This window comes from Microbacterium sp. CFBP 8794 (genome assembly GCF_014841235.1).
Lineage (GTDB): Bacteria > Actinomycetota > Actinomycetes > Actinomycetales > Microbacteriaceae > Microbacterium.
Genome location: NZ_JACYTT010000001.1, coordinates 683,384 through 798,726, shown reverse-complemented (window position 1 = coordinate 798,726; position 115,343 = coordinate 683,384). Strand labels below are relative to the sequence as shown.

Genomic DNA, 115,343 nt, shown 5'->3' with positions numbered 1-115,343 from the left:
CGCCGATCGCCCCGCCCTTGAAGAAGCCGCCGGCGGCGGAGTGCTCGAACGCGGCCGTCGCCCCGCCCTGCTCCGGCGCGAAGTGCACATCGAACCGCACGTGCATGTCCTGCCCGGCGAACGCCCCGGCGACGAGAGTGGTGCCGAGGCTCCCCCGCGACACGTCGAGCGAGCCCGACGCGGTGGGCTGCACGCGGAAGCCCTGCTCACCGAGGGCGGCGGCGACCGCGTCGCGCGCCGCGTCGACGGGAACGGAGAGATGGATCAGGGCAGACGACATACAGAGCTCCCGGGTGAGTGGCGTCGCGATCAGGCTTACGGCACGCGTTCACACTAGCGACGACCCGCACCACGCGGATACGCCGCCGCCGAGCAGACCACGGGCCGAAAGCCCCGTGGCCCGCGCCACGTCAGCGGATGCGCCCCACGAGGTCGTCGCGCGTGAGGGTGTCGGCGTCGGCAAGCACCGACCGAGCGGCGTCACGCGCCTCTTCGACGTTCCACAGCAGAACGCCGACGACGCGGTCATCGTCGAGGTAGTACACGACTCCCCGTTCGGTGTCGATCCAGTCCTCGACGGTCTCGAGCTCGGCATCCAGGGTTCCGACCGCTTCGTACCGGATGCCGAAGACGGCCGAGTAATAGTAAGGCGTGTGCGTGTAGGACTCGGCGGCGCCCGCGAGGTTGCGACCCGCGGCCGTGCCCTGCGCGTTGGCATTGTCGACGTGCTCGACTCGGCGGCGCCCGAGAATGCGATCGGGGTAGCTGGCCACGTCGCCCGCGGCCCAGATGTCGTCGACCGACGACCGCAGCTGCGCGTCGACCACGACACCGTCGTCGACCGTGAGTCCGGCTCCTTCGGCGAGGTCGGTCGCGACGTCGATGCCCAGGCCGCTCACCACGGCGTCGGCGCGCACCTCGTCGCCGTTCTCGAGCGAGAGCCGTACGCCCGCGGCATCCGCCTCTCCGCCCTCGACCTTGGAGCCGGCGACGATCTCGACCCCCGCGTCGCGGAAGAGCTTCTCGAAGCGCTCCGCCAGCGCGGCAGGGAAAACCGCGTCGCCCAGCACGGCCCCGGTGTGGACGAGCACGGTGTCGACGCCGTTCTGTACGAGGGCCGCGGCCAACTCGGAGCCGATGTACCCGCCGCCGACGACGGCGATGCGGTCGACGTCCTGCGCCAGAGACCGCAGGCGCCGGTAGTCCTCGGCGGTGCGGAACGACAGCACCCGCTCGCCGTTCGAACGGTCCTCGACGGGGAGGGGTACGGGCTTTCCGCCGGTCGCGACGAGCAGCTTGCCGTACGCGAACGTCTCGCCGTCGGCATCCACTTCGTGCGCGTCGGGACGGATCGCCGTCGCGCGCGTGCGCAGACGGATGTCGGCGCCGGTGTCGTCGGCGGTGCCCAGCGGCACCTTGTCCCACGTGAACTCGTCGTCGGTCCACAGCTTCTTGCTCAGGGCCGGGCGCGTGTACGGCTCGTCGACGTCGTCGCTCAGGATGCCGATCGACCCGTCGCGGTCGATCTCGCGGATGCCGCGGGCGGCGGTGTCGGCGACCATTCCGCCGCCGACGATGAGGTAGTCGAAGTGTGTGGTGGTCATGCGATCAGCCTCGCCGTCGCACCCGGCCGGACCGGACGGCTTGCGGGGCCCCACGGCATCCGGTATCGCCGCCCCCGCGAACCCCTGTTGGGTGTCCAAGACACGCCGCATCCGCTCCCCCACACGCGGCGTGTCCCGGACACTCAACAGGGGGGTAACGCCGCATCCCCCGGAGACGAAGCTGCGCCGAGTGTCCAAGAAACGCCGCACCCGCACACGCACACGCGGCGTGTCTTGGACACTCAGCAGGGGGTAGCGCCGCATCCCCCGGAGACGAAGCTGCGTCGAGTGTCCAAGAAACGCCGCACCGGTCCCCGCACACACGGCGTGTCTTGGACACTCGACGGTTGGGGGCGCCGGACCTGTGTCCGGCGCGGGGCACGGCGGGGCGGGGCACGGCATAGCGCCGGGCACAGCGGGGTCGGAGCACGGCACGTGCGGGAGCCCCACACGGGCGGGCGGGCGCGAACTAGGCTCGATCCATGAGCGTCGACCTCGAAAGCCTGTACACCGACCTGCACGCGCACCCCGAGCTGTCGTTCCAAGAGACGCGCACCGCCGGCGTCATCGTGCGCCACCTCGCCGACCTCGGCCTCGAGGTCGAAGAGGGCGTGGGGCGCACGGGCGTGGTCACGACGATCCGCAACGGCGACGGCCCCGTCGTGTGGCTCCGCGCCGACATGGACGGTCTGCCCGTCGAGGAGCAGACCGGCCTCGCCTACGCCAGCACCGCGCGCGGCACCGACCCGGCCGGCAACGCCGTTCCCGTCATGCACGCGTGCGGGCACGACATGCACGTCACCGCGCTCATCGGCGCCCTCGAACGCCTCGTCGCCACGACCGACGAGTGGTCGGGCACCGTCGTCGCCGTGTTCCAGCCCGCCGAGGAGTACGGCGCGGGATCGCAGGCGATGATCGCCGACGGCGTGCTCGAGCGGTACCCGAAGCCCGACATCGTGCTCGGTCAGCACGTCACCCCCCTGCCCGCCGGCGTCATCGGCGTGCGCCCGGGCACCCAGATGGCGGCCTCGGACGGCCTCACCGTGGTGCTGCACGGTCGCGGCGGTCACGGCTCGCGCCCGCACTCCACGATCGACCCCGTCGTCATGGCCGCGGCCACCGTCATGCGTCTGCAGACCGTCGTCTCGCGCGAGGTCGACCCGCGCGACGTCGCCGTCGTCACCGTCGGCTCGATCCACGCGGGGCTGAAGAACAACATCATCCCCGCCGAGGCGAAGCTCGAACTCAGCCTGCGCTACCCCGACGACGCCGCCCGCGCACGCGTGATGAGCAAGGTCGAGCGCATCATCCGCGCCGAGGCCGAGGCATCCGGAGCCGAGCAGACCCCCACCATCTCGACCGATCACACCCTTCCCCCCACGATCAACGATCCGGATGCCACGGCCCGGCTCACCGGAGCATTCCGCCGCGCGTTCGGCGAGGCCGGCGTCGTCGACCCGGGCATGTTCACCGGCAGCGAGGACGTGTCGTGGTTCGCGCGCGAGTCGGGCGCTCCGCTGGTGTTCTGGTTCTGGGGCGGCGTCGACCCGCAGGCCTTCGCCGATGCCCTGGCCGGCGGCACCATCGAGCGCGACATCCCGACGAACCACTCGCCGTACTTCGCCCCCGTCATGCAGCCGACCATCGACCGGGGCGTCGAGAACCTGGTCGTGGCGGCGCGGGAGTTCCTGGGCTGAGTCCCGGCGCACAGCGAGGCGGCAGCCCCCTCTGTCCGCCGGTGGCGCGCGTCAACGGCGCCCGTCCGGAGCGAGGGCGCCTGTCCTTCGCATAGGCGGCGAAAGGCAATTTTTCGTTCACGCGGTGGGCCGCCACGCCCTCGGAATCGAAGAATGTCTGCACAGCCGCGACGACGGCGGGTGTCGCCGCGCGGCTGATGCGCTTCCCCCGGTGAGCCGCTTGCCCTGGTGTTCTCAATTTGTGAGCGATAACATCGTTCCGACCCAGCCCGCCAATGGAGGCGACATGCGAAAACTGCTGCACGGATCCGCGATCGCAGGATCGCTCCTCGTCCTGGCGGGCCTGCTCGCCTCGCCTCCCGCCGTGGCAGACGCATCGACGCCTCCCGCGGGGTTCGACGTCATCGCTCGTGATGTCCTGCCGCACACGGCACGCGTGACGATCGCGCTGGTCGCTCCCCCGGGTACGCACCCGAACTTCTCCCGCGACGACGCCGTGGCCTCGGCGAACGCTGCCGCCGAGTTCCTCGAACGCGAGACGGACGGCAAGCTCACGGTCGAGATCGAGCAGGTCACCGAGTGGATGCCGGCCCCGAACGACGCCCCGTGCTCGTGGGAGAGCGTCTGGCAGGACTTCGCCGCACAGCAGCTGGGGTGGGAGCGCGGCAACGGCCGTCACCTGACCGTGATGGTGCCCTCGGGCGATCCGTGCCCGGGATGGGCCAACGGGGAGCAGGGCTGGTCGGTGGATGCCGGTGGGCGCACGTTCCAGCCCGGCCCCGACGCATCGACCCTGGCGCACGAGTGGGGCCACAACATGTCTCAAGCCCACGCCTTCTCGACGGCGTGTGGGAGCAGCTGGGACTTCCGCGCCGAGAACGGTCGGACCCCCGAGGAGTGCGACCGCCAGGAGTACGGCAACCGACTCGACAACATGGGCGGCAGCTGGACCCTCACGCCGTTCTCGAGCCCCTCGCTGGATCGCCTCGGCATGCTGCCGACGCAGCTGGTCCCGCGTTGCGATGCCACCGCGGTCGCTACCGTCGCCTCGGCCGCGGCCGGGGCGCGTGAGCGCGGCGCCATCTCCTGGGAGAGCTCCGCAGAGCCCGGCGTGCGTTACTGGGTCGATTACCGCGACGGCGACGCCAGCGCCAAGTACGCCTCCCTCCACGTCAGCGGATGGGCATTCACACCCGGCTCGTCCGGGCTGCAGATCCTGCGCACCGATCCCGAGACCCCGTTCGGGGCCACCGTGCTCGAGCGCCCCGGCGACGCGAGCGACTGGGCGCAGCTCGTCCGGGCGGACGAGGCCGTGACCCTCACCGACGGCACGCGGGTCTCGTGGTCGCCCGTGGCGACGGGAACCGACCGCGCCCGCGTGACCGTCGAGCGCAGGTGCGCGCCGGTCACGACGCCGGCCCTCGAGGCCGACGCGGTCGCCTCGACGCGGAAGATCGCCGGGTCGGCGTACGTAACCGTCACCGTCACGAACAGATCCGCCGTCGCCGTCGACATGGAGATCGGCACGACGTTCGGGAAGAAGACCTTCACCTCGGTCGCCCCGGGCAAGAAGGTGGCGGCCACCATGAACACGCGTCAGCCGACCGCACCGGCGGGCGACGCGACCGTGACGCTGTCGACTCGCGCAGGCGACACGTCGTCAACGCGAACCCTCACCGCCGCGTACGCCTCTTGATAGCCGGATAACGACAGATTCCTTCCCGGGGCACCGGACGGACGATTCATCACCGGGCGGCGGCATGGACCTCCATCGTGTTCACGTGACACGAGACCCGTGATCCACAGTCGACTTCGAAAGCCACAGCAGCAACCACGCTCGAGTCCGCCAAGGTCCCAGTAGCGACAGAACGGCCCGTCGAAGGATGCCGGTGCGCGGGATGACGGTATCCAGCACCCGCGAGGGGACCCACAGCTGCCGCGATCGAGATCGAGATGCCGAGGAAGACGAACGGGAGGGACTCGATCACCACGCTCGCCGCGAGGGTGACACCGTCGGAGAGGACGCTCGGGAGCGAGCCGTCGCCGTCGATCGTCAGCCACCGGACGACGATCGCGGCGGCGATCAGCGCCGCCGCGATCAGGGGCATCCGACGCGCCCCGGGGCCGAGCGTCGGCGGCGAGGGCTCCGGTCGGGCGCGCGCGGGTGCGGCGGGAGAGCTGCGCGGGGTGGGCATGGGGCTCGGTCGTCCTATCCGAGGAGGCGTGCGGCGTTCGCGCCGGGTTCGGTCGTGACCGTCTGTCCCCGGCATCGCCGGGGACGCCACCGCCCGCGACCGCGGTGCGTCAGGAGCACCGGTGCGCCTCGATGGGCACCGTCGTCTCGCGCGACTGCCCGCCGCCGTCGACGCGGAGCGACATCGACCCCGCCGGGATCGTCACCACGCGCGTCGAGAACGCCGCCGTCGCGGTGCCGCCCGCGGCGAGCGCCGGGAAGGTCTTCGTCCCGTACGCGCTGGACGCCACCACCGACACGGGAGCGGATCCCGTGTTCGTCACTTTGAGCATCACGGTCACCTTGCCGGCCACGCAGCGAGACGAGACGGAGCTCTCCACGCGCGGTGCCGCAGCGCCGGCGATGCGCACGTCCACGGGTGCGGACGCGGAAGCCGAGAGCACGTCGAAGCCCTGGTACGCGGCGGTGAGGCGCACATCTCCCGCCGCCTCGGGGATGACGGCCTCGGCGACGAACGCCCCGTCGCGCGAGATCACGCGCGCGTCGACCGTCCGGTCGCCGAAGGCGAACCGCACCGTCCCGGCGACGGCGCCGCCGTCGGTCGCGGCCACGGCGGCCTCCACCTTGGCGCCCGGCTCGAGCACGGCACCGCCCGTGACGCCGACCAGGGATGTCGTGGTCGCCGTCCGCGTGGCGGCCATACCCTTGGCCGACTCCCACTGGTTGAGGGTGACGGGCATGACGCTGCCGTGACGCGACTTCGGCAGTGCGCCACTCACGGTGCGCCACGCCGGCGCCGCCAGCGACTCGGTGAACAGCGGCAGATACCCCTGCCCCGTGAAGTCGTCGACGAAGAGGTAGAAGCCCTCGTCCACGCCGGCCGGGAGCGAGGTGTCGCCCGCGTTCGCGCGGAAGATCGTCGGCCCCTCGGTGGTGCGGCCGGTTGCGCGGGCGGTCTTGGAGACGCACGTCGCGTCGGTCGTCCACGCGTAGTCGCCGGGGACCGACAGGGCGTGGAGCGACGAGGCGGACTCCTGCACGACGTCGTTGCAGCCGGTGATCTCCTTGGTGAACCGGTAGAAGGTGCCGTCGTCCTCGATCATCGTGGAGTCGATCCGGTCGCCGGCGTCCTGCCAGATCTTCGCATCCGAGAACGTGACGAAGTCCCGTGTGGTGGCGTACATGACCTTCGAGTAGGTGTAGTCGGGGGTGCCGACCTTGTCGTAGGGGCGCGTGGCATCCAGGAACACCCGGGACGACCAATACACGACGTACTCGCCGGCGTCCTCGTCGTAGAAGGCCTCGGGCGCCCACGTCATCGAGGCGAACGGCCCCGACACGGGCACGTGCCGCTGCGCCGACCAGTTCTTCAGGTCGGTCGACTCCCAGATCTCCAGGTGCCGACTGCCGTCGTCCAGCGACGACTCCCACGACGTGCCCCCGCCGATCGACAGATCGGTGGCGATGAGGAAGAAGCGGTCGCCCTCGGCGGAGCGGATGACGAACGGGTCGCGGAGCCCGCGCGTGCCCTGCGTCGAAGAGAGGACCGGCGTGCCGTTGTTCACGACGTCCCACGTCATCGCGCTGTTGCCCTGCGATGCGGCGAGCGAGATCTTCTCCCCCTCCAGGGTGTCGGCGGTGAAGTAGGCGAACATGTAGCGACTGTCGACGGCGGCACGCGGGGCCGGCTCGACGGTGACGGCGAAGCTGCGCGTGACGGCGGCGGACCCCGTCCCGACCGTAGCGGTCAGGGTCACGGGCGCGGGCTCCGCGCCCCACGCGGGCCGCGTCACGACGCCGGGGTCGGCGGCGCCGACCGCGCGGTCGGAGATCACGGCGGGGGCCGACGACGTCCACGCCACCGGCGCTCCCCGCTCGCCTCGGGTGGGCAGTGTCACGTTCCCGCGCACGACGGCGGGCACTCCGAGCGCGTCGCGGTCGGCCGCGACGTCGGCCGCTGTCAGCGCCGGCACCACCAGCGTGAACGTCCGCGGCGCCGTCGCCCCGACTCCACGGGCCTCGGCCATCGCACTCAACGTCACCGTGGCCGCGGGCTCCCCCACTGCCGGGCGCGTCACGACGCCGTCGGCGGAGACGACCGCGGGGTTCGACGACGACCAAGAGATCTCCCGGATGCCGAACAACCCGAGGTCGAGGTCGCCGGTCACCGCCGAGGTGTCGCCCAGATCGACGGCGGCCGTCGTGGTGTCGGCGACGGCACGGAGCGCCGCCTGGTGGGTGGTGGCGTCGCTCTCGGACAGCGAGACGACCTCACCGCTCGACAACGCGCGGTCGTAGACGTGGAACGCGCCGACCGTCCCCGCGAACAGCGCGTCGGGCCACGGTGCGCGTCCGATCGTGTTGAGGGTCTGCGAAATGTCGGCGGGGGTGAGCGTCGTCGTGACGACCCCCGACAGCTGACCGTCGGTATAGAAGGTGAGGGTGTCGGCGTCGGCGTCGATGACGGCGGTCAGGCTGTGCCACCGGTTCGCCTTCACCGGGTAGGCGGAGGCGTTCTTCTCGCCGGCGGCGGAACCCGTCGTGATGCCGGACCGCGGCGCGCGCACGTTCGCGAACCAGTATTGCTGGGTCGCGTCGTTGCCGATGTTCCACAGGAAGTGGTTCGAGGTGAGCATCGCGGCATCGGCCTTGACGTCGATCGACACCGTGGCCGAGGTGGCGGTCTTCAGAAGGTCGTCGGGCAGCTCGACCCAGTTGCCCGTGGAGGTCTTGGCGCCCCCGGTGAACTGCAGGGTCCCCGCCTCCGCCCGCTGCGACGCGGTGTAGTTGCGCACCGTCGCATCGAGCGGGTCGCCCGCGGCGTCGGAGCCGTCGGCCGTGTTGCGGGCCACGTCGCCGGAGGTCTCGTCGAACGTGTAGCGCGCGACGAGACCGTCGTCGCTCACGCCGGAGGGCGCCGCGGTCGCCGCCCCCGCACCGAGGACTCCGCTGACGGCGACCGCCGCGCACACCGCGACGGCGAGCGCTCGTCGCGTCGCGGAGGCGACGCCGGCGGTGCGTCTCTCATCGGTCGATCGACGCAGACCGTGGCGAGAAGGGGTGTGAGAGAGCATGGTGTCCTGACCGTCGGTCGACGTCGATGGGCGGTGCGGGGCGGGGCCGCGGGTCAGCGGCAGGTGGTCGCCGCGAACGGCGCCGTCACCGACGATGTGGTGCCGCCCGCGCTGGCGGCGACGGTGACCTCCCCCGCGGCCAGCGGATTCGTCCGTGCGGTGAAGGTCACGATCGTGCTCTTGCCGGCGCCGAGCGAGGCGATCGTCTTCGAGCCGTGCGCCGAGTCCACCTGCAGCGCAACCGGTGCCGCGCCGCCGTTCGCGATGCGCGTGACGACGATCGCCTTGCCCGCGGCGCACCGCGTCTCGGCCGTGGCCGTCACCGTCAGCGCGGGAGCCTTGACGACGACGTCCGCGGTGACCGTCAGCGCGGTCGAGCTGAACAGACGGCGGTCGGCGGCGTTGTACGCGGTCGACCCGTTCGCCCCCACCCACTGGTTCAGGTTGGCCCCGACCGTGCGCACCGTTCCGGTGACCGGGTACGACCCGGATCGCGACGCGTCGACCCCGGAGAGGTTCCACGTCACGGGCTGCGACGCGGTGCCGCGACCGTAGGCGAGCGTCACCTGCGCCTCCCTCGGTAGCGCCGCCGTGATGGCCGCGCCGGTGGCGCCCTGCGTGACGGTGGCGTCGCCGAGATCCGAGGCGACGACGGCCGCGGCATCCGCCTTGCGGATCCCCTCGTACCGGCCGAAGGTCAGCGGGACGATCCCGCCGTGCTTGGTGCTCGGCGCCATCGAGAAGGTGTCGGACACGAGCGGTGTCCATCCGGCATCGAGGTTCGTCGTCTCCAGCGGGCGGTAGCCGGTGGAGGGGATGACGTCGACGTAGAGGTACCACGCGTCTTCGCCGTGGCGCTGGAAGACCGCGGGACCCTCGACGCCGCCCGCGTTTCCGCCGGAGTAGTTCGCGCCGATCCGCTCCTGCACGGTCGTCCACGCCGTCGACTGCTTCCACCAGTCGGCCGCCGTGGTCGACTCCATGTAGATGCCCCGGCCGAAGGCGTTGTCCTTCGTGACGCGGTAGGTCTTGCCATCGTTCTGGATGACGGTCGTGTCGATGGCGTCGCCACCGGTGTCGATCATCGTGCCGCCGTAGCGGTAGGTCTGCTGCGTGAAGTCGGTGGTCGCTCCCCAGAGGACGCGCGAGTACGACGATCCGGTGTGGGCAGCGTTGCCGTACACGGTCGACGACCAGTAGAGGACGAAGGCACCGCTTCCGTCGGCGTTGTACCCGTCGACCCACGTCGCCTCGGGCGCCCAGGCCATGCCGAGCTCGGCGACGTCGGCGCCGGTGGGCGACTGGGCGACGTCGAACTGGCGCAGGTCGCCCCAGGTGACGAGGTCCTTCGACTCCCAGACGTTCAGCTTCGTGGACCCCTGCGAGCTCCAGTAGCACCAGCTCGTGCACGAGCCCGATCCCCCGTCGCCGCCGAACACCCGCAGGTCGGTGGCGATGATGTAGTACGTCTGCGTCTCGGGGTTGTACGTCAGGTAGGGGTCGCGCACGCCCGTGGTGCCCAGCTGCGACGCGAGGATGGGCTTGCCGCCGTTCAGCGGGTCCCAGGCCTCGGGGTCGTCGCCTCGTGAGACGTCGAGGGAGATCTTCTCGGCGTAGCCGTTGGCGTCCTCGATGAAGTGCACCATGGCGTACCCGAACGCGTCGTCCGCGGCACGGGCGGGCTGGATCGTCGTGGCCACGGCGCGCGAGGCGGCCACCCCGCGGACCGTGGCGGTCGCCGTCAGCGTGGTCGTCCGCGCCGCAGAGCCGGCAGCGGGCAGGATCGTCGTCAGGGTCTTCCCGTCGGCGGCGACCGTGGAACCGGCCTCGGTTGCGGCCCAGCTCACGCGGCCGCCGTAGGTCGGGAGGGTGGTCGTGGTCTCGTCGACGGTCACCGGGGCCACCGCATCCACCACGGCCTGCGCGGCCAGACGGTGGGCGTCGGCGTGGATGGTGGCATCCGTCGTCGACACCTGCGCGACCTCGGTGGCCGACAGGGCCCGGTCGTACACGCGGAAGGTGGACACCTCGCCCTTGTACATGGGGTCGGGGTACGGCGCGCGGCCGATCGCGTTGAGGGTCTGATCTGTGATGTCGGCGGGCGAGAGGGTGGTGGGGGTGGATGCCACCTGCACGCCGTCGACGAAGAAGGTGACGCGCCCCGCCGCACCGTCGATGACCGAGGTGAGGCTGTACCAGCGGTCGGCCGCCAGCGCGGCGCCGGAGCGGGCGTTGACCTCGCCGCCGCCGCCGTTGGTGGTGATGACGGTGCGGGGATTGTCGCGGACCGATGCGAAGTACGACCGCGTCGGGGAGTCGCTGCCGATGTTCCAGAGGAAGTGGAAGTTGTTCTTCATCGAGGCGTCGAGCTTGGTCTCGATGGTCACCGTCGCCGAACGCGAGCCGGCGAGGACGTCGTTCGGCAACCGGACCCAGCTGGCGGTCGGGCTGGTCTTGGCGCCGCCGGTGAAGACGAGCGACGATCCGCTCCACAGCGCGTCGGTGCCGTTCACGACGGTCGCAGCGCCCAGAGCGGTCGGCGCGCTGTTGGGCACGCTCGATCCGGAGGTCTCGTCGAAGACGTATTCCGCGCGCAGACCCCCGGAGGGGATCCCGGTCTCCGCCGCGGCCGGTGCTGCCGCCAACGGGACGAGGCCCCCGGCGAGGAGGGCGATCCCGGTGACGAGACCGAGGATCGCGCCCCTCCGGTGTCGGGTCGAGGGTCGCGCGGACGCGGTGGGGGCGGTCGAGTGTGCGGTCATCACTCCAGCTCCTTTGCCAGGATGATCGGGGCCCCTGAGACGCAGGAACACTGTGGATGTTACCGCTCACTTCGCGTCGCGGCAAGGCCGGTCATACGCGACCCCGGCGACCGAGCGGCAATCACCGTCACGCCGCCTCCGAGCCCGAGAGAAGACGCCTCCGGTGGCGGGCGGGCGAGGCGTCCGCGTCGACAGTAAGGGAAATCGTGGTGGCCAGATCCCATTCGTGTGGCTATTGTGAGCGATAACACAGCACCTTGTGGTCAGTCACTTAATGGAGAGTGGTTATGCGCCTGCCTTTCGCGGCCCGTCCGACGACGCCCCCCGCACACCTCGAAACCCCGCCGACCCGCGCGCGACGCCGAATGGCCGCGGTCGCCGTGGGCTCCACAGCCGCCGCGGCTTTGTGCGTCAGCCTGCTCACGCCCGTCGCCGCCAGCGCCGCCGGCGCCGACGACGCGCTGATCGCCGACTTCACGTTCGACAGCGGAACGACCAGCTTCACCGGGGCGGGTGCCACCGCCACCACGCAGGGCACGGCCCGCCTGGTGCCGGGCGTCAGCGGCAACGCCGCGCAGCTGGGCAGCGGCTTCTGGCTGAACGTCGCCAAGACGAACGGCTCCCCCCTGCTCGCGGGTCTCGACGACGTCACGATCTCGTACGACAGCAAGCCCGCCGCGTCGGGGAACACCGGTTGGTCGGTGTTCGCCGCCCGCAGCGCCGCGACGCAGAACTACGCGCAAGAGCACTACCTCGGCTTCCTCGACCGCACCACGGGTTTCACCGTCGAGCGCTACGACAACGCGGGCTCGCGCAACTCGTCGGGCAACCTCGTCTCGACCGCCGCCACCACGGAGTGGAAGCACGTCGACCTCGTGCTCTCGGGCGGTACCGCGCGTCTGTTCGTCGACAAGAAGCTGGTGTTGACGAACACGGCCGGACCCGCTCTGTCGCAGATCCTCGGGACCTCGGGCGGCGTGCTGCAGGTGGGCAAGGCCAACTGGGGTGGCGGCGAGTACTTCTCGGGTCTGCTCGACAACCTGCGCGTCTACAACCGCGCGCTCACGCCGTCGGAGCTCGGACTGGCCACGGCCGTCGGCGACCCGGCCGCGGCGCTCAGCATTCCGGCTCGCATCACGGGCGACCTCCCCTCGTCGGTGCTCGGCAGTGCGGTGACGTGGTCGGCGTCCGGTGCGGGCGCCTCGCTCGTCGGCGCCGATGGCAAGGTCACCCGTCCCGCCTCCGGCCCGGTCGCGGTCGAGCTGACAGCGACGATCGCCGGCGTCTCCTCCCCTGTCACAGCCTCGGTGCAGATCCTCGACGCCGGCGGCGACATCGCCACCTACGTCAAGACGGTCACGACGACCAACGGCGCGAAAGACGACCCCCTCGCCTACAACGACGACCGCCGCGCCGACGCCCTGTTCGTCTCGGCCCGCCCGTCGGGCGCCTCGACCTGGGAGCCTCTGAACCGCTCGCAGGCCATCCTGTACGCCACCTGGAACGGCTCGCAGACCACGAACCCGAACGCCCAGGTCGGCTCGCCCACCCTCATCCGGTTCGCCGACGGCGCCCTCGGCGCGGTGGCGGCGCAGAACAACGCCACCGACTCGGTCTACGTCTGGGACGCCCCCGACGGCGCGACCTTCCGCAACCAGCGCACCGTCAAGATCGCCTCCGACGGATCGGTCGTGAACAACCCGCGCATCGAGTTCGACGCCGCAAGCCAGAAGTACAAGGCGTACTGGACCGACGAGCTCACCGGTGAGGGCCGCGTCGCGCGACTCGACGCCCTCACCGCCACCGGCACCCCGACCGCGGCCACCAAGGCCGACGTGCGCACGCTCGGCGTGGCCGGCACGGGGCTGCCCGGCTTCACCACGCAGGCGCAGGCCAGCTCGTTCGCCCTCTCGAAGGCCGAGTTCGACGTCTTCTACAAGAACTACGTCGACCTGCAGAACACCGGCGTCCGCGCCCCCGCCGACGTGCAGGTCGAGAACGGGAAGAAGGTGGATGCCGCAGCCCTCCCCTCCACCGTCACCCTCGACTACAACGACGGCTCCACCAAGAACCTGCCCGTGACGTGGGACGCCGACGACCTGGCATCCATCGATTCGCGCACCCCCGGCACCTACGAGGTGACCGGCATGGTGCAGCAGACCGCCGAGCAGATGGTCAACGACGCTCGTGCCGATCCGCACCTCTTCTTCAACGAGGACGACGGCTTCTGGTACCTCACGGGCTCGCATTACTCGATCCCCTCGAACGCCCCGGACGACCAACTCATCGACGCCAACGCCTACCGCAAGATCGGCGTGAAGCGCGCGACCACCATCGCGGGCCTCAAGGACGCCCCCGAACAGATCGTCATCGATCCGGATGCCGGCACCCCCGGCAAGCAGGCCCAGTACCCCAACACCTTCTACGGCTGGGGTGGATACATCTGGGCCCAGGAGTTCCACAAGATCAACGGGCAGTGGTGGATCGTCGCCGGCATGAACCGCGGCTACGCCCCCACCAACGGCTGGTGCGACAACACCGTGCTCATCCCGTACACGGGCAGCGAAGAGTCGCTGCGCGCCGGCGGCCTGGTGAACCCGCAGAACTGGGGCGAACCGACGATCCTTGAGGGCGCCGCCTTCGACGTGTCCTACCTGGAGCGTCAGGAGAACGGCGTGACGCAGGGCTACTGGGTCATGCCGAACGCCGCCAAGCTGTTCATCGGCAAAGCGAAGATGGGCCCGAAGGGCACCGTCCCGCTCATCGACGGTGGACTGAACGAGGTCTACTCGATCAGCCAGCCGTGGGAGTACGGCAAGAATGCTCCGACTCCTTCCGACACCACCGAGGGTGGCGACCAGGGCATCGTGGAGGCGCCCTACATGATCGAGCACGGTGACTACATCTACCTCACCTACTCGGGCGGCACGGTCGACAAGTACTACGACATCGGCATGCTGCGCGCCGCCAAGACGGCCGACCTGAAGAACCCCGCGAGCTGGACCCTCGCGCCCTCCCCCGTGCTCACCACCAACGACACCTTCACCGGCCGCGTCGGCGGCGCGGCCCAGGCCGGCACCGGGCACAACTCGTTCGCGACCGACCCGGCCGGCAACCTGGTGCTGGCGTACCACGCTCGCCCGTACCCCGAGCCGCACACCGGCGGTGGCGCGGGCGGTCCGTTCGACCCCGACCGCAACAGCTGGTTCAAGGCGGTCAACGTGCGTGCCAACGGCATGCTCGACCTGTCGATGACGTCACAGCAGGAGGTCGCCCCGGCGAACCGCACCGTCACCGCCCGGGTGGTCGTGGCCGCGGCCCCGGCCGGCGTGCAGGCGAGCGTCGCGACGCGCTGTGTCGCGGGCAAGGTGACGCTCGTCACGACGGTCACCAACACCGGCACGACGCCCGCGTCCGGAACCATCGCCGGCACGTACGGATCGAGCACCTTCACCGCTCTGGGCGCGGGCAAGTCCGTGTCCAAGACGCAGTCCACCCGCAGTGCGTCCGTCGACGCGGGCACCGTCACGGTGACCGTGCAGGGCGTCTCGACCCCGGTGAGCGCGAGCTACCGCGCCACCAGCTGCCGATGAACGATCAGATCGACTCGACGAAGAGGAGAAACACCGTGACCCGAAAGACCACCGCGCCGGCACGAGGCGCATTCCGCAGACGCTGTGCGGGGGTGATCTCCGGCGCCCTGGGCTTCGCGCTCGTCATCAGTGGCGTCGGGGTCTCCGGCGCGGCCAGCGCCGCGGAGCCCGCATCGCTCGTGGCGTCGTACAACTTCTCGGAGACGAGCGGCACCGTGGTGCGCGACGCCTCGGGAGCCGGACGAGACGCTGCCGTCGTCGGCGGGGAGGCCTGGCGGGGCGGCTCGCTGCAGCTCACCGGGTCGAATCACGTGAAGCTGCCCGACAACCTGCTCGCCGGGCAGAGCGCCGCGACGATCATCATCGAGACGAACCCCGTCGCCCTGTCGGGCGCGAAGTTCCTCTGGAACATCGGCGGCTCGGGCGACAACGCCACGGGACAGTTCTTCATCCAGCCGGTCGCCCCGCGACTGGCGATCAGCCCGACGAACTGGCGCAACGAGCAGAGCGTCACCTCGACGACCCGGCTCGCCGAGAACCGCTGGCAGTCGGTGGCGGCGACCATCGCGAAGAACGCCGGTGGCACCACCTCCACGCTCACTCTCTACATCGACGGTGCCCTCGTCGCGCAGAAGACCGACTCGACAGCGGCGCTGAGCGACCTCACCACGCACACGATGAACTACATCGGGCGCAGTGCCTACGGCAACGACTCGCTCTACCAGGGCGGTGTCTCGTCGTTCCGCGTCTACAACGCGGCCCTGTCGGCCGGCGACATCGCCGCGGCGTCGGCGACGGATGCCACGGCCACCGCATCCGAGGTCGTCGCCGGAATCGACCTGGCCGGCGCCAACGCCCAGAGCCTGTCGGCCGTCGAAACCGACCTCGTGCTGCCGACGACCGGCGGCGTGACCTGGACCTCGTCGCCGTCGGGCATCGTCGCCGCCGACGGCAAGGTCACCCGGCCGTCCTCGTCGACCGCGGTCACCCTCACCGCCACGGCCACCGTGCGCGGCAAGGCCGCCACGCGCACCTTCGACGTCACCGTGCTACCCGCCCCGAGCGCCGCCGCCCAGGCGGCCAAAGCCGCCGCGACCCTCGTGCTGCCGTCGGTGCTCGAGAAGGGCTACGTGCTCCCGACGACCGCTCAGGGACTGCCCGTGGCGTGGTCGCACGTCTCGGGAGCGGGCTCTGTCGCGAACGGCAGCATCGCCACTGCCCCCGCCACCGGTCTCGCCGCCGCAACCCTCAAGGCCGTGGTCGGCACGGGCGCCGATGCGGCGACCACCGAGATCCCGGTGCGCATCGCCGAGACCGGCGCCTCGCGGCTGGCGACGTACACGACGTCGAAGAACACCCGCGGCGGCGACGATCCCGAGGTCACGCGCACCGCCCACCTCGCGCTGAGCGGCGACGGCACCGCGTACACGCCGCTCAACAGCGGCGCAGGCGTGGTGTTCCCCCAGGTCACCGGCATGACCGAGCAGACCAACGGAACCACCCGCTACCTCGGCTCGCCGTACATGTTCCGCCTCGAGGGCGACCAGGGCTACGGGCTCATCGCCCGCCGCACCGACGCCTCGGGCGCGGCCGACGCCGCCGGCGCTCTCGTGTTCACCTCTCCCGACCTCGTCACGTGGACGGAGCGCAGCTTCCTGCCCCTGCCCGGGCAGGGTGCGACCGGCGCCGTGTCGGCGGAGTGGGACGCACGCGTGAGCGCCTACCGCGTGGTGTGGACGGGCCCGGCGGGCTCCGCCCTGACCGGCACGACCACCGCGTTCCAGACGGTCACCGCACAGGGCGCCGGGCAGCAGCCCGCCGGCCGCGCAGCGAGTATCGGCGTCCCCCACGCCGAGACCGCGAGCGTCATCCCCGTCACCGCGGCCGAAGCCCGGTCGGCATCCGACATGCTCGGACGCGTGCGGAACACGGGCGTTCAGGCCCCGAAGCCCACGAACCTGACCGCCGGCGACGCGCTGACCCTGCCCGAGAAGGTCACCGCCGACTACTCCGACGGCGGCACGCACGACTTCCGCGTCACGTGGGACACCTCGAAGGTCGACGCGACCACGCCCGGCACGTACACGGCCACCGGGACGCTGCAGCGCACCGACACGAACTTCCCGCTCGTGGCCAACCGCGCCGACCCGCACGTGCTGCGCTACACGCTGCCCGACGGCAAGAAGACCTGGCTCTACATCGCAACGGACGACGCCGGTCAAGACGAGTTCTTCATCCGCCAGGCCGACACGATCGCGGGGCTCTCGAGCGCCACCGACAACCGCATCCTCGGTTTCGGTCTCTCGGGCACCAGCGTCAACGCCCAGCTGTGGGCGCCCGAGTTGCACGTCGTCGACGGCGACCTGTACATCCTGTTCGCCGCCAACGCTCAGAGCAGCGACTGGTGGGCCGGCGTGCAGTCGTACACGATGCGGCTGAAGCCCGGCGGCAGCCCGCTCGTGCGCGCCGATTGGGAGGCGCCGCAGCGCGTCCTCGACCAAGCCGGTCAGCCTCTCACCACGTACGGTCAGGGCATCACCCTCGACATGACCCACGTCGAAGACAACGGCACCGACTACGTCATATGGTCGGAGCGCGTGGTCGCACCCTCGACGGGCCCGGCCGTGCTGAAGATCGCCAAGGTCACGCCGAAGGCATCCGGGTCGTGGCAGCTGGCCAGCGCGCGCTCGACGGTCGCCTTCCCCGACCGAGGCTGGTCGAACAACACCTCGCCGGTGACCGAGGGCCCGTTCGTCATCCAACGAGACGGCAAGATCATGATCACGTTCTCGGGTTCGAACATCGACTGGACGTATGCCGTGGGCCTGCTCACGGCGGAGTCGGGTGCCGACCTGCTCGACCCCGCCGTCTGGAACGTGCGCAACAGCTCCATCTGGAGCTACGAGGGCGCGTTCTCCAACAACTGGGGTCCGGGTCACAACTCGTACACCTATGACGACGATGGCAACCTGCTCAACGTCTTCCACGCGAAGGCGACGCAGAACGGCAGTCGCGACTCCGGCATCCGCATGGTCTACTTCCGCCAGGACGACAGCCCCATCCTCGACATGACGGATGCCGAATGGCTCGCCGACGCGAACCGCACGGTCACCACGACCGTCACGGTCGCGAGCCCCGTGAAGTCGTCGGTGCAGATCGTCGCCGGCAGTCGGTGCGTCGCGGGCAAGGCCACCCTGTTCGCGACGCTGACCAACACGGGAACCGCCACCGCCGATGCCCGCGTGACGTCGCCGTTCGGCACCGCCGAGGCGAACGGCATCGCGGCGGGGAAGTCGAAATCGGTCACCTTCGCCACCCGGTCGACGAGCCCAGCCGCGGGTTCCCTCACGGCGGCGGTGTCGACCGAGGTGAACGGAGCGCGGGTGCAGGACACGGTGACGGCCGACTACGCCGCGCGCAACTGCGGCTGAGACCCGTTCGGCACGAGGGTGCGTCCGCCCGTGGGCGGACGCACCCTCGTCGTCTGTTCCGACGTTCCGGCGCGCGGCGGAGTCCGGGCGTGCCCGATGTCACGGCACCGCCCGGGGCAGGGTGGGTGCCGACGTCGCGGCGCCCGGGGTCACGCGTACCGGTTGAGCCCCCTCACCGCGCTCGCGGCGCATCGAGGCCCTCCCGCCCATCTCGTGCTTGACACCTCACGACGCCCGTCCTAGCGTTTGATTACCGGGTGTTCCCGGTAACAAGACAGCCCTCGACCGCTCCGCGGTCTCCTGAAGACCGCGATGACGCGTGTCACGGCGCCCCCGACGTCGACGTCCCGGGCTCAGATACGCATCGCGTCGCCCGAAGAGCAAGGACGCCCGCAATGCGCACGCGCACACGTTCACCTCAGTGGAGAAAGGGCCTCGCCGTCACCGCCGCACTGGCTCTCTCGATAACCGGATTGGGCGCCACCGCGACGGCCGCCCACGCGGCCACCGGGCCGCAGCCCCTCATCCACTACTCGTTCGATGAGACCGGCGGTGCGAACGGCGCAACGGTCGCCGACTCGAGCGGCAACAACCACACCGCCACCGTCCGCCAGAACGGCGGCGACATCTCCGGCGGCAGCCTGTCGCTGCCGGGCGGCGCCCGCGGCACCGCGGCCTACCTCGACATCCCCGCCGCTGCGCTGGTCGGCAAGAAGGACCTCACCATCTCGACGTGGTTGACGCCACGTTCGGGCAATGGCAATCTCGCCGCGGCCTTCATCGGCACCCCCGTCGCCTCGGGCGCGTCGTTCTCGTCGGGCTACTGGCTGCTCAATCCCGCCAACCCCAACGGCTACGTCAAGTCGGTCGTCACCAACACGGTCGACGCGGGCGCCCCGTGGGGTACCGAGGTCGGCCCCGGCGCCACCAACGCCGCCTCCACGGGCGCGCGCACGCCGGCCGGCCTGAGCCTATACACCACCGTCATCAACGGCACCACCGGTCAGCTGAGCGTCTACGTCAACGGCGCGCGCATCTCGCAGAACGCGATCGGTCGCGACGTGGCGTCGTTCGGCTCGAGCCTCGTCGCCCACCTCGGTCGCTCGACCTACAACGACCCGGCCTGGAGCGGCCTCGTCGACGACTTCGCCGTCTACTCCTCCGCCCTCAGCGACAGCGACGTCCAAGCGCTCTACGGGGCGCAGGCGCTCGATCGCGCCGTGGCCGCGGTGGCCGTCCCCGCCACCGCCGTGTCGAACTTCACCGTTCCGACCACGAGCGCGGGCGCCACCGTCTCGTGGGCGTCGAACAACGCCGCCATCGCCGTCAGCGGCACCACCGCGACCGTGACGCGTCCGGCCGCCGGTTCGGGCGACGCCGCTGTCACCCTCACCGCCACTTTCACCGTCGGCGCTGAGACGCGCACGCAGACCTACAGCGTGACGGTCCCGCAGCAGATCGCCGACTCCGAGAAGGTCTCGCTCGACCTCGCTGCGATCTCGATCCGTAACCTCGACAACGTCCGCGGCAACCTCTCCGTGCCCACCACCGGCGCCGAGGGCTCGACCATCTCGTGGTCGATCGCCGCGGCCGGGGCGACGAACGCCGAACTGCGCGCGGGCGTCCGCGACAACTCCCGCACGGTCGAGGTCAAGCGCCCGGCCGCGGGCTCCCCCGCCATCGACGTGCAGCTCACCGCCGCCGCCACGAACGGCGGCGCGACGTCGAGCCGGAGCTTCACCGCCCGCATCCAGCCCATGCCGGGTGCGACGCAGCAGACCGAGGCGTACTTCTGGACCTTCTTCACCGGCGAGGGAGACGGCGCCGAGCGCGTCAGCATCGCCGCCTCGAAGGGCAACGACGCGCTGACCTGGAACACCCTGAACCAGGGCACGCCCGTCTTCACCTCGACCGTCGGCACCGAGGGTCTTCGCGACCCGTTCATCATCCGGGCACCCCACGGCGACAAGTTCTACATGATCGCCACCGACCTCAAGGTCGCGGGCCTGGCCGGCGGCTTCACCACCGCGCAGATCTCCGGCTCGAAGTACATCGAGGTGTGGGAGTCCGACGATCTGGTGACCTGGTCGGAGCAGCGTCACGTGAAGGTGTCGTCCGACTTCGCCGGCAACACCTGGGCGCCCGAGGCGTACTGGGACGAAGAGCTCGACACGTTCGTGGTCTTCTGGGCGTCGAACCTGTACCCGACCACGAACGTGGCCGACCGCACGGGCGTGACGTACAACCGCATGATGTATGCCACCACCGACGACTTCGTCACCTTCTCGGACGCCAAGGTCTGGAGCGACGTCCGTCGCGGCAACGGTCTCGGCCTGATCGACTCGACCGTGGCGAAGAAGGACGGCATCTACCACCGCTTCACCAAGGACGAGGCGAGCATGACGATCCGCCACGAGAAGTCCACCGACCTGCTCGCGACCATATCCGGAACCCTCCCGGGCACGTCGGGTGCGGCGAACCAGTGGACCCTCGTCGAGGAGCGCGTCGCGAGCGGCCTGCCCAACGGCGAGCCGGGCGGCACCTACTCCAGCGGTGAGGGCGCGAACATCTTCGCGGCCAACGAGGGTGACGTGAACAACCTCGACTGGTTCCTGTTCATCGACCAGCCGAACTACCACGGTGGACCCAACCACTACGTACCGTTCGGCACGAGCGACCTCGACCGCTCCGGCAGCTGGCAGTCGCTCGGCGGCAAGCTCCGTCAGGGCCTGCCGCAGAACGCCGACGGCGGCAAGCCGCGCCACGGCACCGTCATCCCCGTCACGCGCGCCGAATACCAGAAGGTGCTCGAGGCGTACGCGCCGAACATCGCGGTCAAGACCGTGGACGCCATCGACGTCGCCACCGACGCCGGCACCGCGCCCGTGCTGCCGCAGGCACGCTTGACCAAGGCCGACGGTTCAGTGCAGACGGTCGACGTGAAGTGGGACACGGTGGATGCCGGGAAGTACGGCGCCGCGGGCACCTTCACGGTGTCGGGTGTCGCACAGGACGACTCGCGCATGCCGGTCGAGGCCACCGTCACCGTCCGCTCCCTCGTGAAGGTGCAGTTCTCGGCCGAGGCGCGCTGCGTCGCCGGCAAGGTGCAGCTCGTCCTGAAGGCGGTCAACAACGGTGACACGGCGGCCACGCTGGCCATGTCGTCGACCTACGGTTCGAAGAACGCGACGGTCGCCGCGGGCGCCACCACGTCGGCCGTCTTCGCCACCCGCTCGGCGTCGGTTGCGACCGGCGAGGCACAGGTGACCGTGACTCAGGGGTCGGCGACCGGGACGGTCACGGCCGCCCACACCGCGAGGTCCTGCAGCTGACCCCCGCACCGTCCCCCTCGGGTGATGGTGCAGGCCCCGGTGGACTCCCCCTCCACCGGGGCCCCTGTCGTTCACGAGCCCGGGCCGCTCCGGCCCCGCAGACGCACGATGCTGGCGCAGGTGCGTCGTTTCTGTCCCGCGTTTGGGGCGCGATCTGCGCTTTGGGGCGAACAATGTCCGCCCCAAAGCGCGAATCCCGCCCCAAACCGAGACACCAACCGCTCATCCCGCTGCGCCAGAACGCCACCCGCGCATTCCGTCACCACACTGGTGCGGACTCGTGGCGCGGGGATAGACCCCCTCCCGATGACGAATGCGTCGCCGCATCGGCGGTGGCAGGCAACGCGTGACGAACACTGCGCAGCTCGACACAGCAGCGCTGATCAGCCCCGGTCGACATACAGAAGTGCCCCGGACTCTTCGGCAGCCCACCGCCACCTCGAGTCCGGGGCACGATCCGGGCGCCAGGGAACCGGCGCGCGACACACTCCCCGAGCGAACGGGACGCGTGCATCCAGCACCGTCCCCGGATCGCGGAGGATCCGGAGACGGCGGGTCTTACAGGCCCTGGGCCAGGCGGTAGTACGCCTGGTTCCAGCGCAGCTCGCTCTGGAAACCGCGGACCGTGGTGTCCTCGTCGATGACGACGAGCTCGGTCTTGGCGATCTCGGCGAAGTCGCGGAACACCTCGATGCCCACGGCCGTCGTCATGACGGTGTGGTGCGCGGCACCGGCGGCGAGCCAGCACGAGGCCGACGTCGCGAAGTCGGGCGCGGGCTTCCACACGGCGCGGCCCACGGGGAGCTTCGGCAGGTCGGGCGCCTCGACGTTCTCGACGACGTTGGCGGTCAGGCGGAACCGATCGCGCATGTCGCTGAGGGCGACGACGAGCGCGGGGCCGGGGTCGGCGGTGAAGACCAGGCGCACCGGGTCGTCCTTGCCGCCGATGCCCAGCTCATGGATCTCGAGGCGCGGCTTGGCCGTGGTGAGCGAGGGCGAGACTTCGAGCATGTGCGCACCGAGGATGCGCTCGGCCCCGGGAACGAGGTCGTAGGTGTAGTCCTCCATGAGCGACGCGCCGCCGGGGAGACCGGCGCCCATCACGTTCGCGACGCGCACGAGGATCGCCGTCTTCCAGTCGCCCTCGGCGCCGAAGCCGTAGCCCTCGGCCATGAGGCGCTGCACCGCGAGACCGGGGAGCTGCTTCAACGCACCGAGGTCTTCGAACGACGTGGTGAAGGCGCCGAAGCCGCCCTCCTCGAGGAACGAGCGCAGGCCCACCTCGATCGCGGCGCCATCACGCAGCGACTGGTGACGCGCGGCGCCGGGGAGAAGCTCTTCGGCGACGTCGTAGCTGTCGACGTACTCCTGCACGAGCGCGTCGATCTCGGCATCCGACGCGCTCTCGACGGCCTCGACGAGTTCGTTGACGCCCCAGGTGTTGACCTGCACGCCGAAGCGCAGCTCGGCCTCGGTCTTGTCACCCTCGGTGACGGCGACGAAGCGCATGTTGTCACCGAAGCGGGCGAGCTTGAGGGTGCGCGACGCGGTCCAGCCGGCGGCCGCGCGCTCCCAATCTTCGATCTGCTGACGCACGACGGGGTTCGACACGTGGCCGACGACCGTCTTGCGCGCGACTCCCAGACGCGTCTGGATGTACCCGAACTCGCGGTCGCCGTGAGCGGCCTGGTTGAGGTTCATGAAGTCGAAGTCGATGTCGTTCCACGGCAGCTCGATGTTCGCCTGCGTGTGCAGGTGCAGCAGCGGCTTCTGCAGGGCATCGAGCCCCGAGATCCACATCTTGGCGGGGCTGAACGTGTGCATCCACGCGATCACGCCGATGACGTCGTCGCGGCCGTTGATCTCGAGCGCCATGCGGCGGATGCTGTCGGAGTCCTTGAGCACGGGCTTCCAGACGACCTTCACCGGCAGGCCGTTCAGGCCCTCGACGACGGCCTGCGACTGTTCGGCGACCTGCTTCAGCGTCTCTTCGCCGTAGAGGTTCTGGCTACCGGTGACGAACCAGACCTCGTAGCCGTCGAGGTCGTTCTTGAGGGGGGTGCGGGTCATGCGGGTATTCCTTCGGTGGGGATGGAGGCGGAGGCCTCGGTCAGTGCGTCGCCGCGATCGCGGCATGCTCGATAGCGAGCCCCGCGCGGTATCGGCTGAGGTAGGCGGCGAATCCGGGGACGTCCTCCGGGTCGGGGTCGATGGAGTCGAACCCCGTCTGTGCGAAGACGCGGTCGGTGAGGTAGGTGTCGATCGAGTCGCCCGCGGTATCCGCGGCGAAGGCGGCGAGCACCGCGATGCCCCAGGCTCCGCCCTCGGACGCCGTCGCCGCGACCGCCACGGGGGCGTTCAACGCGCCGGCGAGGAAGCGCTGGGCGACGCCCGCGGTGCGGAAGACTCCACCGTGGGCGTACATGCGGTCGAGCTCCACGCCCTCGTCGGCGAGAACGCGCATACCGAGCGCGAGAGTGCCGAACACGCCGTAGAGCTGCGCGCGCATGAAGTTCGCCAGCGTCAGACGACTGTCGGGCGTGCGGACGAACAGCGGTCGCCCCTCCGGCAGTCCCGCGATGGGCTCACCGGCGAGGTGGTTGTAGGCCAGCAGGCCGCCCGCATCGGGCGCTCCGTCCAATGATTCGAGGAACAGCGCCTCGAACACCTCGTCGGGATCGAGCGTGCCGCCGGCGATCGCGGCGAAGCGCTCGAACAAGCCCACCCACGCGGCGAGTTCACTCGCCCCGTTGTTGCAATGCACCATCGCGACGAGGTCACCCGCGGGGGTGGTGACGAGGTCGAGCTCATCGTGCGCCCGATGCAGTGGACGCTCGAGCACGACCATCGCGAAGATGCTCGTGCCGGCGCTGACGTTGCCCGTGCGGGGGGCGACCGAGTTGGTCGCCACCATGCCGGTGCCGGCATCGCCCTCGGGCGGGCAGAACAGCACGCCCGCGCGCAGCGTTCCCGACGGATCGAGAAGTGCCGCGCCCGCGGCGGTCAGCTCGCCCGCCGCTTCGCCTGCCACGAGGACGTCGGGCAGCAGCGCGCGCAGCCGGAGGCCCGGCGCGCGTTCAGCGACGAGGCGGTCGAACTTGGCCGCCATGACCGCGTCGTAGTCGTGGGTCCGGACATCGATGGGGAACATGCCAGAGGCATCGCCCACGCCGAGTACGCGACGGCCGGTCAGCTTCTCGTGGACGTAGCCCGCGAGAGTGGTGAACGAGTCGACGTCGGGGACGTGGTCTTCCTCGTCGAGCACCGCTTGATACAGGTGGGCGATCGACCAGCGCAACGGGATGTTCGTCCCCAGCAGCTCCGAGAGCACGCCGGCCGCCCGCTCGGTCGAGGTGTTCCGCCAGGTGCGGAAGGGCACGAGCAGCTCACCCCCGGCGTTGAAGGCGAGGTAGCCGTGCATCATCGCGGAGATACCGGCTGCAGCGAGCGTCTCGATCGCGACGCCGTGCAGGCGCTGCACCTCAGCGGCCAGCGCCGCGTAGGCGGTCTGCACGCCCGTCCAGACGTCTTCGAGAGCGTACGTCCAGTTGCCGTCGCGGTAGCGGTTCTCCCAGGCGAACGAGCCGGTGGCCAGAACGCGGGTGGGGTCGTCGGCGTCGACGAGGCACGCCTTGATGCGCGTCGAGCCGAGCTCGATGCCCAGGGCGGCGCGTCCCGATGAGATGACCGCGGCGGCCGGGAGGATCGCGGCGCTCACCGGCGCGCGTCCGAGTTCTGGCCGTAGACGTTCTGGTAGCGGTTGTAGAGGGCGTCGATCTTGTCCTGCGGGATCGGGATGAGCGGGCCCGCCTCGCGCGCGATGTGCACGGTGCGGGCGACGTCTTCGAGCATCACGGCCGCCTTCACGGCATCCTTTGCGTTCGACCCGATCGTGAAGGGACCGTGGTTCTGCATGATGACGCCGCGCGAGCGATGCCCACGCAGGGTCTCGACGATGCCGCGCCCGATCGAGTCGTCGCCGATGATCGCGAACGGACCGACCGGAATGGGGCCGCCGAACTCATCCGCCATCGCCGTGATGACGCACGGGATCTCCTCGCCCCGCGCAGCCCAGGCCACGCCGTAGGTGGAATGCGTGTGGACGACGCCGCCGACCTCGGGCATGTTCCGGTAGACGTAGGCGTGGGCCGCGGTGTCGCTGGAGGGGCTGCGCTCGCTGCCGGGAGTGCCGGGGAGGGCGTTTCCGTCGAGGTCGCACAGGATCATGTTCTCGGGCGCCAGGTCGTCGTACGAGACGCCGGAGGGCTTGATCACGAACAGGTCGGTGCCGGGGACGCGGCCCGAGACGTTGCCGCCGGTCCAGACGATCAGGTTGTAGCGCACGAGCTCGGCATGCAGCTTCGCGACGTCCTGACGGACGCGTTCGATGGATGCCGCGATCTCGGGCGTGAAGTCAGCAGGGGAGGCTGCCACGGTGTTCTCCTTGCGGGTGTGCGGGTCGACGACGGTGCTCATTTTCGGCGCCGCGCGGTGAGCACGCGCTGCAGCAGGACGAAGGCCAGCAGGATACCGCCGGTGATGATCGTCAGATATTCGGGGCGGATGCCACCGTCTTTGGTGATGATCATGGCCAAGGCGGCGAGCACGAGCGAGCCTACGACGGAACCGAGGACATATCCGGCCCCGCCGCTTAGCAGCGTTCCGCCGATGACGACCGCGGCGATGGCATCCAGTTCCCAGCCGATGCCCGTCACGTTCTGCGCCTTGCCACCCACTTCCGCCGTGTAGACGACGGCGGCGAGGCCCGCGAGAGCGCCGCTCAGCACGTAGATGATCACGCGGGTGCGGGCGACGGGCAGGCCCATCAGCTTGGCCGAGTTCTCGGCCCCGCCGATGCCGTACACCGTGCGGCCGGTGCGGGTGCGGTGCAGCAGCACGAACGCCGCGATCACGACCAGCACGGCGACGACGAAACCGGGCGTCAGCACGAGGTCGTTGGTCTTCGGGCCGTCGTACAGCTTCCAGTCGGTGGCGAGCACCAGGATGGGGGCTCCCTCGGGCGCCTGCACCGGCACGGTCGAAAGAATGGATGCCAGACCACGGGCGAGGAACATCATCGCCAGCGTGGCGATGAACGGCTGCACGTTGAAGTACTGGATCAGTACCCCGGAGACGAGGCCGAAGAGCGCGCCGAACACGATCATCAGGACGACGGCGAGCCATCCGTTGACGCCGTTGTTCATCAGTATGACACCCGACACCGAGGTGAAGGCGACGACGGCGCCGACCGAGAGGTCGATACCGCCCGACAGGATGACGATGGTCATGCCGACGGCGAGAATGATCGTCGGCGCGAAGCTGACGAGCAGGCTCGACATGGTGCCGGCGTGGAACACGCGGCCGTACGCCAGTTCGGCGTACACGAGCATCGCGACGAGGAGAACCACGGCGGCCAGCGTCGGGATGGCGGACTGACTGCGACCCCAGATGCGGGAGATCGCGAGACCCCGCACCGGAACCTCGGTGCCGTGCGAGGGCGACGGGGGTGAGACGGTCGTGCTCATGCGACGACCTCCTTACGGGTACGGCGGCGTCCGACCTGGAGGACGGAGGTCCTCACACGCTCGGACTGCAGCAAAACGAGCAGCACGATGACGATGGCCTTGAAGGCCGGGGTCGCCGCGGCGGAAACCCCGAGGAACAGCACGGTCTTGTTGAGGGTCGCAATCAGCAACGCCCCGACAGTGGAACCGAGGATCGAGAACTTCCCCCCCGCGAGGGAGGTGCCACCGATGACGACGGCGAGGATCGCGTCGAGCTCCATCTGGTAGCCGGTGCCCGAGACATCGACGGTCATGACCTCCGACACCGTGAACAGACCACCGCCGGCGGCGAGGATGCCCGAGAGCACATAGACCGTGATCAGGATGGGGCGCGGACGGATGCCGGCGAGGCGGCTCGCGTCGGGGTTCACACCGATCGACTCGATCATGAGTCCCAAAGCGGTCCGGCGCATGATCACGGCCACGATGACGACGATGACGATCGCCGCGACGAAGCTGATCGGCAGGCCCAACACTTGGCCGTTGGAGATCTGCTGGAACGGCTGGTTCTGCGAGTTGGTGTTCTGTCCACTGGTGATCACGCGGGCGATACCGCGAGCGGCGAGCATCATCACGAGGGTGCTGATGAACGGCTGCAGACCCACGACCGAGACCAGCAGGCCGTTCACGAGACCGAGCACCGCGCCGAGCAGCAGGGCGAGGCCGATCGCCATGAACATGGCACCGATCGACGTCGACGCGTTGAGCGACCGCAGCAGCTCCATGGCGGCGGGGCCACCGACGGCCATGATCGAGCCGACCGAGAGGTCGATGCCCTTGGTGGCGATGACGAAGGTCATGCCGAGGGCGATCATGATGATCGGCGCCGAGATCCGCAGGATGTCGAGCAGGTTGCCCGAGAGCTGCTGGGTCGTCGGGTTGATGCCGACGGCGAGGTAGGTCGGATCCTTGATGACGTTGAGCGACAGCAGCAGGACGATACCGATGACGCCCCAGAACCACGGGGTGCGCAGCAGCGACTTGAGAACGGACATCAGTGGGTTTCTCCCTCGGTGAGGGCCGCGGTCTGGGCCTCCGCCTCTTCTTCGGTTTCTGCCGCGATGATCGACACGACGCGCTCCGCCGTGACGTCGGGGCCGTTGACGATCTCGCCGACCTTCTCGTGGTCCTTCATGATCACGATGCGCTCGGACAGGCGAACGACCTCTTCGAGCTCGGACGAGATGAAGACGACGCTCATCCCCGCCTCGGCAAGCTCCGCGACGGTCTCTTGGATGTCGGCCTTGGCGCCGACATCGATGCCGCGCGTGGGCTCGTCGAGCAGCAGGAGTTCGGGGTCGGTCGCCAGCCAGCGGCCGAGGAGGACCTTCTGCTGGTTTCCCCCCGAGAGCAGGCGGATCGGACGGTTGGGGTCGTTCGGCCGGACGCTGAACCGCTCCATGTAGGTCGAGACCAGCTGGTCGACCTCTTTGGCGGGGATGCGACGCAACCAGCCACGCTTCGCCTGCAGAGCGAGCATGATGTTCTCGCGGATGCTCAGGTCGCCGATGATGCCGTCGTCGCGACGGTTCTCGGTCGAGTAGGCGATGTGGTTGCCCAGGCCCGAGACGGGCGAGTTGACGGTGACTTTCTTGCCCTTGAGGCGCACGGTGCCGGAGTCGGAACGGTCGGCGCCGGCGATGAGGCGGGCGAGTTCGGTGCGACCGGAGCCGAGCAGGCCGGCGAAGCCGACCACCTCGCCCTTGTGGATCTCGATCTCGGTGGGGGAGAGCGCCCCGGCGCGACCGATGCCCTCGGCGGCGTACACGGGGGTCTCGCTGCGGTCACGGGCGTCGACCTGCCGGTTGGAGCCGAGGGCGCGCAGCGTCTCGATGTCCTTACCGATCATCTTCGAGATGAGCTGGGTGCGGTCGAGGTCGCGGGTCAGGTACTCGCCCACGAAACCGCCGTTACGGAGCACCGTGATGCGGTCGCTGATCGCGTACACCTGATCGAGGAAGTGCGAGACGAAGAGGATGGCGACGCCCTGGTCGCGCAGGCGACGCATGACGGTGAAGAGCACCTCGACCTCGGCGGCATCCAGGCTCGAGGTCGGCTCGTCGAGGATGAGCACCTTCGAATCGGTGACCATCGCGCGGCTGATGGCGACGAGCTGCTGCAGGGCGATCGAGATCGACGACAGCGGAGCACGGGAGTCGAGGTGGCCGAGACCCATACCGGTCAGCGCCTCCTTGGCGCGAGCGTGCGTGGCGCGCCAGTTGATGCCGAACGGCCCGCGGATCTCGTGGCCCAGCATGACGTTCTCACCGATGGTGAGGTTGGTGCAGAGGTTGACCTCTTGGTAGACGGTCGAGATGCCGGCCGCCTGCGCCGAGGCGGTGCCTGTGAGGCGCCGCTCCTCGCCGAAGATCAGGATCGACCCGGAGTCGATCTGGTAGACGCCGGTCAGCGCCTTGATCAGGGTGGACTTTCCCGCCCCGTTCTCACCCATGAGGGTGTGGACCTCTCCCGGCAGCAGTCGGAAGTTGACTTCGTCGAGGGCTTTGACGCCGGGGAATGTGATCGATGCGCCGCGGACTTCGACGATCGGTAGGGATTCTGCCATCGCTGACGAACTTCCTCGCTGGTACGGAGCGGGTGGGGAATGCGGAGCGGGGGCAGCCCGGCGGGCCGCCCCCACTCCTGAAGTGGTGCTGTCGAGCGGGTGGGACGGGGCTTAGAAGCCCAGGCCCTCGGACAGCGCGGTGTCGGCCGCGGCGGGCGAGTCGAAGGTCGCGCTCTTGACGATGATGGTCTTTTCGACCGTCTCGCCGGCGAGGGCCTTCTTGGCAGCGTCGACGGCGGTGTCACCGAAGAACGGGTTGTACTGGGCGACGAAGCTCAGCTGACCGGCGGACAGGGCCTCGAGCGCACCCTTGGTGCCGTCGATGGTGGCAATCTTCACGTCGGTGCCGGGGGTCAGACCCGCGGCGGAGACGGCCTGAGCTGCACCGATACCCATTTCGTCGTTCTGAGCGAAAATGAACTGGATGTCGTTGTTGTTGGCCTTCAGAACGGTCTCGACGACCGACTTGCCTTCGTCGGTCTTCCAGTTGGCGGTCTGAGCGCCGACCTTGGTGAAGCCGGTGGCGCTGGAGACCTCGGAGTCGAAGCCCTCGTTGCGCTCGTTGACGACCGAGAGGCCGGGGACGCCCTCGAGGACGAAGTAGTTCGCGCCGGTCGGGAAGGCGGAGACCGCCCACGAGCCCACCGATGCCGCGACCTGCTTGTTGTCGGGGGCGATACGCGTGACGTACAGGTCGTCGGACGCGTCGACACCACGGTCGAGGAGCACGACGGGGATCTCGGCCTCTTTCGCGAGCTCGAGGGCGGAATCCCAACCCGAGGCCTCGGTGGCCGTCAGCAGGATGACGTCGACCTCGTCGTTGACGAAGGTCGTGAAGGCGTCGAGCTGCGACTTCTGGTCGCTCGGGCTGGCGGCCGGGGCGTACTTGAGGTCGAAGCCGGCGTCCGCCGAGAAGGCGTCCTTCACGGCCTGCTCGTTGGCGTTGCGCCATCCACCCTCGGGACCGACGGCGACGAAACCGACGGTCGTGACGTCGCCTTCGCTGCTCGCGTCGCTGCCTGCATCCGCACCGCCGGCACAGCCCGCCAGGCTGAGCACAACCGCACCCGCACCGAACAGACCGACGACGCCTCGCATGCGCTTCGAAATGGACATAGGTTCTCCTCCTTGAGATCTCTCCAGCATTCGGGTTGGAGAGGAATGTCGTGCAGCTGTGTGGCAGCACTCTCTTGCAAGGTCCAGTGTGTGCGCTAACAATCGCGAATGCAAGTGAGATTTCGGCGAAATCAGCCCCCGAACATCACGAATCGATCACGACGTGACGGGTGCGCGTATCCCCCGCCGCGGTTCGCCGATTCAGCGCGGCGTGACCGCCTGCGTCGATTCGCGGACGATGAGGTTCGGCTGGATCATGTCATGGCTGGGCTCGATGTCGCCTTCGATTGCAGCGATGATCTGCTGCAGCGCAAGCTTGCCGAGCGCCGCGAAGTCCTGCCGCACCGTGGTGAGCGGCGGGAGGAAATGGCGCGCATCCGACAGATCGTCGAAGCCGACGACGCTGACGTCATCCGGCACCCGAAGCCCGCGACTATGCAGCCCGTGCACGACGCCGAGGGCGATCTGGTCGTTGGCGGCGAAGACGGCGGTCGTCTCTCCCAGATCGAATGACCGCCCGAACTCGAACCCGAAATCCGAGGTCCAGTCACCGATGACGTAAGGCCCCTCCGGCAGGCCCGCCTCCGCCAACGACTTCCTCCACCCCTGCACACGCTCACGGGCGTCGAGCCAGTCCAACGGGCCGGCCAGGTGCGCGATGGTGCGATGCCCGAGCCCCACCAGGTGATCGACGGCGAGACGGGCACCCGCGCGCTGGTCGACGCCGACCGTGTGCCACGATTCGTCCGCCTCGGCCTTGATGACGATCGTGGGCAGTCCCGTGGCTTGCTGGCGGAGCAGGTCGAGAGACGACTCGCGCGGAGCGATGACGCAGAGGGCATCGACCCCCTGAGTGACGAGTTCCACGACACCGGAGTCCATCTGCGACGCGTCGTCGTCGCCGATCGAGAAGGCACTCACGGCGTAGCCCACCTCGCGGGCGGCGATCTCGAGCGCGCGCAAGGTGCTGTTCGGACCGTTTTGAACGGGGCCGTCGATGAGCACGCCGATGCGACGTGCACGCCGAGTGGCAAGGGCACGAGCGATCGAACTCGGCGTGTAGTTCATCTCGTCGATCGCCTGCAGCACACGCGTGCGGGTGGTTTCCCGGATGTTCGGGTGGGCGTTCAGGACGCGGGACACCGTCATATGCGACACACCGGCGCGGCGGGCGACGTCATAGATGCTGGGCCGCTGCCACCCGCGACTCGAGGATTGGGGCATGGTGTTCTTCCGATCCCGACGTCGTGATCATGGCGCCCGCCGACCACTCTGAAGAAGGCGGCGCACCGCGGAGCCCATCGAGAGAGATAGCGATCACAAAGATATTACGCGCCGAGTGCGCCGGGATTGTTGTGCGACCCTCAGAATTGCGCCGGCTTTTTCGGGTGCGGCTCGACGCGACGGTGACGAGACGGAACGAGAGAGCGAGGCGAGGGGATCACGGTCGTGCGCGCCGACGGGCCACGAGCAGAACGACTCCGGCGATCAGGAGGAGCGCGGCACCGCCGATGAGCCACCAGACCGGCTCGACGCCCGTGAGGGCCAGCCACCCGACGTCGGGCACCTCCGAGGGGGACGGAGACGGCACGCCGTCGACGGGCGTGGGTGAAACCGGAGGACTCGGCATCGGCGTGGGAAGGGGGGTGATGTCGACATCGATGTTCACACCGCCGTCGCCCGTGGACGCCGCGGCGGGAGCGAGGATCATGACGAACTCCCTGTGGAGGACCCGCCCGAGCCCAGGCGGCGCGCGCGACGGGACACCTCCTCGGGCGTCGGGGACGACGGCACCGGAGAGCCGAACCCGTCGTCCGCGCCGCCTACGGGAGGATCTGACGACGCTGCGCCGTGGCTCGCCGCCGCGCGTCCCTCTTCGCGCGCGCGGTCGAGAGCGGTCGCGAAACGGCGACGTCTCCAGAAGAGCGCCGCGACGATGAACCCGATTCCGAGAAGAACGAGCGCCTGCGGAACGGGGATGGCCCAGAGCGGAGCAGATGCCGACCCGGGCGAGACGGCGACGGGGTTGTGCCCGAGATCGCGTGCCGTGGGAGCGAGATCGACGGATCCCGGGACGAAGACCGTGGGCCAGACGTCGCTGACTGCCACCGCGAACGTGCGCGACTCCCCCGGCAACAGTTCCTGGCGCGGTGCTCCTTCGACGGGGAAGACCGCCGATCCCGTGCCCGCCCCCACGGTCCCGCCCAGCTGCAGACTGGCGTTCCCGGTGTTCGAAACCGTGAACGTGGTGCGGGCCGAGCCTGGACGGAACGGATTCCACGTCATGTCGTACGCCGAGTCAACGCCCGTCACGGAGAAGGACGGCACGATGTCTCCGGTGACACGCGTCATCAGCCGGAAGCCCACGCGACTCTCCACGCCCACCTCGGAGCCACTCGCGTCCGTCCCCGCCGAGGTGACGGACGCGGCGATACCCGCAGCGTGATCGCCCGGGATGGCCCCCTCGGGCACGGTAGTCGTGAAGGGGACGACGACGGTGGCGTTCGGCCCGACCGTGACCGTGTCGGGCAGATCGATCCACAGTCCCGCGCCGACGGACTCACGGTCGGAGGGCAACATCGTGAACCGTCCGTTCGCCGTGTAGTAGCCGTCGGCCGCCGAGAGCGCGAAAACCACTTCGGTTCGGCTCAGGTTTCGCACCGCCAGGTAATCCTCGCGCGAAGCGCCGGGATCCAACTGCTGCTCGATGACACCCCGGTCGTCCGGGCCCGACTGATCGGCAGGGGTGACCGACCATGTGATGTCGGCACCAGCATCCGCCTGCGCGGCGAGGGGGAGAAGCAGAACAGGAGCGACGAGCGCGGCCAGGGCAGCCGTCACACGCACGAGAAGAGGGATTTTCCAGAACATGACGCCGAGTCACCACCCCGGAGTTTCTTTGAAGACGGTCGACATGTGTCGCTGTGCACGAAGTTCGGGGCCGAGTCCAGCGAGGACCCGGCCCCTCTGTTCGTCAAGTTACTGCTGTTCCGGGGGGACCGCGTCCTCGAACAGCGACAGGGTCAGCGTCGACGAGTACGCGCCCGGCGTGACACCGGCATCGGTCTTCAACACCAGGGCGGCGTCGGCGGTCCACGAAGACTCTCCGCCCCCCTTGACGGCGGCCGACTCGAGTGCGGTGTACAGCAGCTCCTTGTCGACGAGGCCGACCGCATCGGCGCCGGTGTCCTCGGAGGTCTTGACTTCTTCACCCTCGGCCACGAGACCGGTGTCACCGCCATCGACGATGTTGGGGATCCAGCCGAGGTGGGAGGGGGAGATGGTGGCGCCGCCCGGGCCGGTGAAGGCCGAGGCCTGACCGACCACGTACCAGAATCGGTCCGCCGGGATGTCGGCGACGTCGCGGGTGTCGGTGACGGTGACGGTTGGCAGGGCGCCGTCGAACTGGCGCACCTGGGCGTCGCCGGACGGGGACTCCGTCAGCGTGGACGACGTGCCGGCGACGGTCAGGCTCAGGCTGCCCGGACCCACGACAGGCGCGATCTGCACGTTGACGTCGACGTCCTGGTCTCCGACCTCGGCGGCGAACGCGGCACCAGCCGTGCCCACGAGCATCAGGCCACCGGCAGCAGCCACGGCGATACGAGCCGCGGCACCCTTGGAAAACTTCATTGTGTACTCCGATTCTTCGTTCGACACCGACGTCGAACGACTAGCAAGCTCACCGGACGCTCCGGTCGTCACGGGAAGGATCCGGGACATCCTCCGCCCCGCGACATCCTGAATGTTAGCGAGAACACTGTCCGAAGACAAGTGTTTTGATGGCGGTCGAGAAATCGAGATCAAGGGTCCCGCGACGGAGGGCGCGCGTTCGAACCGTGACCCCTCTTCTGGCCACAGCGGTGGTCTCCCGACTCGCGGACTGCTCGGGAAGCCTCGGGCGCCCGCGGGCGACCCGATCGAATCGGGCCACCCGCCAGCGGCGCAGAATCAGCCGCAGCTGCCCCGGGGGGTCGGCACAGCGAGCGTCGTCACGCGGGCCTTCGTGCCGCTGGCGACCGCGTCGATCGACATCGTGCCGGCGTCGACCGATGTCGCGCGCGTCGAGAACGTCGCCGACGCGGTCTTGCCCGCCGCGACGGTCATCTTCTTGCTGCCGAAGGCACCGGCGACCGTGACATCGGCGGCGACGGAGTCGGCGTTGATCACCGTGACGACCTGCGTCACCTTGCCGGCGACACAGCGGTTCGCCACGGCGGCGGACAGGTCGAGACCCAGTGACAGCGCCTCGGACGACGAAGCGGTGACACGGCCGTCGGCGTACCCGTCGTAGCGAACCGTCACCGAGCGCACCGTGGCCGGCACCTCGACGGAGGCGGATCGCTGGTTCAGCTTCACCGTCTGCGTCCACCCTTCGCCCGAGAAGGTCACGGTGCCCGCGACGTCGCCCCGGTCGGCGGCGGCGACGACGGCGGTGGCCGTTCGCCCCTCGCTCGTGAGCGTCGTGGTCGAGGCGACCGCCTTGACCGATGTCCAGTCGCGCATGGCGGCGAGGACCGACTGGTTCACGCTCACGAACGAACCGTGGCGTGGGCTGGCGGGCAGGCCGCCGACCGGGCGGACGTTCCAGTCGGCACGACGTGACAAGCGGTCGTTCTGCGAGCTGCTCGCGATCGCGGCGCCGGTGGTGACGAAGGCGCGGTACCCGCCCGCACCGAAGTTGTCGACGAGGAAGGCGTATCCGTCGCCTCCGGCATTGTTCGGGTCACCCTCGTTGAGCTTGACGATCTGCGGCCCCTCACCCACCTCGTTCGTCTCGAGGCGCGTCATGTTGGTGTCCGTCAGTTGCCACGTCGTCTCGGGATCAGCGTTCCAGTCGGACCTCGTCGTCGGCGCGGTCAGCACCTTCGACCGCTCGAGGAAGATGTCCTTGCCCGCCTCGAGGCCGTCGGCCGCACCGCCCTCCTCGTTCTTGGTGAAGCGGTAGTAGTAGTCGCCGATCTTCTGCACGGTCGAGTCGATGCGTGCGAAGCCGGTGTTCTGCCACTCGGCGGGTGGGTAGGTGAAGGTTTTGAAGTCGCGCGTGAGCACCGAGAACACGCGGGCGTGCAGGTTGTCGGTGTTCGTCTTGGCCGCGCTGTTGTACAGACGCGACGAGAAGTGCACGACGTACGACTGCAGCGCGTCGTCCCAGTACGCCTCCGGCGCCCAGGTCATGCCCGCCTCGGGCTGGTTGATGGTAATGCCCTCGTTGGCGCCGTTCGTGCGGGCCCAGGTGACCAGGTCAGTCGATTCCCAGACCTCGATCTTGAGCGACCCGTTCGACTGCGCCGGGCCCCAGCCCGTGCCGCAGCTGATGCACAGGTCGGTGGCGACCATGTAGTACTTGTCGCCGTCCTTGGACCGCAGGATGTACGGGTCGCGAAGACCCTTCGTGTCGGTCGTCGAGGTGATGACGGGCCGGCCCGAGTTCACCGGCGAGAACGAGAAGAAGTCGTTGCCCGACGTCGCCGCCTGGTAAATCTTCTCGTCACCGTCGGATTTGAAGTACGCCGCTGCGTATCCGGCATCCGGAGCCCAGCGTCCCTTCTCGGCGACCGTGATGTCGAAGGTCTTCTGCGCGGACTGCCCGTTCAGGGTGGCCGTCGCCGTCAGCGTGACCTTCGCGTCTCCCGCGCCGTACGCGGGGCGTGCGACGACACCGCCGCGACGGTACGGGTCGGAGGCGCCGACGGCCGGAGTGACGTACGCGGCCGAGGTCGAGGTGACCAGGGCGGGGTTCGACGAGGTCCAGCTGATCGCGGCGCCGTTGACGGAGCCCTTCGTCGCCAGCGGCAGGTTCTCGGTCGTGCGGGATGCCAGGGAGATGGCATCCAGATCGGTGGCGACGTCGGGGGCGATGACGGTGACGTCGAAGGTCAGGGTGCCGAGCGAGCTCGTCGCCATGAGGGTCACTGGGGTGTTGGCGCTGATCGATCGCGAGACGACACCGGTGGTCGACACGACGGCGGGGTCGGACGACGCCCAGGTCAAGGCGACGCCGTTCACGGACGCGGCGAGGTTGAGGTTGCTCGAGACGCTGTCGAGCGAGGTGTTCGAGCGCAGCATGTTCGTCGCGACGTCGCCGCGCAGGAGCGCCGAGGTGGTCGACGACTTCTGCGATGCCGTGGGCATGCTCGACCCGACCTGCTCGGAGGTGAGCGCCGCGTCCCAGAACTTGACGTCGGTGACGTCGGCGCGCAGCAGCGAATCGCCCTGGTAGAGCGACCGGCCGAGGTAGCCGAGCACGGTGCCCGTGGGGATGATCGAGCTGAGCGAATTGGCGTGCGTGAGGGTCGAGATGACGCTGCCGTCGCGGTACAGCGTCAACGTGTTGCCACTGCCGACCATCGTCAGGGTCGTGAACCCCGGGTTGAGCCCGCCGCCGGCGGGCATGCGCGTCTCGCCGTTGCTGCTGCCGCTCTTGACGCGGATGGCGGCGAGCGCCTTGTCGGTGTAACCGCCCTGCGCCGAGCGCGGGCTGAGGAAGATGTGGTTGCCGAGCTGCGTGGTGTTCCACGGTCCGATGCCGTCGCCGATGACCCAGCCGAAGTGGTTCGCCGCCGACTGCGCGGCGACCGTGTACTCGACGGTGAAGTCGTTGTCGCTGCCGGTGACCAGGCCCTTCGGAAGCGCCGCGTAGCCGTCGGCCTTGAAGCGCAGCACGGCATCGCCCTCGGCGTCGGCGAACGACGCGTCGGTGAACCCGGTGAGCGAGGCGTTGCGGTTGTTGCCCGACACGTCGAGAAGCGACGTGCCCGAGTGCGACATGTCGTAGTGCGCGGTGGGCGCCGGCACATCGGCGGCGTGAGCGGCGGGCGCGACCATGCTCATCGTCGAGACGACGAGCACGCCGGTCAGAGACGCAACCAGCGCCTTCGACACGCGACGCGAACGAGCGGCTCGGGGAGGGCGAGTGACCTGTGATCTCATCTTCGAGACCTTTCTCTTGGCGCTGTACGCGCAGCTTCGACGGTGGGGACCGAAGCGAAGCGGTGGGGTGCTGCGTCACCGCGGCGACGCGTGGGTCGCCCCCGGGAAGGACGACCTCGAAAAACGTTCGTGCGCTCCCGTCGGACGAGACGACGGATGCCGATTGTGGTGCTCACGTTAGCGGTACCACTCGCGCGGGGCAATCCTTCATCGGCGTCGCGATCCGCACGCTCCACCTCGGTGGAGATCGGCTCCGCCCGAGGCCCGCACCGCCATCACGAAGGCGACGTGGCAGGCGGAGTCCGACGTCACCGCCAGCATCTCCAGTGGTCAGTGGCACAAGTACGACCTCGTCTACGACGGCAAGACGCTGCGCATATACATCGACGGGGTGAAGGTCGGTGAGAATCTCGCCCCGAACGCGTCGGTGAGCGAGCTCGGCACCAACCTCGCGGGATACCTCGGCAGGTCGCTCTACGGCACGGATGAGTACTTCCGGGGCTGCTACGACAACGTCCGGGTGTACAACCGACCCGAACATCGCGGTGTTCGGCGACACGTACTCCATCTACGCAACGTCCGACGGCTTCCCCGGCTGGGTGGCAAGGAGTTCTGCGTCTGGAAGTCGAAGAACTCGACGGACTGGACGCGGGCAACGGCTCCCCCGTCATGACGGAGCTGTCCGACACCATGCACGCGCAGCTGCGGCTGAGGTCTGATGCGCCTCACCGGTGGGTGAGGAGGGTGGGCCCCGGCTTCGGCCGGGGCCCACTTGTCGTCTCTCAGGAAAACCACTTGTTACCGAGAACAAAGCGGGGCTAGCGTAGATGAGATCTCACCCAGACCCACCGACCAGGGTTCCTCCGAACCCGCGAAGGAGCCGTCGGCGTCGACGGCTTAGAGAAGGATTCCCGATGACTCGTCGTCAGATGCTCTCCGTCCTCGCCAGAGGGCTGCTCGTCACCTCCGCCGTCGCGCCGATGGGACTGGTCGCCTGGGAGCAGGCCGATTTCGAGAGCAGTGCCGTCTTCCAGATGGATGCCTCCGAGCCCGACACCCTGTTCATCAACGGGCGCGCGTTCATTCTGGAGTGACACCGCCGCGGGCGATCCGGCCCGTCGCGCGATCGCCGGCCCCGTGGTGGAGTGGATCGGCATCCCGGGTCCCACCCGCGCACGATCAGCTCCCACGGTCTCGCGGGTGCTCACGGGCGCGGCGAAGGTGAGCACGTCGAAGCGCGAGGCCGTCGAGGCGGCCATCGCGGCCCTCGACTTCCGCCCCAGTGCCGCCGCCCGGGTGCTGGCGTCGCGCAAGGCCCAGGTCATCGCGGTCATCGCCGGAGACACGTCGCAGTACGGCTACGCCGAGACGATCCGCGGTATCGAAGAGGCCGCCCGCGCCGAGGACTACACGGTCATGATCACCGTCGTCGAGAGCACCGACGAGGGCGAGATCGACCGGGCGATCGCCGCCACTCTGGCCCAGCCGCTCGCGGGCGTCTGCGTGCTTAAGTTCGACCCGCCCGGTGTCGCCGCCCTGCACCGCATCCCGGTGTCGTTGCCGCTGGTCGCGCTGTCGGGGGTGCGCGAGTCGGGTCTGCGGCAGGCGGTGCTCGACGAGTCGCGCGCGGCCGAAGAGCTCACCGACCACCTGCTCGATCTGGGGCACGCCACCGTGCACCACGTGCGCGTGCCGCCGTCGCGCCGCGAAGACGGGCGCACGACCGGGTGGCGACGAGCCCTCAAACGTCGCGGTGCGGTCATCCCCGCGCTCAGCGACGCGACCTGGGACCCGCGGTCCGGGATCGAGATCGGTCGGCGGCTCGCCGAGGATCCCTCGGTCACCGCCGTGTTCTGCGGCAACGACGAGATCGCCATGGGCGTGATCCGCGGGATCGTCGCCGCCGGTCGGCGTGTGCCCGACGACATCTCGGTCGCCGGTTTCGACGACCACCCTCTCGCGGCGCTCTGGACGCCGCCGCTGACCACGGTCGATCAGGACTTCGCCGGCCTCGGCCGCCGCGGCCTGCAACTGCTGCTCAACGAGATCGCCGGCGAGACCGGGCGTCGCTTCTCGTCGGAGCGCCCGCAGCTCGTCGTGCGCGAGAGCACCGCACCGCCGCCGGCCGACGCGGCGGTGCGACGCATCGTCTGACGTCTCCCCCCACCGCGGGATCCGGGAGGTTCGCCGATGCGTCCCCGACAACGACGGCGTCCCGGGCGCGTCAATCGGCGTAGGTCGCCAGGCGCATCGTCGCGGTGGCGCTGTGCGCGGCCATGCCCTCGGAGTCGGAGATCACCTGTACCGCCTCGGCCAGCTGCGGGGTCGCCTCGCGGGTGATGCGCTGGTAGGTGAGCGGCTTCACGAAGCGCGAGACCGAGAGCCCCGCGCTGTGCTTGGCGCCACCGGCCGTCGGCAGCACGTGATTGGTGCCGGCCATGCCCTTGTCGGAGTACGCGACCGTGCTCCAGGGCCCGAGGAAGATCGACCCGTAGTTGCGGAGGCGGTCGTGGTACCAGGCGTCGTCGGTCGAGATGACCTCCAGGTGCTCCGGGGCGAGGTCGTCCATCAGCGCGACCGCGGTCTCGCGGTCGGCGGCGACCGTGACCGTGCCGGAGTCGCGCCAGGCGGGACCGGCGATGGGCTCGGTCGCCAGGGTGCTGAGCTGGCGTTCGACGGCGGCGATGACCGCGCGTCCGTGCGCGTCGGAGGTGGTGACGAGCGCGGCCGGGGAGTTCGGGCCGTGCTCGGCCTGCCCGAGCAGGTCGGCGGCGACGATCTCGGGGTCGGCGCTGTCGTCGGAGAGCACCGCCACCTCGGAGGGGCCGGCGAGCAGGTCGATGGCCACGGTGCCGAAGAGCTGCCGCTTGGCCTCGGCAACGTACGCGTTGCCGGCGCCGACGAGCATGTCGACGGGCAGGTCGCCGAGCAGCCCGAAGGCCATCGCGGCGAGCGCCTGCACGCCCCCGAGCACGAAGACGCGGTCGACGCCGGACAGGTGGGCGGCGTAGACGACCGCGTCGTTCGCCCCGCCGTCGGGCTGCGGCGGGGTGCAGGCGATCACGGTGGGAACGCCCGCCGCCTTGGCGACGCCGACGGTCATGAAGGCGCTGGCGGTGAGGGGGAAGCGTCCGGCGGGCAGGTAGGCGCCGACGCGCGAGACGGGAACGTATCGCGCCCCCGTGACGAGACCGGGGAGCAGTTCGGTCTCGAAGTCCTTGAGGTGGCTCCGCTGCTCGGCGGCGAAGGCGCGCGTGCGCTCCGAGCCCAGCTCGATGGCCGCGCGCAGATCGGGCGCGAGGCGGTCGCCGCTGGTCGCGATCTGCTCCCTCGACAGTTCGATGTCGCCGCCGGCGTAGCGGTCGAGCGAGCGCGCGTAGTCGAGCACGGCGTCGAGGCCGCGGCTCTGGATGTCGGACAGCATCGCCGACACCGTCTCGATCACGGCGGGATCCCGCTGGGCCGCGGGGGCATCGATCAGCGGGGTCTTGAGGTGGTGGAAGGAACCGTTGAGGCGCTCCAGAAGCGCGGGCGTGAACTGCATACGGGAACGCTAGGGTCTCGGCATCCTCCCCCACAAGAACGATAGGAACGATGGATGCCATAGGCTTTACCATTGGATTGTGACGATCACCCAGCTGACGGCGTTCCTCGCGGCCCTCGAGACCGGGTCGTTCACCGCCGCCGCCATCGAGCTCGACACCACGCAGGCCTCGGTCTCGGAGCTCGTGGCCCGGCTGGAACGCGAATTGGGCGTGCGGCTGTTCACCCGCGGCGGTCGCCGGCTCGCTCCCACGGAGTCGGCCCTCGCCCTGCGCGAGCACGCCGAGCAGGCCGTGGCGGCGATCCGGAGCGGCATCGACACCATGCGCGCCCGCAACGCGCTCGAGGGCGGCACGTGCACGTTCGGGGTGCTCCGAAACGCCGCGTACTACGACCTCTCCGACCTCGTGCAGCGCTTCCACCAGCGGCATCCGGGGGTCACGGTGCGGCTGGTGGGGATCAACTCGGCGCTGGTGGCGCGCTCGATCGCCGCCGGCGAGATCGAGGCGGGACTCCTGGTGCTGCCGGTCGATGAGACGGGGCTGACGATCACCCCGCTCTTCCGCGACGAGGTGCTCTACGCCTCGGGGCGCACCGATGCGCCGACGAAGCCGGTCACGACGACGCAGCTCGCCGACGCGAAGCTCGTGCTCTACGACGCCTACGCCGGATGGAGCGACCCGACGCGGCGGCAACTGCGCGAACGCGCGCGCCTCGAGGGACGCACGATCGACCCGGCGATCGAGGTCGAGAACGTCGAGACCGCGCTCGGGTTGGTCGCAGCCGGTGCCGCCGACACGATCGTGTCGCGCACCATCGCCGAGTCCGCGGGCTTCCCCACCGGCATCACGCTCACGCCGTTCGCCGAACCGCTGTACGACACGATCGCCCTCGCGCAGCGCGAGGGGGCGTACCTCTCACCCGGGGCGCGGCGCATGGCCGACCTCGCCCAGCAGATGCTGCGGGCGAAGCTGGATGCCCACCCGGGACGCGCGGCCGTGGAGTAGGGCGTCAGAAGTAGAGCTCCGGCCGCCGGTCGCCGAAGAGATCGTTGTGCGGCGGCAGGGATTTGTCGGACGCATGCCGTACCCGCAGCGTCTCGACCACGATGCCCGCGCCGCCCGTCGGGCTGTTCGCAATCCATCCGTCGTCGTCGATGATCGCGGTCCCACCCGTCCACGCGACGCCGCGCTCGGCCCCGTGGCGGTCGGCGACGATCGTCGCGAGGCGTGAAGACCGGGCGGCGGCCATCGCCTGGATGGTCTCGGGGGCGTGTTCGCCCGCGGGCCGCGGCACGAGGGGCCAGCACACCGGCAGCGCCAGGACCTCGGCACCGGCGAGCGCGAGCCGACGCGGCACCTCGGGGAACTCGTTGTCGTAGCAGAGGGCGACGCCGAGACGCCCGACCGGTGTGTCGAAGACGGCGCCCGCCGTGTCACCGCGCGTGAAGAACAGCGACTCCTCGCCCCACAGGTGCGCCTTGCGGTAATCGCCGAGACGGGCGTCGCGGGTCAGCACCGCGGCCGTGTTGTACAGCTCGCCCGCCGCCACCTCTGCGTAGCCGACGACGGCCACGACGCCCTCGGGGAGGACGGCTGCGAGCTCGGCCCACCGCGGATCGTCGCGGTGCAGCGACGACGCCCGTGCCTCGGCGGCGTCGGCGAAGACGTACCCGCTGATCGCGAGCTCGGGCACGACGATGAGCGCCGCCCCGGCCGCCGCGGCGTCGGCCAGCGCCTCGCGCACGGCGACGAGGTTCGCCGCGACCTCCCCGACCCGCACGGGGGGAGAGGTCGCGGCGACCCTGAGTTCGCGCTGCGTGATCAGTCGTCTTCCGTCGCGGTGACCATGACGCCCACGGGGGCGAGGTAGCCGTTGGGGTCGATCATCCAGTCGGCGTCGCGGGCGGCGTCGACGACCTCGGGGGCCCACTCGAGGTACACGCGGTCGTCGCCGGAGTTCACGACGAGCAACTCACCGGCATCCGACTCCCCCGTCTCGATGCACCGGAACGCGCGCCAGGCGCCGGCCGGCACCGAGAACGAGTCGGAGGGCGAGAGTTCGACGGTGGTGGCCGGGTCGCCGTTCAGGGTGACCGCCCAGCGGCCGCTCTTCACCAGCAGCGCCTGGTTCTTGTCGTGGCGGTGACGGAGGAGGCCCTCGTCGGCGGCCGCGCGCACCCACGCCATGTTGAAGGAGTGCGGCTCGTGGATACGGGGAACCTGGCGGCGGTCCTCGGTCATGCCGTAGCCGATCGCGAGACTGAGCTCGGCGGCTCCGCCCGGCAGGCTCGCGCACAGGAGCGCGTTCGAGCTGTAGACCCGGTCACCGGGCTGGATGACCCGCCCGCGCATCTGCTCGACGCTGTAGGTGGTCAGCTCGTCGACGTACTTCTGCTGGATGGGCGTGATGAGGGCGACGTCGTCGGGCAGTTCATCGCCGGCGACGGTGTCGATGAGCTGGTTGTCGGCGGTCAGGTGCAGACCGTACGACTCCGCCTCCTTGAGCACCGAGGGGCCCCAGATGATGCCGCCGGTGACGTCGCGACCGAGGACGGTCCAGAGGATGCCGTCGTCGGGGCCCTCGTTGGTGAAGCCGCGGAAGATCCACGTCGGGATCGAGATGATGTCGCCGTCGGTGCTGACGTACTCGCCCTGGGTGCCGTCGATGCCCCAGCGCAGGCGGAACTCGCCGCCGAGGTTCACGAAGACCTCGGCCGTGAAGTGCAGGTGCAGGTTGTTCGAGATGCCGTTCGGCATGCCGGCGGCGCCGGTGTTGAAGCCGTGCTCCTCGGTGAGGTTGATGACCTGGCCGGCGTTCTGCGAGACCCCGCCACCGATGAACGCGTAGTTCTCCTTGCGGTCGGAGCCGGGCGTCCGGCAGTCGATGAAGGCGGCGCGGTGCGGCGCCCAGTCGCTCTTGCGAATGGTGCGGCGTTCGATCTCGGCCCCGTCGACGACGGTGTCGTGGCTCAGACGATCGGTACTCATGATGTTCTTCCTCCGTTGTTTCAGTAGATGTTTCCGAGGGCGACGGGCTCGTCGCCCCGCATTCCGGCGATCTGCGCCCGCAGGGCGATGTCATCCCACAGCCGCACTTCTTTGACGAGCGCACCCTGGTGGAAGGTGAACTGCGAGATACCGAGCACGTCGACCGGGCGCCCCGTGAGCGGGCCGTAGTTGGCGACGCCGTTGTAGTCGCCGACGAACTTCCACGTGACCGCGACGCGAAGGCCGGCGTACCGCACGTCGTAGTTGGTCTGGATGTCGCGGATCTCGAAGCGTCCCGCGGGGAACGACTCGAGGAAGCGCAGCAGCGCCCGTCGGTAGCCTTCGGGCCGGATGACGAGACGATTGCCCACCGTGAGCAGCACGAGGTCGCGGTGGAAGAACGTGTCGACCTTCTGCAGGTCGCGGTCGTTCCACACGGTCTGGATCATCTCGATGACGCGCTCCACCTCCGAACGGTGGTCGTCGGGGCGAGGGCCCGAGTCGCCGACCGCGATCGGGTCGGCGGGCGCGGGCTCGGTCCAGGTGCCGGTGTAGCCGCGGAACGCCTGCGCACGGGCGAGCTCGTCGAGGTCGCTCTGCAGGATCAGCGCCCCGGCGAGGGTGTCGCGGACGACCCACTCCTCGACCATGCGCCCCCGGCGGTAGAGGCAGTTCGCGATGGTGCGGCTGTAGTTCGAGGACTGCAGGTGACCCGAGAGAACGAGGTGCGAGCTGAGGAACGCGTCGTCGCCGCGCGCCTCCCAGATGACGTCCTCGGCCTGCCCCGTGCGATCGGGCGTGGCCGAGATACGCATGAGCGTTCCCTCGATGACCTCGTCGCGGGTGTTCGAGGTGCCGTACGCCCCGTGCACGATCGAGTCGGGCTCGTAGTTCTCGCGGATGAAGCTGATCGACCGGTCCACCCAGATGAGGTCGGTCACCTCGCGGATGAAGTCATCGGGGTCCGCGTACGGCTGGTAGGCGACGGGGTCGAGGGGCACTCGGTTCTCCTTGGGCTGGGGCGCCGATACGGGCGCGACGGGGACGATGTTGGCAGTGTATGCGTATGCACAACTGGGACGCAAGGGATCGGGACGGTCCGCGAACAGACCGATCGCACGACCGGAGCCGGCGGTGACGGCCGTCAGCGCGAGAGCGCCGCCGCCAGCGTGCGCCGCTCGATGAACGTCGTCTCGAACTCCACGTGCGCGAAGGCGTCGGGGCGATCCTCGATGCGCTCGACCATCAGGCGACCGGCCTCCCGCGCCATCCGCACGAAGTCGTACGCGATCGTGGAGAGCTGGATGATCGGCCACGATGCCGCGGGCAGATCGTCGAAGCCGATGATCGAGACGTCGTCGGGCACGCGGACCCCCGCGCGCCGAGCCGCGTTGAGCGCGCCGTAGGCCACGACGTCGTTGCCGCAGAAGATCAACGTCGGAGGCTCGTCTAGGGCGAGGAGTTCGGCCGTCGCCGCGTCGCCGGATGCCGTGTCGAACGGCCCGAACCGCACCCGCGCGGCGTCGAGCGAGATCCCCCGCGCCCCGAGGGCCGAACGCAGGGCCCGTTCGCGCGACTGGCCGGTGCTGGTGTTCTGCGGGCCCAGAACGGCTCCCATGCGCTCATGGCCGAGCGCGAGCGCGCGGTCGACGGCGACCTGGAATCCCGCTTCGGGCGCCACGACGGTGGCATCCGCATCGACGTAGGCGGCCGTGCGGTTGAAGTAGACGAAGGGGAGCCCGCGGTCGCGCAGGCGTAGCGGAACGACCGACTCCACGGTCGTCGTCGCCAGGATCACCCCGTCGAGACCGTTCGCGATCAGCCGCTCGGCCACCGACTCGTCGGTCGTCTCGGTGTGCAGCACGAGCTGGTACCCGCGGGCGTCGAGCTCACGGTGCAGGGGGGCGATGATGTGCGCGTAGAACTGGTTGTCGAGGTCGGTGACCAGGAGTCCGATGCGACGGGTGCGCCCCGACGACAGCGCCCGTCCCGCCTCGCTGGGGACGTACCCGAGCAGGTCGGCCGCGTCGCGCACGCGCTTCTTCGTCTCGTCGGACACCCGCGGGTCGTCGCGGAGGGCGCGCGAGACGGTGGGCTGCGACACTCCGGCGAGTCGGGCCACATCTCTGCTGGTGACGGCCATGTCTCCCCCTGCCGACGCGATGCTGCGGGTCGCAGTCTATCGAAAGCTTGACCTCCTGTGCATACGCAGTCATGATGGCAACATACGTATGCGGAGCAAAGGATGCGACGATGCCCCTCCACCTCAAGAACGCACCGACGAAGTCGTTCACCGACACCGCGCAGAGTGACGTCGCGGCCCGCGTGAGCGGCATCATCGCCGACATCCGCGGAAACGGCGACGAGGCCGTGCGCCGGTACGCCGCCGAGTTCGACCGGTGGGACGGCCCGTTCCGCCTCGACGACGATCAGGTCGCCGAGATCATGGCAACCCTCGATCCGCAGGTTATCGACGACATCCGCTTCGTCCAGGACCAGGTGCGCCGCTTCGCCCAGGCCCAGCGCGACTCCCTCGTCGACATCGAGGTCGAGACGCTGCCGGGCGTCCACCTCGGGCAGAAGCACGTGCCCGTCCAGGCCGCCGGCGCCTACATCCCCGGCGGGAAGTACCCCCTCACGGCCTCCGCCCACATGACGATCATCACGGCCAAGGTGGCGGGCGTGGAGCGCGTCGTCGCGTGCACCCCGCCCATCCGCGGTGAAATACCCGCCGCGACCGTCGCCGCCATGAAACTGGCCGGTGCCGATGAGATCTACATCCTCGGCGGCGTGCAGGCGGTCACCGCGATGGCCGTGGGCACCGAGACCATCGCCCCCGTCAACCTCATCGCCGGCCCCGGCAACGCCTACGTCGCCGAGGCGAAGCGCCAGCTCTTCGGCGAGGTGGGAATCGACCTCTTCGCCGGCCCCACCGAGATCCTCATCGTCGCCGACGACGACGCCGACCCCTTCCTCACCGCGGTCGACCTGCTCTCGCAGGCCGAGCACGGCCCCGAGTCGCCCGCCGTGCTCATCACGACCTCGGCCGCCCTGGGAGAGCGCGTGATGGAGATCGTCGAACAGCTTCTTCCCGGCATGTCGACCCGCGACTACGCGGAGCCCGCATGGCGCGACTGGGGCCAGGTCATCGTCGTCGACGACCTCGACGAGGCGTACGCCCTGGCCGACTCCTTCGCGTTCGAGCACGTGCAGATCTTCACGAAGGAACCGCGCGCGGCCCTCGAGAAGATGCACGACTACGGCGCGCTCTTCCTCGGCGAGAACACGTGCGTCTCGTACGGCGACAAGGTCATCGGCACCAACCACGTGCTCCCCACCCTCGGGGCGGCGCGCTACACCGGCGGCCTCTGGGTGGGGAAGTACCTGCGCACCATCACGTACCAGGAGGTCACCGACACCGCCTCCTCCGCCCTGCTGGGCGAGGTGTGCGGCCGCGCCGCGCGCGTCGAACTGTTCGAGGGGCATGCCCGCTCGGGCGACGCGCGCGCCGCGCGCCACGCGGGCACCTCGTTCGCGTGGATCGAGGAGAGCCGCGCGGCGGGCACCCGATGAGCGACCTCCGGGGCCGCATCGCCCTCGTCACGGGCGGCGGGAGCGGACTGGGCGCCGCCATCGCCACCGCCCTGCACACGGCCGGCGCCGAGGTCGTGATCGTGGGCCGCGATGCCACCCGGCTCGACGCCGTCGTCGCGCGCCTCGGCGAGAGGGCCCGTGCGCTCACCTGCGACGTCTCCGACGAGGTCTCGGTGCGGCGCCTGGCCGATCACCTCGAGGGCGCAGAGGTGTCGATCCTGGTCAACAACGCCGGGATCGCGGGCCCCGTGGCCGCGCTGACCGACGTCACCCCCGGCGAGTGGGACGAGGTCTTCGCCGTCAACGTCCGCGGGACCTTCCTCATGGCGCGAGCATTCCTGCCGGGCATGGTCGCTCGCGGAGCGGGCGACGTCATCAACGTCGCATCGGTGTCGGGCAAGCGCCCCCTGGCCCACCGCACGCCGTACACCGCCTCGAAGATGGCGATTCTCGGCCTCACCGCCTCGCTCGCGTTCGAGGTGGGCCCCGCGGGCGTGACGGTCAACAGCCTGTCGCCGGGTCCGGTCGCCGGCGACCGGATGTCTCGCAACTTCCGCCTCGAAGCCGAGCGTTCCGGCCGCACCGTCGCGCAGGCCGAGGAGGCCTTCGTCTCGCGCGCGGCCCTCGGCCGCATGGTCACGGAGGACGAGGTCGGTTCGGCCGTCGTCGCCATGCTCGCGATGCCGGGAATGTGCGGCGCCGACGTCGACCTCTCCGCCGGGATGATCGCGTGATGCCCGACGACGAGCGTCCCGTCTCGCTCCGTGCGCGCGCCCTGGCGGGCGAACGCCTCATCGGTGCTCTCCTGCGGATGCCGGCCGAGGAGCTGGTCGAGATGATCGCCGTCTCGGCCTTCGACTTCGTCCTCCTCGACGCCGAACACGGCCCGGCCGACGTCGTCGCTCTCCGCCAGCACATCGCGGTGGCCGCCGTGCACGGCATCCCCGTGCTCGTCCGCGTCGGAGAGGGCGATGCCGGCATGATCCTGCGCGTCCTCGATCAGGGGGCCGAGGGCGTTCTCGTGCCGCATCTCGACGACGCCGCGGCTGCAGCCGCCGTCGTCGCGGCCAGCCACTACCCGCCGGTCGGCACCCGCGGCTTCGCCACGTACAGCAGGGCCGGTCGCTTCGGCCTCACCGATCCCGCCGCGCACCGCGACTGGCACCTGTCCAACACCCTCGTGCTCGGCATGATCGAGTCGCCCGCCGGCGTCGCGGCGGCCGACGAGATCGTTCGCACCCCCGGCCTCGATGGCATCATGATCGGCCCGGCCGACCTCGCCGCCTCGTCGGGGCCCCACGACCTCCCCGTCGCCGAGGCGACGGTGCGGGTGAACGCGACCGTCGCCGCCGCCGGATCGCTGCGGATGGACATCGTGGGCTCCCCCGCCGCCGCGGCCGCCGCCTTCGCCGACGGCGCGGACCTCGTGGTCTACAACCTCGCGGCGTCGCTCATGGGGCACCTGCGCGACCTGCGCTCCGCGCGCGACTGACCTCGGTGCGGAAGCGGCGCACGATCGCACCGAACGCGTCGGGGCGCTCGAGCGGGATCAGGTGTCCGGCGTCGACGGTCTCGAGCCGCGCGCCGGGCACGGCCTCGGCGATCTCCTCGTGAAACGCCGGCGGACAGAGCGCGTCCTCAGCCCCCGACACCACCAGCGTGGGCACGTTCACCGATCGGAGCGCGGGACGCAGGTCGACGCGCGTGGCCTGCAGGCGCAGTTGCGCCCCGAGGGCGTCGGCCGGCGTGTCCGCGCCCATGCGCAGCGTGCGCTCGACGAGGTCGGGCCGTTCGGCGCGCGACCGCGGCGAGAGCAGCGCGGGGAGGATGCCGCGCTGCAGCGCGCGGGGCGACTCGCCGGCGGCGAGCCGCTCCTCCCACCCCCGCCACGCGGAGCGTTGCGCGTCGGTGGGGGCCTTCGCGTTGGCGGCGGCCACGAGCAGGCCGGCCACCCGGTGCGGGGCGCGCACGACGAGCGACATCGCCACGATCGCCCCCAGCGACAGACCCCCGATCACGAAGACCGGGGGCAATTCGTCGAGCAGCCGGTCGATCTGGCGATCGAGGTGGTCGATGGTGAGGTCGGGGGTCAGCGCGTCGTCGAGACCGCCCCGCGTCCAGAGGTCCCGCGTGCAGTTCATCCCCGCCAGCAGGACCAACGGTTGCACGTCAGCCCTTCACCGCACCGTCGCTCAACCCCGCCACGAGGTACTTCTGCGCCACGAACGCGATCACCACGACCGGGATCGTGAGGAGCATGGATGCCGCACCCGCCTGCTGCAGCATGGGCAGCGTCTGACCGAGCTGCGTCGCGATGAACACCGGCACGGTCTTCGACGACGAGTCGGTGAGCACGAGGGCGGTCAGGTACTCCTGGAACGCGAAGAGGAAGACGAAGATGCCGGCGGTGAGGATGCCGGGACCCATGAGGGGGATCATGACGCGCCGCAACATCCCGATGCGGGAGCAGCCGTCGATCATGGCCGCCTCGTCGAGCTCGCGCGGGATCTCGGCGAAGAAGTTGCGCAGCAGCCAGATCGTGAACGGCTGGTTGATCGCGACCAGGGCGATGGCCAGGGCGACGGTGGTGTCGTAGATGCCGAGGGCGCGGCTGATGTCGTACATCGGCAGAACCACCGAGAAGCGCGGGAGCGCGCGGAAGATGAGCGCGAGCACCAGCAGCAACGCCGAGACGTAACTCGGGAACCGTGACAGGGCGTACGCCGCCGGGATGCCGATGATCAGGGCGACGATGGTGGAGACGATCGCCACCGTGAGGGTGTTGACGAGGTAGTCGGCGAAGTAGGTGGTCTCCCAGAGGTCGACGAAGGCCTGCACCGTCGGCTGGTAGTCCCACAGCACCGGCGGGTTCGCGAAGGCGACGTTCGTGGGCTTCGTGACCGACAGCATCATCCAGATGAACGGGCTCAGCATGACCACGCAGAGCACCGCGAGCAGGGCGCCGGTGACGACCGGTGGACGGTTCAGCCGCCGACGGCGGCCCCGGGGGTTCTTGCCGTCGATGTCGCCGGTGGTGATGGCGCGGGTGGAGAGGTCTCCGGTGGTGAGCGTCATCGCTCGGCCCTCGCTTCCTTGAAGATGCCGCGGATGAACGGGATGAGCATGACCAGGATGAGCAGGATGGTCAGCACGTTGATCGCGCTTCCCAGGCCGAGGTTCGTGGCCCCGTCCGCGAAGGCGACGGAATAGACGTAGAGCATGATCGACTCGTTGCCGATCGCCTGGGCTTGGGGAGACAGGGGGATCAGGTTGTCGAACATGCGCAGCACGTCCATGATCGAGATCAGCGTGACGAAGCCCAGCACCCCGCGGAGCGTGGGGATGATCACGCTGAGGTGCGTCTGCACGGCGTTGGCCCCGTCGATCCGCGCGGCTTCGCGCAACTCGACCGGCACGCCCTGGAGTCCCGCGAGGATGATCAGCATCGCGAACGGCAGCATGTGCCACACGGTGTTCGAGATGACGAGGAGGGCGTTGGGCACCTGGTCGGTGAACCAGAGCACCTGGGTGCCGCCCATGAGCCCGATGAGGCGGTTCACCACGCCGCCGAAGTTGTCGTCGAACAGCCACGAGTAGGCGACGGCGCCCACGAGGTTCGGCAGCACGTACGACACCAGCATGATGCCGAGCACCAGCGGCCGCGAGAGCGACAGGCGGTTCACCCCGGTCGCGATGAGGTAGCCGAGAACGATCAGGATCAGGGTCGTGACGACGGTGACGGTGACGGTGAACAGCACCGCCTTGCCGAAGCGCGGATCGGTCAGCGCGTCGGCGAAGTTCTGCAGTCCGACGAACGTTCCCGGGCTGCCGTAACGGACGCTTTCGAAGCTCCACTGCACGGTGCGCACGAGCGGAACCACCAGCAGCCCGGCCATGATGATGAGGCTCGGCGCGAAGAGAAACCAGAATTCGCGTGCCTTCATTAGGAGGTCTCCCCTCGATCGGCCGCGGCCTGGACTCGCATCCAGGCCGCGGTCATCGATCTGTCGCTTCGAGTGGTGGGCGGATCAGCCGACGAAGGCTTCGCCCGCGGCCTGCATCTGCGCCAGACCGTCGTCGACCGAGACGTTGCCCGACAGGATCTGCACCAGGATGGGGCGGATCTCGTTGGTCAGGTCGGCCAGGATGGGCGACACGATCGGCGGCATCGCCGCCGCGATCGAGTCGTTCGCCGCCTCACCGTAGGGCGAGTTCTCGGCGGTCACCATGCCCTCGCGGGCGGGGTAGGCCGCAGGCACCGACGCGGTCGAGGCGTCTTCGCTGACGGCCGAGGCCATCATGACGAACAGCATGTCGTGGTCGAGCGCCGTGTTGAACGGGATGGACCATCCGTCGATCGACAGGCGGTTGTAGGCGTATGGCGCGTCGGCGGTGACCTTCGGCGGGGCAGCGAACGCGAACGAGTCCGCGAGGTTGCTGTTCGTCGAGAGCGTCAGGTCGTTCATCCGGCCCGAGAACATGATCGACATCGCCGCGGTGCCGTTGTACATCTGCTGCTGCACCTTGGGCTGGTCGAACGTCGCGACCTGCGGGTCCATGTACGGAACGAGCGACAGCATGCCCTCGATCGCCTGCTTGGCCTCGGGGCCGTCGAGGGTGACCTCACCCGACTCGTCGACGAAGTCGCCGCCGAGGGAGTTCATCGCGGCCTGGAAGCTCGTCGAGACGTCGGCGGTGGCGAGCCAGGGCAGCGCCACCGGGTACTGCATCTTTCCGGAGGCGCGGATGGCCTCGGCCGCGCTGACGACATCGTCGAACGTGGTCGGGACCTCGAGGCCGAGCTCGTCGAAGACGTCGGCACGGTAGGCCATGACGAACATCTGCGCCTGCATGGGCAGGGCGTAGAGCTTGCCGTCGTACGACATGCCGGTGCGCATGGACTCGCTGATCTCATTGAGCCCGTACTGGTCGGCGTACTTCGCGAACAGGTCGTCGAGGGGGACGAGCTTCTCCTCGGTCGCGAGACCCGGGATGACGAAGCCGTACGTCTCGACGATGTCGTAGGTGCCGGTGTCGCCCGAGAGCGTCGCGGTCGTCTTGGTGACCTGCCCGCCGAAGTCGATCGGGTCGTGCTTGACCGTCACGTCGTCTTTGGTGCAGCTGGAGACCATCGTGTTCGTGAACGGGTCGATGGCGGAGGAGTTGTACGCGAGCACGTTGACCGTGGTCGCGGATTCGGGTGCGGTGTAGTCGCAGCTGACCTCGGTGGCGTTCTCGTTCCCCGTACGGCTGCCCGCGCCGCATCCGGAGAGGGCGAGTGCGCCCAAGGCCACCGTGGCGACGAGTGCGAGAGCACGCGTTCTGGTGGATGACATGGCCAAACCGTATACGTATGCACAGCGATTAGGGAAGCCTTAGTGCGCATAATCGCGGGTAACGATCTCATTTCGTGAATACGTATGAGCGAGATATGCCAAGAACGCGCGCTACGCGAAATCCTACGAGCAGTGGGGCAGGGGTGGACAGTGCGGCGCGACGACGAGCGCGCCGATCCCGCCGAGCACCAGCCCCTGTCGTCACGGGCGTCGCGCCCGTTACGGTGTCGGACGTGACCTTCAACGACAATGCCCGCGTCGGCAACAACACCGCCAAGCGCCGCGGCGGCACCATCGCCGCGGTGGGCGGTGGAACGGTCGGCCTCGGGGCCATCGTGGCGCTGCTCTTCTCGCTGTTCACCGGCACCGACCTGACCGGGCTCATCGGCGGCGGCCAGGCGCCCGCGGCCCCCGCGGGTGGGGGTGAGGCCCTGACGAGCTGTGAGACGGGCCAGGATGCCAACACCGACGACTCCTGTCGACTGGCGGCCGCCTCCCTCAGCGTCGACCAGTTCTGGCAGGAGCGCCTCGACGGGTACACCCCGCCGCAGCTGATCATCGTCGACGGTGCCACCTCGACGCAGTGCGGCACGGCCTCGAACGCCACCGGGCCCTTCTACTGCCCGCCGGAGCAGACGGTCTACGTCGACCCCACGTTCTTCGCCCTGCTGCGCGAGCAGTACGACACCACGGCGGGCCCGCTGGCCCAGCTGTACGTGCTCGCCCACGAGTACGGCCACCACGTGCAGAACCTCACCGGCGTCATGGAGCAGTACCCGAACGACGGCACCGGTCCCGACAGCAACGGCGTGCGCACCGAGCTGCAGGCCGACTGCTACGCGGGGGCCTGGGTGGCCGCGGCGGGCGAGCAGGTCGACGAGGACGGCACCCCGTACCTCGAGCCGCCCACGCAGCAGCAGATCACGGATGCGCTGGCCGCGGCCTCGGCCGTCGGCGACGACCACATCCAGGCGGAATCGGGCGGGGCGATCAACCCCGAGAGCTGGACGCACGGCTCGAGCGAGCAACGTCAGCGCTGGTTCGACACCGGGCGTGAGGGCGGCGTGAACGCCTGCGACACGTTCTCGGTGCCGGGGCAGAGCCTGTAGGTCGCGCCCGCGGCGCCCGGGTGCGGCATCCCACTCGACACGTTTCCGCGAACGGTGGCCGGGGAGCAGCGCTCCCCGGCCACCGGCTCACTCCTCCCGCGGACGCGTGCGCACGATGACGACGACCAGCACGCCCACCAGAACCACGACGCCGCCGCCGACCAGGAGCCCCACCGTGAGGCCCGACGGTCCGCCGGTCTCGGATGACGCGGACTCGGCCGGCGCAGCCGCGGAGCCGACGGCGCTCGCACAGGGCGAGTCGTCCGACCCCACGGACGTGCCCGCGGCGGTGGAGGTGAACGGGAAGGTCCCCGAGACCGGGTGCCCGTCGGACGACACCGCGCGCCATTCGACCGTGTAGTCGCCGGGTGCCCCCAGCTCGACGGGCACGCTCAGCGTGGGCCCGGCGAGCGCGACGCAGTCGGCCTCGTAGTGCCGGCCGTCGGGTCCCAGGACGACGACGATGTTGCCGCCGTCGTACCCCAGCAGATTGGCGCTGAAGTCGAGGGTGATCTCCGACACCGTCGACACCGTGTCGCCGGAGGCGGGCGAGGTCGAGACCAGGCTGTCGTGCGCCGACGCGGCCTGAGCCCCGCCGAGCACGGCACCCAGCGCGATCGCCGCGACCGCCAGGGAGCGCCCGAGGGCGCGCGGTGCCCGCACGGTCAGCTGCGCTTCGGGCGACGCGACAGGGCGAGGGCGCCGAGCACCGCTCCGGCGGCGGCGACGACCAGCGCGGCGATGCTGAGTCCGAGAGCGACACCCGACGACTCGGATGCCGGGCCCGAGGCCGACGAGGCCTCACCGGCGTCGTGCTCGTGCGACGGCGCGGCGGACGCCGTGCCGTGGCTGTGCGCGCCCGTGGGAGGGGTGTCGTTGATGTAGAGCACCGGAGCCGGCTCGAGCGTGTCGTCGGCGGCGACCTCGTCGGGCGTCGCAGCCCAGTCGACGACCGATCCGTCGGAGTAGGTCTGCGCGGCGGGCAGCACCACGTGACCGGTGTCGGGCACGGGTCCCAGCACGGCCGAGAAGACCTGGAACTGGTCCTGACCGATGCCGACCCCGGGGTCGGCCTGCCACACGATCTTCAGCGCGGCGTCGGTGAGGGTGTTGCCGTCGACCTCGACGGGCGCGGGCAGGGCGCCCTTCTCGACCGTGGCCGTCCAACCCGGGACGGGCTGCACGAGCACGGCGCTCAGCGGTGTGTCGGTGGGCAGGGTGACCTCGAGCTTGACGGTCGACGCCGTCTCGGACTCGGTGGGAACGCGGAAGTTGACCGTGGCGTAGCTGCCCGGGGTGGCGGTGTCGGGGTTGACGGTGACGTGCGCGGATGCCGCGAGGGGGACCGCGATCGCGAGGGCCGCGCCGGCGGCGAGGCCGACGAGGGCACGACGAAGGAAGGGGGTACGGGACATGGTGCTGCTTTCTGACGGTGCGCGCGCGACGGTGTCGCGTCGCGCGAAAGGATGAGGGGTCGAGATCACGCCGCGAGCGGCGGACCCCGATGCCTCATCACCGACAGCACGGCGATCCCCGTCGCGCGAAGCGGCGGCTCGGCCGCCGGGGCGGGAACGCTCACCGCCACCGGAGGCGACGCGACCGGCCGCAGGGCGCGGAAGGTCGCGAGCAGGAAGCCGGCGATCGCGCGCAGCGCGCGCTCGCCCGTGCCCAGAGCGAAGATCGTGAGCGCCGCGGCGCACGCGTGCGCGACCCACATCCACGGCGAGTGCCCGCTGTGGTCGGGGGGAAGCGAGCCGGAGGCCGCGGCATCGAGGAAAGAGGTCACCGCACCGTGGTGGCCCACCGGTGCGGCGGAGCCGCCCCCGCGCAGGTCGAGGGCGAGCAGTCCGTGGAACACCGCCTGGCTGAGCACGACGGCGAGCGAGAGCCGCCGCCACGACAGGGAGCGGCCGGCCAGGAGCACGCACACGGGCGCGGCCAGGCACAGCGCCACCGCGATGTTCATCAGCGACGGCAGTTCAGCGGCGACGGAGGCGTGCGAGACGGTCGCGACGAAGGTCGCCAGGGTCGCCGCAGCGACTCCGCGTCCTGCGCGCTGGGCCCGCCCCGCTCTCGACGACATGCGCCTCCTTCTCGAAAAGCCTATGTGCCCCGCGACCGGGCGGGTGCCGCCCCGCGCGCTCAGCGGCGCCGACGCCGAGCGATACGCGACCGTCTCAGCGCGCGCCGCTCACCGCGTGCCCGCGCGCAGGGCGTCCCATGTGTCGTGCGCGGCCTCGGCCAGCAGCTCGACGTCGGGCACGGCCTCGGGGTCGACGCAGAACCCCACCCCGAGCCAGCGGTCGTTCGAGATCGCGGCGACGCGCAGGGCGTGCCTCGGCCCCGGTTCCGACGACGTGTATACGTGGCCCACCCGGCGGCCGGCGACCGACACCGCCACGCGCGGCCCGGGCACGTTCGAGATGGCGAGAGCGAACTCGCGCGGGTCGTCGGCGAGACCGCGCAGCAGCGCGCCGGCCGACCCGGCCGCGGCGAGCGCGTGGAACAGCTCGTCGAGGGCGCGCGCATCGTGGGCGTGCTTGCGGGCGCGGGTCTGGGCGCTGAGCAGGTCGAGCCGACGCAGGTCGTCGGGCTCGTCGAGGTGCAGGCCGACGTCGACGAACGAGTCGCGATTGCCGGATGCCGCGGCGTCCTCGCCGCGTTCGTGCAGGCTCACGGGCACCTGGGCGTTGAGCCGCGGCACGTGCCCGTGGTGCACGAGGCGCCGCCGCAGGGCCCCGGCGATGACCGTGAGAAGCACGTCGTTGATCGTGGCGTGGTCGGCGCGCGAGGCGCCGACGGCGCGTGCCTCGGCGAGCGGCACGTCGACGAAGGCGAGGGCGCGGCGCGCGCTGATCGGGCGGTCGAACGGGGAGTGCGAGCCGGGGTGAGCGAGCTCGCGGGCAAGGGTCATCGGCATCCGTTCCCATTCGCTCCACCGCGTCGGGCGGGCGTCGGGATCGCGCAGGCCGACCTCGTGCGCCGGGGCGTCGTGCGGCTCGAAGATCACCGCCTCGAGGAAGCGCACGGCCGTGAGCCCGTCGGCGAGGGCGTGGTGCAGGCGCACCGCCACCGCCTCTCGACCATCGGCGAGGGGGCCGACGAGGTCGACGCTCCACAACGGGCGCGAGCGGTCGAGGGGCTCCGACATGAGCCGGCCCACGACCGCGCGCAGCGCCGCGGGGTCGTCGGCCGCGTGACGGCGCACGTGCTGCGAGACATCGACGTCGGTCGCCTCGATCCACGCCGGTCCGTCGCCGTCGTCGACGATCACCTGGAGCCCGCGCGGGAAGGCCGGCAGTCGGGCGGCGACGCTTTCGCGCACCGCCTCGAGATCGAGGGCCTCGCCGGGCTCGAGCACGAGCAGCTTCAGCGCATGCCCGCGCACGACATCGGACTCCAGCGCCAGGATGCGTGCATCCGCGGCCGACAGCGGCTCCCCCATGCGGCCTACGGTAGCGGGCGGTCCGCGGCGTCGGTCGGCGCGGCCTCACTCGTGTCCCACCGAGGGGGCAAAACTCGGTGCACGCGCACGCCGTCGTCGACGCCGCACAGACCGAGCCGGGTCACCCGGATGCGCTCGTGTCGACCGAGGGACTCACCACCCCGGCCCGATCGTCGACCAGGCGCCGGCGACCGATCCAGCCGGTGAGGCCGCGGCCGTCGGGCCAGACCACGAGAAGTGCGCCGGTCACCAGCGCCAGCAGGAACGCCGCGATCGACCACGGCGCCGGCAGCGCCGCGAGCACCGCGTAGGCGCCCGCCCCGGTGAGGAATCGCAGCGGGCGGGCGGCCCAGACCGGCAGGATGCCGTTGGTGAACCGCACGCGCGTCGCGAGGTCGCCGATCGACCGACCGGTCACCAGCACGACCCCCAGCCAGAGCGCCGCGCCCGCCACCGTCCCGGCCCACGAGGCCGCCTCGTCGGTCGCCAGGGTGGCCGACTCGCCGAGCAGCAGCACCGTGACCGCCTGCACGAGCACCGACACCGCGACGCCGACGAGCGAGATGCCCACGACGTCGCAGACCAGTCCCAGCAGACGGCGGCGGCGGGTCACGGGGCGGGGCACCTCGGCATCCGGGCTCTTCGCCACCCCTCGGTGCGCCGCGGGCACCGCGAAGGCGACCAGCGAGCCGAGCAGGGCCCCCGAGGTGTTCACGATCAGGTCGTCGACGTCGAACACGCGGTACGCGCAGGGGAAGAGGCCCCACACGCCAGTCAGCTGCGTCGTCTCGATGAGTGCCGAGGTCGCGAGTCCCACGAGACCGGCGACCAGGATGCCGCGACCCCCGAGCACCCGCAGGAAGAAGCCCAGCGGCAGGAAGAGCAGCACGTTCAACGCCACCTGCAGCACCGTCGGATCGGTCAGGTAGCGCCCCGACACGGCGACGGCGGCGCGGATGTCGTCGACGAACTCGAACGGCCGCAGGTTGACTCCCGCGCAGCGATAGAGGTCGTCGTCGGGCAGAGGAATGAGCGTGTACGTCCAGATCGCCCAGAAGTACACCGCCGCCCCCGCCCAGAGCAGCGTGCGCCAGAGCGTCAGACCCCCGCGGCGCCGATAGCTCACGGCGACGAACGGCACGAGGGCGAGCACGGCGACCACCCCGCCCGCGATCACGGCGAGCAGCCCCGAGCCCACGATGTCGTTCACCCCGCGATCCTAGAGACCAGTGCGGCGTCGCCGCCCGACGACCCCGCGGGTTGACACGGCCCGCCCGTAGCCTGGGGGGATGACCCCGGCCCACGACCTGCGCGCGGCGCTCGTGCGCCACATCGACGACACCGGCTTCGGCGCCCACGGGCTGCACGTGCGCGTGGGCGCCGACGTCGCCGAGCACCGCTGGACGCCCGACGGGCGCGAAGAGATCCACTCGGTCGCGAAGGCCGTGTGCGTGCTCGCGGCGGGGATCGCCGCCGCCGACGGGCTGCTCGATCTCGACGAGCCCGTCGCGGGCATCGTCCCCACCGCCGCGCCGGACGTGACCGTGCGCCACCTGCTGTCGATGTCGAGCGGCATCGACCTGGCGTGGTCCCCGACGATGATGACCGACTGGCCCGACCTCGCCGCCGAATTCCTCTCGCGCCAGTCTCGCGGCCGCGTGTTCCAGTACTCGAACGCCAGCACGTACACCGCGATGCACGTGCTGGCCCACCGCACGGGCGACGTCGAGGAGTACCTGCGCCCCCGGCTGTTCGCCCCGCTCGGCCTCGCCGACCTCGCCTGGGAGCGCTGTCACAACGGGCGCATCCTCGCCGGCGAGGGCCTCGCCCTGCGCACCGGCGAGATGGCGCGCCTCGGCCTGCTGCTGCGCAACCGCGGCGTCTGGCAGGGCGAACGGCTCGTCCCGGCCGAGACGGTGGACGCCCTGCACTCGGCCTGGATCGACACCGGCAGCGCGGGCGACGGGTACCGCCGGTACGCCCTGGCCGGGTGGGACGGACCCGGCGCCGCGTGGCGGCTGCACGGGGCGTACGGGCAGATGATCGTGTTCGCCGGCGACGCCGTCGTGACCATCAGCGCCGACGACCACGCCGGCGCCGACGCGGTCGCGGCGTTCATCGCCGAGGCGGCCGCCCCGGCCTGACCCGCGGTTCGCGCCTCGAGCCGACCCGGCACCGTGTTGTCGCGGTGATCACGGTCTGACTGCCATGCGATGAACGACGTGCGCGTCGGATTGCGCCGCCCGTCCAGTGCGCGTAGTGTCACGCGCCGTGACTGAAGAAAGTCGCGAGCCCGGCGTCGAGACGCCGATGGCCAAGCGCATCCTTATCGGCGAGCCTTTGACGTCGGAAAAACTCGACGACCAGCTCCTGCCCAAGAAGATGGCGCTGCCTATCTTCGCCTCCGACGCGCTCTCCTCGGTGGCGTACGCCCCGCAGGAGCTCCTGATGATCCTGCTCATCGGCGGAACGGCCCTGCTGACCCTCAGCCCGTGGGTCGCGGTCGCCGTCGTGGTGCTCCTCATCGTGGTGGTGCTGAGCTACCGGCAGCTCATCAAGGCCTACCCCTCGGGCGGCGGCGACTACGAGGTCGCCAGCAAGAACCTGGGCGAAGTGCCCGGCGTGGTCGTGGCCGCGGCCCTGCTCGTGGACTACGTGCTCACGGTGGCCGTGTCGGTGGCATCCGGGGTCGACAACATCATCTCGGCGCTGCCGGAACTCAACCCGTTCCGCGTCGAGATCGCCGTCGGCTTCGTGATCCTCATCGTGATCGTGAACCTCCGCGGCGTGCGCGAGGCATCGAGCGTCTTCGCGATCCCCACCTACCTGTTCATCGGGTCGGTCGGCGTGATGATCGTCGTGGGCCTCGCCCGCACGTTCCTCGGGGACGCTCCCGAGGCCTCGAGCGCCAACTACGCCGTGCAGGCCGAGTCGCTCACCCAGGCGGCGCTCATCCTGCTCGTGCTGCGCGCCTTCTCGAGCGGCTGCTCGGCGCTGACCGGGGTGGAGGCGGTGTCGAACGGCGTCCCCGCGTTCCGCAAGCCCAAGATCCGCAACGCGCAGACGACGCTGAGCCTCATGGGCGGCATCGCCATCGTGCTCTTCGCGGGTCTCACCGCTCTCGCGCTGATCTCGGGCGTGCACTACGCCGAGAACCCCTGCCACCTCATCGGCTTCGACTGCGCCAACAACCCGCAGCCGAGCCTCATGGCGCAGGTGGCCGCGGCGACCTTCGGCATGGGCAGCATCCCGTTCTTCATCATCCAGGCCGCCACCGCGTGCGTGCTGCTGCTGGCCGCCAACACCGCCTTCAACGGCTTCCCGCTGCTGGGCGCGGTCCTGGCCCGCGACGGCTACGCCCCGAAGGCGCTCAACACCCGCGGCGACCGCCTGGTGTACTCGAACGGCATGATCATCCTCGGCATCGTCGCCATCGGCGTGCTGATCGTCTACCAGGCCAACCTCACCACGCTGATCCAGCTCTACATCATCGGCGTGTTCGTGTCGTTCTCGCTCGGGCAGATCGGCATGGTGCGGCACTGGCGGCGCGCTCTGCGCGAATTCAAGCTCCTGCCCGCCGAGGCGGCGAAGCAGCAGTCCGCGGCCATCGAGCGCCGCTCCGCGATCTCGGGCCTGTGGATCAACTCCGTCGGCGCCGCGATGACGGTGCTCGTGCTGCTGATCGTCACGGTCACGAAGTTCACGCACGGCGCCTGGCTGGTGTTCATCGCCATCCCGATCCTCGCCGTGCTGATGATCGGCGTGAACCGGTACTACCGCGACGTCGAGCACGAGATCCAGATGGACGACACGGTGCACTTCGGCTCGTCGGGCGACGTGGCGATCGTGCTGGTGAACCGCCTGCAGAAGCCCACGTCGAAGGCGATCGACTACGCCCTCGCCGCCAACCACGACAAGACCCTCGCCGTGCACGTCGCGATCACCGAAGAGGAGTCGGCGAGGCTGCAGCGCGACTGGGCCGAGCACGAGGTGCCCATCCCCCTCGTGATCATCGACTCGCCGTACCGCACGTACACCTCGCCGGTGTCGACGTTCATCAAGAAGTACCGCGAGAAGAACGGCTCGGCCATCGTCACCGTCTACCTGCCGCAGTACATCGTGGGGCACTGGTGGGAGTCGATCCTGCACAACCGGCGCTCGCGCCGCCTGGCGCACCAGCTCATGCTCGTGCACGGCGTCTCGATCACCCTCGTGCCGTGGCTGCTCGACTCGTCGGAGGTCATCTACGGTCGCCGCTCCCGCCCCCTGCCGGGCCAGCAGCGCGGTGGCCAGCCGGTAGACAACACCCCGACGCCGCGTTCGCGCAAGGCGCCGCCCCCCTCGGCATCCTGAGTCCCGTCCGACGCCCCCCCTCGTGGTGGGGGCGTCGGAGTTCGGCCCGCCCGCGACACGTCGGTGGACGCGGCCGCGGCTCTGCGACAGGGTGGATGCCATGCCAGTACTCGCCCTGCTGAACGTCGCCGTCCTGGTGATCGCCCTGATCGACGTCATCACCCGGCGCGATGACCAGGTGAAACATCTGCCGAAGTTCGCGTGGATCTTCTTCATCGTGCTGCTGCCGCTGATCGGCTCGATCCTGTGGTTCGCGCTCGGTCGCGAGTACGAGGCGCGCTCCGCGCCGATGTCGTTCGGCGACCCGCGCCGCTGGCAGAAGGACACGCCCGCGCCGGCGGCGCCGAGCGCGACCCGCACCACCGAGCAGCAGATCGCCGACCTCGAGCGCGAGATGCACCTCGCCGACCTCGAGGAGCAGGTGCGCCGCCGCCGCGCCGAGGGCGGCTCCGGGGGCACCGCCGACTGACGCGGCGGAGCGGGCCGGGTCGGCCGAGCTCGCCGCGCGGCCCACCCGCGGGGGCAGTGACCGACCTCAGTCGGTCGGTCGCCGGCGCATCCGCTTCACGTCGGTGCGGCGCTGCTTGGCCTGCAGGCGGCGTTCCTTCGAGCCCCGCGTCGGCTTCGTCGCGCGGCGGGGAGGGGCGGGCGGTCGCACCGCCTCGGCGAGGATCGCGGCGAGCCGGTCGCGCGCGGCGTCGCGGTTGCGTGCCTGCGCGCGGTGCTCCGACGCCGCGATGGTCAGTACGCCGTCGACGAGGCGGTTCCCCAGGCGGTCCAGGACCCGCTCGCGCTGCGCGCGCGACAGAGCGGTCGAGGCCGCGGCATCCCACATCACCTCCACCCGCGAGTCGGCGGTGTTCACTCCCTGCCCGCCGGGGCCCGACGAGCGCGAGAACCGCCACGACAGCTCGGACGCGGGGATCACGAGCGTCGCCGTGACCGCGACACCGGGACCGTCGGACGCGAGCATGACTCCATCATGCGCCCGGGCTGCTGCGCTGCGCGCGCACGACTCCTGCAACCCCCACCCCACCGCGCGGCCGCGAGCCCCGACACCGCGTTCTGCCGGAGTCGTGAAGCCCCCGCGTAAGCGCGCCGTATGCGTCCGCCGCACACCCGTAGGGAAACCGTGAGGACGCCCGGATGCCGAACCTCCCGCCGGTTGTATCGGAACACGTGCCGCCCCGCGGCGCCCGCGGTCCGCCCGCGGTTCTGTTCTCGATCCTGGAGTCGTCGTGCTCGATGCCGTCTTCCTCGCCGCGACCGTCGCGATCTTCGCGCTGGTCGCCCTCGTCGCGAAGGGGGTCGAGAAGCTGGGCCCCGAGGTCCGCGCCTCGTCTCCTCGCCCCACCCCGCCGTCTGCCCCGGCAGCCCGCGAGAACAGCGGGGACCGGCCGTGATGTTCTTCACGATCCTCGCCGCCGTGCTCGCGGTCGCCGCCGTCGTCTACCTCGTGGTCGCCCTCGTCCGCCCCGAGAAGTTCTGACATGGACGCCGGAATGATCTGGTCCATCGTGTTGACCAGCCTCACCCTCATCGTCGCCCTGGGACTGGCGTACCGCCCCCTCGGCGACTACATCGCCCGCATCTACACCGGCGCGCGCGACCTCGCCGTCGAGCGGGGCACCTACCGCCTGATCGGCGTGGACCCCCGCAGCGCGCAGACCTGGCAGGCCTACCTGCGCTCGGTGCTGCTGTTCTCGTTCGTGGGCGTCGTCCTCGTCTACGCGATCATGCGGTTGCAGACCGTGCTGCCCTTCTCGCTGGGTCTCGAGGCACCGGGCGAGGCGCTGTCGTTCAACACCGCGGCGTCGTTCGTCGCGAACACCAACTGGCAGTCCTACTCGGGCGAGACGACGCTCGGCTACACCGTGCAGTTCGCGGCGTTGACCGTGCAGAACTTCGTGAGCGCCGCCGTGGGCATCGCCGTCGCCGTCGCCCTGGTGCGCGGGTTCGCATATCGCCGCAGCGGCGTGATCGGCAACTTCTGGGTCGACCTGGTGCGCGGCACGTACCGCCTGCTGCTGCCGTTCTCGATCGTCGCGGCCGTCGTGCTGCTCGCGGGCGGCGTCATCCAGAACCTCAACGGCTTCACCGATGCCACGACCCTCACGGGAGCCGCCCAGTCGATCCCGGGTGGGCCGGTGGCCTCGCAGGAGGCGATCAAGCTCCTCGGCACCAACGGCGGCGGGTTCTTCAACACCAACTCCGCCCACCCGTTCGAGAACCCGACGCCGTGGACGAACCTGTTCGAGATCTTCCTCATGCTGGTGATCCCGTTCTCGCTGCCCCGCGCCTTCGGGCGCATCGTCGGCGACAACCGCCAGGGATACACGATCCTGGGCGTGATGGGGGCGATCTTCGTGGCCTCCACCGCCCTGATGACGTGGGCCGAGCTCGCCGGCGCCGGCACCGCTCCCCAGCTCGCGGGCGGCTCGCTCGAGGGCAAGGAGGTGCGCTTCGGCATCTTCGGTTCGACGCTCTTCTCGTCGACGAGCACGCTGACCTCGACCGGCGCGGTCAACTCGATGCACGACAGCAACACCGCCCTCGGCGGCATGATGCCGATGATCAACATGATGCTCGGCGAGGTCGCCCCCGGCGGCGTCGGCTCGGGGCTCTACGGAATGCTGATCCTCGCCGTGATCGCGGTGTTCGTCGGCGGGCTGCTGATCGGCCGCACCCCCGAGTACCTGGGCAAGAAGATCGGGCCGCGCGAGATCAAGCTCGCGAGCCTGTACATCCTCGTCACGCCCACCCTGGTGCTGGCCGGGACCGCGCTGAGCTTCGGGGTTCCCGGCATCCGGGACGACGTGGAGTCGACCTCGATCCTCAACCCGGGCGTGCACGGTCTGAGCGAAGTGCTCTACGCCTTCACCTCGGCGGCGAACAACAACGGCTCGGCCTTCGCCGGCCTCACCGCCAACACCCCGTGGTTCAACACCGCGCTCGGCGTGGCGATGCTGCTCGGACGCTTCCTGCCGATCGTGTTCGTGCTGGCGCTGGCCGGTGCCCTCGCGGCACAGGATGCCGTGCCCGCCACCGCCGGAACCCTGCCGACGCATCGCCCGCAGTTCGCGGGTCTGCTCGCCGGCGTCGCCGTGATCGTCACGGCGCTCACCTACTTCCCGGTCCTCACTCTCGGACCCCTCGCCGAAGGACTTGCCCGCTGATGTCCACCCTCACCCACGCTCCGGCCCCCGCCGCCGATCCCGAGCAGACCACCCCGCGGCGTGCGTTCAGCGCCGCCCAGGTCGTCGCCGCCCTTCCGGGGGCGGCCAAGAAGCTCAACCCCGCGGCGCAGTGGCGCAACCCCGTGATGTTCCTCGTCTGGGTGGGCGCGGCCCTGACCACGCTCATCGCTCTCGCCGAGCCGTTCCTCGGAGGCGGCGACACCACGCTCCCCGCCGGTTTCACCTGGGGCATCGCCGTCTGGCTCTGGCTCACCGTGTTCTTCGCGAACATCGCCGAGTCGGTCGCCGAGGGCCGCGGCAAGGCGCAGGCGGCGACGCTGCGCAAGACCCGCACGACCACCTCGGCCCGCCGCGTCGTCTCGTACTCCGCCGAAGACCCCTCGGCATCCGCCGCCGCGACCGAAGACGTCCCCTCGGGCGACCTGCGCCTCGGCGACGTCGTGCTCGTCGAGACGGGCGAGCTCATCCCCGGCGACGGCGACATCGTGCACGGCATCGCCACGGTCGACGAGTCGGCGATCACCGGCGAATCCGCCCCGGTCGTGCGCGAGTCGGGCGGCGACCGCAGCGCCGTCACCGGCGGCACCCGCGTGCTCAGCGACCGCATCGTCGTGAAGATCACCTCGAAGCCCGGTGAGACGTTCGTCGATCGCATGATCGCGCTCGTCGAGGGCGCTTCGCGTCAGCGCACCCCCAACGAGATCGCGCTGAACATCCTGCTCGCGAGCCTGTCGATCGTGTTCGTGATCGTCGTGCTGGTGTTGAACCCCATCGCCTCGTACGCGGCATCCCCCGTCTCGATCCCCGTGCTCGTCGCGCTGCTCGTCTGCCTGATCCCCACGACCATCGGCGCCCTGCTGAGCGCCATCGGCATCGCGGGCATGGACCGCCTGGTGCAGCGCAACGTGCTCGCCATGTCGGGCCGCGCCGTCGAGGCCGCGGGCGACGTCACCACCCTGCTGCTCGACAAGACCGGCACCATCACCTACGGCAACCGTCGCGCGTCGGCGTTCGTCGCCCTGACGGGCGTCGGCGGGCCGGAGCTCGCGGAGTACGCCTCGCTGTCGTCGCAGGCCGACCCCACGCCCGAGGGCGTGTCGGTCGTCGAGCTCGCGGCAGCCCAGGGGATCGTCGCCGACCTGCCCCGGGGTGCGGAACCCGTGCCCTTCACGGCGCAGACCCGCATGAGCGGCCTCGACCTGGTCGACGGGACGCTCGTGCGCAAGGGCGCCGCGTCCGCCGTGCTCGCCTGGCTGGACGGCTCGGGGGCCGCCGTGCCCGACACCACCCGTGCCGAACTCCTGAGATCCGCGAACGCCATCGCCGAGTCCGGCGGAACTCCGCTGGTGGTCGCCACGCTGGCCCCCGATTCCTCAGGAGTTTCGCACGGCTCGGCCCGGCTGCTCGGCGTCATCCACCTGAAGGACGTCGTCAAGGACGGCCTGCGCGAGCGGTTCGAGGAGCTGCGGGCCATGGGCATCCGCACCGTGATGATCACGGGCGACAACCCCCTCACCGCCAAGGCGATCGCCGCCGAGGCCGGGGTCGACGACTTCCTCGCCGAGGCCACGCCCGAAGACAAGCTCGCGCTCATCCAGCGCGAGCAGCAGGGCGGCAACCTCGTCGCGATGACCGGCGACGGCACGAACGACGCCCCGGCGCTGGCTCAGGCCGACGTGGGCGTCGCGATGAACACGGGCACTTCGGCCGCGAAGGAGGCCGGCAACATGGTCGACCTCGACAGCGACCCGACCAAGCTCATCGACATCGTGCGCATCGGCAAGCAGCTGCTCATCACGCGCGGCGCGCTGACGACGTTCTCGCTCGCCAACGACATCGCGAAGTACTTCGCGATCATCCCGGCGATGTTCATGGGCGTGTTCCCGGGCCTCGCGGTGCTGAACGTCATGCAGCTGTCGTCGCCGGCCTCGGCCGTGCTCAGCGCGATCATCTTCAACGCCGTGGTCATCATCGTGCTCATCCCCCTGGCGCTGCGCGGAGTGAAATACCGCGCGGCCAGCGCCTCGAGCATCCTCAGCCGCAACCTGCTCGTGTACGGGCTCGGCGGCGTCCTCGTCCCCTTCATCGGCATCAAGCTCATCGACCTCGTCGTGAGCCTGCTCCCCGGTTTCTGAAAGGCCCCGTCATGCGCACCACCCTGCGGACCACCGGCGTCGCCGTCCGCGCGATGCTCGTCTTCACCGCCGTCCTCGGCGTCGGCTACATGCTGCTCATCACCGCGATCGGCCAGGTCGCCCTGCCGTTCGCGGCGAACGGGTCGCTCATCCGCTCGGCCGACGGGAGCGTTCAGGGCTCGCAGCTGGTCGGCCAGTCGTTCCAGGATGCCGACGGCACCGCCCTGCCGCAGTACTTCCAGTCGCGTCCCTCGGCCGCGGGGTACGACTCCTCGGCCTCGACGGGGTCGAACCTCGGGCCGGAGAACAGCGACCTCATCGCCTCGATCCAGGAACACCAGGCGGCGTTCGACGACCTGAACGGTGCCGGCACGATCCCCGCCGACGCGGTGACCGCCTCGGGCTCGGGACTGGACCCCGACATCTCGGTCGCCAACGCCGAGCGCCAGGTCACGCGGGTCGCCGACGCCCGTGGCATCCCGGCGTCGGAGGTGTCGACCCTCGTCTCGGAGCACACCCTGCCCCGCGATCTCGGATACCTCGGCGACCCGCGCGTCAACGTCGTCGAGCTCAATCGCGCGCTCGACGCCCGATGAGCGACGAGAATCGCTGACATGGCTCTCGTCGTGGTCCCCGCCGTCGCGCTCCGTGCGCGACGGCGGGTTCGCGTGCGTCGCCCGTCGGGGCAACCCCGGTCGAGTGTCCGGAACACGCCGCTGGCCGCGCGCGGATGCGGCGTGTCGTGGACACTCGACGGGGTATCGGCGCCGCGCGACCGGGCGGTCCCGACCACGGGGTCGGGCATCTCGAGCGACCGACGCCACGGGAGCGCCTCGTGAGGCGCGGGCATCTGCGCGTGCTGCTCGGGGCCGCGCCCGGCGTCGGCAAGACCTACGAGATGCTCGAAGAGGGGCGCCGGCTCGCCGCCGAGGGCCGCGACGTCGTCATCGCGATCGTCGAGACGCACGGCCGCGCCGCCACCGCCGCGCAGGCCGAGGGCCTGGAGACGCTCCCCCGCCGCGCCGTCGAGCACCGCGGGGTGGCGCTCGACGAGATGGACCTGGATGCCGTCCTCGACCGGCGCCCCGCGCTGGCCCTGGTCGACGAGCTCGCGCACACCAACGCCCCGGGCTCGCGCCACGACAAGCGCTGGCTCGACGTCGACGCGCTGCTGTCGGCCGGGATCGACGTGATCACCACGCTGAACGTGCAGCACATCGCCTCGCTCAACGGCGTGGTCGAGAAGATCACCGGGGTCGTGCAGCGCGAGACGGTCCCGGATGCCGTGGTGCGCGCCGCCGACCAGATCGAGGTCGTCGACCTGGCGCCGCAGTCCCTGCGCGACCGCCTGTCGGCCGGGTCGGTGTACCCCGCCGAGCGCATCGACGCCGCCCTGTCGAACTACTTCCGTCTGGGCAATCTCACGGCGCTGCGCGAACTGGCCCTGCTGTGGCTCGCCGACGAGGTGGACTCGGCCCTGCAGCGCTACCGCGTCGAGCAGGGCATCGAGGGGTCGTGGCAGGCGCGAGAGCGCGTGGTCGTGGCCCTCACCGGCGGCCCCGAGGGCGAGACCCTGCTGCGCCGCGGCGCGCGGATCGCCGCCCGCTCGGCCGGAGGCGAGCTGCTCGCCGTGCACGTGTCGACGCAGGACGGCCTGCGGGCGAGCACGCCCGGCGCCCTCGACGCACAGCGGGCCCTCGTCGAGCAGCTCGGCGGCTCGTACCACCAGGTCGTCGGCGACGACGTCGCCACCGCCCTCGTCGACTTCGCGCGGTCGGTCAATGCCTCGCAGCTCGTGATCGGCGTCAGCCGCCGCGGACGGCTGGGCGCGGCCCTCACCGGTCCCGGCATCGGCGCCACCGTCATCCGCGCCTCCGGCGACATCGATGTGCACATCGTCAACCACGCGCGCGCCGGCGGGCGGTTCGCCCTCCCCCGCCTGACCGGGCCCGCGCTGAGCGCGAAGCGTCGCATCCTGGGGTTCGTCACCGCGCTCGTGGGCGGCCCCCTCATCTCGCTCCTTCTGCTGTCGACCGGTTCCGACGACTCGATCACCACCGACGTGCTGGCGTACCAGCTGCTCGTGGTGATCGTGGCGCTGATCGGCGGCATCTGGCCGGCGGTGTTCGCCGCGGTGCTGTCGGGCGTGACCCTCGACTTCCTCTTCATCGCGCCGCTCTACACCGTCACCATCAGCGATCCCGTGCACGCGATCGCCCTCGTGCTCTACGTGATCATCGCGATGCTGGTGAGCATCGTCGTCGATCAGGCCGCCCGTCGCGCCCGCGCCGCCCGCCGCGCCTCGGCCGAGGCGGAGCTTCTCGCCACGGTCGCCGGCAGCGTGCTGCGGGGTGAGAGCGCGGTCCCCGCCCTGATCAGCCGCGCGCGCGAGGCGTTCGGTCTCGCGGGCGTGCGCCTGGTCACCGCCGACGGTCAGGTCATGGCCACCGACGGCGAGCCGGTGCGCGACGGTCGGTCGACCACCGTGCCGGTGGGTGCCGACCGGGCGATGCTCGAGCTGCACGGCCGCGATCTCGACGCGAGCGAGCGCCGACTGCTCGACGTGGTCGTCGCGCAGCTGGCCGCCGCTCTCGAACGCACCGACCTGGCCGAAACCGCCGCCGAAGCCGGAGCCCTCGCCGAGACCGACCAGGTGCGCACGGCCCTGCTCTCGGCCGTCAGCCACGACCTCCGCCGACCCCTGGCGTCGGCCGTGGCGGCCCTCGGGGGGCTTCGCGCCGCCGGCGACCACCTCTCCGACGGCGACCGCCGCGAACTGATCGAGACCGCCGACGAGAGCCTGGCGACGCTGTCGCTGCTGGTGACCGACCTGCTCGACGTGAGCCGCGTGCAGGCCGGGGTGCTCGCCGTGTCGCTCGCCCCCGTCGACGCGGCCGACGTCGTGATCGCCGCCCTCGACGAGCTTGGCCTCGGTCCCGACGAGGTGGAGCTCGCGCTCGACCCCGACCTGCCGGCCCTCCGCGCCGACGGCGTGCTGCTGCAGCGCGTGCTCGTGAACGTGCTCGCCAACGCCGATCGCTACTCGCCCGCGGGCACGCGGGTGCGCATCGCCACGAGCCGCCTCAGCGGCACGGCCGAGATCCGCGTGATCGATCACGGACCGGGCATCGCGGCCGAACGGCGCGACGACATGTTCGCGCCCTTCCAGCGCCTCGGCGACACCGACAACACCGCGGGGCTGGGCCTCGGTCTCGCCCTCTCGCGCGGCTTCGCCGAAGGCATGGGCGGCACCCTCACCCCCGAAGACACCCCCGGCGGCGGACTCACGATGGTGATCGCCCTCCCCGTCGAGGGCGGCGACGCGGCCGGTGCCGATCAGAGCGCGGTGTCGGTGGCATCCGCCATCCGAAGGAGGACGCCGTGAAGGTGCTCATCGCCGACGACGACCCTCAGCTGGTGCGCGCCATGCGCATCACCCTCGCCGCCCACGGGTACGACGTCGTCGCCGCGGCCGACGGTGCCGCGGCCATCACGCTCGCCGCTCAATCGCATCCCGACATCGTGCTGCTCGACCTCGGGATGCCGCACCTCGACGGCGTGCAGGTGATCCAGGCGCTGCGCGGCTGGACGAGCGTGCCGATCATCGTCGTGTCGGGCCGCACCGGTTCGGCCGACAAGGTCGACGCGCTCGACGCCGGCGCCGACGACTACGTGACCAAACCGTTCCAGATCGACGAGCTGCTCGCCCGGCTGCGGGTGCACGCCCGGCGGGTCACGCCGGCCTCGGGCGAGGCGATCGTGCGCTTCGGCGCGGTCGAGGTGGACCTGGCCGCGAAGGCCGTGCTGCGCGACGGCACCCGCGTGCACCTGACCCCGACCGAGTGGCGCATGCTGGAGTTCCTCGCCCGCAACCCCGGCTCGCTCGTCACCCGGCAGACGCTGCTGAAAGAGATCTGGGCCAGCGAGCAGGTCGCCGACAGCGGCTACCTGCGGCTGTACATGTCGCAGCTGCGCAAGAAGCTCGAGGCCGACCCCTCGGCGCCCGTGCACCTGCTGACGGAGCAGGGGATGGGGTACCGGCTGGTGCTCTGAGGCCGGTGCGCCGCGCACGACTCCTGCCCGAGCCTCCGGCGCGAGAGGATGAACATCCCATGAGCACCAGCGAGACCGCCGCCGCGCCCCTCCCCGCCGAGGTCGTCGATCTGCACTGCCACGGCGCGGTCGGGCACTCGTTCGACGACGCCGACCTCGAGGGGCTCGCCGCCGCCGTCGCCCACCATCGCGCGCACGGAACCGCGCGGCTGCTGCTCAGCCTGGTGAGCGCCCCCATCGACCGCCTCGAGCGCCGGCTGCGCGACCTGCGCGCGGCGCTTCCCGCGCTGCCGGGCGTGGCGGGCGTTCACCTGGAGGGGCCGTTCCTCGCGCCCGCGCGCCGCGGTGCCCACGACCCCGCAGCTCTCGTGCCGCCGTCGCCCGAGGCCGTGGAGCGGCTGCTGGCGGCGGGCGAGGGCATCGTGCGCCAGGTCACGCTCGCCCCCGAGCTACCCGGGGCGATGGATGCCGTCGACGCGTTCGTGGCGGCGGGCGTCGTCGTCGCAGTGGGGCACACCGAGGCCGATCACGATGTCGCCGCCGCGGCGTTCGATCGCGGCGCGCGGCTCGTGACGCACGCGTTCAACGCCATGCCGGGCCTCGGTCACCGTGCCCCCGGCCCCGTCGGCGCGGCGCTCGGGCGCGACCACGTCGCCCTCGAAGTGATCGCCGACGGCGGTCACGTGCACCCCGAGGTCATCCGCACGCTCTTCGCGGCCGCGCCGCGACGCGTCATCCTGGTCACCGACGCGATGTCGGCCACCGGACTCGGCGACGGTGAGTATCGCCTCGGCGGCCTCGATGTCGAGGTGAAAGACGGGCGCCCCGTGCTCGCCGGCACCGACACCCTCGCCGGCTCCACCCTGACGATGGAGCGCGCGATCGAGATGGCGACGGCGGCGGGCGTCCCCCTCGACCTTGCTCGCGCCGCAGCCTCGACGGTGCCCGCGCGACTGCTCGCGCGAGGCTGAACCGTCACCGCGTCGGCGTGTCCTCGTCGTCGGCGCAGGCCTCGAACTCCGCCTGCACCCGTGCGCAGCGGCAGGCGTAGACGATCGAGTGCAGCAGCATCAACGCACTTCCCCGAGGGTGTGGCATCCGGGGCAGGGAACGGCGATGCGGTCGCCCACCCGCACGTCACCGGGGAGCACGACCCGGGCGCACGCCTCGCTGCCGTGCGCGTCGATCACGGCGAAGGGCTCGTCGTACGCGCGCGACACGCGGCCGAGCAGACGCGCTTCGCGCCACACCACGTCGAGTCCCGCGGCGCACGCATCGAGGCGCAGCGCGTCGGGTGCGGCCTGCACCACCGTCGCCACGATCACCGTCGTCGACAGCGTCGCGGATGCCACCCCACCCGACGCCGGGATGACGGCGGGTCCCGTGCACACGCAGGGCGTGCCGCAGATGTCGGCGTAACGGCCGACCGACATCGCCCGCACCGTGACGTCGTCGAGGGTGGGCACGGAACCCGCGGGCCACGCCGCGGAGTCGAAGGGCGCCGGGATGCTGGATCGGAGGGTGGGGAGCAGGGCCGTGAGGGTCATGGCATCCGGTCTACGCGCCGATCCCGCCGCGATCCGTCGCGCTGACGGTTCTCATGCGGGACGCCGCGCGAACCTCACGCCTCCGGAGCGTGCGAAACTCCGGAGATCCCGCGCGCGGAGCGCCCGATCGGCGGTCGCACTCCCCCCGAGGCCCTGTTTCTCCGGAGTTCGGCCCGGGCCCCGATCGGCGGGCGAGGGAAAGGCCGGACTGCGGGAGCTCCGGCAGGCCGGGGCGGACGCATCCCCGCGTAGCCTGGAGGGGTGACACTCCCCTTCGACGTCGCCGCCGTGCGCACCGACTTCCCGATCCTCGAGACCGAGATCGACGGCCGGCCCCTCGTGTACCTCGATTCGGGAGCGACCAGCCAGAAGCCGCGTGCCGTGCTGGATGCCGAGCGCGAGTTCCTCGAGCGCGCGAACTCCGCCGTGCACCGCGGTGCGCACACGCTCGCGGCCGACGCGACCGAGCTGTTCGAGGACGCACGGATCACCGTCGCCGAATTCGTGGGCGCCGAGCCCGAACAGCTGGTGTGGACCTCGGGGGCCACGGGCGGCCTGAATCTGATCGCCGGTTCCCTCGGCTACGCGGGGCGTTTGGGCGAGGGCGACGAGATCGTCGTGACCGAGGCGGAGCACCACGCGAACCTCATCCCGTGGCAAGAGCTCGCCGCGCGCACGGGCGCGCGCCTGCGCCACATCCCCGTCCTCGACGACGGCATGCTCGACATGCACGCCGCGGCCGACCTCATCGGCGAGCGCACCAAGGTCGTCGCGTTCCCGCACGTCTCGAACGTGCTCGGCATCGTGAACCCCGTCGCGAAGCTCGTCACCCTCGCCCGCGGCGTCGGCGCGCTGACGGTGCTCGACGCGTGCCAGTCGGCTCCGCACCTCGCGCTCGACCTGCCGGCATCCGGGGTCGACCTCGCCGTCTTCTCGGGACACAAGATCTACGGGCCCTACGGCATCGGAGCCCTGTGGGGCCGCGACGAGGTGCTCGAAGCACTGCCGCCCTTCACCACCGGCGGGTCGATGATCACCACCGTCACACTCGACAAGGCCGAGTACCTCCCGCCGCCGCAGCGCTTCGAGGCGGGCACGCAGCCGGTGTCGCAGGCGGTGGCGCTGGCCGCCGCGGTGCGCTGGCTCGGCGAGCACGATCTCGCCGCCGCTCACGCCCACGAGGCGACGCTCGAAGCACGCATGCGCGAGGGACTCCGCTCGATCGACGGCATCCGCCTGCTCGGAGACACGGATGCCGCCGAGCGCATCGCCCTGCAGGCCTTCGCGGTCGACGGGGTGCACGCGCACGACGTGGGCCAGTTCCTCGATTCCCGCGGTGTGGCCGTGCGCGTCGGTCACCACTGCGCGCAGCCGCTGCACCGCCGATTCGGCCTGACGGCGTCGGTGCGCGCGAGCGCGGCGATCCACACGACCGAAGCAGAGATCGACACGTTCCTCGACGCCGTCTCGGGAGTTCGCGGGTTCTTCGGCGTCGGCGCGAGCACGGCGGGGGCACGCGCATGAGCGGGCTCGAGTCGCTGTACCAGGAGTTGATCCTCGACCACGCGAAGAACCGCCGCGGTTTCGGCCTCGCCGAACCGGGCGCGCACAGCGCCACGGTGCACCAGCGAAACCCCATCTGCGGTGACGAGATCACCCTGCGCGTGGAGCTGTCCGACGACGGTGAGCGCGTGGCATCCGTCACCTGGGAGGGCGCGGGCTGCTCGATCTCGCAGTCCTCGGCGTCGATGCTCGTCGCGCTGCTGCAGGAAGACGGCGGCGACGACGGGATGCCGCGCGCCGACGCCGATGCTCTCATCACGCAGTTCCGCGAGGCGATGCGCTCGCGCGGCAAGATCCCCCTCGACGAGGAGACGTTCGCCGACGCCGCCGCGCTGTCTGGGGTGTCGAAGTACACCGCGCGCGTGAAGTGCGCGATGCTCGCCTGGGTCGCGCTCGAAGAGGGGCTGCGGCTGGCCTGACGCCGGGACCGGCACACCCCCGGATCGCCGAACGGTCGCGGCTCACCTGCCCCGTGGAGCACAACCTCAGCGATGCGCACGACCTCAGCGGGATCGCCACGCTGACGGCTGAGATTACGCACATCACTGAGCGAGCGCACCCTCCGCACTGCGCACGACCTCAGCGGCATCCCCACCCGAACGGCTGAGATCGCGCACATCACTGAGCCAGCACCACTCGCGGCGGTATCCTGCGGGAAGCCGAGAGGACGGATGCCATGGCCAGCGGATTCAGTGACGAGGAACGCGCCGCGATGACGCAGCGCGCCGAAGAGCTCAGGGCGATGAAGGGCCTGAAAGGCCTGGCCAAGCTCCAGAAAGAGAACGAGGCCTGTCTCGAGGCAATCGAGAAGCTCGAGGGAGTCGATCGCGCGATCGCGGAGCGTGTGCACGTGATCGTGCTCGAAGAGGCGCCGCACCTCGCGCCGAAGACGTTCTACGGCTTCCCGGCCTACGCAAGCGACGGCAAGGTCGTGGTGTTCTACCAGCCGGCCTCGAAGTTCAAGACGCGGTACGGCACCGTGAGCTTCGACGAGACCGCCCAGCTCGACGACGGCCCGATGTGGCCGGTGTCGTTCGTGGTGCTCGAGGTGACGCCCGAGGTCGAGAAGAAGCTGCGCGAGCTGGTACGGACGGCAGCGCCGGCGGCCTGAGCTGGCGTCCGCGCCGCAGAGAAAGGCGATGACGGCGGATGCCGCGCCCCCGAGGCCGCGGCATCCTTGCGCCTACGCCAGGACCACGCGCTCCATCCGTTGGAAGCTCTGCTCCATCCCCTCGAGCATGCCCGTGCCGATCACGGCGTCGCGGGTCGCGGCATCCGGATACTCGATGAGCAGCGTCACGAGGGTGGCTCCGTCTTCCTCGTAGAACGACAGGTCATTCGTGGTCGAGGGGTAGTCGGTGCCGGTCATGTGCTCGGTCTGCACGATGCGGCTCGGCTCGTCGACGAGCAGGGTCTCGCCGTCAAAGCCGAAGCCCTCGCCCTCGGTACCGGCCTCGGGTTCCCACGCGAGGCGGTACCGACCCCCCACCGAGACGTCGACCTCGCTGACGGTCATGCGCCAGCCGTCGGGGCCGAGCATCCACTGCCGCATGAGCTCGGGGTCGACGTGCGCGCGCCACACCAGCTCGCGCGGGCCGTCGATGAGGCGAGTGATGCGCACGTGCTGGTCGCTGAGCACCTCGAGCTGCGTGCCCGTGCCCTGGGCGAACTCGCGGAGTCCGAGCAGCACGGCGTCGAGCTGGTTCATCGCGAGGGTCGAACCCTCGACGGCGCCCATCGCCACGACCTGCTCGAGGGCCTCGGCCGAGGCGAAGTGGCTCACGTTCGTCAGCCGTGAGCCCTCGGGCGTGGCCTCGAACGAGAAGACCATGCGCATCGACGGCATCCCCTCGATCGGGTCGCCGTTGTCGTCGGCGAACGAGTCGATGACCTCGAATCCCCGCGGTTCGTCGATGCGCGTGAACTCCCACGCCCCACCGGCGTGCTGACCCTGGGGCGAGGTCATGTGGTACTTCGCGTGCCCGCCCACCGAGAAGTCGAACGCATCGAAGGTCGCCGGCCAGCCGGGAGGACCCCAGAACCGCTCGAGCTGGCGCGGGTCGGTGAACACGGCCCACAGGCGCTCGGGACCGACGGGAAAGTCGGCGACCAGGCTCATGGTGAGCGCTTCGGTGTCGCTCTCGACGGATGTGACGGGCATGACGGACTCCTTCGTCGGGTCAGTTCTCGGTCGATTCGGGCGCAGGGGTGGATGCGACGGCATCCGGTTCTTCGAGGAGCAGTGCATCGAGTCGGTCGATGCGTCCGCGCCAGAGGTTCTCGTACGAGCGCAGCAGTTCTTGCGCCCGAGCGAGGGCGGCGGGGTCGGCACGCACGAGTCGCACCCTCCCCTCCGCACGCTTGGTGATGAGCCGGGCCTCGGCCAGCACCGCGATGTGCTTCGACACGGCGGCGAACGACATGGCGTATCCCGCGGCGAGGTCCGACACCGACTGTTCGGTGACGAGCGTGCGCCGCACGATGTCGCGACGCGTCGCATCGGCGAGCGCGTGAAACACGCGGTCGATGTCGGCGGAGTCGAGGTGCTGTTGTTCAACCATTTGGTTGCACGTTAGCGCGGGGTGGGGGTGTGGCGCAAGGCCTGTCGAGCACGCATTCGCGTTGCACTTCGGGCACGAGGAGAGCCCACGCAGGTACACGTTCGGGGCGACTCGGGCTGGTGGCGCACACAGGACCGAGTCACGCCATCTTCGGAGTACTCACGCCGTCCCCCGAAGCTCCCCAAGTCATGTCAAAACTATACCGAAAGTAGTATAGTTTTGACATGACTCGGCTTACCTACCGCGACATCGTCCACGAGATCGCCGTCGACAACTACGGGTACGTCACCACGCGGCAAGCCGAAAGCGCGGGCGTCCCCCGAATCGAGCTGGTCAAGCTCGCTACGCGCAACAGATTCACCCACATCGCCTACGGGTTGTACCGCGACGAGACCATCCCGCACACCCCTCTGGATGAATACGCGGAAGCGGCACTCCGCGCGGGAGAGGGTGCGTTCCTGCGAGGAGAGACGGTCCTCGCGCTCCTGGGGCTCGCCGATGTGAACCCCCGGAACATCACCCTCGCAACCCCTAAGCGCACTCGGCGCACGGTGCCCGCACACATTGAACTCACCCCGGCCCCTGCGGGCGCGAAGCCAACGCTGTACGAGGGCATCGCGGCGCAGCCCGTGGTGGATGCGCTCCTCGAATGTCGGGGCCGCGTCCAGACCGGACGGCTGCTCGAAGCTGCCGCCCAAGCGCGCGCAGAGGGGTACCTGACCATGGCAGAGATGTCGCGAGTGCGAGTGGCGCTGGCCGCGTGACGTACGACAAAGCCCCAGCGAACCTCGCCTCGCTACGGCAGCGGCTCGCCAACATCGAGGGCGACGAAGGAGCAGTCAACAGGCGAACGGTCGGGATGGCGCTGGTCGTGGTCGGCCAGATGCTCCCAGCCGGGGCCGTCAAAGGTGGAAGCGCCATGGCTCTCCGCTACGGCCGGGCCACTCGATTCACCAAAGACCTCGACGCCGCGCGACCGGGCACGCTGGCTGAGTTCACCAATGATTTCGAGGAACGGCTGCGCGCGGGGTGGTCGGGATTCACCGGTCGCCTCATCGAACGCACGGCGCCGAAACCGGCGGACGTACCCACCACGTACGTTATGCAGCCCTTCGATGTGAAGCTCGACTATCTCGGCAAGCCGTGGTGCACCGTCACGTTCGAGCTGGGCCACAACGAGATCGGCGACGCTGATGCGCCGGAGACAGCGCTTGCCGACGACCTCGCGGACCTGTTCCCATCCGTCGGCCTTCCCCGCCCGGAGCCGGTCAGTGTGATGCGTAGTGACCATCAGATTGCGCAGAAGCTTCACGCGGCGACGGGCCCTGGTAGCGAGCGCGCACACGACCTCATCGACCTACAGCTGCTCGATCGCGAAGAGGACCTCGACCTCGCTCTCGTGCGCGAGACGTGCACACGCCTCTTCACCTATCGCGCCGGGCAGCAGTGGCCCCCCGTCGTGGTCGTGAACGAGAACTGGGACACCCTCTACGACGCATCCTCTACCGGAGTAGACGTCATCCCGGATATCGCCGCTGCCGCGGCGTGGGCGAACGACTTCATCACGCGCATCGACGCGGCCCGAACGACGGGGACGAACTGACATTCAGCGTCATCCCCACGCGTCCCGCACAAGACCCTCCAACCCCCCACTCGGCAACACCACCCACCCTTCCCGCCGCGCCACGGCGAGCATCTCGGGTGCCGGGGGCTCGAACAGGCCGAGCGCCCCCGCGCGCGTCGCGAGAGAGGCGATGACCGCGTCGAAGGCGTCGGCCTTGGCGATCGCGAGCGCGGCGAACGGCCCGACGTCGAACCACGGCACCCGCGCGCGCACCGTGTCGAGCAGGGCGCTGCGGCGGGCGGCATCCACTCGGTACCCCGTCGTGTCGAAGCCCCACACGCGCAGCGAGCCGCCGGGGTACACCTCGAACAGGCGCCCCTCCCCCGCACGATCGACCGCGAAGCCGGCCTCGGCCAGGCGCCGCAGCACCCCGGCGCACCGCAGCGCCGTGACGCCCAGCCGGTCGGTCGACACGCTCAGCGGCCAGCGACCGATGCGCTCGCGGACGACGTGGTCGGTGTGCCGGTAGACGAGGGGGCGCCGCCAGTCCGCTCCCCCGTCGACCGGTCCGAGCGCGGGCGCCGTCTCGGCATGGTGGGCCTGGACGAAGTCGACGAACGCGTCGGGCCACCCGAGGGGGCAGTCGATGCCGAGCCAGGCGTCGCCGTCCGAGACCGACGCCACGATGTCGGTGTCGTCGACCCCCGCCTCGAGCCGCGTGAGTCGCGCGCCGCCGCCCGACCAGACGATCTCGGCCAAGGCGGTGCCGGGGGTGCTCGCGGCGAGGTCGATGCCGATGGTTCTCACCGGCAGCAGCCTAGGCGCGGCAGGGCGGCGGCTCTCCGAACGGGGCCGGGTGCGCGCGCAACCGCCGCCCGTGATCGCGTTCGAGGTGCGAGGATCGCTTCATGGCAGACGACGACCTCCCCGACTCGCTCGAGCCTGCCCTCGGCATCCCGCCCCGCCCCGAACCGCCCGCGCCGCCGCGACCCAAGGGCGATCTGCGGGTCGTGTCGGTCATCGCCCTGGTCACGGGCGTCGTCGTGATCGCCTGGTACCTGTTCCTGGTCACGGTCAGCGCGATCGCCGAGCTCGAGGGACTGATGTGGATCCAGATCGGCATGTGGGTGCTCGCCGCGGTGTCGGCGGTGTGCGGCATCCTGAGCCTGAACGCGCGGATGGCGCGGGAGCTCGCGGCCGCCGGCTTCATCGCGGGCGTCGCCGCCGGCCTGCTCTCGATCTCGGTCGGCGTGGCGACGGCCGCGGAGTTCTTCGGCTGATCGCGCGTCGACCCCGAGGTCGGCGACTGTCAGCGCGCGGCGCACTCCTGGCTGAGTTCGGTGAGCATCCACACCCCGGTGGTGTGCGAGAGGTGCACCGTGCCGCAGTCTCCGCTCGCGTAGGTGACGTCGAGCACGGCGTCATCGCCCTGCTCCGTCACGACGGCGACATCGACATCGGGCGACATCCCCGCCGCGGCGTACAACAGCGAACTCTGGCGCACGAGCTCGGCGCAGTCCTCGGCCTCGCGTCCCGTCGACGTCGCGTACTCCGTCAGCATCCGTTCCTGCAGGCCCGCGGTGAGCGCGCCGCAGGCGGCGACGGTGTCGGAGGAGCGCACCGCGGTCCACCACGCGCGGAAGGCCTCGACCGGCCCGGAATCAGGCACCGGCGTGGCCGTGGCAGAGGGACTCCCGTGCGGCGACGGCGACTCGGCGACGGCGGTGGACGGCTCGGATGCCACGTGGCCCGTGCACGATGAGAGGGCGACGCCGGCGACGGCGAGCGCGACGAACAGCAGCGGGCGGGGGGATCGCATGCCCTCCATTGTCACCGACATCGGCGACGGAGGCCATCCGTTTCGCGGAGGGCGGGACCCCGGGCGTGCGGGTCGCCCGGAATAGCGGGCGGTCCGCGGAGGTTTTTGCAGGTATGACGCCGGAGCCTGCGCTGGATCGTGCCCTGTCGACGCTCGACGTGCGCCCCGGTCGCGCGCACCAGCTGACGCTCGTCCCCCGAGAGCGCCTCGCCCTGCCGCGCGGCGGCGCGGCCCTGGTCTACGTCCGCGTCGGCGAGATCAGCGGATCGACCTCGGCGCGGACGGCCTGCACGGTCGACGCCGCGAGCGGGTCGGTCGCGACGACCGTCGGCGGGCGGACACTGCTGGCCGGAGACGCGTTCGTGAGCCTCGGATGCCACGGGCTCGCCCTGGCCTCGCAGTCCGGCGCCGAGGTGACGGTCGTCCCCCTCGAGGTCGCCCCGTCGGGCGACGCGCGCAGCCTGCCGCCGTTCGTCTTCGTCAGCGGCTTCGCGCACGCGGAACCCGCGGCGGCGGCGCTGGCGGCGCACCTGGGCACGACCCCGAACGCGGAGACCGCCGAGCGCCAGGGCGACGAGACCATCTGCAAGCTCATGGTGACCACCGTGCTGCTCTCAGCGCTGCGGGCCTGGGCCTCGACCGACCGCGACGCGGCCTGGCCGCCCCGCGCCGACGACCCGTTCCTCGCGCGGGTCGTCGCCGCGATCGCCCACGACCCCGGTCACGATTGGAGCATCGGCGAACTGGCGTCGCTCGGCGCGATGTCGCGGTCGGTGTTCGCCGAGCGGTTCCGCCGGCACATCGGACTCTCTCCCGCCGCGTACGTGAGCGCGGTGCGCATGGAGAGGGCGAAAGACCTGCTCGAGGCCGGAACGCCCGTGTCCGAGACCTCACGGGTGCTCGGCTACGCGTCGGACGAGGGGTTCAGCCGCGCGTTCCGCCGCCACACGGGTGTCGCCCCGTCGGCGTGGCGGGGCGGACGCCGGGCGACCGTCGCGATCTGACGCCCCCGCCGACGCCGCTGCCGCTGGGCGGCCCGGCCGGCGTCACCCTCAGCCCGCGATGGCGCGACGCTCGCGCACCGAGACCCCGAACAGCACGGCGCCGATCACGAGCAGCGCGATGCCGATGGCATCCACCGTCACCACCCCGACCGCGTCGACGAGCACTCCGCCCACGCCCGCCGCGATCGTGATGGCGAGCTGGAAGCCCGTGACCACGAGGCTGCCGCCCGCTTCGAGACGGTCGGGCATGCGGTGCCCCACCCACGTGTTCACGATGATCAGCCACGACGAGAAGAAGAAGCCCCACACGAGAACGGCCGCCGCGACCGCGATGATCGCCGCCGGAAGCAGGACGACGACCGCGACGGCGACCGCGATGACGAGCGGTCCGATGACCGAGAGCCGCACGAAGGCGCGGTCGACGACGATCCCAATGACGAGGTTGCCGACAAACCCGCCCACCCCGAACAACGCGAGCAGCAGCACGATGGTGCCCCCGTCGACCCCCGGGACGCGCTCCAGAGCGAGACGCACGTAGGTGTAGGCGAGGAAGTGGCCCAGCACGACGAGCACGTGACCGATCATGCCGCCGCCCACGCCCGGGCGCCGCAGTGTGTCGACGAGGATGCGCAGGCTCGACGCCGAGGCCGCCGGTACGGGCGGGAGCACGACGCGCACCGCGACGCCGACGACGGCCGTGATGACACCGATGAGCAGGAAGGCGACCCGCCAGTCGAGCACCTCACTCAGGGCGACGCCGATCGGAACACCCGCCACGGTCGCGAGCGACAGTCCCGCCGAGCCGAACATCACGGCCCGGCCGATGCGGTCGGGGCTCGACAGGCGCGCCGCGACCGTGATCGACATGGCCCAGAACGCGCTGATCGCGGCGCCGAGCAGGAAGCGCGCGGCGAGGATGGCGATGAGGCTGGGGGCGGCGGCCACGACGAGGCTCGACACCGTCGCCGCGGCCGCGGCGGCGGTGAGCAGGGTGCGGCGATCGAGGCGGGGCAGCAGCAGGCCCACGGTGGGGGCGAACAGCAGCCCGGCGAGGGCCGTGACGGTGACGGTCTGGCCCGCCTGCCCGGGCGTGATGCCGAGCGAGGCGGCCATCTCGGTCAGCACGCCGTTCGGCAGGAACTCGGCCGTGACCAGCAGGAAGCTCAGCAGCATCACGACGATGAGTCCGCCGTAGCGCGTGGTGGACGGCACGGAGACGGGAACCGGGGCGGTGGTGGTCATGTATCGATGCTCGCGAGCGGCGGCGTCGCGCGCCCGACCGTTCGTCCGCGGCATCCGACCGTTCGTCCGCGGGGGACTCAATCGGACGACGACGCCCGCACCGTGCGGTGGGCCCGCAGCACAAGGACGATTCCGGCCACCCAGAACGGGACCTGCACGAGCTCGGCCAGCCGGAACGCCCCGGGCGAGTACTCGCCTCCCCCCGCCTGCAGGGTGAGGACGGCGCCGATCAGCAGGATGACGAGGATGCTGGAGAGGAATCCCGCGCCGTTGACGACGCCCGTGGCGGTGCTGAGCCGTTCGCGCGGATTGTGGTCGCGCGCGATGTCGAACGCGACCATCGAGGCGGGTCCCCCGACGCACATGGCGGCGGCGAGCACGACGAGCAGCGGCAGCGGCGCCCGATCGGGGAACGCCAGGACGACCGCCCACGACACCGCCTGCGCGCCGACCAGCGAGAGCACGAGAGCCGTGCGGGCCCGGGGGAAGCGACCCGAGATCGCGCCCACGATCGGCCCGAAGGCGATGCCGCACACGACGTAGACCGAGAACAGACCGCCCGCGGTCGCGGCATCCAGACCCTGGCCCGCCACGAGGAACGGGAAGCCCCACAGCAGGGCGAAGGCGTTGCCCGAGAACGAGGTGACGAAGTGCACCCAGAACGCCAGCCGCGTTCCCGGTGATCTCCACGCCTCGCGCACGGCGCGCGAGACGCTCGTCCGCTCGACGGCGACGGGCCGGCGCTCGCGGACGACCACGGCGACCAGCACCGCCACCAGCGCCGTGACCCCCGCCAGCGAGAGGAAGGCCGAGACCCACCCCGCCATGCCGACGAGCGCGGCGAAGGGCACGACGCTGACGATCTGCCCGAACTGGCCGGTCAGACCCGTGACCTGCACGGCCGTCGGTGCGAGCCGCGGCGGGAAGCGCATGCCGATCACGCGCAGCAGTCCGGGGAAGATGGCGGCCTCACCGGCCCCCATGAGCAGACGCCCCGCGATGGCGACGCCGATGTCGGGTGCCAGGGCGAGCACGACCTGCGCCCCCGCCATCACGAGCATGCCGACCGTCAACACGGTTCGCACACCGAACCGGTCGAGAAGCAGCCCGACGGGCAGCTGCAACGCGCCGTAGACGGCGAGCTGCACGACGGCCAGCAGAGACAGCGTCGCCGCGGTGATCGCGAACCGGTCGGCCGCCTCGAGCCCCAGGGCCGCGAGCGAGGTGCGATTGACGATCGAGACGACGTAGGCGACGACCCCGACCAGCCACACGACGAGCACGCCGATCCGCAGGCTCCCCGCGCGCGCCGCGGGGGAGCTCTGCGAGACGGTGCGGGTCATCCGCGCGAGAGCCGCAGCGTCACGACCTGGAACGGACGCAGCTCGAGCGCGATGCCCTCGCCCTCGACCGCGAGGCGGCGCGAGCGCGCCATGTCGTCGCCGAGCGGACGCTCGAGCAGGTCGACCTCGGAGGCGGATGCCACGGCGAACCCGGGCGTGAGGGTCGTCGCCGCGCGGCGCCCGAGTGCCTCGTACACGCGCACGATCACGTCACCCGAGCGGTCGTCGGCGAGCTTCACGGCCTCGATGCGCACGCCCTCGTTCGACGAGCGCAGCACGCTCCACGGCTCGACCGTGCCCTCGGCCGCGGGGCGGCGCAGCGGCAGGTTCTGCTCGTACCCGGAGGCCACGACGGCGGCGATGTCGGCCCCGGGGTGCACCGCGTACGCGAACGTGTGGTGGCCGGCATCCTGGACCGGGTCGGGCGAGTTCGCCGCGCGCACCAGGCTCAGGCGCACCTCGGTCTCGACCTCGCCCGAGGCCCCGACCGTGCGGGTGATGTCGTGGCCGTAGGTGGCGTCGTTGGTGACGCCGATGCCGTAGCCCGGCTCCTCGACGTGCACCCAGCGATGGGCCATGACCTCGAACTTCGCGTCTTCCCACGAGGTGTTCGTGTGGGTCGCGCGGCGAACGTGGCCGTACTGGATCTCGGCGCTGTGGTGGTGGGCGTGCACGACGAACGGCAGCGAGGCCTTGAGCAGCTTCTCGCGCTCGTTCCAGTCGAGGTCGACCGCGAAGTGCACGCGAACGTCGTCGGCGTGCACGGCGATGGTCTGCGTCAGCCGCGAGGTGCCGAAGGTGCGCGTGACGATCACGCGGGCGCGCAGCTCGTCGTCGACCGCGAGCTCGACGGCGTCGGCGGCGTCGAGGTCATCGAACGTGTAGCGGTAGTGGGCGTCGATGTCCCAGGCGTCCCAGGCGTTGGGGAGGTCCTGGTGCAGCTGCAGCAGGTTCGCGACACGGTCGGCGGGCACGAGCTCGCGGCCCGCGGTGAGGTCGACGATCGAGGTCACGAGGCCCCGGGCGTCGACGATGACCCGCACGAGACCGTTGTCGAGCACGATGTCCGCGCCGGATCGCTCCGCCCGCACCGGGTGCGCGGGCGCGACCGGAACGAGGGATGCCACGCCCAGCGCGGGCGTCTCGACCAGCGCGAGCGGGGTGCCGGTGGCATCCAGGGCCAACGACCGACGGGCGTGGTCGGCCGAGTTCACGACCGCGGCCGAGAGCCCCGCGGCGTCCAGGGCCTCGGCGATCGAGCGGTCCAGCTCGGCGAGAGCGGCGGCGTAGTCCTCTTCGTTCTGCTCGTGCACCCACTGGATCGAGGATCCGGGCAGGATGTCGTGGAACTGCTGCAGCAGCACGCCCTGCCAGAGGCGATCGAGCGCCGCGTACGGGTACTCGGCGCCCTTCAGGGCGGCGGCGGTCCACCACAGCTCGGCCTCGCGCAGGCGGTGCTCGGCCTCGCGGTTGCCGCGCTTCTCGCGGGCGTGCGAGGTGAAGGTGCCGCGGTGCAGTTCGAGGTAGAGCTCGCCCACCCAGACGGGAGCGTCGGGGTACTCGGCCCGGGCTGCGGCGAAGAAGTCGTCGGGGTGCTCGATCTCGACCCGCGGCGATCCCTCGAGCGACTCCACCCGGCGCTGGCGCTCCATCATCTCGCGGATGGGTCCGCCGCCGCCGTCGCCGTAGCCGAAGGGCACGAGCGAGGTCGTCGCCATGCCCTTGTCGCGGAATTGGCGCACGGCGTGGTGCAGCTCCTCGCCCTCGAGCGTGGAGTTGTAGGTGTCGATGGGCGGGAAGTGCGTGAAGATGCGTGAGCCGTCGATGCCCTCCCACCAGAAGGTGTGGTGGGGGAACTTGTTGGTCTGGCTCCACGAGATCTTCTGCGTGAGGAACCAGTCCAGGCCCGCGAGCTTCGCGATCTGGGGGAACGCGGCGGTGTAGCCGAACGAGTCGGGCAGCCAGATGCCGTGCGTCTCGACGTCGAGCTCGTCGCGGAAGAACCGCATCCCCTGCGTGACCTGGCGCACCATGGCCTCGCCTCCGGGCAGGTTGCCGTCGGGCTCGACCCACTGCGAGCCGACCACGATCCACTGTCCGTTCGCGATCGCGGTCTTGATGCCCTCCCACACGTGCGGGTAGCGCTCCTTGACCCACGCGTACTGCTGCGCCGACGAGGCGGCGAAGCGGAAGTCGGGGTACTGCTCGGCGAGCGCGAGGACGTTCGAGAAGGTGCGGGCGGTCTTGCGCTTGGTCTCGCGGATGGGCCAGAGCCACGCGGTGTCGATGTGCGCGTGGCCGATGCCCGAGAGGCGGTGGGCCGAGGCGGAGGCCGGGCGCGACAGCACGTCGACGAGCTCGGCGCGCGCGACGGCTGCGGTACCGATGATGTCGTCGAGGCGGAGCACGTTCAGCGCGCGCTCGAGCGCCCGCATGACCTCGTGCCGGCGGGGCTCGGTCTCGGGCAGCTCCTTCAGCAACTGGTACAGCACCTCGACGTCGAACTGCAGCGCCCACACCTCCGGTTCGAAGACCGCGAGCTCGGCGGTGCGGAAGGTGTAGATCGGCGTCTCGGGAGCGGTCTTCTTGGAGCCGAACTTCGTCGGGACGAAGTCGTTCACGAGGATGTCGGGGTTCGCGGCGGCCTCGACGAAGAAGTGCACGGGCTCGCCGCCCGCGGCCTCGTCGGTCAGGCGCACGTAGTGGTTGCGGGGGTGGATGCCCTTGACCTGCACGCCGTCGGGGGTGTGCACGAGCGCCTCGGCCTGGTTGCCGGGCCAGTCGCCCTGGAAGCCGGGGTCGAGCAGCAGCTCGACGGTGCGGCCGGTCCAGTCGGCCGGGATCTCGCCGGTGACCTCGAACCACCAGGTCGACCACGCCCGCCCCCAGCTGTCGCCGACGGCGAAGGGGGCGTAATCGGCGGCGAGGGCCTCGGAGGCCGGGACCGGCTCGTCGGGGACCATCCAGGCCTTCAGCGCGACGGGCACCCGCGCGGAGTACACGGCGGGGAGGATGCGCTCGGTGAGCACGCGGTGGATGCGCTCTTCGACGAGCGTGAGGTTCTGGTGCACGGTGTCTCCGGTTTCGGGGTCAGCGCGGGAGGCGGGGTCGGGATGCGTCGGGAGGGGCGGCGGGGAGGGATGCCGGGGCGGCGGGCTGGTGCGGGGGCGCGGCCGACGTTCGGGTCGAGGTCGCGCCCCCGGGCTCAGCGGAGGTACGACAGGTCGGCGAAGCTGGAGCTCGCGTCGTCGAGCAAGGCCCGCGCGACGCGGACCGAGTCGATCAGCGGGTGGTGGGCCAGGGCCCGCAGCGCCGCAGCGCGCGAGCCGGTGAGAGCGGCCTCGATCGTCTGGCGCTCGACGTACTTGACGGTGGCGATGAGGCCCTGCCCGAACGCGGGCACGGCCGCGCTCTCGAGCGGGCGCGGGCCGTCGGCGCCGACGATGCAGGGCACCTCGACCACGGCCTCGGCGTCGAGGCCCGCCAGTACGCCCCCGCCGGGGACGTTGAGGATGAGCCGCGCCGACTGGTCGTAGGCGATCGCGCGCATCAGCGCGATCGCGACGTTCTCGTAGCCGCCCGAGACGAGGTCTTCCTCATCGCGGTCGCCCATGCCGGCGGAGTCCCGGTTGGTCGCCATGTAGGTGACCTCGCGCTCGTGCCTGCAGGCCTCCCAGGCCGCGTGGGGATGCGGCGCGGTCGCCGCCGTCTCCCAGAAGCCGGCCTGCTGGTCGAGCAGGTAGCGCCCGCGCGTGGTCGCGGCGTACTGGTCGGCCTGGAGCACGTCGCGACGGTACGAGTAGTAGTGCAGGTACTCGTTGGGAAGAGCTCCGAGCGTCTGGATCCAGTCGGCGCCGAACAGCGCTCCCTCTTCGAACGACTCGATGCGCTCGGGCGAGGCGAGCAGTTCGGGCAGCAGGTCGACGCCGTCGCGGCGGAGCGCCGTCAGCCACCCGAGGTGGTTGAGGCCGGCGTACTCGATCTCGACGTCGGCTGCGTCCCGGATGCCGAGGGCCCCGAGCGCGCGGCGGGCGAGGCCGATGGGCGAGTCGCAGATGCCGATGACACGATTGCCCAGCACACGACCCATGGCCTCGGTCACGACGCCGGCGGGGTTGGTGAAATTGATGACCCACGCGTCGGGGGCGACGCGCCGGATGAGCTCGGCGAGCTGCATCGCGACCGGCAGCGTTCGCAACGCGTAGGAGATGCCGCCGAAGCCGACGGTCTCCTGCCCGATGACCCCGTGCGACAGGCCGATGCGCTCATCGGCGGCACGGCCGGCCATCCCGCCGACGCGGATGGCCGAGAACACGAAGTCGGCCCCGCGCAGACCTTCTTCGGCATCCGTGTGCACGCTCACGCGCGGGGCATCGGGAAAGTCGCGCGCCTGGTCCTCGAGGATGCGGGCCATCGTGCGCAGCCGCGCGGCGTCGGTGTCGACGAGGGCGACCTCGTCGACGCGTCCGGCGTCGCGGTCCAGCAGCAGGGCTCGGTACACCAAGGGGGTGCGGAATCCTCCGCCACCGATCATGGCAAGCTTCATGCGGTCACAATCTCGACATTCCGTCGGCCCAGGGACTCGACGATCGGGCCCTCGAGCGGCGCATCGGTGATGAGCCGCCGCAGGGCGAGGGGCAGAGCGATACGTCCGGCGCCGCTGCCGGGGAACTTGCTGTGGTCGGCGAGCACGGTCGCCGCGTCGCATGCCGCGAGCATCGCCTGCTTGATCGGCACCTGCGCCAGCGTGGTGTCGCGCAGATCGCCCTCGGGCGACATGCCGCTGACGCCCAGGAAGGCGTGGTCGGCGCGGATCAGCCGCAGCGACTCGGTCGTGAGGTGGCCCGCGACGCTGCGGTACACCGGGTCGTAGTCGCCCGGGAGCACGACGAGGTGCGTGTCGCGCTCGTCGCGCAGCACGTCGTAGATGGCCATGTTGTTGGTGATGACGGTGACCGCACGGCCGCGGAGCAGTCGCGCGAGCTGCAGGGTCGTGGTCCCGACGTCGAGGATGACGGCCTGGCCGTCGCGGATCGTCTCGGCGGCGGCGCGGGCGATGCGCTCCTTGCCGTCGCGATTGACGGGCTCGACGGTGGCGAAGGGCGCGTCGCCCTCGCCCATCACGGCGCCGCCGTGCGTGCGTCGAAGGAGTCCGGCGTCGTCGAGGCGCTGCAGATCACGACGGATCGTGGCGATGCTCGAACCGGTGGCCTCGGCGAGCTCCGCGACCGTCGCCGCGCGGGCGGAACGGAGGTGCTGGAGGATCTCGCGGTCTCTGACGTCTTTCATGATGCGATCACCTTATCGCTCAAAATCGCTCAGTAACAAAATATTTACACGCAAAAATTTGCGCGTTCCTGAGCGACGAATGCTATAAACGGTGCAACGCCCCGGTCGTCACCGAAGAGAGGAGGGGCCGATGACAGTCGCATCCGGTCCCACGCCCCGCCTCCTGACGGCCGGGCAGCTTTTCCTCGATCTGGTCTTCGCCGAGCTCGACGCAGCTCCCCGCCTGGGCGAGGAGCACTGGACCCCCGCCTTCGGCTGGGGCCCCGGGGGAATCGCCAACTACGCGATCGCCGCCTCCCGACTCGGGGTGCCCACGGTCCTCTGCGCCGACGCCGGCACCGACGCCCTCTCCCGACTCGTGCGCGACCGGCTGCGCGACGAGGGCATCGTCGACGGCATCCGCGAGCGCGCAGACTGGAGCCTGCCGGTCACGGCGGCGATGAACTACGGCGGCGACCGCGCCCTGGTCACCGGTGGCCGCCCCGCCGCGGCCCTCGCCTCTCTGCTCGAGAGTGCGCCCCTCACGCCCGTCGCCGCCCTCCACCTCGACGACTCCGTGTCGGAGTGGGTGCGCGCACGCGCCGCGCAGGGCACAAAGATCTTCGCCGACATCGGCTGGGACGCCGACGAGCAGTGGAACCCCTCGGCGCTCGACGTGCTCGACGGATGCCACGCCTTCCTCCCCAACGAGGCCGAGGCCCGCGCCTACACGCGCACCGACGACGCCCGCTCCGCCGCCCGCGCCCTCGCCGATCGCGTCCCCCTCGCGGTCGTCACCCGCGGCGGCCACGGCGCCATCGCGGTCGACTCGGCCGCGGGCGAAGAGGTCGAGGTCGACGCCGTCGCGATCGACTTCGTGGATGCCACGGGCGCCGGCGACGTGTTCGGCGGAGCGCTCGCTGCTGCCGAGCTCACGGCCTGGTCGTTGCGCGAACGTGTCGAATTCGCCGCTCTCGTGGCCGCGATCACCGTCTCCCGTCCCGGCGGCGCGGCCGCCGCTCCCCGCCTCGACGAGCTCCTCCCCTGGCTCGACTCCCACCCGGCGGCCGCCGACCCGGCGCGCTTCGCCTTCCTCCGCGCTGCGCTGCACGACGGCGCATCGCCCTTCGCCGCCTCGGCGGCATCCCGCACCGCCTCTTCCTCACGCCCCACCCGAATCAAGGAGTGACCCGCCCATGATGACTTTCACCCCGCGTCACCGACGCGTGCTCGGCACCGTCGCCGTCGCCGCCGTCGCCGCCGTGTCCCTCTCGGCCTGCTCCGGCGGTGCCGGCGGGTCGTCCGACGGCCCGATGACCCTCTGGACCTGGCCCGGCGGCATCGGCGAGAGCGTCGTCGACTCGGCCAAGACCGAGTTCCCCGACGCGAAGCTCGAGGTCACCACCATCGGTGACGACGTCAAGCAGAAGCTCGTCACCGTCTTCACCGGACGCAGCGGCATCCCCTCGCTCACCGGGATCAAGGGCGAGGACATGCCCTACTTCCTGCAGCAGGCCGACCTCTTCACCGACTTCTCGACCCTCGGCATCGACGACAAGCTCGCCGACTTCCCGCAGTGGAAGCTCGCCGAGGCCACCACCTCGGACGGCAAGCTCATCGGCCTCCCCACCGACATCGGCCCGACCGCGCTGTATTACCGCACCGACGTGCTCGCCGCGGCCGGCCTTCCGACCGATCCGGCCGAGGTCGCCGCCGCCACCTCCACGTGGGAGGACTACTTCGCCTTCGGCGAGAAGCTCAAGGCCGCCACGGGCGCCTACCTCGAGGTGTCGCTCGAAGACGTCTTCACCAAGGTCATGGGCCAGGGCGAGACGAAGTTCGTGTCGGAGGACGGGGAGTTCCTCGGCGAGAGCGACCAGGTGAAGAAGGCCTGGGACACCGCGATCGAAGCCAACGAACGCGGCCTGGTCGCCGGCATCCAGGACGGCAGCCCCGACTGGGCCGCCGCCGTCAACAACGGCTCCCTGCCGACGCTGCTCGGCGCCGCCTGGTACCAGGGCGACCTGAAGAGCAACGCCCCCGACACCTCGGGCAAGTGGAACGTCACGGCGATGCCCGGCGGGCCCGCCAACATCGGCGGATCGTTCCTGACGATCCCCGCGGCCACCGCCAACAAGGACGAGGCCGTGAAGATCGTCGAGTACCTGCTCGACGCCGAGAACCAGGCCACCACCTACACCGAGGTCGGCAACTTCCCCTCGTCGACCGAGGCGCTGAGCCAGCCGGCGCTGCAGGAGCCCGACGCCTTCTTCGGCGGACAGGTCACGACCGACGTCTTCAAGGCGGCGTCCGAGAAGATGCCGGTCAGCTACACCAGCCCCATCGACAACGAGGTGGCGGCGCCCTTCATCACCGAGCTCGCCAACGTGCAGTCGCAGGGCAAGGACCCGCAGCAGGCGTGGAACGACGCGCTGACCGCCGCCCAGCAGGTGTGGGAGCGCTCTAAGTGACATCCGCCACGCGTGTCATGACGGCCTCGGGGGTGCGCCCCAGCGCGCGCCCCCGGGGCCGGGGCCTCATCCGGCACTGGCCGATGTACGTGGCCATCGCCCCCTTCTTCCTGCTCTTCCTGGGCTTCGGCCTCTTCCCCACCGCCTACTCGCTCGTGCTGTCGTTCCAGGACTGGAACGGCCTCGGCACGGCGGAGTGGACCGGGATCGACAACTACACGCGCTTGTTCACCGACGGCACGTTCTGGCTGTCGGTGCGCAACACCTTCGTCATCTTCGCGCTGTCGACGTTCCCGATGCTCGCCATCGCCATCGCGGTCGCCGCCCTGCTCAACAACGCCGTGCGCTTCAGCACCGCGTTCCGCATCGCCTACTTCGTGCCCAACATCACCTCGGTGGTGGCCATGGCGGTGCTGTTCGGCTCGATCTTCGGCGAGAACTTCGGACTGGCCAACGCGGCCCTCAACTCGCTGGGCCTGCCGGGTGTGCAGTGGCTGTCGACGCCCTTCGGCATCCAGCTCACGATCTCGATCCTCATCACCTACCAGTGGACCGGGTACAACGCGATCATCTTCCTCGCCGGGATGCAGTCCATCGGCGGCGAGGTCTACGAGGCCGCGAAGCTCGACGGCGCGGGCCCCATTCGCAGCTTCTTCTCCATCACGCTGCCGCTGTTGCGCCCGACGATCATCTTCGTGCTCGTCGTCTCGACGGTCACGGGCATGCAGAGCTTCACCGAAGCGCAGGTGCTCACCGCGAGCTCGAGCACGACGAACCCGAACAGCGGCGGCGCGGGCCAGGGCGGGCTGACCATGGTCCTGTACTTCTACCAGCAGGCCTTCAGCTACAACCGCTTCGGCTACGGCGCCGCGATCGCGTGGGGCGTCTTCCTCATCGTCGTGATCTTCACCATCATCAGCTGGCGCTTCACCGCCGGCAAGAAGGAAGACAAGGCCCGCGCATGACCGTCACCACGCCCCCCACCGCCACGGTCACCGAGCACATCACCACCGCCGGGGTACCGATGCGCCGTCGCCGCAAGGCGACACCCGGACGCGTGCTGCTGTACGGCATCCTCTCCGTCGGCGCGTTCATCTCGCTCTTCCCGCTGTACTGGCTCGTCGTGATGGCCAGCAACTCCACGAGCGACATCTACACGACCCCGCCCACGTTCATCCCGGGGCCGCGACTGTTCGACAACATCGGCGCGGTCTTCGCGCGCATCGACTTCGCCGGCTCCCTGCTGAACACGGTGATCGTGGCCTGCAGCGTGACCTTCCTGGTGCTGGTCTTCGACTCGCTCGCCGCGTTCGCGTTCGCGAAGTTCGAGTTCCCGCTGCGTCGCACGCTCTTCACGATCACCCTCGTGACGTTCATGCTGCCGATGCAGCTCGCGGTCATCCCGCAGTTCATCACCATGACCAACCTGGGCTGGGTCGGCCAGCTGCAGGCGCTCATCGTGCCGGCCGCGGCCAACGCGTTCGGCATCTTCTGGCTGCGCCAGTACATGGTCTCGTCCATCCCCGACGAGCTGATGGATGCCTCGGTGCTCGACGGCGCGGGCTTCTTCCGCCAGTGGTTCACGGTGTGCCTGCCGCTCATCCGCCCAGGTCTGGGCTTCCTCGGCATCTTCACCTTCATCGCCGCGTGGAACGACTACCTGTGGCCGCTGGTCGTGCTGACCAACCCCAACCAGGTGACCCTTCAGGTCGCGACGGCCCAGCTGAACACCGCCTTCGGTCAGGACTACGGCATGGTGATGGCCGGGGCACTTCTCGCCGTGCTGCCGCTGCTGATCGTCTTCCTCATCGGTGCACGCCAGTTCATCGGCGACATCGCCAAGGGCGCGATCAAGTGAGCGAAACCGCGCTCCGCGCCCCTCTCACGCCGATCTCGCCCTCGACGCGGGTCGTCATGGTCGACGCCGATGCGATCGGCGACGTGGCGGCGGGCGTCGTGGCGACCGTCGCCCCCGACGGCGTCCTCGGCGTGGCGACGGGATCCTCCCCTCTCGCGCTCTACGCCGCGCTCGTCCGTCGCAGAGCCGACGGTCTCGCGACCGAGGGGCTGCGTCTGTTCGCCCTCGACGAGTACGTCGGGCTCGACGCCTCCGACCCCCGCTCGTACGCGGCCTACGTGCGGTCGGTGATCGCCCGACCCCTCGGCATCCCGGCCGAGAACGTGCGCGTGCCGCACGGTTCCACCGCCGCCGACGGCGCGGCCTACGAGCGGGCCATCGCCGCCGCGGGCGGGGTGGACGTGCAGATCGTCGGCATCGGTCGCAACGGCCACATCGGCTTCAACGAACCCGGATCGGATGCCGAGACCCGCACCCGTGTCGTCGAGCTCGACGAGAGCACCCGCCGCGCCAATGCCGAGCACTTCGACGGCGAGCTCTCCCGCGTACCGACGCACGCCATGACGCAGGGGGTCGCCACGATCCTGTCGGCCCGGCGTATAGTGCTCGTGGCATCCGGTGCCGCGAAGGCCGCCGCCCTGCGCGCAGCCCTCACCGGCCCCGTCACGGCCGACAACCCCGCCTCCTTCCTGCAACGGCATCCCGACGTCACCGTCGTGGCCGACCCCGACGCCCTCCGTGAGGACCGATGACGCACCTCGGCGATCCCACCCCCGGATCCGACACCCGCCTTCCCCCGCGCGCCTGGCTGCGCTCCGACGCCCCGGTCCAGAGCCTCGACGGCGACTGGGCCTTCCTTCTGCACGACGCCGATCCCGGCGACGACCTCGATGGCCCGCCGCCGTTCGCCGCCGTCGACGCCGATGCCTCCGGGTGGGACCGCATCCCGGTGCCCTCGCATTGGGGACTGCGGGGGCACGGACACCCGACGTACACGAACATCCGGTACCCGTTCCCCCTCGACCCCCCGCACGTGCCCGATGCCAACCCCACCGGCGACCACCGGCGCGTGTTCGAGTGGCATCCGGACTTCTGCGCGGGCGGCCGCACGCTTCTGCGCTTCGAGGGCGTGGAGTCGCTCGCGACGGTCTGGCTGAACGGCACCGAGATCGGCTGGTTCACCGGCAGCCGCCTGATGACGGAATTCGACGTCACCGACCACCTGGTCGACGGCGAGAACGTGCTCGCCGTGCGCGTGCACCAGTGGTCGGCCGCGAGCTACCTGGAGGATCAGGACCAGTGGTGGCTCCCGGGCATCTTCCGCAGCGTCTCGCTGCAGGGCCGCCCCGCGAACGGCCTCGACGACGTCTTCGTGCGCGGCGACCGCGATCCCGCGACCGGCGCTGGCACCCTCGACGTGCGCCCCCGCGGTGGCTGGCCCGTGACCGTGCGGGTGCCCGAACTCGGCATCGACGAGACATGGGCGGATGCCACCGAGGTGGCGGTGCTCCCCCTCGACGCCGTCGACGCGTGGACGGCGGAGACACCCCGCCTGTACGACGTGGAGGTGTCGACGGAGGCCGAGACCGTGCGGCTGCGCGTGGGCTTCCGCCGCATCGAGATCATCGGCGACCGGTTGCTCGTCGACGGGCGACCGCTGATCTTCCGCGGCGTCAACCGCCACGAGACCGACCCCGACCGCGGCCGCGTGTTCGACGAGGACTACGTGCGCGGCGAGCTCGCCCTCATGCGCCGGCACAACATCACCGCCATCCGCACGGCCCACCAGCCCCCGCACCCGCGGATGCTGGAGCTCGCCGACGAGCTCGGGTTCTGGGTCGTGCTCGAGTGCGACCTCGAGACGCACGGGTTCTGGGACGTCGAGTGGACGGGCAACCCCGCCGACGACCCCGCCTGGCGCGACGCCTGCCTCGACCGCGTGCGCCGCACCGTCGAGCGAGACAAGAACCACGTGAGCGTGGTGATGTGGTCGCTCGGCAACGAGTCGGGGACCGGCCGCAACCTCGCCGAGATGGCCGGGTGGATCCGCGAGCGCGACGACTCCCGCCCGATCCACTACGAGGGCGACTACGGCGGGGCGTACACCGACGTGTACTCGCGCATGTACCCGACGATGGAGGAGATCGCCTCGGTCTGCGGCGAGCAGACGATGCCCGTGCACGAGATCGGTCCCGCCGAGGGAGCCCGTCAGCGCGCGAAGCCCTTCGTGCTGTGCGAGTTCGCGCACGCGATGGGCAACGGCCCCGGCTCGCTCGCCGACTACGAGGCGCTCGTGGAGCAGTACCCGCGCCTGCACGGCGGCTTCGTGTGGGAGTGGCGCGATCACGGCATCCGCACCCGCACCGCCGACGGCACCGAGTTCTTCGCGTACGGCGGCGACTTCGGCGAGCCCGTGCACGACGGCGTCTACCTGATGGACGGTCTCGTGCTCTCCGACGGCACGCCCTCTCCCGGTCTCGGCGAACTGGCCGCGGTGTGGGCCCCCGTGACGCTGGAACACCTCGGCGAGCGCTCCTGGCGGGTGCGCAACCGGCAGCACACGCTCGGCACCGACCACCTCGAGCTGCACTGGCGCATCGAGGACGACGGCATCCGTCTGACCGACGGGATCGTCGCACTGCCGGCGCTCGCCCCGGGTGAGGAGGGCACCGTCGAGGTCCCCCTCGACGGGCTGCCGGATGCCGCGACCGAGCGCTGGCTCACCCTCGAGGTGAGGTGGCGCGACGCCCCGCCGTGGGGCGACGCCGGGCACATCGTCTCGCGCGCACAGCGCCCGCTCCGGGCCGCTCCCCCCTGCCCGCCCCGCCGCGGCCGCGCCACATGGGACGGCGACGCCCTGGGTGAGGCGGTGTTCGACCGCCGCGGCGGCCTGGTGCGCTGGCGCGACCTCGACATCTCCGGGCCGCTGCCCGAACTGTGGCGCGCGCCCACCGAGAACGACCAGCTCGACGGGCAGGGCTCGTACGAGACGGCCGACCCGGCCCTCACGCACGGCCGCGGCGACGAGAGCACGCCGGCGTCGTCGGTGCGGTGGCTCGAGCGCGGCCTCGACCGCCTGCAGCACCGGGTGCTGTCGGTCGAGCGCACCGACGACGGCCTGGTGCAGCGGGTGCGGTCGATGGCCGCGCACAGCGCGCAGGGCATCGAGACGACTTTCGACTGGCGCCTCGACGGCGACGGCCTGCGACTGCACACCGACATCCGGCCGTTCGGCCCCTGGGACTGCACGTGGCCGCGGGTCGGCGCGCGCATCGGGTTGCCGGGCGCGCTGGCCGACGAACGGGTGGAGTGGTTCGGCACGGGACCGGCGGAGTCGTACGCCGACAGCGGCGAGGCCGCGTACGTCGGGCGCTTCGAGGCCGCCGTCGACGACCTCGGCGTCGCGTACGGCCGGCCGCAGGAGACCGGCCACCGCCCCGGCCTGCGCGCCCTCGACCTCGGCCCGCTGCACCTGCGCGCGATCGACGCGGGGGCGACGGGCCTGCCCGGGTTCCAGCTCGATCGTCACACCGCGCAGGAGCGCACCGGCGTCGGTCACGCGCACGAGCTGCCGCCGTCGCGCGGACTGTGGCTCTACCTCGACGCCGCGCAGCACGGGTTGGGGTCGCGCGCGTGCGGACCCGACGTGCTGCCGCGATACGCCCTCTGGCCGCGCGCGGTGTCGTGGACGGTGGTGTTCGGGTAGGCGGAGGTCACATTCGGGGACGGAATTTTTATGAGATAGTGCCGTAAGTCATAAAAATGGGAGCGCCCCTTATGAATTCCGATCCGCCTCGAGAACCCGCGGGCGACACGTCTTGGCCAGCCGTCGGCTACGAGACGCGCGACTGGGTACCCACGGCGGCCAGGGGAATCCGCGCCGCACGCGAGGGTCATGCCCGCGTTCGCTATGAGGCCTCCGTGCCGCCGACAATCGCCTCCCTCAACCCCTCACTGGTCCCTGAGGTCGCTGCGGAGGCGGAGGAAGCGGCGGCCGAACTCGCACGCTTCGATGCCGAACTCGGCAGCCGGGTCGCGGGCTTCGCCCCGGTCCTCCTGCGCTCGGAGGCCGCTTCCTCGTCGCAGATCGAGAACCTCACCGCGTCGGCTCGTGCGATCTTCTCCGCGGAACTCGGCGCGAAGGGATCCCGCAACGCCGAACTGATCGCCGCGAACACCCGCTCGCTGCACGCAGCCCTCGATCTCGCGGCGCAGATCACGCCGGCCAGCATCGCTGCGATGCACCGCGTTTTGATGGAGTCGCAGCCGAGGCACGCCCCCGGTGAATACCGGACGGAACAGGTGTGGATCGGAACCCGAGGCGACTCACCCGTCCGTGCCGAGTTCGTCCCGCCGCACCACGAACACGTTGCGTCTCTCGTCGAAGACCTCGCTGGCTTCTCGACCCGCTGGGACGTGCCGTCTCTCGTCTCCGTCGCGATCGCCCACGCGCAGTTCGAGACGATCCACCCCTACACCGACGGCAACGGCCGAACGGGTCGAGCCCTGGCACAGTCGATGCTCCGCTACCGAGGTGTCACCAGGAACGTCGCCATCCCGGTTTCCGCCGGCCTCCTGGCCGACGTCGACGGCTACCACGCCGCGCTGACCGCCTATCGAGACGGAGACCCGAACGACATCGTTCGCGCCTTCGCAGCCGCAGCATTTCGCGCGGTCGCGAACAGTCGCGAGCTCGTTTCCGACATCGACGACATCCGCGCATCCTGGAACGATCGACTGACCGCCCGACGCGACTCCAACGCCTGGCGACTGCTCGACGTCTTCGTTTCCCGGCCCGTTCTCGACTCGGCGACCGCCGCCGAAGAGCTGGGGATCGCACAGCCCAACGCGTACCCGCCACTGAAGGCGCTCGTCGACGCCGGCATCGTGCGCTCGAAAGCGGAGCACAAGCTCGGCCCGTTCTGGCGTAGCGAAGAGATCCTGCACGCCATCGACGCGTTCGCCGAGAGGGCGGGACGCCGCCAACGCGGCTGAGCCCCGCATGCACACCGCCCCACGGCATCCTTCTTCCGCGGTGTCGCCGCCCCAGAACCGCGGCAATCACCTCACCCCGCGAAAGCCGGCCCGACGTACCGCGCCGACGGGCGGATGATCTTGGGGTCGCGCGCCTGCTCGAGCACATGGGCCGTCCAGCCGATCGTGCGCGCGAGAGCGAAGGTGGGCGTGAACATGTCGCGCGCGATGCCGCACTGCTCCATCACCACCGCGGCGTAGAACTCGACGTTCGCGTGCAGCGGGCGTTGGGGGTGCCGGGCCGCCAGCTGCCGCTCCGCCTCCTCTTGGAAGGCCAGCGCCTGCGCCACGCGCGGACCGCCGAGGTCGCGGGCGACGCCACGCAGCAGCTCCGAGCGCGGGTCGGCCGTGCGGTACACCGCGTGCCCGAAGCCCATCAACCGGCGCCCCGCGGCGAGCTCCCCGGCGATCCAGGCCGACGGATCGTCGCCCGCGCGGTCCAGGCTGTCGAGCGCCCGCGCCGGGGCTCCCCCGTGCAGCGGACCCGAGAGCGCGCCGAGCGCGCCGGTGAGACAGGATGCCAGGTCGGCCCCCGTCGACGCGATGACCCGGGCCGTGAACGTCGAGGCGTTGAAGCCGTGGTCCATCGCCGCGATCAGGTACGCCGACAGCGCCCGCACGTGCGCCGCGTCGGGCGTCGCACCCGTGACGCGCTCGAGGTAGTCGGCGACCACCCCGGCTCCCGCTGCCCCGCGGTGCGGCGCGAGGGCGAGGGCGAGCGGGGCGATCGCCGCGAACCGGATCGCCTCGTCGAGCCGCGCATCGGGGTCGAGGTCGTAGAGCGCCGCGGATCGGCGGACCGATGCCGCGAGCGTCCACAACACGCGCAGCGCCGCGAGCGGCTGGTCGGTGTGCCTCGCGACGGCGGCGATCAGTTCCGGCATCCGGGGATCCGCCTGGGCCGCGGCGATGCGTTCCGCGAACGCGGCACGACGGCCGGCGTCGGGAAGCTCTCCGACGACGAGCAGGTGCCAGACCTCCTCGAACGAGCGCTCGCGCGCCAGCTCGACGGCGGAGTGCCCGCGGTAGTGGAAGTAGCCGGCCTCTCCGTTCACGTCGCCGATGGTGGTCTCGGCGGCGACGACGCCGTTCAGACCGCGGGGTACGTCGATCAGCTCGCTCATGCGCCCAGTGTGCGAACATGACGAACCCAGCGTCAACGTTGATCGGATCACCATGACCGCCCCGCTCCCCCGCCTCACCGCCGCGCAGGCCGCCGCCCGTCTCGGGGTGAAACCGCAGACCCTCTACGCCTACGTCTCGCGCGGCCTCGTGACGCGCGAACGCGACGCGCGCGGCTCGACGTTCGACGCCCTCGAGCTCGAGGCCTTCGCGGCCGGGCGGCGACGCACGGCCGGGCGCACCCCGAGCCACCCCACGACGGGGATGCCGCTGGGAATCGTGCAGACCGACATCGCCGACATCGAAGACGGCGAGCTGCTGTACCGGGGCCGGCGTGCCCGCGACCTCATCGACCAGCCGTTCGCCGAGGTCGTCGCGTGGCTGTGGGGCGCGGAGCGGATCGACGCCCCCGACACCGCGATCGGCAGCGCCCGCGCCATGGTCGAGGCCCTCCCCCCGCACGCGGGCGCCATGGATCGCCTGCGCGCCGCCCTCACCGGGTTCGCCGCCGACGACCCGCTCCGCCACGACACGGCACCGACCACGCTGCACCGCATCGGCTGGACCCTGCTCACCGGGCTCCCCGTCGCCCTCGGCGGCGACGCGCAGCTCGACGTGGCGCGCTCCCTGGCCGGCGCCTGGGGCGTGAGCGACGGCCCCGCCGTCCGCGCGATCAACGCGGCGCTCATCCTGCTCATCGACCACGACCTGGCCGTGTCGACCTTCGCCGCGCGGGTGGCGGCCTCGGCCCGCGCCGACGGGTACGCGGCGGTCGGCGCAGCTCTGGGAGCCGCCGACTCGCCCCTGCACATCGCCGCCGCCACCCGCACCTCCCGCCTGCTCACGCAGGTGCGCCGGGGCAGGGAGCCCGAGCGCGCGCTGGCCGACGCGGTGCAGGACGGCAACGGCATCCCGGGCTTCGGGCATCCCCTGTACAGCGGTGTCGACGACCGCGCCGATGCGCTCTTCCCGCTGCTCGCGCAGCTCCCCGACGGGGAACGAACGATGGATGCCGTCACCCGGCTCAGCGACACCGTCGCCGCCCGTGCGCACGCGCGGCCCAACGTGGATCTCGCGCTGGCCGCCCTGGCATCCGGAGCCCGTCTCCCCGACGACGCGGCGAGCTCGATCTTCGTCGTGGGCCGGCTGGCGGGGTGGATCGCGCACATCGCCGCCGAGTACGCCGAAGCGCCGATGCGCCTGCGACCGCGCGGGGAGTACGTCGGGCCGTGATCCGCCTCCTAGCCAGGTTGCTGGCTAGGCTGCCGCCATGATGTACACCGTCCTGGAAGGTGCGTCTTCCAGACTCAACCGGAGCACAGCCCTTCCGCCCGTCGACGCGGTGTACTGCCGCTCCGTGTGCCCGGTGATGACGTGCCCGCCGATCGTTCCGATGCGCTCAGGGACGGGGATGGGGTTGCATTACTGCAGGCCCCGTTGATGCGCCCACGCGCCGAGAGCTTGCGCAGCATCGGAGCGGCTGGTGTAGACCCGTTCGCGGTCTCGATGCGGAACACATCGCCGGACACATCCGCCGATCGCGCGACGGCGGCCTGCAGCTGCGAAACGCTATCTTCGCCCGTCGCGATCTCCTGCAGCGCCGCGACGCGAGGGGCGCTGAATAAGGACTGCGCGCGATGGTGCACTGTCTCCTGCCAGCGGAGTTTCTGCAGCGCCTGGTCGGCTTGCGCCTTCTCCAGGATGAGCGGGTTCCCAGATGCCAGGGCCTACGCCTCCGACGCGCACATCGCGGATTCGCCGATTTCTTCGATCTCGCGGCAGTCCGAGACTCATCTCTGAGTCATTCCAATAATCCCCGGTGATGGAATTGCTTTCAAAGTGATACCCCAAGATGGGTAGGCTCGCGTCCTCGGTCACAGTGACCGTGGTTGCTTCTTCACCTGTCGCTGCATTCGCGACCGACGCTCATTATCGGCGTATGTGCGTTCACTCGTTGGGATGGTTCTCGAGAGATCCCCCCTGCCGCCCTCGGGGGACTGTGCAACCTGCCGCGGTTATCAACGGTTATGTCAAAAGTCTTTGCTGAGAATTGTTCTCCGAGCGACGGCCGTCGTTGACTCGCGAACGATCAGCTTCGGCTGGATCGTGTCGTGGCTGGAATCGGTGTCGCCCTCGATGGCGGCGATGAGTTGCTGCAGCGCCAGCTCGCCGAGTTCGGCGAAGTTCTGGCGCACCGTGGTCAGCGGGGGGAGGAAGTGTCGCGCATCGGACAGATCGTCGAACCCGACCACGTTCACGTCTTCCGGAACCCGGATGCCGCGGCCGTGCAGCCCGTGGATGATTCCCAGCGCGATCTGGTCGTTCGCCGCGAACACCGCGGTGGTGTCGGTCAGGCCGAAGGACTTGCCAAACTCGAAGCCGAAGTCCGACGTCCAGTCGCCGAGGATGATCGGTCCCTCCGGCAGACCCGCCTCGGCGAGGCACTCGCGCCAGCCTTCCATGCGCTCGCGGGCGTCGAACCAGTCCATGGGACCTGCGAGGTGGGCGATGCGGCGATGACCAAGCCCGATGAGGTGCCGGACGGCCAGTCGCGCGCCCTCGCGCTGATCGACGCCCACCGTGGGCCAGGCAGCATCCGCCTCGGCCTTGATGACGATGGTCGGAAGACCCGTCGTCTGCTGTCGCAGCAGATCGAGCGATGACTCGCGCGGGGCGATGACGCACAGCGCGTCGACCCCCTGAGTGACCAGCTCCATCACCCCGGAATCCATCCGCGACGCGTCGTCATCGCCGATCGAGAACGCGCTGACGGCGTACCCGACCTCGCGCGCCGCCTTCTCGAGGGCGCGGAGTGTGCTGTTCGGACCGTTCTGCACGGGCCCGTCGATAAGCACCCCGATTCTGTGGCCTCGCCGCGTGGCGAGCGCCCGATCCGTCCAGCTCGGCGTGTAGTTCATCTCCTCGATGGCTTGCAATACACGCGCGCGCGTCGTCTCGCGGACGAAAGGGTACTCATTCATCACGCGGGATACCGTCTGGTGCGACACGCCGGCGCGTAGCGCGACGTCGTAGATGTTGGATCGCTGCAAACCGCGACTCGAAGCTGGGGGCATCCCATATGTCCAATCGGTCTACGTCCACGCGCGGGCGGCGCCAATGCTCATGCTGGTCAGATGCCCCTGTCCCGCAGCCACTGTTCGACAGAACGAGGTGTGATACCGAGCAGTGTCTGGGCCGAGCGAGATTCGTCGATGCGCTCGTCGGGCATCGACCATCGTGCGTGGTAGGACGCGACGACGGGCTCAACGCCTGCCGCTCCGAAAATGGGGGTGATCAGCTTCCCGTAGTCGTCGGGGTTCTGGCTGATGAAGGTGACCGGTTCGTTCAGGTGGGCTGAGAATGCGTCGGCGAGGTCGTCGCCGAGCAGGGCCGGAAGCGCACCTGCCTCGACAACGCCCTGCACGTCGCGGTTGTCCGTGAGAAGTTTCACGGCGATGTCGGCCATATCCAGGTGAGAGACCCACGAGATGGCGTAGTCCTCGCGAATCGGATAGCGGAGGCTCCCCTCGACACGCACGGGCCCGAGGGTGACCGGCAGAAGCAGGTTCTCGAGGAACGTCTTCGGCGCAATGACCGCGTAAGACACCCCGGACTCCCTCAGCCTGTTGTGGAGGATACCGTGTGCAGTGATGGCCCCGTCGGGCAGGGTCAGTGGGTACCCGCTCGTCGAAAACACGACTCGCTTGGGGCGTGACTGTGCCACCGCGTCGCCTATCGCCGTCGCGAAGGCTGCCTGCTGGTCGGGGCTGCCTAGGGGCAGGTGAACGAACACGCCGTCCGCGTCCTGGTAAGCCTTGGCAAGGGATGCGACTGAATTGAAATCGACGGTAACGGCCTTGACGTCAGCTTTCGTCGTATCGCGCACCGCCGCCACTGCGTCAAAGCCTGCTGCAAGCAGGAGGGGGAGGATGGGGGCGCCCTGAGCGCCCGTTGCACCATGAATGATTAGTGTCATGAGACCATTAGTGCATACAACGCATCGGTTACTTCAAGTGCACTAAGGAGTCATGTGATTCAGGGCAGCGACCTGGCCGGAGCGCGGGATCGCCCGATTCCTATCGCTTCTCGATGGACCGTGGGCGACTCTGATCGTTCGAGAACTGCTGAATGGACCGTGCCGTTTCGGCCAGCTGAAGGATGCGCTGCCCGGTATCAGCGCTCACACATTGACCGATCGGCTGCGCCGCTTCGAGGCCTACGGAATTGTCACCCGGACCTCGTATCCAGAGACTCCGCCCCGAGTGGGGCACGAGCTCATCAACCCACTCGCGGCCGACCGAGATCCTATTCGGTATGGGAATTCACGCCACTTATCGCGGAATAACACACCGCTGTCCTCGCGCTCGGTGAGGAGGTGTCGCGGTAGGGCCGCGCCTGTGAGCGGGCGTCGGTTGCGTGCTCGCGCGGCTACGGCGTCCAGTCGATCAACGACTGCACTCGGTAGCTCTCGAATACAAAAGAGTAGGTGTCGAGCTTTCATTCCGTTGACGATCCAGTAGACCTCTCGGCCGCGCCGTCAGACGAACGATCGTGCTGACATGACGAGGGTTCGCCCGCCCACGTGCGGACGCACCCTCGTCGGCGAACGGGTCTTAGCCGCAGTTGCGCGCGGCGTAGTCGGCCGTCACCGTGTCCTGCACCCGCGCTCCGTTCACCTCGGTCGACACCGCAACGGTGGCACGGGATCCGACGAGGCTCCCCCAGACCACTCAGGGCGAGGCTCTCGACATTAGGGACGGCGCGGCCCGTCTCGCAACAGCCCACCAAGCGCCACCCATAACACCGGTTCGGATCGCAACCGCGACACGATTCCGTCACCGCCTTCAGCCGTTTGAAACGCCTGGATAGGCGTGAGATTCGGGGTCTTACCCGCTGAAATTCTCCCTTTTCATGAGTCGTGCGCGTGTGCGGCAGGAGCGACGGAGTGACACACACGCGCATGAATCATGAATGATGCATAGTCAGCTGCAGATGGCCGCCCCGTACTTGAGGTCGCTTCTGAGCGTCGGTCGCCCCTCCGCGGTGCCGGTCACCGATACAGAGCCGGCGACGATGGATGTGGCGCGAGATGTGAATGCGACGCTCGTCGTTCTTCCGGGTGCGAGGGCGGGGATCGACTTGGAGCCGTATGCGGTGGCGACAACGACGTCCACCGGCACCGTGTCGGCGTTCTTGACCGACACATTGACGTAGACCTTCTTCGTAACGCACCGAGTTGTCACCGTCGCGATCAGGTCGAGCTCGGCGACGGTGACATCGACAAGGGTCCAGCGCTGGGCCGAGGAGCCGCGGTACACCTGCTGCTCGGTCGTCGCGCCGTCGCCCGTGGCAGCTCCCGTCACGGCAAGCGCATGCGTAGAGAAACGGTTCGTGAGCGCAACCTGCCCGGCTGCGACCGGCGTAACCGCCCACTGCTGCTGCAGCACGTCTGCGTCGGACCAGATCGATGCTTTCGCGCCGGCGTTCCGCGATCGCCCCCCGATCTCGAGCGTCTTGCCACTGTTGACGCTCGTCAGGGTGTAATACCCGTCGACATCCGTTGCGAAGGACCACCGCTGGTTCGCCGCGTCCGAGTCGGTCGCCTGGACGACCGCAGCCCCATTCACCGGCGATTCTCCGAGAACGGTCAGAGCCTTGCCACTGTTGACGTTGATCAACTTGTAGACGCGGTCGGGGGCGACCGCGAAGGACTGACGTACCGGCTCGGCCTTGCGTCCGCCGACCCGCAATCCGGCGACGTTCGTGTACCCACCCGAACCGGCTTTCACCGTGAACCGGATGAAGCCCGCCATGACGGGCGGCCACTCGACGACCTTCGGAGTACGATCGGCGACCCACGTTCCGGAGGCGGCCGTGGTGAAGGTCACGCCGTCGGGGCTCGTGGATACCTCGAACGACGTGACGTCACCGTCGGTTCCGTTATCTCGGGACCACTGCTTTGGGAGGTACTCGAGCGTGGTGACTCCGTCGTAGACCCCGCCAAGGTCGAGAGTGATCGAGACCGGAACAGCAAGCGCCCCCGTTCCCGGCCAGGTGGACCAACAGGTCTGCAGGTTGCGGTCGGCGCGCCCGTCGATCGCAAAGTATGGCGGTTCGGGGTCACGGAATGCTGACGCGTAGGCGGCGACCGGGGTGATCAGGTACTCGGCTCGCAGCGGCTGCATCGGCAGTGCCCCGCGGGTGAGGTTGGGCGACCACGCCGCCCCCACCTCCGCCAGCCGCGTCACCACGCCGGGGTCGAGCTTGCCGTCCCGGTTGGGAGCGCAATTGAGGATGAAAGAGGTCCACTTCGCCTCCAGCCCCGTGATGTGGCCGACGATGTCATCCGTCGTCATCATCGGCTTCGTCGGGGTGGACGGATGCCAGAACCAGTCGCGGTCGCTGATGGTCTGGCCCTGGAGACCCGCCCACGTGTTACCCGCAGGGGCCTGGATGCCCAGCGGCTCCTCCCAAAAGATCGCGTCGCTGAGCCACGGCGTGAGCACGGCGCAGATGTCGACCATCACACAATCGGGCTGAAGCGTCTTGACCAAGTCTCGTACACGCTGCAGCGGCACCTGCTGGTTCCCCATCTGCCACGCGTAGCCGTCAAGCATGAACAGCTCGATCGGACCATACCCGGTCAGCAGTTCGGTGATCTGGTTGAGCACGTACTCGATCTGGGGCGGGTCCACGCCCGCGCTCGGATCGCTCACGTGGTAACCACCCGTAGCCTGCACGGGGTAGGTGCGATCCCAGATAGAAAAATAGAATCCGACTTTGAGGTTTCGGGAACGGAACGAGTCGACGTACTGCCTGACGACGTCGCGCTTGTACCCCGAGTTCATGACGTTCTGTGATCCGTATTTGGTCGGCCACAGTGCGAATCCGTCATGGTGCTTGGTCGTGAGCACTCCGTAGCTCATGCCGGCTGCGACAGCGGCATCCGCCCACTGGTCGGTGTCGACCGAGGGAGGGGCGAACAGCGACGGGCTCTGGTTGGGCGCCGCCCACTCCTCATCGGTGAACGTGCCAAGATTGAAGTGGTTGAACATGCCGAAACGCATGTCGACCACCTTCTGCAGAAGGGCTTGAGTGTCCCACCCCGCGCCCATCGCGGCAGCCTGGAACACCGCCTTCGGAACACCCGCTGCCGTCGATTGCGCGAACGCGGGCCGCCCTCCACCCCCTATAGCGGGGATCAGGAGCCCTGCGGCGGAAGCGCCCGCTACTCCAAGAAACGATCGGCGGTCAAAAGTGCCTGACGACATTGTCTGAACTCCATCTGAGTCTGCACCGCGCACTGTTAGCGCGAACATAATGTCCGACGGACTATAGCACGGATCCAGCAAATGGCAAGCCGAGACCCGATCGCTGACGTACCTAGAGGCGATGATGCGCGTGATTCTTGCCAAAGGGCTTCTCGTCGCATCTGGGCCGGCTAGCACGAGTAGCGAGCACGGAATGCTCATACGCCGATACCTTCCCGGCGCCCTGACGACCGGCAGATCCGTGGCGACCAAGGTGGTGGCGCAAGCCGATACCGACGCCTGGGCCAGGGCGGGCTCGGTCGGGTAGCCATGTCACCGTTTCGTACTCCACCAATGGAGTGGCCTTCGTGGCGGTGGGCGGTGCGGTCACTCTTCCCGGGCTGGCGGCCGCTCCGGATGCCGGTGTCTTCTCGACCTCCCATGATCCGCCCCGATACGACGTGAATGAGTTCACCGTTCCGACCGTTCAGTTGAAACGCTGAAGGAAGCCCCGGGCGCGACCCGCCAGGTCGCACCCGGGGCTTCGTCGTGCCGGACCGCCCATCTGCACGGACAATTACAGACCCGGAGCACCACTCCCTTCGTCCTCTCCGGGCCGCTCGATCGTCGACCGACGTCAGTAGGAGACGCAGCCCGCGGACCACCACTCCCCGTCGCCGCGCTCGGGATGAGCGACGGCGGAGAGCCCACTGGAGCCTCTCGACGAACGCCACCCGGCACCTCCTCGACCACGCCACGATCCACGCGGTTGAGGCAATATTCGACCTGTCCACTCGGTAACTTCCGCAAACATCACATGTATGATCTAATGGCTGTGCTCGCTCCGAGCCATCGCCACAGTCGTCGATACGTAAAGGACCCGTCATGGCCACTCCGCTCCCCGCCTTCCGAGGCAGGCGTCCGCGCCGCCTCCTCCTGAGCGCGACGGCAACGGCCGCCGCCTGCGGTCTCCTGCTCACCGGATGCTCCTCGGAGGATGCAGGTGGCGGGTCGGAGTTCGGCTTCGTCGCCGCTGTGCAGGATCCAGACAGTGCGATCACCGTCTGGGTCGACGCCGCCCGCGAGCCTGCCGCCGCCGCTTTCCAGGCTGCGAACCCCGACATCGAGATCAACGTCGAGACCTACGACGGAGGGGCCGACGGGTCAGGATCGTTCCAGACCAAGGTGAGCGCGTTCGACCAGGCGGGCGAGGGGTGGCCCGACGTAGTCTTCTCGACCCAGAACACCGACGCGTCGTGGGCGAGTCAGGGCGAGACCCCCTTCGCAGCCGTCCTGGACAAGGGTTTCCTCGATGACAAGTTCCTCTCGGGCTTCACTCCCGGCGCGCTGGACCCCCTGACCGTGGACGGCTCGCTCTACGGCCTCCGCAACGACCTCGCGCAGAACGTCCTCTGGTACGACCAGTCCCTGCTCGATGAGTTCGGCTACGAGCTCCCCACGACATGGGAGGAGTACGAGGCCCTCGGCGAGAAGGTGGCCGCGGAGCACCCCGGCTACATCGTCGGATCCGTCGGCGACTCCTGGGCTCCCGAGGTCTACTTCTGGGGTGCCAAAGCACCCGTGAACCAGGTCGAGGGCGTGAACGAGATCTCGGTCGACACGACAGACGAGCGCGCAGTCAAGATGGCCGGGATCCTCGACACCCTGATCGACAACGGCACCGTCGTGCAGGACAGCGTGTTCGGGTCCGACTTCGTCAGCACCTACGCCGGTAAGGTCCTGCTCATGCCCGGCCCGATCTGGTACTCCGGCGCCATCTTCCAGAACCCCGACAACCTCGCCTCGGCCCCCGGCACCATCGGAGCGGGCCTCCCGCTCGCGTGGGACGGCGAAGACCCGGTGACCGGCAACGTGGGCGGCGGCACCTGGTTCGTCTCCAGCCACTCCAAGAACCTGGAGGCCTCGAAGGCGTTCGTCGAGTTCGTCACAAGCGACCCCGCCTACCAGGTGGAGCTCTCGCCCGGTTACCCCGCCTACGCCTCCGCCGGGAACGCCTGGCTCGACAAGCAGGCCGCCAGTGGATTCTTCGCCGGCGACTTCGCCGCGGACGTCCGCGCCTCCTCAGGTCTGGTCTGGGAGGGCTGGGGCTATCCCCGCTTCTCGCAGGCGGCCATCTGGGCCAAGACGGTCACGCCGGAGCTCGCTGCTGGCGCCTCGCTCGTCGATACCCTGCCCGCCTGGCAGACCGCGATCGAGAACGAGGCGCAGGTCAACGGATACACGGTGGCGAAGTAGCCGTGACCGCTCTCGCTGCAGCCGCCGCTGCAGCCGACCCCCTCCAGGGTCGGCGGCAGCCGCCGCAGCGACGCGCCGCGAATCGGCGCGTCGCCAACCGCAACCAGACGCGGATGTCCTACGTCTTCATCAGCGGCTACACGCTCTTGACGATCGCCTTCGGGCTCCTCCCCACGCTCTACGCCCTGTTCCTCTCGGTCACGAAGGAGGGGCGGTTCGTCGGCCTCGACAACTTCGTCCGGGTGATCGACGACTTCCGCTTCTGGCCCGCGGTCTCGCACGTCGGGGTGTTCCTCGTGGTCTGGCTCGTCGCCCTGCTGGTGCTCGTCGTCTTCCTCGCGGTCGCCGTGCACGCGATCGGAGTGCGCTGGCTCAGCTCATCCCTCCGCTTCCTGTACTACGTGCCCGGCGCGATCGCCGGCGCGAGCTCGGTGGTGCTGTGGCTCTTCGTGCTCGACCCGTCGGTCAGCCCGGTCTCGGGCCTGCTGCAGCTGCTCGGATTCGAGACCCTGGTGCAGACGGTCGCCCCGGCCAATCTGCCCGCTGTCTTCGCCGTGATCGCCTTCTGGTCCGGTGCCGGCGGCTGGATCGTCGTGGTGTACGGAGCCCTCAACAACATCCCCACCGAGGTGATGGAGGCCTCCCGGATCGACGGTGCGGGCGCTTGGCAGACCGCGATCCACATCCAGCTGCCGATGCTGAAGAAGTGGATCTCGTACATGGCGATCATGTCGCTCGCCGCGGGGACTCAGCTCTTCGTGGAGCCCAAGGTCCTCTCGCAGGCCACGAAAGGCGTCGTCCCCACCGACTACTCCCTCAACCAGCTCGCCTACCAGTACGCGTTCAAGTTCTTCGACTCGAACGGATCCGCGGCGATCGCTGTGCTGCTCCTGGTCGTGTCCCTCGGACTCTCGATCTTCTTCGTCATCAAGGGAGGACTCTTTGACCGCGATTGACACCGGTGCACGCCGGTCGACGACTCCGGCCGCCTGGCTCGGCCGCATCGCGGTCGGGGCTGTGCTCGCCTTCTTCGTCCTTTTCTTCCTCATCCCAATCGTCTGGCTGGTCATCGGCTCGGGCAAGTCCGCCCGTGACCTGATCACGACGGGCCCCTTCCAGCCCGGCTCGCCCCAGGCGCTGATCGACAACTGGAACTCCCTAGCCTCGTTCCAGGACGGCATCGTCTTCACCTGGCTCGGCAATTCGGTCCTGTACTCGCTCTCGGCGCTCGTCATCACGCTCCTGATCAGCATCCCCGCCGGTTACGCGATGGCACTGGGGGATTTCCGCGGGCGCAAGGCTCTCCTGTTCACGACCCTCGTCGTGATGCTGATCCCCAACACCGCCCTGGTACTCCCGATCTTCCTCGAGCTCAGCGCGGCGAAGCTCATCGGGTCGCCGCTGGCCGTGATCCTGCCGTTCTCGTTCTTCCCGTTCGGCGTCTACCTGACCTACATCTACTTCTCCACGAGCATCCCTCGGGATCTCCTCGCCGCAGCGCGGATCGACGGCTGCAGCGAACTCGGGGTCTTCTGCCGCATCGCTCTGCCGCTGGCGACTCCGGTCGTCGCGCTCGTCGGCTTCTTCGGCTTCGTGTCCAACTGGAACAACTACTTCCTCCCGTTCCTCACGGTTCCGGGCAGGAAAGCCCCCATCCAGGTCGGTCTGACCGAGCTCCTCTCGAACGTCCCGGCGTTCAACCCCACCGCGGCCGGAGTGACCTCGATCCAGCTGCCCGCCCTCGCGCTGGCGACGCTGCTCTCGGTCCTGCCGGTCCTCCTGATCTTCTTGTTCTCACAGCGCTTCCTCGTGGAGGGCATGACCGCCGGAGGAACAAAGGAATGAACAACGGCTCCGACGACCGGATCCAGAGGCACGGCCTCGTCATCGATCTCGTACCCGAGATGCGTGACGAGTACCTCCGCCTGCACGCCGCGGTCTGGCCAGAGGTCGAGGCAGCCCTCTCTGCTCACCATGTGACGAACTACTCGATCTTCCTGGTGGGAGACACTCTCTTCGCCTACTACGAGTACACGGGCGAGGACCACGACGCCGACATGGCCGGCATCGCAAGGGACGAGGTCACGCAGAGGTGGTGGGCGCTGACCGACCCGTGCCAGAAGGCGTTCCGGGCCACCCATCCGGACTCGGGCGGCTGGCAGGAAGCCCGCGAGATTTGGCACCTGCGATGACCCGGCGGATCCTCGATGCGCACCTGCACGTCTGGGACCTCGCGACGACCCCGCAGCCCTGGATCCTCGAGGCGTCACTCGATTCCCTCGACCGCGATTTCACGGTCCGGGACGCCGTGGACGTGACGACGGGAGCGGGCGTGGACCGCTTCGTGCTTGTGCAGACCGAGCACTCCGTTCGAGAGACCCTGACGATGCTGGTGGAGTCGTCCACCGAGCAGGTCCACGGAGTCGTGGGCTGGGTCGACCTCGCCGGCGACACCTCCGCCGACCTCGACGCGCTGGGCGCGGCTCCCGGTGCCGAGGCGCTCGTAGGTGTCCGACACCTCGCCCACACCGAGTCCGACGAGCAGTGGCTTCTGCGCGCCGACGTCGCTTCAGGCCTCGAGGCGGTGGCGGCGCGCGGGCTGGCCGTCGACCTGGTCCTGCGTCCGTGGCAGCTCCCGGTTGCTGTCGCGGTCGCCCGCGCGCACCCTGGTTCACGCTTCGTGCTCGACCATGTCGGCAACCCGCCGCAGGGTCGGGAGGAGTTCACGCGCTGGAGCTCGGTGCTGCAGGAGCTCGCCGCGTCGGGGAACGTCGTCGCGAAGGTGTCCGGCCTCCTCCTCGTCCCCGTCGAAGGGAAGACCCGTCCGCCCTTGCTCGAGGAGATCCTCGACGTCGCGGTGACGGCGTTCGGCCCAGGACGGCTGATGTTCGGTTCGGACTGGCCGTTGGTCGAGCTCTCGGGCGGCTATCGCCACTGGGTGGACCTCTATGTGCGTTCCACCCGGTCGTTCAGCGTCGACGAGCAGCAGAAGATGGATGAGCGGACCGCTCTCGACACCTATCGGAGAACTCGATGACACCCCTGCCCACCCGTGCCGTCGGCTCGACAGGAGTGCGCCTCAGCGAGGTCGGCTTCGGAGCGGCCGGTCTCGGCAACCTCCTCCGGGAGACCTCCGAGGAGGACGCGCGCGCGTCCGTGGACGAGGCCTGGGTGCTCGGCGTGCGCTCCTTCGACACGGCCCCGCACTACGGTCTCGGGCTCTCAGAGCGCCGCCTCGGCGGGGCCCTGCGGGACAGACCGCGCGACGAGTACGTCCTGTCGACCAAGGTCGGCCGACTGCTGCGGCCGAACCCTGAGCCGACGGCCTGCGACGACGATGGCTTCGCCGTCCCCGGCGACCTGCACCGGGTCTGGGACTTCACGGCCGACGGAGTGCGTCGCTCGCTGGACGAGTCGCTCGACCGGCTCGGACTCGACCGCGTCGACATCGTCTACGCGCACGACCCCGAGATGCACACCGCGACATCCGGCCGGGAGGCGCTCGAGGCACTCGCAGAGTTGCGCTCCGAAGGTACGATCCGGGCGATCGGCGTCGGGACCAACTCCGCCGATCAGGTCGCCGCACTGTGCGCGACGGGACTGCCGGACGTGATCATGCTGGCGGGGCGATACACGCTCCTCGAGCAGTCCGCTCTCGCGACCGCGCTCGAGCCCGCGGCCGAGGCCGGAGTGGCCGTCGTGGCCGTCGGTGTCTTCAACTCGGGCCTGCTCAGCCGCCCGACACCCGATCCACGATCCACGTACGACTACGGCGTCGTTCCTCCCACGATCCTCGCGCGGGCCGAGCGACTCGCAGTGATCTGCCGCGATCATGGCGTCGACCTGCCGGACGCCGCCATCGCCTTCCCGCTGCGCCATCGCGCCGTGGTGAGCGTCGCCCTCGGGATGCGCTCGGCGGCGCAGGTCGCCGACAACATCGCACGGTACCGACGGGCGCTCCCCGAGGCCCTCTGGTCTGACCTCACCGCCGCAGGGCTGCTGGACCCCCGATCCACCGCACAGGACAGGAACGCCCTATGAAGTACTCCCACCTCCGCACCGATGGCGGGCTCGTGCCCGCCGCGTTCCAGGGCGGACGAGCTCTCGACGTCCGGCGGTTCACTCCGGCGATCACCGGAGCGTTCCTGGCCGAGGGACCGCATGCAGACATCGCACGGATCATCGCAGCCGACGGTCTGCCGGAGCTCGACCACTTCCTGTACGCCGACGACGCCCGCGTCGCTGCACCCGTGGCACGTCCCGGGAAGATCGTCTGCATCGGGCTGAACTACCGGGATCACGCCGAGGAGACCGGAGCGGCGATCCCGACCGAGCCGGTCGTCTTCATGAAGGACCCCTCGACTCTGGGCGGCCCCTTCGATCCGGTCCGCATCCCTCGCGGATCCGTCAAGACCGACTGGGAGGTCGAGCTCGGCGTGGTGATCGGGCGCACGACCCGCTACCTCGACTCCCCCGCCGACGCGCGCGCCTGCATCGGGGGGTTCGTGCTCTCGCACGACGTCTCCGAGCGCGAGTTCCAGCTCGAGCGCGGAGGGCAGTGGGACAAGGGCAAGAGCTGCGAGACCTTCAACCCGCTGGGTCCGTGGGTGGCGACCGTCGACGAGATACCGGACCCGCAGAACCTCGGCCTGCGGCTGTCGGTCAACGGCGTCGAGCGCCAGAACGGCTCCACCAGCACCATGATCTTCGACGTCGACCACATCGTCTGGGCGCTCAGCCAGGTGATGGTCCTGCACCCCGGTGACCTGATCAACACGGGGACGCCCGCCGGGGTCGCGCTGGGGCTCGAGGGCACTCCCTACCTCCGAGCGGGAGACGTCGTCGAGCTCTCGATCGACGGGCTCGGCCAGGCCCGTCAGAGCATGATCGGCTGGGACGCGGCATGAACGGCGACAGCATCGCCGGCCTTCGGGTCCTCATCACCGGAGGAGCCTCCGGCATCGGCAGGACCACGGCGGAGCGATACCTGGAACTCGGAGCGACCGTCGCGATCCTCGACGTCACCGGCGACGGCATGCCAGAGGGCGTCGTGGCACTGATCGCGGATCTCCGCTCGACTGCGGACATCAGGCGGGCGTTCGCCGAACTCGAGCGCCTCTGGGGCGCTCTCGACGTCCTCGTCAACAATGCGGGGATCAGCGCGGTCGGCACGGTCGAGGAGACCGCGGACGACGAATGGCTGAGACTGCTCGACATCAACGTCGTGGGCACGGCTCGAGCGTCGGCCGCCGCGCTGCCGTTACTGCGTCGCTCGTCCTGCGCCTCGATCGTGAACGTCTCCTCCATCGCTGCGAGTGCGGGGCTGCCGCGGCGATCCCTCTACTCGGCGTCCAAAGGAGCGGTCTCGGCGCTGACGCTGGCGATGGCGGCTGACCACGTCCGAGAGGGCATCCGCGTCAACGCAGTGGCTCCCGGCACCGTGGCCACTCCGTTCGTCGACCGCATGCTGGAGGGCTTCGACGATCCGATCGCCGAGCGCGCTGCGCTGAACGCACGTCAGGCGACGGGACGCATGGTCACCCCGGACGAGGTCGCCGACGCGATCGTCTTCCTCAGTGACCCGCGCGGCCGATCGACGACGGGAACAGTCCTCGCTGTCGACGGTGGGATGAGCGGCCTCCGCGTCCGGCCCGAGTGACGCCTCAGGCGCCGACACCCCGAGGAAGGCGGCGCCGGCGCCACGCCTCCGTGATCAGGAACTCCATGTCACGCTCGGCCGCCTCGGCGTTCTGCTGCTCGATGGCGGTCAGGACCGCGGCGTGCTCGCCAAGCGTCCGGCGCAGATCCTGCTCCTGGACC

95 protein-coding genes (2 of these 95 running past the window's edge) are annotated in these 115,343 nt (G+C 70.1%); 48 read left to right on the top strand and 47 right to left on the bottom strand.

Translation table 11 applies throughout. The annotated features are described in order from the left end of the window. Together IFU19_RS03600 and IFU19_RS03595 are read right to left on the bottom strand one after the other, a co-directional pair. Positions 1-280, bottom strand: the 5' end (the start) of a protein-coding gene (locus tag IFU19_RS03600) for a DUF4190 domain-containing protein (protein WP_055832080.1). It extends 914 nt beyond the left edge of the window; the window shows 280 of its 1,194 coding nt (coding positions 1-280); the start codon lies at positions 278-280; its stop codon lies beyond the left edge, outside the window. A 130-nt stretch (positions 281-410) separates the two neighbouring features. Further along, complete coding sequence (locus tag IFU19_RS03595) at positions 411-1,604, bottom strand: NAD(P)/FAD-dependent oxidoreductase (RefSeq protein WP_191916582.1); 1,194 nt, start codon at positions 1,602-1,604, stop codon at positions 411-413. Between the two features lie 482 nt (positions 1,605-2,086). On the opposite strand from IFU19_RS03595, the gene IFU19_RS03590 reads away from it, so the two are divergent. Together IFU19_RS03590 and IFU19_RS03585 are read left to right on the top strand one after the other, a co-directional pair. Beyond that, on the top strand, positions 2,087-3,301 hold the full coding sequence (locus IFU19_RS03590) for an amidohydrolase (RefSeq protein WP_191916583.1): 1,215 nt from the start codon (positions 2,087-2,089) through the stop codon (positions 3,299-3,301). A gap of 286 nt (positions 3,302-3,587) precedes the next feature. After that, entirely contained in the window at positions 3,588-4,997 is a 1,410-nt protein-coding gene (locus IFU19_RS03585; RefSeq protein WP_191916584.1) for a hypothetical protein, read from the top strand. 49 nt (positions 4,998-5,046) lie between these two features. On the opposite strand, the gene IFU19_RS03580 is transcribed toward IFU19_RS03585, so the two are convergent. The 3 genes from IFU19_RS03580 to IFU19_RS03570 all read right to left on the bottom strand — a co-directional run bounded on the left by IFU19_RS03580 (position 5,047) and on the right by IFU19_RS03570 (position 11,331). Continuing rightward, positions 5,047-5,409: a hypothetical protein gene (locus tag IFU19_RS03580; RefSeq protein ID WP_191916585.1), complete on the bottom strand. Its 363-nt coding sequence runs from the start codon at positions 5,407-5,409 to the stop codon at positions 5,047-5,049. A 196-nt stretch (positions 5,410-5,605) separates the two neighbouring features. Continuing rightward, complete coding sequence (locus IFU19_RS03575; RefSeq protein WP_192012939.1) at positions 5,606-8,569, bottom strand: immunoglobulin-like domain-containing protein; 2,964 nt, start codon at positions 8,567-8,569, stop codon at positions 5,606-5,608. Positions 8,570-8,622: 53 nt separating this feature from the next. Then, a complete protein-coding gene (locus IFU19_RS03570) occupies positions 8,623-11,331 on the bottom strand; it encodes a LamG-like jellyroll fold domain-containing protein (protein WP_192012938.1) in 2,709 nt (902 codons plus the stop codon). Positions 11,332-11,696: 365 nt separating this feature from the next. On the opposite strand from IFU19_RS03570, the gene IFU19_RS03565 reads away from it, so the two are divergent. From IFU19_RS03565 to IFU19_RS03555, 3 genes are all read left to right on the top strand, one after another. Continuing rightward, the gene (locus tag IFU19_RS03565) at positions 11,697-14,924 is read left to right on the top strand and encodes a LamG-like jellyroll fold domain-containing protein (protein ID WP_199858538.1); all 3,228 of its coding nucleotides are present in this window, start codon (positions 11,697-11,699) and stop codon (positions 14,922-14,924) included. 92 nt (positions 14,925-15,016) lie between these two features. Continuing rightward, entirely contained in the window at positions 15,017-18,355 is a 3,339-nt protein-coding gene (locus tag IFU19_RS03560) for a family 43 glycosylhydrolase (RefSeq protein ID WP_192012936.1), read from the top strand. Positions 18,356-18,750: 395 nt separating this feature from the next. Then, complete coding sequence (locus tag IFU19_RS03555; protein WP_191916590.1) at positions 18,751-21,687, top strand: immunoglobulin-like domain-containing protein; 2,937 nt, start codon at positions 18,751-18,753, stop codon at positions 21,685-21,687. Between the two features lie 558 nt (positions 21,688-22,245). On the opposite strand, the gene araA is transcribed toward IFU19_RS03555, so the two are convergent. From araA to IFU19_RS03495, 12 genes are all read right to left on the bottom strand, one after another. Continuing rightward, on the bottom strand, positions 22,246-23,757 hold the full coding sequence (gene araA, locus IFU19_RS03550; RefSeq protein WP_192012935.1) for an L-arabinose isomerase: 1,512 nt from the start codon (positions 23,755-23,757) through the stop codon (positions 22,246-22,248). 40 nt (positions 23,758-23,797) lie between these two features. Continuing rightward, the gene (locus IFU19_RS03545) at positions 23,798-25,405 is read right to left on the bottom strand and encodes an FGGY-family carbohydrate kinase (RefSeq protein ID WP_191916847.1); all 1,608 of its coding nucleotides are present in this window, start codon (positions 25,403-25,405) and stop codon (positions 23,798-23,800) included. After that, positions 25,402-26,163: an L-ribulose-5-phosphate 4-epimerase gene (locus IFU19_RS03540; RefSeq protein ID WP_199858537.1), complete on the bottom strand. Its 762-nt coding sequence runs from the start codon at positions 26,161-26,163 to the stop codon at positions 25,402-25,404. The genes IFU19_RS03545 and IFU19_RS03540 overlap by 4 nt, the downstream gene beginning before the upstream one ends. Further along, positions 26,160-27,212, bottom strand: a complete 1,053-nt coding sequence (locus IFU19_RS03535) for an ABC transporter permease (RefSeq protein WP_191916848.1) — start codon at positions 27,210-27,212, stop codon at positions 26,160-26,162. The genes IFU19_RS03540 and IFU19_RS03535 overlap by 4 nt, the downstream gene beginning before the upstream one ends. After that, positions 27,209-28,246 (bottom strand): ABC transporter permease, encoded by a 1,038-nt coding sequence (locus IFU19_RS03530; RefSeq protein ID WP_192012934.1) that lies wholly within the window; start codon positions 28,244-28,246, stop codon positions 27,209-27,211. Before IFU19_RS03530 ends, IFU19_RS03535 begins: the two co-directional genes overlap by 4 nt. Further along, entirely contained in the window at positions 28,246-29,817 is a 1,572-nt protein-coding gene (locus IFU19_RS03525; RefSeq protein WP_192012933.1) for a sugar ABC transporter ATP-binding protein, read from the bottom strand. The genes IFU19_RS03530 and IFU19_RS03525 overlap by 1 nt, the downstream gene beginning before the upstream one ends. A 111-nt stretch (positions 29,818-29,928) precedes the next feature. Beyond that, positions 29,929-30,933, bottom strand: a complete 1,005-nt coding sequence (locus IFU19_RS03520) for an ABC transporter substrate-binding protein (protein WP_191916469.1) — start codon at positions 30,931-30,933, stop codon at positions 29,929-29,931. 201 nt (positions 30,934-31,134) lie between these two features. Beyond that, a complete protein-coding gene (locus IFU19_RS03515; protein ID WP_191916470.1) occupies positions 31,135-32,157 on the bottom strand; it encodes a LacI family DNA-binding transcriptional regulator in 1,023 nt (340 codons plus the stop codon). 217 nt (positions 32,158-32,374) lie between these two features. Beyond that, positions 32,375-32,644, bottom strand: a complete 270-nt coding sequence (locus IFU19_RS03510; RefSeq protein WP_191916471.1) for an LPXTG cell wall anchor domain-containing protein — start codon at positions 32,642-32,644, stop codon at positions 32,375-32,377. Then, positions 32,641-33,804: a hypothetical protein gene (locus tag IFU19_RS03505; protein ID WP_191916472.1), complete on the bottom strand. Its 1,164-nt coding sequence runs from the start codon at positions 33,802-33,804 to the stop codon at positions 32,641-32,643. Before IFU19_RS03505 ends, IFU19_RS03510 begins: the two co-directional genes overlap by 4 nt. A 108-nt stretch (positions 33,805-33,912) precedes the next feature. Then, on the bottom strand, positions 33,913-34,566 hold the full coding sequence (locus tag IFU19_RS03500) for a hypothetical protein (protein ID WP_197978722.1): 654 nt from the start codon (positions 34,564-34,566) through the stop codon (positions 33,913-33,915). A 318-nt stretch (positions 34,567-34,884) separates the two neighbouring features. Further along, positions 34,885-37,866 (bottom strand): immunoglobulin-like domain-containing protein, encoded by a 2,982-nt coding sequence (locus IFU19_RS03495; RefSeq protein WP_192012932.1) that lies wholly within the window; start codon positions 37,864-37,866, stop codon positions 34,885-34,887. 202 nt (positions 37,867-38,068) lie between these two features. On the opposite strand from IFU19_RS03495, the gene IFU19_RS17115 reads away from it, so the two are divergent. The 3 genes from IFU19_RS17115 to IFU19_RS03480 all read left to right on the top strand — a co-directional run bounded on the left by IFU19_RS17115 (position 38,069) and on the right by IFU19_RS03480 (position 40,020). Further along, positions 38,069-38,539 (top strand): LamG domain-containing protein, encoded by a 471-nt coding sequence (locus IFU19_RS17115; RefSeq protein ID WP_441004765.1) that lies wholly within the window; start codon positions 38,069-38,071, stop codon positions 38,537-38,539. Positions 38,540-38,780: 241 nt separating this feature from the next. Then, complete coding sequence (locus tag IFU19_RS03485; RefSeq protein WP_191916474.1) at positions 38,781-38,960, top strand: hypothetical protein; 180 nt, start codon at positions 38,781-38,783, stop codon at positions 38,958-38,960. Between the two features lie 43 nt (positions 38,961-39,003). Then, the gene (locus tag IFU19_RS03480) at positions 39,004-40,020 is read left to right on the top strand and encodes a LacI family DNA-binding transcriptional regulator (RefSeq protein ID WP_342343371.1); all 1,017 of its coding nucleotides are present in this window, start codon (positions 39,004-39,006) and stop codon (positions 40,018-40,020) included. Positions 40,021-40,090: 70 nt separating this feature from the next. On the opposite strand, the gene hisD (IFU19_RS03475) is transcribed toward IFU19_RS03480, so the two are convergent. Next, complete coding sequence (hisD, locus tag IFU19_RS03475; RefSeq protein ID WP_192012931.1) at positions 40,091-41,410, bottom strand: histidinol dehydrogenase; 1,320 nt, start codon at positions 41,408-41,410, stop codon at positions 40,091-40,093. Between the two features lie 79 nt (positions 41,411-41,489). Between hisD (IFU19_RS03475) and IFU19_RS03470 the strand changes: the two genes are divergently transcribed. Further along, positions 41,490-42,416: a LysR substrate-binding domain-containing protein gene (locus IFU19_RS03470; protein ID WP_199858536.1), complete on the top strand. Its 927-nt coding sequence runs from the start codon at positions 41,490-41,492 to the stop codon at positions 42,414-42,416. Between the two features lie 4 nt (positions 42,417-42,420). Here IFU19_RS03470 and IFU19_RS03465 read toward each other — a convergent pair whose 3' ends face one another. The 4 genes from IFU19_RS03465 to IFU19_RS03450 all read right to left on the bottom strand — a co-directional run bounded on the left by IFU19_RS03465 (position 42,421) and on the right by IFU19_RS03450 (position 46,542). Next, positions 42,421-43,341, bottom strand: coding sequence for a nitrilase-related carbon-nitrogen hydrolase (locus IFU19_RS03465; protein ID WP_342343370.1), 921 nt, complete (start codon positions 43,339-43,341; stop codon positions 42,421-42,423). Continuing rightward, positions 43,233-44,399 carry a cupin domain-containing protein gene (locus IFU19_RS03460; protein ID WP_192012930.1) on the bottom strand — a complete coding sequence of 389 codons (1,167 nt, stop codon included), beginning with the start codon at positions 44,397-44,399 and terminating at the stop codon, positions 43,233-43,235. The genes IFU19_RS03465 and IFU19_RS03460 overlap by 109 nt, the downstream gene beginning before the upstream one ends. A 20-nt stretch (positions 44,400-44,419) precedes the next feature. Continuing rightward, complete coding sequence (locus IFU19_RS16980) at positions 44,420-45,400, bottom strand: ester cyclase (protein WP_192012929.1); 981 nt, start codon at positions 45,398-45,400, stop codon at positions 44,420-44,422. Positions 45,401-45,543: 143 nt separating this feature from the next. Then, a complete protein-coding gene (locus IFU19_RS03450) occupies positions 45,544-46,542 on the bottom strand; it encodes a LacI family DNA-binding transcriptional regulator (protein ID WP_191916479.1) in 999 nt (332 codons plus the stop codon). Between the two features lie 110 nt (positions 46,543-46,652). On the opposite strand from IFU19_RS03450, the gene hisD (IFU19_RS03445) reads away from it, so the two are divergent. From hisD (IFU19_RS03445) to IFU19_RS03435, 3 genes are read left to right on the top strand one after another with little or no spacing between them, the layout of a single operon-like run. Then, on the top strand, positions 46,653-47,972 hold the full coding sequence (hisD, locus tag IFU19_RS03445) for a histidinol dehydrogenase (protein WP_192012928.1): 1,320 nt from the start codon (positions 46,653-46,655) through the stop codon (positions 47,970-47,972). Then, positions 47,969-48,727: an SDR family NAD(P)-dependent oxidoreductase gene (locus tag IFU19_RS03440; protein ID WP_192012927.1), complete on the top strand. Its 759-nt coding sequence runs from the start codon at positions 47,969-47,971 to the stop codon at positions 48,725-48,727. Before hisD (IFU19_RS03445) ends, IFU19_RS03440 begins: the two co-directional genes overlap by 4 nt. Next, positions 48,727-49,485 (top strand): HpcH/HpaI aldolase family protein, encoded by a 759-nt coding sequence (locus tag IFU19_RS03435; RefSeq protein ID WP_192012926.1) that lies wholly within the window; start codon positions 48,727-48,729, stop codon positions 49,483-49,485. The genes IFU19_RS03440 and IFU19_RS03435 overlap by 1 nt, the downstream gene beginning before the upstream one ends. On the opposite strand, the gene IFU19_RS03430 is transcribed toward IFU19_RS03435, so the two are convergent. From IFU19_RS03430 to IFU19_RS03415, 4 genes are all read right to left on the bottom strand, one after another. Then, positions 49,445-50,161 (bottom strand): alpha/beta fold hydrolase, encoded by a 717-nt coding sequence (locus IFU19_RS03430; protein ID WP_192012925.1) that lies wholly within the window; start codon positions 50,159-50,161, stop codon positions 49,445-49,447. The genes IFU19_RS03435 and IFU19_RS03430 overlap by 41 nt on opposite strands. Before the next feature lies 1 nt (position 50,162). Further along, positions 50,163-51,068: a carbohydrate ABC transporter permease gene (locus tag IFU19_RS03425; protein WP_191916484.1), complete on the bottom strand. Its 906-nt coding sequence runs from the start codon at positions 51,066-51,068 to the stop codon at positions 50,163-50,165. After that, positions 51,065-51,889, bottom strand: coding sequence for a carbohydrate ABC transporter permease (locus IFU19_RS03420; protein ID WP_207301768.1), 825 nt, complete (start codon positions 51,887-51,889; stop codon positions 51,065-51,067). The genes IFU19_RS03425 and IFU19_RS03420 overlap by 4 nt, the downstream gene beginning before the upstream one ends. 132 nt (positions 51,890-52,021) lie before the next feature. Continuing rightward, positions 52,022-53,329: an ABC transporter substrate-binding protein gene (locus tag IFU19_RS03415; RefSeq protein ID WP_192012923.1), complete on the bottom strand. Its 1,308-nt coding sequence runs from the start codon at positions 53,327-53,329 to the stop codon at positions 52,022-52,024. Between the two features lie 233 nt (positions 53,330-53,562). Between IFU19_RS03415 and ypfJ the strand changes: the two genes are divergently transcribed. Beyond that, complete coding sequence (ypfJ, locus tag IFU19_RS03410; RefSeq protein WP_192012922.1) at positions 53,563-54,438, top strand: KPN_02809 family neutral zinc metallopeptidase; 876 nt, start codon at positions 53,563-53,565, stop codon at positions 54,436-54,438. An 87-nt stretch (positions 54,439-54,525) separates the two neighbouring features. On the opposite strand, the gene IFU19_RS03405 is transcribed toward ypfJ, so the two are convergent. From IFU19_RS03405 to IFU19_RS03385, 5 genes are all read right to left on the bottom strand, one after another. Continuing rightward, complete coding sequence (locus IFU19_RS03405; RefSeq protein ID WP_192012921.1) at positions 54,526-55,101, bottom strand: copper resistance protein CopC; 576 nt, start codon at positions 55,099-55,101, stop codon at positions 54,526-54,528. Positions 55,102-55,103: 2 nt separating this feature from the next. Continuing rightward, positions 55,104-55,853 (bottom strand): YcnI family copper-binding membrane protein, encoded by a 750-nt coding sequence (locus IFU19_RS03400; protein WP_192012920.1) that lies wholly within the window; start codon positions 55,851-55,853, stop codon positions 55,104-55,106. A 65-nt stretch (positions 55,854-55,918) separates the two neighbouring features. Beyond that, the gene (locus tag IFU19_RS03395) at positions 55,919-56,521 is read right to left on the bottom strand and encodes a hypothetical protein (protein WP_055935380.1); all 603 of its coding nucleotides are present in this window, start codon (positions 56,519-56,521) and stop codon (positions 55,919-55,921) included. A gap of 108 nt (positions 56,522-56,629) precedes the next feature. Further along, entirely contained in the window at positions 56,630-57,883 is a 1,254-nt protein-coding gene (locus IFU19_RS03390) for a wax ester/triacylglycerol synthase domain-containing protein (RefSeq protein WP_192012919.1), read from the bottom strand. A gap of 121 nt (positions 57,884-58,004) precedes the next feature. Next, the gene (locus tag IFU19_RS03385) at positions 58,005-59,093 is read right to left on the bottom strand and encodes a VanZ family protein (protein ID WP_055935375.1); all 1,089 of its coding nucleotides are present in this window, start codon (positions 59,091-59,093) and stop codon (positions 58,005-58,007) included. Positions 59,094-59,172: 79 nt separating this feature from the next. Between IFU19_RS03385 and IFU19_RS03380 the strand changes: the two genes are divergently transcribed. The 3 genes from IFU19_RS03380 (at position 59,173) to IFU19_RS03370 (ending at position 62,705) form a co-directional block, all read left to right on the top strand. Beyond that, complete coding sequence (locus tag IFU19_RS03380) at positions 59,173-60,027, top strand: serine hydrolase domain-containing protein (protein ID WP_192012918.1); 855 nt, start codon at positions 59,173-59,175, stop codon at positions 60,025-60,027. Positions 60,028-60,193: 166 nt separating this feature from the next. Next, positions 60,194-62,236: an APC family permease gene (locus IFU19_RS03375; protein ID WP_156458759.1), complete on the top strand. Its 2,043-nt coding sequence runs from the start codon at positions 60,194-60,196 to the stop codon at positions 62,234-62,236. A gap of 100 nt (positions 62,237-62,336) precedes the next feature. Continuing rightward, positions 62,337-62,705, top strand: coding sequence for a PLD nuclease N-terminal domain-containing protein (locus tag IFU19_RS03370; protein WP_192012917.1), 369 nt, complete (start codon positions 62,337-62,339; stop codon positions 62,703-62,705). Positions 62,706-62,771: 66 nt separating this feature from the next. Here IFU19_RS03370 and arfB read toward each other — a convergent pair whose 3' ends face one another. After that, positions 62,772-63,209 carry an alternative ribosome rescue aminoacyl-tRNA hydrolase ArfB gene (gene arfB / locus IFU19_RS03365; protein WP_055935366.1) on the bottom strand — a complete coding sequence of 146 codons (438 nt, stop codon included), beginning with the start codon at positions 63,207-63,209 and terminating at the stop codon, positions 62,772-62,774. A 265-nt stretch (positions 63,210-63,474) separates the two neighbouring features. On the opposite strand from arfB, the gene IFU19_RS03360 reads away from it, so the two are divergent. From IFU19_RS03360 to IFU19_RS03325, 8 genes are all read left to right on the top strand, one after another. After that, positions 63,475-63,639, top strand: coding sequence for a hypothetical protein (locus IFU19_RS03360; protein WP_156458676.1), 165 nt, complete (start codon positions 63,475-63,477; stop codon positions 63,637-63,639). Further along, complete coding sequence (gene kdpF / locus IFU19_RS03355; protein WP_181016022.1) at positions 63,639-63,725, top strand: K(+)-transporting ATPase subunit F; 87 nt, start codon at positions 63,639-63,641, stop codon at positions 63,723-63,725. Before IFU19_RS03360 ends, kdpF begins: the two co-directional genes overlap by 1 nt. Positions 63,726-63,738: 13 nt before the next feature. After that, positions 63,739-65,412, top strand: coding sequence for a potassium-transporting ATPase subunit KdpA (gene kdpA / locus IFU19_RS03350; RefSeq protein ID WP_258027435.1), 1,674 nt, complete (start codon positions 63,739-63,741; stop codon positions 65,410-65,412). Beyond that, the gene (gene kdpB / locus IFU19_RS03345) at positions 65,412-67,568 is read left to right on the top strand and encodes a potassium-transporting ATPase subunit KdpB (protein WP_192012916.1); all 2,157 of its coding nucleotides are present in this window, start codon (positions 65,412-65,414) and stop codon (positions 67,566-67,568) included. Before kdpA ends, kdpB begins: the two co-directional genes overlap by 1 nt. Before the next feature lie 11 nt (positions 67,569-67,579). Next, complete coding sequence (gene kdpC / locus IFU19_RS03340) at positions 67,580-68,164, top strand: potassium-transporting ATPase subunit KdpC (RefSeq protein ID WP_192012915.1); 585 nt, start codon at positions 67,580-67,582, stop codon at positions 68,162-68,164. A 239-nt stretch (positions 68,165-68,403) separates the two neighbouring features. Beyond that, positions 68,404-70,953, top strand: a complete 2,550-nt coding sequence (locus IFU19_RS03335; RefSeq protein WP_192012914.1) for a DUF4118 domain-containing protein — start codon at positions 68,404-68,406, stop codon at positions 70,951-70,953. Continuing rightward, positions 70,950-71,621 carry a response regulator gene (locus IFU19_RS03330; protein WP_192012913.1) on the top strand — a complete coding sequence of 224 codons (672 nt, stop codon included), beginning with the start codon at positions 70,950-70,952 and terminating at the stop codon, positions 71,619-71,621. The genes IFU19_RS03335 and IFU19_RS03330 overlap by 4 nt, the downstream gene beginning before the upstream one ends. A 59-nt stretch (positions 71,622-71,680) precedes the next feature. Further along, the gene (locus IFU19_RS03325; protein ID WP_191916495.1) at positions 71,681-72,592 is read left to right on the top strand and encodes an N-acetylglucosamine-6-phosphate deacetylase; all 912 of its coding nucleotides are present in this window, start codon (positions 71,681-71,683) and stop codon (positions 72,590-72,592) included. A 99-nt stretch (positions 72,593-72,691) separates the two neighbouring features. Here the strand turns inward: IFU19_RS03325 and IFU19_RS03320 are convergent, their stop codons facing one another. Further along, positions 72,692-73,168 carry a hypothetical protein gene (locus IFU19_RS03320; RefSeq protein ID WP_191916496.1) on the bottom strand — a complete coding sequence of 159 codons (477 nt, stop codon included), beginning with the start codon at positions 73,166-73,168 and terminating at the stop codon, positions 72,692-72,694. Between the two features lie 261 nt (positions 73,169-73,429). On the opposite strand from IFU19_RS03320, the gene IFU19_RS03315 reads away from it, so the two are divergent. The 3 genes from IFU19_RS03315 (at position 73,430) to IFU19_RS03305 (ending at position 75,842) form a co-directional block, all read left to right on the top strand. Next, entirely contained in the window at positions 73,430-74,692 is a 1,263-nt protein-coding gene (locus IFU19_RS03315; RefSeq protein WP_192012912.1) for a SufS family cysteine desulfurase, read from the top strand. Next, positions 74,689-75,150, top strand: coding sequence for a Fe-S cluster assembly sulfur transfer protein SufU (gene sufU / locus IFU19_RS03310; protein WP_192012911.1), 462 nt, complete (start codon positions 74,689-74,691; stop codon positions 75,148-75,150). The genes IFU19_RS03315 and sufU overlap by 4 nt, the downstream gene beginning before the upstream one ends. 257 nt (positions 75,151-75,407) lie before the next feature. Then, entirely contained in the window at positions 75,408-75,842 is a 435-nt protein-coding gene (locus IFU19_RS03305) for an iron chaperone (RefSeq protein ID WP_192012910.1), read from the top strand. Positions 75,843-75,914: 72 nt separating this feature from the next. On the opposite strand, the gene IFU19_RS03300 is transcribed toward IFU19_RS03305, so the two are convergent. Together IFU19_RS03300 and IFU19_RS03295 are read right to left on the bottom strand one after the other, a co-directional pair. After that, the gene (locus IFU19_RS03300; protein WP_192012909.1) at positions 75,915-76,892 is read right to left on the bottom strand and encodes an SRPBCC family protein; all 978 of its coding nucleotides are present in this window, start codon (positions 76,890-76,892) and stop codon (positions 75,915-75,917) included. A gap of 19 nt (positions 76,893-76,911) precedes the next feature. Further along, complete coding sequence (locus IFU19_RS03295) at positions 76,912-77,292, bottom strand: ArsR/SmtB family transcription factor (protein WP_055832156.1); 381 nt, start codon at positions 77,290-77,292, stop codon at positions 76,912-76,914. Between the two features lie 224 nt (positions 77,293-77,516). Here IFU19_RS03295 and IFU19_RS03290 point away from each other — a divergent pair, with 224 nt between their 5' ends. Together IFU19_RS03290 and IFU19_RS03285 are read left to right on the top strand one after the other, a co-directional pair. Then, the gene (locus IFU19_RS03290) at positions 77,517-78,056 is read left to right on the top strand and encodes a hypothetical protein (RefSeq protein WP_192012908.1); all 540 of its coding nucleotides are present in this window, start codon (positions 77,517-77,519) and stop codon (positions 78,054-78,056) included. Further along, positions 78,053-78,895 carry a nucleotidyl transferase AbiEii/AbiGii toxin family protein gene (locus IFU19_RS03285; RefSeq protein WP_199858532.1) on the top strand — a complete coding sequence of 281 codons (843 nt, stop codon included), beginning with the start codon at positions 78,053-78,055 and terminating at the stop codon, positions 78,893-78,895. Before IFU19_RS03290 ends, IFU19_RS03285 begins: the two co-directional genes overlap by 4 nt. Before the next feature lie 9 nt (positions 78,896-78,904). Here the strand turns inward: IFU19_RS03285 and IFU19_RS03280 are convergent, their stop codons facing one another. Beyond that, positions 78,905-79,663 carry a DUF429 domain-containing protein gene (locus tag IFU19_RS03280; RefSeq protein ID WP_192012907.1) on the bottom strand — a complete coding sequence of 253 codons (759 nt, stop codon included), beginning with the start codon at positions 79,661-79,663 and terminating at the stop codon, positions 78,905-78,907. A gap of 101 nt (positions 79,664-79,764) precedes the next feature. Here IFU19_RS03280 and IFU19_RS03275 point away from each other — a divergent pair, with 101 nt between their 5' ends. Next, positions 79,765-80,136 (top strand): hypothetical protein, encoded by a 372-nt coding sequence (locus IFU19_RS03275; protein WP_055832164.1) that lies wholly within the window; start codon positions 79,765-79,767, stop codon positions 80,134-80,136. Between the two features lie 29 nt (positions 80,137-80,165). Here IFU19_RS03275 and IFU19_RS03270 read toward each other — a convergent pair whose 3' ends face one another. Then, entirely contained in the window at positions 80,166-80,675 is a 510-nt protein-coding gene (locus IFU19_RS03270; protein ID WP_192012906.1) for a hypothetical protein, read from the bottom strand. A gap of 113 nt (positions 80,676-80,788) precedes the next feature. Between IFU19_RS03270 and IFU19_RS03265 the strand changes: the two genes are divergently transcribed. Then, a complete protein-coding gene (locus IFU19_RS03265) occupies positions 80,789-81,679 on the top strand; it encodes a helix-turn-helix domain-containing protein (protein ID WP_192012905.1) in 891 nt (296 codons plus the stop codon). A 48-nt stretch (positions 81,680-81,727) separates the two neighbouring features. On the opposite strand, the gene IFU19_RS03260 is transcribed toward IFU19_RS03265, so the two are convergent. The 5 genes from IFU19_RS03260 to IFU19_RS03240 form a co-directional block, all read right to left on the bottom strand. Further along, positions 81,728-82,921: an MFS transporter gene (locus IFU19_RS03260; protein WP_192012904.1), complete on the bottom strand. Its 1,194-nt coding sequence runs from the start codon at positions 82,919-82,921 to the stop codon at positions 81,728-81,730. Between the two features lie 77 nt (positions 82,922-82,998). After that, positions 82,999-84,264: an MFS transporter gene (locus tag IFU19_RS03255; protein WP_192012903.1), complete on the bottom strand. Its 1,266-nt coding sequence runs from the start codon at positions 84,262-84,264 to the stop codon at positions 82,999-83,001. Beyond that, positions 84,261-87,335, bottom strand: a complete 3,075-nt coding sequence (locus IFU19_RS03250; RefSeq protein WP_192012902.1) for a glycoside hydrolase family 38 C-terminal domain-containing protein — start codon at positions 87,333-87,335, stop codon at positions 84,261-84,263. Before IFU19_RS03250 ends, IFU19_RS03255 begins: the two co-directional genes overlap by 4 nt. Before the next feature lie 134 nt (positions 87,336-87,469). After that, on the bottom strand, positions 87,470-88,810 hold the full coding sequence (locus IFU19_RS03245) for a 6-phospho-beta-glucosidase (protein WP_192012901.1): 1,341 nt from the start codon (positions 88,808-88,810) through the stop codon (positions 87,470-87,472). Then, positions 88,807-89,553, bottom strand: a complete 747-nt coding sequence (locus IFU19_RS03240; protein ID WP_083285778.1) for a DeoR/GlpR family DNA-binding transcription regulator — start codon at positions 89,551-89,553, stop codon at positions 88,807-88,809. The genes IFU19_RS03245 and IFU19_RS03240 overlap by 4 nt, the downstream gene beginning before the upstream one ends. Before the next feature lie 130 nt (positions 89,554-89,683). On the opposite strand from IFU19_RS03240, the gene IFU19_RS03235 reads away from it, so the two are divergent. The 7 genes from IFU19_RS03235 (at position 89,684) to IFU19_RS03205 (ending at position 98,856) form a co-directional block, all read left to right on the top strand. Further along, positions 89,684-90,721: a carbohydrate kinase family protein gene (locus tag IFU19_RS03235; protein WP_055935324.1), complete on the top strand. Its 1,038-nt coding sequence runs from the start codon at positions 89,684-89,686 to the stop codon at positions 90,719-90,721. Positions 90,722-90,728: 7 nt separating this feature from the next. Further along, positions 90,729-92,003, top strand: coding sequence for an ABC transporter substrate-binding protein (locus IFU19_RS03230; protein ID WP_249405308.1), 1,275 nt, complete (start codon positions 90,729-90,731; stop codon positions 92,001-92,003). Beyond that, positions 92,000-92,968: a carbohydrate ABC transporter permease gene (locus IFU19_RS03225; RefSeq protein ID WP_258027437.1), complete on the top strand. Its 969-nt coding sequence runs from the start codon at positions 92,000-92,002 to the stop codon at positions 92,966-92,968. The genes IFU19_RS03230 and IFU19_RS03225 overlap by 4 nt, the downstream gene beginning before the upstream one ends. Continuing rightward, complete coding sequence (locus IFU19_RS03220) at positions 92,965-93,861, top strand: carbohydrate ABC transporter permease (protein ID WP_197978726.1); 897 nt, start codon at positions 92,965-92,967, stop codon at positions 93,859-93,861. The genes IFU19_RS03225 and IFU19_RS03220 overlap by 4 nt, the downstream gene beginning before the upstream one ends. Then, the gene (locus IFU19_RS03215; RefSeq protein WP_342343369.1) at positions 93,858-94,613 is read left to right on the top strand and encodes a glucosamine-6-phosphate deaminase; all 756 of its coding nucleotides are present in this window, start codon (positions 93,858-93,860) and stop codon (positions 94,611-94,613) included. The genes IFU19_RS03220 and IFU19_RS03215 overlap by 4 nt, the downstream gene beginning before the upstream one ends. Further along, complete coding sequence (locus tag IFU19_RS03210; protein ID WP_192012900.1) at positions 94,610-97,567, top strand: glycoside hydrolase family 2 TIM barrel-domain containing protein; 2,958 nt, start codon at positions 94,610-94,612, stop codon at positions 97,565-97,567. Before IFU19_RS03215 ends, IFU19_RS03210 begins: the two co-directional genes overlap by 4 nt. A 215-nt stretch (positions 97,568-97,782) precedes the next feature. Continuing rightward, positions 97,783-98,856, top strand: a complete 1,074-nt coding sequence (locus IFU19_RS03205) for a Fic family protein (RefSeq protein WP_258027438.1) — start codon at positions 97,783-97,785, stop codon at positions 98,854-98,856. A 71-nt stretch (positions 98,857-98,927) separates the two neighbouring features. Here IFU19_RS03205 and IFU19_RS03200 read toward each other — a convergent pair whose 3' ends face one another. Beyond that, complete coding sequence (locus IFU19_RS03200; RefSeq protein WP_192012899.1) at positions 98,928-100,019, bottom strand: citrate/2-methylcitrate synthase; 1,092 nt, start codon at positions 100,017-100,019, stop codon at positions 98,928-98,930. Positions 100,020-100,071: 52 nt separating this feature from the next. On the opposite strand from IFU19_RS03200, the gene IFU19_RS03195 reads away from it, so the two are divergent. Next, positions 100,072-101,250, top strand: coding sequence for a citrate synthase (locus IFU19_RS03195; RefSeq protein ID WP_192012898.1), 1,179 nt, complete (start codon positions 100,072-100,074; stop codon positions 101,248-101,250). Positions 101,251-102,047: 797 nt separating this feature from the next. Here IFU19_RS03195 and IFU19_RS03190 read toward each other — a convergent pair. Further along, the gene (locus tag IFU19_RS03190) at positions 102,048-103,091 is read right to left on the bottom strand and encodes a LacI family DNA-binding transcriptional regulator (protein ID WP_192012897.1); all 1,044 of its coding nucleotides are present in this window, start codon (positions 103,089-103,091) and stop codon (positions 102,048-102,050) included. A 56-nt stretch (positions 103,092-103,147) separates the two neighbouring features. After that, the gene (locus IFU19_RS03185) at positions 103,148-103,993 is read right to left on the bottom strand and encodes an SDR family oxidoreductase (protein WP_191916826.1); all 846 of its coding nucleotides are present in this window, start codon (positions 103,991-103,993) and stop codon (positions 103,148-103,150) included. 88 nt (positions 103,994-104,081) lie between these two features. On the opposite strand from IFU19_RS03185, the gene IFU19_RS16555 reads away from it, so the two are divergent. Next, positions 104,082-104,537: a winged helix-turn-helix transcriptional regulator gene (locus IFU19_RS16555; protein ID WP_342343373.1), complete on the top strand. Its 456-nt coding sequence runs from the start codon at positions 104,082-104,084 to the stop codon at positions 104,535-104,537. A 462-nt stretch (positions 104,538-104,999) separates the two neighbouring features. Here IFU19_RS16555 and IFU19_RS03175 read toward each other — a convergent pair whose 3' ends face one another. Then, positions 105,000-107,084 (bottom strand): alpha-L-fucosidase, encoded by a 2,085-nt coding sequence (locus tag IFU19_RS03175; protein ID WP_197979091.1) that lies wholly within the window; start codon positions 107,082-107,084, stop codon positions 105,000-105,002. Positions 107,085-108,152: 1,068 nt separating this feature from the next. Between IFU19_RS03175 and IFU19_RS03170 the strand changes: the two genes are divergently transcribed. From IFU19_RS03170 to IFU19_RS03135, 8 genes are read left to right on the top strand one after another with little or no spacing between them, the layout of a single operon-like run. Continuing rightward, positions 108,153-109,523, top strand: a complete 1,371-nt coding sequence (locus tag IFU19_RS03170) for an ABC transporter substrate-binding protein (RefSeq protein ID WP_192012895.1) — start codon at positions 108,153-108,155, stop codon at positions 109,521-109,523. A 2-nt stretch (positions 109,524-109,525) separates the two neighbouring features. Beyond that, the gene (locus IFU19_RS03165; protein ID WP_342343368.1) at positions 109,526-110,479 is read left to right on the top strand and encodes a carbohydrate ABC transporter permease; all 954 of its coding nucleotides are present in this window, start codon (positions 109,526-109,528) and stop codon (positions 110,477-110,479) included. Next, positions 110,466-111,368 carry a carbohydrate ABC transporter permease gene (locus IFU19_RS03160; RefSeq protein WP_197979095.1) on the top strand — a complete coding sequence of 301 codons (903 nt, stop codon included), beginning with the start codon at positions 110,466-110,468 and terminating at the stop codon, positions 111,366-111,368. The genes IFU19_RS03165 and IFU19_RS03160 overlap by 14 nt, the downstream gene beginning before the upstream one ends. Then, positions 111,365-111,715 carry an L-rhamnose mutarotase gene (locus IFU19_RS03155; RefSeq protein ID WP_191916840.1) on the top strand — a complete coding sequence of 117 codons (351 nt, stop codon included), beginning with the start codon at positions 111,365-111,367 and terminating at the stop codon, positions 111,713-111,715. The genes IFU19_RS03160 and IFU19_RS03155 overlap by 4 nt, the downstream gene beginning before the upstream one ends. Further along, positions 111,712-112,560 (top strand): amidohydrolase family protein, encoded by an 849-nt coding sequence (locus IFU19_RS03150; protein ID WP_192012894.1) that lies wholly within the window; start codon positions 111,712-111,714, stop codon positions 112,558-112,560. The genes IFU19_RS03155 and IFU19_RS03150 overlap by 4 nt, the downstream gene beginning before the upstream one ends. Further along, entirely contained in the window at positions 112,557-113,564 is a 1,008-nt protein-coding gene (locus tag IFU19_RS03145; protein ID WP_191916797.1) for an aldo/keto reductase, read from the top strand. Before IFU19_RS03150 ends, IFU19_RS03145 begins: the two co-directional genes overlap by 4 nt. Then, positions 113,561-114,430, top strand: a complete 870-nt coding sequence (locus tag IFU19_RS03140) for a fumarylacetoacetate hydrolase family protein (RefSeq protein ID WP_191916796.1) — start codon at positions 113,561-113,563, stop codon at positions 114,428-114,430. Before IFU19_RS03145 ends, IFU19_RS03140 begins: the two co-directional genes overlap by 4 nt. After that, positions 114,427-115,182, top strand: a complete 756-nt coding sequence (locus IFU19_RS03135) for an SDR family NAD(P)-dependent oxidoreductase (RefSeq protein WP_191916795.1) — start codon at positions 114,427-114,429, stop codon at positions 115,180-115,182. Before IFU19_RS03140 ends, IFU19_RS03135 begins: the two co-directional genes overlap by 4 nt. Positions 115,183-115,186: 4 nt before the next feature. Here IFU19_RS03135 and IFU19_RS03130 read toward each other — a convergent pair whose 3' ends face one another. Then, on the bottom strand, positions 115,187-115,343 hold the final stretch of the coding sequence (locus tag IFU19_RS03130; protein ID WP_191916794.1) for a FadR/GntR family transcriptional regulator. It continues 602 nt past the right edge of the window; 157 of the gene's 759 nt are visible here — the last part of the coding sequence; its start codon lies off the right edge, out of view; the stop codon is at positions 115,187-115,189.

Excerpts from the sequence above, each read along its gene's own strand:
- IFU19_RS03595 (WP_191916582.1), bottom strand. The coding sequence starts at position 1,604 with ATGACCACCACACACTTCGACTACCTCATCGTCGGCGGCGGAATGGTC.
- IFU19_RS03590 (WP_191916583.1), top strand. The coding sequence starts at position 2,087 with ATGAGCGTCGACCTCGAAAGCCTGTACACCGACCTGCACGCGCACCCC.
- IFU19_RS03585 (WP_191916584.1), top strand. The coding sequence starts at position 3,588 with ATGCGAAAACTGCTGCACGGATCCGCGATCGCAGGATCGCTCCTCGTC.
- IFU19_RS03580 (WP_191916585.1), bottom strand. The coding sequence starts at position 5,409 with ATGCCCCTGATCGCGGCGGCGCTGATCGCCGCCGCGATCGTCGTCCGG.
- IFU19_RS03575 (WP_192012939.1), bottom strand. The coding sequence starts at position 8,569 with ATGCTCTCTCACACCCCTTCTCGCCACGGTCTGCGTCGATCGACCGAT.
- IFU19_RS03570 (WP_192012938.1), bottom strand. The coding sequence starts at position 11,331 with ATGACCGCACACTCGACCGCCCCCACCGCGTCCGCGCGACCCTCGACC.
- IFU19_RS03565 (WP_199858538.1), top strand. The coding sequence starts at position 11,697 with ATGGCCGCGGTCGCCGTGGGCTCCACAGCCGCCGCGGCTTTGTGCGTC.
- IFU19_RS03555 (WP_191916590.1), top strand. The coding sequence starts at position 18,751 with ATGCGCACGCGCACACGTTCACCTCAGTGGAGAAAGGGCCTCGCCGTC.
- araA (WP_192012935.1), bottom strand. The coding sequence starts at position 23,757 with ATGACCCGCACCCCCCTCAAGAACGACCTCGACGGCTACGAGGTCTGG.
- IFU19_RS03540 (WP_199858537.1), bottom strand. The coding sequence starts at position 26,163 with ATGAGCACCGTCGTCGACCCGCACACCCGCAAGGAGAACACCGTGGCA.
- IFU19_RS03535 (WP_191916848.1), bottom strand. The coding sequence starts at position 27,212 with ATGAGCACGACCGTCTCACCCCCGTCGCCCTCGCACGGCACCGAGGTT.
- IFU19_RS03530 (WP_192012934.1), bottom strand. The coding sequence starts at position 28,246 with ATGTCCGTTCTCAAGTCGCTGCTGCGCACCCCGTGGTTCTGGGGCGTC.
- IFU19_RS03525 (WP_192012933.1), bottom strand. The coding sequence starts at position 29,817 with ATGGCAGAATCCCTACCGATCGTCGAAGTCCGCGGCGCATCGATCACA.
- IFU19_RS03520 (WP_191916469.1), bottom strand. The coding sequence starts at position 30,933 with ATGTCCATTTCGAAGCGCATGCGAGGCGTCGTCGGTCTGTTCGGTGCG.
- IFU19_RS03515 (WP_191916470.1), bottom strand. The coding sequence starts at position 32,157 with ATGCCCCAATCCTCGAGTCGCGGGTGGCAGCGGCCCAGCATCTATGAC.
- IFU19_RS03510 (WP_191916471.1), bottom strand. The coding sequence starts at position 32,644 with ATGATCCTCGCTCCCGCCGCGGCGTCCACGGGCGACGGCGGTGTGAAC.
- IFU19_RS03505 (WP_191916472.1), bottom strand. The coding sequence starts at position 33,804 with ATGTTCTGGAAAATCCCTCTTCTCGTGCGTGTGACGGCTGCCCTGGCC.
- IFU19_RS03500 (WP_197978722.1), bottom strand. The coding sequence starts at position 34,566 with ATGAAGTTTTCCAAGGGTGCCGCGGCTCGTATCGCCGTGGCTGCTGCC.
- IFU19_RS03495 (WP_192012932.1), bottom strand. The coding sequence starts at position 37,866 with ATGAGATCACAGGTCACTCGCCCTCCCCGAGCCGCTCGTTCGCGTCGC.
- IFU19_RS03485 (WP_191916474.1), top strand. The coding sequence starts at position 38,781 with ATGACTCGTCGTCAGATGCTCTCCGTCCTCGCCAGAGGGCTGCTCGTC.
- hisD (WP_192012931.1), bottom strand. The coding sequence starts at position 41,410 with ATGCAGTTCACGCCCGCGCTTCTGGAGCGCCTCAACGGTTCCTTCCAC.
- IFU19_RS03460 (WP_192012930.1), bottom strand. The coding sequence starts at position 44,399 with ATGAGTACCGATCGTCTGAGCCACGACACCGTCGTCGACGGGGCCGAG.
- IFU19_RS03450 (WP_191916479.1), bottom strand. The coding sequence starts at position 46,542 with ATGGCCGTCACCAGCAGAGATGTGGCCCGACTCGCCGGAGTGTCGCAG.
- hisD (WP_192012928.1), top strand. The coding sequence starts at position 46,653 with ATGCCCCTCCACCTCAAGAACGCACCGACGAAGTCGTTCACCGACACC.
- IFU19_RS03440 (WP_192012927.1), top strand. The coding sequence starts at position 47,969 with ATGAGCGACCTCCGGGGCCGCATCGCCCTCGTCACGGGCGGCGGGAGC.
- IFU19_RS03435 (WP_192012926.1), top strand. The coding sequence starts at position 48,727 with ATGCCCGACGACGAGCGTCCCGTCTCGCTCCGTGCGCGCGCCCTGGCG.
- IFU19_RS03425 (WP_191916484.1), bottom strand. The coding sequence starts at position 51,068 with ATGACGCTCACCACCGGAGACCTCTCCACCCGCGCCATCACCACCGGC.
- IFU19_RS03420 (WP_207301768.1), bottom strand. The coding sequence starts at position 51,889 with ATGGCCGGGCTGCTGGTGGTTCCGCTCGTGCGCACCGTGCAGTGGAGC.
- IFU19_RS03415 (WP_192012923.1), bottom strand. The coding sequence starts at position 53,329 with ATGTCATCCACCAGAACGCGTGCTCTCGCACTCGTCGCCACGGTGGCC.
- IFU19_RS03400 (WP_192012920.1), bottom strand. The coding sequence starts at position 55,853 with ATGTCCCGTACCCCCTTCCTTCGTCGTGCCCTCGTCGGCCTCGCCGCC.
- IFU19_RS03395 (WP_055935380.1), bottom strand. The coding sequence starts at position 56,521 with ATGTCGTCGAGAGCGGGGCGGGCCCAGCGCGCAGGACGCGGAGTCGCT.
- IFU19_RS03390 (WP_192012919.1), bottom strand. The coding sequence starts at position 57,883 with ATGGGGGAGCCGCTGTCGGCCGCGGATGCACGCATCCTGGCGCTGGAG.
- IFU19_RS03380 (WP_192012918.1), top strand. The coding sequence starts at position 59,173 with ATGACCCCGGCCCACGACCTGCGCGCGGCGCTCGTGCGCCACATCGAC.
- IFU19_RS03375 (WP_156458759.1), top strand. The coding sequence starts at position 60,194 with ATGGCCAAGCGCATCCTTATCGGCGAGCCTTTGACGTCGGAAAAACTC.
- IFU19_RS03370 (WP_192012917.1), top strand. The coding sequence starts at position 62,337 with ATGCCAGTACTCGCCCTGCTGAACGTCGCCGTCCTGGTGATCGCCCTG.
- arfB (WP_055935366.1), bottom strand. The coding sequence starts at position 63,209 with ATGCTCGCGTCCGACGGTCCCGGTGTCGCGGTCACGGCGACGCTCGTG.
- kdpF (WP_181016022.1), top strand. The coding sequence starts at position 63,639 with ATGTTCTTCACGATCCTCGCCGCCGTGCTCGCGGTCGCCGCCGTCGTC.
- kdpA (WP_258027435.1), top strand. The coding sequence starts at position 63,739 with ATGATCTGGTCCATCGTGTTGACCAGCCTCACCCTCATCGTCGCCCTG.
- kdpB (WP_192012916.1), top strand. The coding sequence starts at position 65,412 with ATGTCCACCCTCACCCACGCTCCGGCCCCCGCCGCCGATCCCGAGCAG.
- kdpC (WP_192012915.1), top strand. The coding sequence starts at position 67,580 with ATGCGCACCACCCTGCGGACCACCGGCGTCGCCGTCCGCGCGATGCTC.
- IFU19_RS03325 (WP_191916495.1), top strand. The coding sequence starts at position 71,681 with ATGAGCACCAGCGAGACCGCCGCCGCGCCCCTCCCCGCCGAGGTCGTC.
- IFU19_RS03320 (WP_191916496.1), bottom strand. The coding sequence starts at position 73,168 with ATGACCCTCACGGCCCTGCTCCCCACCCTCCGATCCAGCATCCCGGCG.
- sufU (WP_192012911.1), top strand. The coding sequence starts at position 74,689 with ATGAGCGGGCTCGAGTCGCTGTACCAGGAGTTGATCCTCGACCACGCG.
- IFU19_RS03305 (WP_192012910.1), top strand. The coding sequence starts at position 75,408 with ATGGCCAGCGGATTCAGTGACGAGGAACGCGCCGCGATGACGCAGCGC.
- IFU19_RS03300 (WP_192012909.1), bottom strand. The coding sequence starts at position 76,892 with ATGCCCGTCACATCCGTCGAGAGCGACACCGAAGCGCTCACCATGAGC.
- IFU19_RS03295 (WP_055832156.1), bottom strand. The coding sequence starts at position 77,292 with ATGGTTGAACAACAGCACCTCGACTCCGCCGACATCGACCGCGTGTTT.
- IFU19_RS03290 (WP_192012908.1), top strand. The coding sequence starts at position 77,517 with ATGACTCGGCTTACCTACCGCGACATCGTCCACGAGATCGCCGTCGAC.
- IFU19_RS03275 (WP_055832164.1), top strand. The coding sequence starts at position 79,765 with ATGGCAGACGACGACCTCCCCGACTCGCTCGAGCCTGCCCTCGGCATC.
- IFU19_RS03270 (WP_192012906.1), bottom strand. The coding sequence starts at position 80,675 with ATGCGATCCCCCCGCCCGCTGCTGTTCGTCGCGCTCGCCGTCGCCGGC.
- IFU19_RS03265 (WP_192012905.1), top strand. The coding sequence starts at position 80,789 with ATGACGCCGGAGCCTGCGCTGGATCGTGCCCTGTCGACGCTCGACGTG.
- IFU19_RS03260 (WP_192012904.1), bottom strand. The coding sequence starts at position 82,921 with ATGACCACCACCGCCCCGGTTCCCGTCTCCGTGCCGTCCACCACGCGC.
- IFU19_RS03255 (WP_192012903.1), bottom strand. The coding sequence starts at position 84,264 with ATGACCCGCACCGTCTCGCAGAGCTCCCCCGCGGCGCGCGCGGGGAGC.
- IFU19_RS03245 (WP_192012901.1), bottom strand. The coding sequence starts at position 88,810 with ATGAAGCTTGCCATGATCGGTGGCGGAGGATTCCGCACCCCCTTGGTG.
- IFU19_RS03240 (WP_083285778.1), bottom strand. The coding sequence starts at position 89,553 with ATGAAAGACGTCAGAGACCGCGAGATCCTCCAGCACCTCCGTTCCGCC.
- IFU19_RS03235 (WP_055935324.1), top strand. The coding sequence starts at position 89,684 with ATGACAGTCGCATCCGGTCCCACGCCCCGCCTCCTGACGGCCGGGCAG.
- IFU19_RS03230 (WP_249405308.1), top strand. The coding sequence starts at position 90,729 with ATGATGACTTTCACCCCGCGTCACCGACGCGTGCTCGGCACCGTCGCC.
- IFU19_RS03220 (WP_197978726.1), top strand. The coding sequence starts at position 92,965 with ATGACCGTCACCACGCCCCCCACCGCCACGGTCACCGAGCACATCACC.
- IFU19_RS03210 (WP_192012900.1), top strand. The coding sequence starts at position 94,610 with ATGACGCACCTCGGCGATCCCACCCCCGGATCCGACACCCGCCTTCCC.
- IFU19_RS03200 (WP_192012899.1), bottom strand. The coding sequence starts at position 100,019 with ATGAGCGAGCTGATCGACGTACCCCGCGGTCTGAACGGCGTCGTCGCC.
- IFU19_RS03195 (WP_192012898.1), top strand. The coding sequence starts at position 100,072 with ATGACCGCCCCGCTCCCCCGCCTCACCGCCGCGCAGGCCGCCGCCCGT.
- IFU19_RS03190 (WP_192012897.1), bottom strand. The coding sequence starts at position 103,091 with ATGCCCCCAGCTTCGAGTCGCGGTTTGCAGCGATCCAACATCTACGAC.
- IFU19_RS03185 (WP_191916826.1), bottom strand. The coding sequence starts at position 103,993 with ATGACACTAATCATTCATGGTGCAACGGGCGCTCAGGGCGCCCCCATC.
- IFU19_RS03175 (WP_197979091.1), bottom strand. The coding sequence starts at position 107,084 with ATGCGTTTCGGCATGTTCAACCACTTCAATCTTGGCACGTTCACCGAT.
- IFU19_RS03170 (WP_192012895.1), top strand. The coding sequence starts at position 108,153 with ATGGCCACTCCGCTCCCCGCCTTCCGAGGCAGGCGTCCGCGCCGCCTC.
- IFU19_RS03155 (WP_191916840.1), top strand. The coding sequence starts at position 111,365 with ATGAACAACGGCTCCGACGACCGGATCCAGAGGCACGGCCTCGTCATC.
- IFU19_RS03150 (WP_192012894.1), top strand. The coding sequence starts at position 111,712 with ATGACCCGGCGGATCCTCGATGCGCACCTGCACGTCTGGGACCTCGCG.
- IFU19_RS03145 (WP_191916797.1), top strand. The coding sequence starts at position 112,557 with ATGACACCCCTGCCCACCCGTGCCGTCGGCTCGACAGGAGTGCGCCTC.
- IFU19_RS03140 (WP_191916796.1), top strand. The coding sequence starts at position 113,561 with ATGAAGTACTCCCACCTCCGCACCGATGGCGGGCTCGTGCCCGCCGCG.
- IFU19_RS03135 (WP_191916795.1), top strand. The coding sequence starts at position 114,427 with ATGAACGGCGACAGCATCGCCGGCCTTCGGGTCCTCATCACCGGAGGA.